General features: G+C 70.6%; 101 protein-coding genes and 1 pseudogene. 67 read left to right on the top strand and 35 right to left on the bottom strand.

Going from position 1 to position 115343, the window contains the following annotated elements; genetic code table 11:
* The first annotated feature begins 2 nt into the window (after positions 1-2).
* The 3 genes from ABH935_RS23210 (at position 3) to fbaA (ending at position 2903) form a co-directional block, all read left to right on the top strand.
* Positions 3-896 (top strand): hypothetical protein, encoded by an 894-nt coding sequence (locus ABH935_RS23210; RefSeq protein WP_370380020.1) that lies wholly within the window; start codon positions 3-5, stop codon positions 894-896.
* Positions 897-1072: 176 nt separating this feature from the next.
* Positions 1073-1819: a DedA family protein gene (locus ABH935_RS23205; protein WP_370380019.1), complete on the top strand. Its 747-nt coding sequence runs from the start codon at positions 1073-1075 to the stop codon at positions 1817-1819.
* A 58-nt stretch (positions 1820-1877) separates the two neighbouring features.
* Positions 1878-2903, top strand: coding sequence for a class II fructose-bisphosphate aldolase (fbaA, locus tag ABH935_RS23200; RefSeq protein WP_370380018.1), 1026 nt, complete (start codon positions 1878-1880; stop codon positions 2901-2903).
* Between the two features lie 64 nt (positions 2904-2967).
* On the opposite strand, the gene ABH935_RS23195 is transcribed toward fbaA, so the two are convergent.
* Together ABH935_RS23195 and ABH935_RS23190 are read right to left on the bottom strand one after the other, a co-directional pair.
* Positions 2968-3741 carry a GNAT family N-acetyltransferase gene (locus ABH935_RS23195; RefSeq protein ID WP_370380017.1) on the bottom strand — a complete coding sequence of 258 codons (774 nt, stop codon included), beginning with the start codon at positions 3739-3741 and terminating at the stop codon, positions 2968-2970.
* Between the two features lie 109 nt (positions 3742-3850).
* A complete protein-coding gene (locus ABH935_RS23190; protein ID WP_370380016.1) occupies positions 3851-5098 on the bottom strand; it encodes an aromatic acid exporter family protein in 1248 nt (415 codons plus the stop codon).
* Positions 5099-5242: 144 nt separating this feature from the next.
* Here ABH935_RS23190 and ABH935_RS23185 point away from each other — a divergent pair, with 144 nt between their 5' ends.
* The 11 genes from ABH935_RS23185 (at position 5243) to ABH935_RS23135 (ending at position 16236) form a co-directional block, all read left to right on the top strand.
* The gene (locus tag ABH935_RS23185; protein ID WP_370380015.1) at positions 5243-6130 is read left to right on the top strand and encodes a Rossmann-like and DUF2520 domain-containing protein; all 888 of its coding nucleotides are present in this window, start codon (positions 5243-5245) and stop codon (positions 6128-6130) included.
* Positions 6127-6993 carry a pantoate--beta-alanine ligase gene (panC, locus tag ABH935_RS23180; RefSeq protein ID WP_370380014.1) on the top strand — a complete coding sequence of 289 codons (867 nt, stop codon included), beginning with the start codon at positions 6127-6129 and terminating at the stop codon, positions 6991-6993. Before ABH935_RS23185 ends, panC begins: the two co-directional genes overlap by 4 nt.
* Entirely contained in the window at positions 6993-7412 is a 420-nt protein-coding gene (gene panD / locus ABH935_RS23175; protein WP_194916274.1) for an aspartate 1-decarboxylase, read from the top strand. The genes panC and panD overlap by 1 nt, the downstream gene beginning before the upstream one ends.
* A gap of 41 nt (positions 7413-7453) precedes the next feature.
* Positions 7454-9127, top strand: a complete 1674-nt coding sequence (locus tag ABH935_RS23170; RefSeq protein WP_370380013.1) for an L-aspartate oxidase — start codon at positions 7454-7456, stop codon at positions 9125-9127.
* On the top strand, positions 9127-10035 hold the full coding sequence (gene nadC, locus ABH935_RS23165; protein ID WP_370380012.1) for a carboxylating nicotinate-nucleotide diphosphorylase: 909 nt from the start codon (positions 9127-9129) through the stop codon (positions 10033-10035). Before ABH935_RS23170 ends, nadC begins: the two co-directional genes overlap by 1 nt.
* A gap of 4 nt (positions 10036-10039) precedes the next feature.
* On the top strand, positions 10040-10828 hold the full coding sequence (locus tag ABH935_RS23160) for a type III pantothenate kinase (protein ID WP_370349396.1): 789 nt from the start codon (positions 10040-10042) through the stop codon (positions 10826-10828).
* A 94-nt stretch (positions 10829-10922) separates the two neighbouring features.
* A complete protein-coding gene (locus tag ABH935_RS23155) occupies positions 10923-11993 on the top strand; it encodes a hypothetical protein (protein WP_370380011.1) in 1071 nt (356 codons plus the stop codon).
* A gap of 158 nt (positions 11994-12151) precedes the next feature.
* The gene (gene lysX / locus ABH935_RS23150; protein WP_370380010.1) at positions 12152-13672 is read left to right on the top strand and encodes a bifunctional lysylphosphatidylglycerol synthetase/lysine--tRNA ligase LysX; all 1521 of its coding nucleotides are present in this window, start codon (positions 12152-12154) and stop codon (positions 13670-13672) included.
* 263 nt (positions 13673-13935) lie between these two features.
* Positions 13936-15282 carry a globin domain-containing protein gene (locus ABH935_RS23145; protein ID WP_370380009.1) on the top strand — a complete coding sequence of 449 codons (1347 nt, stop codon included), beginning with the start codon at positions 13936-13938 and terminating at the stop codon, positions 15280-15282.
* Positions 15279-15797: an amino-acid N-acetyltransferase gene (locus ABH935_RS23140; protein ID WP_370349400.1), complete on the top strand. Its 519-nt coding sequence runs from the start codon at positions 15279-15281 to the stop codon at positions 15795-15797. The genes ABH935_RS23145 and ABH935_RS23140 overlap by 4 nt, the downstream gene beginning before the upstream one ends.
* 100 nt (positions 15798-15897) lie before the next feature.
* On the top strand, positions 15898-16236 hold the full coding sequence (locus ABH935_RS23135) for an Lsr2 family protein (protein WP_370380008.1): 339 nt from the start codon (positions 15898-15900) through the stop codon (positions 16234-16236).
* 60 nt (positions 16237-16296) lie between these two features.
* Here the strand turns inward: ABH935_RS23135 and ABH935_RS23130 are convergent, their stop codons facing one another.
* Positions 16297-16842, bottom strand: a complete 546-nt coding sequence (locus ABH935_RS23130) for a hypothetical protein (RefSeq protein WP_370380007.1) — start codon at positions 16840-16842, stop codon at positions 16297-16299.
* Positions 16843-17173: 331 nt separating this feature from the next.
* Between ABH935_RS23130 and ABH935_RS23125 the strand changes: the two genes are divergently transcribed.
* The gene (locus ABH935_RS23125; protein WP_370380006.1) at positions 17174-19729 is read left to right on the top strand and encodes an ATP-dependent Clp protease ATP-binding subunit; all 2556 of its coding nucleotides are present in this window, start codon (positions 17174-17176) and stop codon (positions 19727-19729) included.
* A 293-nt stretch (positions 19730-20022) separates the two neighbouring features.
* Positions 20023-21009 carry a patatin-like phospholipase family protein gene (locus ABH935_RS23120; RefSeq protein ID WP_370380005.1) on the top strand — a complete coding sequence of 329 codons (987 nt, stop codon included), beginning with the start codon at positions 20023-20025 and terminating at the stop codon, positions 21007-21009.
* A gap of 187 nt (positions 21010-21196) precedes the next feature.
* On the opposite strand, the gene ABH935_RS23115 is transcribed toward ABH935_RS23120, so the two are convergent.
* Positions 21197-22051: a chaplin gene (locus tag ABH935_RS23115; RefSeq protein WP_370380004.1), complete on the bottom strand. Its 855-nt coding sequence runs from the start codon at positions 22049-22051 to the stop codon at positions 21197-21199.
* A 196-nt stretch (positions 22052-22247) separates the two neighbouring features.
* The gene (locus tag ABH935_RS23110; protein WP_370380003.1) at positions 22248-22883 is read right to left on the bottom strand and encodes a YbhB/YbcL family Raf kinase inhibitor-like protein; all 636 of its coding nucleotides are present in this window, start codon (positions 22881-22883) and stop codon (positions 22248-22250) included.
* Between ABH935_RS23110 and ABH935_RS23105 the strand changes: the two genes are divergently transcribed.
* The gene (locus ABH935_RS23105; RefSeq protein WP_370380002.1) at positions 22882-23814 is read left to right on the top strand and encodes a helix-turn-helix transcriptional regulator; all 933 of its coding nucleotides are present in this window, start codon (positions 22882-22884) and stop codon (positions 23812-23814) included. The two genes, ABH935_RS23110 and ABH935_RS23105, sit on opposite strands and share 2 nt — an antisense overlap.
* A gap of 187 nt (positions 23815-24001) precedes the next feature.
* On the opposite strand, the pseudogene ABH935_RS23100 reads toward ABH935_RS23105, so the two are convergent.
* Both ABH935_RS23100 and ABH935_RS23095 read right to left on the bottom strand, forming a co-directional pair.
* Positions 24002-24275: pseudogene (locus ABH935_RS23100) on the bottom strand (DUF664 domain-containing protein); the annotation flags it as partial.
* Between the two features lie 21 nt (positions 24276-24296).
* Positions 24297-25229 (bottom strand): A/G-specific adenine glycosylase, encoded by a 933-nt coding sequence (locus ABH935_RS23095; RefSeq protein WP_370380001.1) that lies wholly within the window; start codon positions 25227-25229, stop codon positions 24297-24299.
* 131 nt (positions 25230-25360) lie between these two features.
* Between ABH935_RS23095 and ABH935_RS23090 the strand changes: the two genes are divergently transcribed.
* Positions 25361-26107, top strand: coding sequence for a hypothetical protein (locus ABH935_RS23090; protein WP_370380000.1), 747 nt, complete (start codon positions 25361-25363; stop codon positions 26105-26107).
* A gap of 132 nt (positions 26108-26239) precedes the next feature.
* Positions 26240-27043 (top strand): alpha/beta fold hydrolase, encoded by an 804-nt coding sequence (locus ABH935_RS23085; protein ID WP_370379999.1) that lies wholly within the window; start codon positions 26240-26242, stop codon positions 27041-27043.
* A 77-nt stretch (positions 27044-27120) separates the two neighbouring features.
* Here the strand turns inward: ABH935_RS23085 and disA are convergent, their stop codons facing one another.
* On the bottom strand, positions 27121-28179 hold the full coding sequence (gene disA / locus ABH935_RS23080) for a DNA integrity scanning diadenylate cyclase DisA (RefSeq protein WP_370380129.1): 1059 nt from the start codon (positions 28177-28179) through the stop codon (positions 27121-27123).
* Positions 28180-28329: 150 nt separating this feature from the next.
* Complete coding sequence (radA, locus tag ABH935_RS23075; protein ID WP_370379998.1) at positions 28330-29736, bottom strand: DNA repair protein RadA; 1407 nt, start codon at positions 29734-29736, stop codon at positions 28330-28332.
* A 160-nt stretch (positions 29737-29896) separates the two neighbouring features.
* Between radA and ABH935_RS23070 the strand changes: the two genes are divergently transcribed.
* Positions 29897-31180 carry an RNA polymerase sigma factor gene (locus ABH935_RS23070; RefSeq protein WP_370379997.1) on the top strand — a complete coding sequence of 428 codons (1284 nt, stop codon included), beginning with the start codon at positions 29897-29899 and terminating at the stop codon, positions 31178-31180.
* Between the two features lie 188 nt (positions 31181-31368).
* Positions 31369-34329, top strand: coding sequence for a hypothetical protein (locus ABH935_RS23065; protein ID WP_370379996.1), 2961 nt, complete (start codon positions 31369-31371; stop codon positions 34327-34329).
* A 93-nt stretch (positions 34330-34422) separates the two neighbouring features.
* Here ABH935_RS23065 and ABH935_RS23060 read toward each other — a convergent pair whose 3' ends face one another.
* Complete coding sequence (locus ABH935_RS23060) at positions 34423-35946, bottom strand: neuraminidase (sialidase) (RefSeq protein WP_370379995.1); 1524 nt, start codon at positions 35944-35946, stop codon at positions 34423-34425.
* Between the two features lie 187 nt (positions 35947-36133).
* Positions 36134-36877 (bottom strand): hypothetical protein, encoded by a 744-nt coding sequence (locus tag ABH935_RS23055; RefSeq protein WP_370379994.1) that lies wholly within the window; start codon positions 36875-36877, stop codon positions 36134-36136.
* 59 nt (positions 36878-36936) lie between these two features.
* On the opposite strand from ABH935_RS23055, the gene ABH935_RS23050 reads away from it, so the two are divergent.
* The 9 genes from ABH935_RS23050 to ABH935_RS23010 all read left to right on the top strand — a co-directional run bounded on the left by ABH935_RS23050 (position 36937) and on the right by ABH935_RS23010 (position 46213).
* Positions 36937-37866 carry a Ppx/GppA family phosphatase gene (locus tag ABH935_RS23050; protein ID WP_370379993.1) on the top strand — a complete coding sequence of 310 codons (930 nt, stop codon included), beginning with the start codon at positions 36937-36939 and terminating at the stop codon, positions 37864-37866.
* 5 nt (positions 37867-37871) lie between these two features.
* Positions 37872-38783: a sugar phosphate isomerase/epimerase family protein gene (locus tag ABH935_RS23045; protein WP_370379992.1), complete on the top strand. Its 912-nt coding sequence runs from the start codon at positions 37872-37874 to the stop codon at positions 38781-38783.
* 23 nt (positions 38784-38806) lie between these two features.
* Positions 38807-39571 (top strand): class I SAM-dependent methyltransferase, encoded by a 765-nt coding sequence (locus tag ABH935_RS23040; protein ID WP_370379991.1) that lies wholly within the window; start codon positions 38807-38809, stop codon positions 39569-39571.
* Positions 39572-39682: 111 nt separating this feature from the next.
* Positions 39683-40612: a proline dehydrogenase family protein gene (locus tag ABH935_RS23035; protein WP_370379990.1), complete on the top strand. Its 930-nt coding sequence runs from the start codon at positions 39683-39685 to the stop codon at positions 40610-40612.
* A gap of 33 nt (positions 40613-40645) precedes the next feature.
* Positions 40646-41452 carry a pyrroline-5-carboxylate reductase gene (gene proC, locus ABH935_RS23030; RefSeq protein ID WP_370379989.1) on the top strand — a complete coding sequence of 269 codons (807 nt, stop codon included), beginning with the start codon at positions 40646-40648 and terminating at the stop codon, positions 41450-41452.
* Positions 41453-41506: 54 nt separating this feature from the next.
* On the top strand, positions 41507-42028 hold the full coding sequence (locus ABH935_RS23025; protein ID WP_370379988.1) for a SigE family RNA polymerase sigma factor: 522 nt from the start codon (positions 41507-41509) through the stop codon (positions 42026-42028).
* Positions 42028-42903 (top strand): hypothetical protein, encoded by an 876-nt coding sequence (locus ABH935_RS23020; RefSeq protein WP_370379987.1) that lies wholly within the window; start codon positions 42028-42030, stop codon positions 42901-42903. Before ABH935_RS23025 ends, ABH935_RS23020 begins: the two co-directional genes overlap by 1 nt.
* Before the next feature lie 58 nt (positions 42904-42961).
* A complete protein-coding gene (locus ABH935_RS23015; protein ID WP_370379986.1) occupies positions 42962-44434 on the top strand; it encodes a CoA transferase in 1473 nt (490 codons plus the stop codon).
* 153 nt (positions 44435-44587) lie between these two features.
* Positions 44588-46213 carry a purple acid phosphatase family protein gene (locus tag ABH935_RS23010; protein ID WP_370379985.1) on the top strand — a complete coding sequence of 542 codons (1626 nt, stop codon included), beginning with the start codon at positions 44588-44590 and terminating at the stop codon, positions 46211-46213.
* Positions 46214-46220: 7 nt separating this feature from the next.
* Here ABH935_RS23010 and ABH935_RS23005 read toward each other — a convergent pair whose 3' ends face one another.
* Both ABH935_RS23005 and ABH935_RS23000 read right to left on the bottom strand, forming a co-directional pair.
* Positions 46221-46814 (bottom strand): hypothetical protein, encoded by a 594-nt coding sequence (locus ABH935_RS23005; protein ID WP_370379984.1) that lies wholly within the window; start codon positions 46812-46814, stop codon positions 46221-46223.
* On the bottom strand, positions 46811-46993 hold the full coding sequence (locus ABH935_RS23000; protein WP_370379983.1) for a hypothetical protein: 183 nt from the start codon (positions 46991-46993) through the stop codon (positions 46811-46813). The genes ABH935_RS23005 and ABH935_RS23000 overlap by 4 nt, the downstream gene beginning before the upstream one ends.
* Positions 46994-47052: 59 nt before the next feature.
* Here ABH935_RS23000 and ABH935_RS22995 point away from each other — a divergent pair, with 59 nt between their 5' ends.
* On the top strand, positions 47053-47574 hold the full coding sequence (locus tag ABH935_RS22995) for a hypothetical protein (RefSeq protein WP_370379982.1): 522 nt from the start codon (positions 47053-47055) through the stop codon (positions 47572-47574).
* Between the two features lie 52 nt (positions 47575-47626).
* Here the strand turns inward: ABH935_RS22995 and ABH935_RS22990 are convergent, their stop codons facing one another.
* Together ABH935_RS22990 and ABH935_RS22985 are read right to left on the bottom strand one after the other, a co-directional pair.
* Positions 47627-48769, bottom strand: a complete 1143-nt coding sequence (locus tag ABH935_RS22990) for an SPFH domain-containing protein (protein ID WP_370349427.1) — start codon at positions 48767-48769, stop codon at positions 47627-47629.
* Between the two features lie 37 nt (positions 48770-48806).
* On the bottom strand, positions 48807-49058 hold the full coding sequence (locus tag ABH935_RS22985; protein ID WP_370349428.1) for a hypothetical protein: 252 nt from the start codon (positions 49056-49058) through the stop codon (positions 48807-48809).
* 71 nt (positions 49059-49129) lie between these two features.
* Between ABH935_RS22985 and ABH935_RS22980 the strand changes: the two genes are divergently transcribed.
* From ABH935_RS22980 to ABH935_RS22920, 13 genes are all read left to right on the top strand, one after another.
* Positions 49130-50368 (top strand): MFS transporter, encoded by a 1239-nt coding sequence (locus ABH935_RS22980; protein WP_370379981.1) that lies wholly within the window; start codon positions 49130-49132, stop codon positions 50366-50368.
* Positions 50365-51756: an efflux RND transporter periplasmic adaptor subunit gene (locus ABH935_RS22975; RefSeq protein ID WP_370379980.1), complete on the top strand. Its 1392-nt coding sequence runs from the start codon at positions 50365-50367 to the stop codon at positions 51754-51756. Before ABH935_RS22980 ends, ABH935_RS22975 begins: the two co-directional genes overlap by 4 nt.
* A 2-nt stretch (positions 51757-51758) precedes the next feature.
* Positions 51759-52445 carry an ABC transporter ATP-binding protein gene (locus ABH935_RS22970; protein WP_370379979.1) on the top strand — a complete coding sequence of 229 codons (687 nt, stop codon included), beginning with the start codon at positions 51759-51761 and terminating at the stop codon, positions 52443-52445.
* Positions 52442-53626, top strand: a complete 1185-nt coding sequence (locus ABH935_RS22965; RefSeq protein WP_370379978.1) for an ABC transporter permease — start codon at positions 52442-52444, stop codon at positions 53624-53626. The genes ABH935_RS22970 and ABH935_RS22965 overlap by 4 nt, the downstream gene beginning before the upstream one ends.
* Before the next feature lie 68 nt (positions 53627-53694).
* Positions 53695-54519: a phosphatase gene (locus ABH935_RS22960; protein WP_370379977.1), complete on the top strand. Its 825-nt coding sequence runs from the start codon at positions 53695-53697 to the stop codon at positions 54517-54519.
* 245 nt (positions 54520-54764) lie between these two features.
* Positions 54765-54989, top strand: coding sequence for a helix-turn-helix domain-containing protein (locus ABH935_RS22955; RefSeq protein WP_194918946.1), 225 nt, complete (start codon positions 54765-54767; stop codon positions 54987-54989).
* A 160-nt stretch (positions 54990-55149) separates the two neighbouring features.
* Entirely contained in the window at positions 55150-55251 is a 102-nt protein-coding gene (locus ABH935_RS22950) for a 30S ribosomal protein bS22 (protein ID WP_015796886.1), read from the top strand.
* A 27-nt stretch (positions 55252-55278) separates the two neighbouring features.
* Positions 55279-56265 carry an NAD-dependent epimerase/dehydratase family protein gene (locus ABH935_RS22945; RefSeq protein ID WP_370379976.1) on the top strand — a complete coding sequence of 329 codons (987 nt, stop codon included), beginning with the start codon at positions 55279-55281 and terminating at the stop codon, positions 56263-56265.
* 1 nt (position 56266) lies between these two features.
* Entirely contained in the window at positions 56267-57289 is a 1023-nt protein-coding gene (locus ABH935_RS22940) for a lysophospholipid acyltransferase family protein (protein WP_370379975.1), read from the top strand.
* 434 nt (positions 57290-57723) lie between these two features.
* Positions 57724-58401 (top strand): Crp/Fnr family transcriptional regulator, encoded by a 678-nt coding sequence (locus ABH935_RS22935; protein WP_370379974.1) that lies wholly within the window; start codon positions 57724-57726, stop codon positions 58399-58401.
* Between the two features lie 407 nt (positions 58402-58808).
* Entirely contained in the window at positions 58809-59657 is an 849-nt protein-coding gene (locus tag ABH935_RS22930) for a hypothetical protein (RefSeq protein WP_370379973.1), read from the top strand.
* Positions 59641-59997, top strand: a complete 357-nt coding sequence (locus ABH935_RS22925) for a PadR family transcriptional regulator (protein WP_370379972.1) — start codon at positions 59641-59643, stop codon at positions 59995-59997. The genes ABH935_RS22930 and ABH935_RS22925 overlap by 17 nt, the downstream gene beginning before the upstream one ends.
* Positions 59994-61037, top strand: a complete 1044-nt coding sequence (locus tag ABH935_RS22920; RefSeq protein WP_370379971.1) for a hypothetical protein — start codon at positions 59994-59996, stop codon at positions 61035-61037. Before ABH935_RS22925 ends, ABH935_RS22920 begins: the two co-directional genes overlap by 4 nt.
* Before the next feature lie 93 nt (positions 61038-61130).
* On the opposite strand, the gene ABH935_RS22915 is transcribed toward ABH935_RS22920, so the two are convergent.
* The 3 genes from ABH935_RS22915 to ABH935_RS22905 form a co-directional block, all read right to left on the bottom strand.
* Positions 61131-62330: a DUF5667 domain-containing protein gene (locus ABH935_RS22915; protein ID WP_370379970.1), complete on the bottom strand. Its 1200-nt coding sequence runs from the start codon at positions 62328-62330 to the stop codon at positions 61131-61133.
* A 264-nt stretch (positions 62331-62594) separates the two neighbouring features.
* A complete protein-coding gene (locus ABH935_RS22910; RefSeq protein WP_370380128.1) occupies positions 62595-63296 on the bottom strand; it encodes an ECF subfamily RNA polymerase sigma factor, BldN family in 702 nt (233 codons plus the stop codon).
* Positions 63297-63777: 481 nt separating this feature from the next.
* Positions 63778-64575 carry an HAD family hydrolase gene (locus ABH935_RS22905; RefSeq protein ID WP_370379969.1) on the bottom strand — a complete coding sequence of 266 codons (798 nt, stop codon included), beginning with the start codon at positions 64573-64575 and terminating at the stop codon, positions 63778-63780.
* Positions 64576-64645: 70 nt separating this feature from the next.
* Between ABH935_RS22905 and ABH935_RS22900 the strand changes: the two genes are divergently transcribed.
* The 16 genes from ABH935_RS22900 to ABH935_RS22825 all read left to right on the top strand — a co-directional run bounded on the left by ABH935_RS22900 (position 64646) and on the right by ABH935_RS22825 (position 85220).
* Positions 64646-64933, top strand: a complete 288-nt coding sequence (locus ABH935_RS22900) for a glutaredoxin family protein (protein ID WP_370380127.1) — start codon at positions 64646-64648, stop codon at positions 64931-64933.
* Positions 64934-65335: 402 nt separating this feature from the next.
* On the top strand, positions 65336-66109 hold the full coding sequence (locus tag ABH935_RS22895; RefSeq protein ID WP_370380126.1) for a redox-sensing transcriptional repressor Rex: 774 nt from the start codon (positions 65336-65338) through the stop codon (positions 66107-66109).
* The gene (locus ABH935_RS22890; protein WP_370379968.1) at positions 66106-67428 is read left to right on the top strand and encodes a glutamyl-tRNA reductase; all 1323 of its coding nucleotides are present in this window, start codon (positions 66106-66108) and stop codon (positions 67426-67428) included. Before ABH935_RS22895 ends, ABH935_RS22890 begins: the two co-directional genes overlap by 4 nt.
* Entirely contained in the window at positions 67425-68378 is a 954-nt protein-coding gene (gene hemC / locus ABH935_RS22885) for a hydroxymethylbilane synthase (RefSeq protein ID WP_370379967.1), read from the top strand. The genes ABH935_RS22890 and hemC overlap by 4 nt, the downstream gene beginning before the upstream one ends.
* A gap of 5 nt (positions 68379-68383) precedes the next feature.
* Positions 68384-70162, top strand: coding sequence for a uroporphyrinogen-III synthase (locus ABH935_RS22880; RefSeq protein WP_370380125.1), 1779 nt, complete (start codon positions 68384-68386; stop codon positions 70160-70162).
* A 55-nt stretch (positions 70163-70217) separates the two neighbouring features.
* Positions 70218-70676: a DUF5709 domain-containing protein gene (locus tag ABH935_RS22875; RefSeq protein WP_370379966.1), complete on the top strand. Its 459-nt coding sequence runs from the start codon at positions 70218-70220 to the stop codon at positions 70674-70676.
* Between the two features lie 199 nt (positions 70677-70875).
* The gene (gene hemB, locus ABH935_RS22870) at positions 70876-71847 is read left to right on the top strand and encodes a porphobilinogen synthase (protein WP_370379965.1); all 972 of its coding nucleotides are present in this window, start codon (positions 70876-70878) and stop codon (positions 71845-71847) included.
* Between the two features lie 494 nt (positions 71848-72341).
* Positions 72342-74240, top strand: a complete 1899-nt coding sequence (locus tag ABH935_RS22865; protein WP_370379964.1) for an ABC transporter substrate-binding protein — start codon at positions 72342-72344, stop codon at positions 74238-74240.
* Between the two features lie 43 nt (positions 74241-74283).
* Complete coding sequence (locus ABH935_RS22860) at positions 74284-75231, top strand: ABC transporter permease (protein WP_370379963.1); 948 nt, start codon at positions 74284-74286, stop codon at positions 75229-75231.
* Positions 75231-76166, top strand: a complete 936-nt coding sequence (locus ABH935_RS22855; protein WP_370379962.1) for an ABC transporter permease — start codon at positions 75231-75233, stop codon at positions 76164-76166. The genes ABH935_RS22860 and ABH935_RS22855 overlap by 1 nt, the downstream gene beginning before the upstream one ends.
* 7 nt (positions 76167-76173) lie before the next feature.
* Positions 76174-78198: a dipeptide ABC transporter ATP-binding protein gene (locus tag ABH935_RS22850; protein WP_370379961.1), complete on the top strand. Its 2025-nt coding sequence runs from the start codon at positions 76174-76176 to the stop codon at positions 78196-78198.
* Positions 78199-78523: 325 nt separating this feature from the next.
* Positions 78524-79507, top strand: coding sequence for an ABC transporter permease (locus tag ABH935_RS22845; RefSeq protein ID WP_370379960.1), 984 nt, complete (start codon positions 78524-78526; stop codon positions 79505-79507).
* A gap of 58 nt (positions 79508-79565) precedes the next feature.
* Complete coding sequence (locus ABH935_RS22840; protein WP_370379959.1) at positions 79566-80492, top strand: ABC transporter permease; 927 nt, start codon at positions 79566-79568, stop codon at positions 80490-80492.
* Complete coding sequence (locus ABH935_RS22835; RefSeq protein ID WP_370379958.1) at positions 80489-82624, top strand: dipeptide ABC transporter ATP-binding protein; 2136 nt, start codon at positions 80489-80491, stop codon at positions 82622-82624. The genes ABH935_RS22840 and ABH935_RS22835 overlap by 4 nt, the downstream gene beginning before the upstream one ends.
* A gap of 77 nt (positions 82625-82701) precedes the next feature.
* Positions 82702-84429, top strand: coding sequence for an ABC transporter family substrate-binding protein (locus tag ABH935_RS22830; RefSeq protein ID WP_370379957.1), 1728 nt, complete (start codon positions 82702-82704; stop codon positions 84427-84429).
* A 215-nt stretch (positions 84430-84644) separates the two neighbouring features.
* A complete protein-coding gene (locus tag ABH935_RS22825; RefSeq protein ID WP_370379956.1) occupies positions 84645-85220 on the top strand; it encodes a hypothetical protein in 576 nt (191 codons plus the stop codon).
* 111 nt (positions 85221-85331) lie between these two features.
* Here ABH935_RS22825 and ABH935_RS22820 read toward each other — a convergent pair whose 3' ends face one another.
* The 7 genes from ABH935_RS22820 to ABH935_RS22790 form a co-directional block, all read right to left on the bottom strand.
* Positions 85332-85724, bottom strand: coding sequence for a hypothetical protein (locus tag ABH935_RS22820; protein WP_370379955.1), 393 nt, complete (start codon positions 85722-85724; stop codon positions 85332-85334).
* A 58-nt stretch (positions 85725-85782) separates the two neighbouring features.
* Positions 85783-87477, bottom strand: coding sequence for a choice-of-anchor P family protein (locus ABH935_RS22815; RefSeq protein WP_370379954.1), 1695 nt, complete (start codon positions 87475-87477; stop codon positions 85783-85785).
* A gap of 113 nt (positions 87478-87590) precedes the next feature.
* Positions 87591-88301, bottom strand: coding sequence for an ABC transporter ATP-binding protein (locus ABH935_RS22810; RefSeq protein ID WP_370379953.1), 711 nt, complete (start codon positions 88299-88301; stop codon positions 87591-87593).
* The gene (locus tag ABH935_RS22805) at positions 88301-89146 is read right to left on the bottom strand and encodes an ABC transporter ATP-binding protein (RefSeq protein WP_370379952.1); all 846 of its coding nucleotides are present in this window, start codon (positions 89144-89146) and stop codon (positions 88301-88303) included. Before ABH935_RS22805 ends, ABH935_RS22810 begins: the two co-directional genes overlap by 1 nt.
* On the bottom strand, positions 89143-91107 hold the full coding sequence (locus ABH935_RS22800; RefSeq protein ID WP_370379951.1) for an ABC transporter permease: 1965 nt from the start codon (positions 91105-91107) through the stop codon (positions 89143-89145). The genes ABH935_RS22805 and ABH935_RS22800 overlap by 4 nt, the downstream gene beginning before the upstream one ends.
* 13 nt (positions 91108-91120) lie before the next feature.
* Positions 91121-92773: an ABC transporter substrate-binding protein gene (locus ABH935_RS22795; protein ID WP_370379950.1), complete on the bottom strand. Its 1653-nt coding sequence runs from the start codon at positions 92771-92773 to the stop codon at positions 91121-91123.
* A gap of 278 nt (positions 92774-93051) precedes the next feature.
* Complete coding sequence (locus ABH935_RS22790) at positions 93052-93585, bottom strand: RNA polymerase sigma factor (RefSeq protein ID WP_370380124.1); 534 nt, start codon at positions 93583-93585, stop codon at positions 93052-93054.
* 452 nt (positions 93586-94037) lie between these two features.
* Here ABH935_RS22790 and ABH935_RS22785 point away from each other — a divergent pair, with 452 nt between their 5' ends.
* On the top strand, positions 94038-94406 hold the full coding sequence (locus tag ABH935_RS22785) for a type II toxin-antitoxin system RelE/ParE family toxin (protein WP_370379949.1): 369 nt from the start codon (positions 94038-94040) through the stop codon (positions 94404-94406).
* Positions 94403-94726, top strand: a complete 324-nt coding sequence (locus ABH935_RS22780; RefSeq protein ID WP_370379948.1) for a helix-turn-helix domain-containing protein — start codon at positions 94403-94405, stop codon at positions 94724-94726. Before ABH935_RS22785 ends, ABH935_RS22780 begins: the two co-directional genes overlap by 4 nt.
* Positions 94727-94846: 120 nt before the next feature.
* Here ABH935_RS22780 and ABH935_RS22775 read toward each other — a convergent pair whose 3' ends face one another.
* The 4 genes from ABH935_RS22775 to ABH935_RS22760 form a co-directional block, all read right to left on the bottom strand.
* Complete coding sequence (locus ABH935_RS22775) at positions 94847-96433, bottom strand: SpoIIE family protein phosphatase (RefSeq protein ID WP_370379947.1); 1587 nt, start codon at positions 96431-96433, stop codon at positions 94847-94849.
* A gap of 220 nt (positions 96434-96653) precedes the next feature.
* Entirely contained in the window at positions 96654-99803 is a 3150-nt protein-coding gene (locus ABH935_RS22770) for an AAA family ATPase (RefSeq protein WP_370379946.1), read from the bottom strand.
* A gap of 34 nt (positions 99804-99837) precedes the next feature.
* Positions 99838-100011, bottom strand: a complete 174-nt coding sequence (locus ABH935_RS22765) for a hypothetical protein (protein WP_370349464.1) — start codon at positions 100009-100011, stop codon at positions 99838-99840.
* Positions 100012-100212: 201 nt separating this feature from the next.
* A complete protein-coding gene (locus ABH935_RS22760) occupies positions 100213-101214 on the bottom strand; it encodes an aldo/keto reductase (protein ID WP_370379945.1) in 1002 nt (333 codons plus the stop codon).
* Positions 101215-101325: 111 nt separating this feature from the next.
* On the opposite strand from ABH935_RS22760, the gene ABH935_RS22755 reads away from it, so the two are divergent.
* Positions 101326-101520, top strand: a complete 195-nt coding sequence (locus ABH935_RS22755) for a hypothetical protein (protein ID WP_370379944.1) — start codon at positions 101326-101328, stop codon at positions 101518-101520.
* A 365-nt stretch (positions 101521-101885) separates the two neighbouring features.
* Here ABH935_RS22755 and ABH935_RS22750 read toward each other — a convergent pair whose 3' ends face one another.
* The 5 genes from ABH935_RS22750 to ABH935_RS22730 form a co-directional block, all read right to left on the bottom strand.
* The gene (locus ABH935_RS22750) at positions 101886-103511 is read right to left on the bottom strand and encodes an ATP-binding protein (protein ID WP_370379943.1); all 1626 of its coding nucleotides are present in this window, start codon (positions 103509-103511) and stop codon (positions 101886-101888) included.
* Between the two features lie 15 nt (positions 103512-103526).
* Entirely contained in the window at positions 103527-105056 is a 1530-nt protein-coding gene (locus ABH935_RS22745) for an SCO6880 family protein (RefSeq protein ID WP_370379942.1), read from the bottom strand.
* Between the two features lie 265 nt (positions 105057-105321).
* Positions 105322-106674 carry a hypothetical protein gene (locus tag ABH935_RS22740; RefSeq protein WP_370379941.1) on the bottom strand — a complete coding sequence of 451 codons (1353 nt, stop codon included), beginning with the start codon at positions 106672-106674 and terminating at the stop codon, positions 105322-105324.
* Positions 106664-107566 carry a hypothetical protein gene (locus tag ABH935_RS22735; protein ID WP_370379940.1) on the bottom strand — a complete coding sequence of 301 codons (903 nt, stop codon included), beginning with the start codon at positions 107564-107566 and terminating at the stop codon, positions 106664-106666. The genes ABH935_RS22740 and ABH935_RS22735 overlap by 11 nt, the downstream gene beginning before the upstream one ends.
* A 231-nt stretch (positions 107567-107797) precedes the next feature.
* Positions 107798-108133: a hypothetical protein gene (locus ABH935_RS22730; RefSeq protein ID WP_194906871.1), complete on the bottom strand. Its 336-nt coding sequence runs from the start codon at positions 108131-108133 to the stop codon at positions 107798-107800.
* Positions 108134-108383: 250 nt separating this feature from the next.
* Between ABH935_RS22730 and ABH935_RS22725 the strand changes: the two genes are divergently transcribed.
* Positions 108384-109547 (top strand): NlpC/P60 family protein, encoded by a 1164-nt coding sequence (locus ABH935_RS22725; RefSeq protein ID WP_370379939.1) that lies wholly within the window; start codon positions 108384-108386, stop codon positions 109545-109547.
* Between the two features lie 109 nt (positions 109548-109656).
* On the opposite strand, the gene ABH935_RS22720 is transcribed toward ABH935_RS22725, so the two are convergent.
* The gene (locus ABH935_RS22720; protein WP_370379938.1) at positions 109657-110022 is read right to left on the bottom strand and encodes a nuclear transport factor 2 family protein; all 366 of its coding nucleotides are present in this window, start codon (positions 110020-110022) and stop codon (positions 109657-109659) included.
* Positions 110023-110186: 164 nt separating this feature from the next.
* Between ABH935_RS22720 and ABH935_RS22715 the strand changes: the two genes are divergently transcribed.
* The 3 genes from ABH935_RS22715 (at position 110187) to ABH935_RS22705 (ending at position 115152) form a co-directional block, all read left to right on the top strand.
* A complete protein-coding gene (locus ABH935_RS22715; RefSeq protein ID WP_370379937.1) occupies positions 110187-111665 on the top strand; it encodes an MFS transporter in 1479 nt (492 codons plus the stop codon).
* 143 nt (positions 111666-111808) lie between these two features.
* Positions 111809-112576 carry an ABC transporter ATP-binding protein gene (locus ABH935_RS22710; RefSeq protein WP_370379936.1) on the top strand — a complete coding sequence of 256 codons (768 nt, stop codon included), beginning with the start codon at positions 111809-111811 and terminating at the stop codon, positions 112574-112576.
* A gap of 14 nt (positions 112577-112590) precedes the next feature.
* On the top strand, positions 112591-115152 hold the full coding sequence (locus ABH935_RS22705) for an ABC transporter permease (RefSeq protein ID WP_370379935.1): 2562 nt from the start codon (positions 112591-112593) through the stop codon (positions 115150-115152).
* Positions 115153-115343 lie beyond the last annotated feature (191 nt).

The raw sequence follows: 115343 nt of genomic DNA, 5'->3' as shown, positions 1-115343 counted from the left end.
CTGTGGAACAGCAGGACGAGCTAGAGATCGAGACGAGGCTGCGTGCCGCCCTTCAGGCGCGCAGTGAACTCGTCACGCATTCCACGCTCAGGCCTGGCATCCCGCCGAACGAGCACACGGCGGGGGTGCGGGCTCGGCGCGAGTCCTGGTGGTCGTGGCGCCGGATGTGGGTGCCCGTCACCGTTGCCGCCGCGCTGGCCGGCGGCGTTTTCGCGGGCGCGCAGCTGCCGTCGAGTTCCAGCACCACCGCCACCGGTCCGGCCAGCGGCGGCGGCAGCTCCAGCGGGCCCGTCAACGGCTCGACCGCGCCGATGCAGGAGGCGTCGACCGCGGGCACCCCGCAGAGCATCGGCACGCTCAGCGTCACCGTGACCTCCGGCTGGCAGTTCACCTCGACGTCGAAGACCTCCGCCTGCGTGACGCTGAGCAGCCGCCCGGCTCCTGCGCCCGCGACCAGCGCGGCGGCCCTGCCGTGCGGCGTGGACGCGCTCTACCTCAAGACCGACGCCACGGCGGCCACCTGGCCGCTGAGCACCGCGGCCAAGGACACCGGCTGGTGGCCGACCGCGGTGTCCTCGGCCTCGGACATCGTCTGCCCGGCGGCCACCTCGGGGAGCAGCACCGACATGGTGAAGGCGTCGATGCTTCTGCGTTTTTCCGACAAGTACGAGCTGGCGGCCCAGCCCGGACAGGCCACACCGGCCACGGCCGAGTACCACGAGTGGGCGGTGACCTGCGACACCGGTCCCGGCGTGCAGCCGATGCTGTGGAAGCTCAACGCCGCGCCCGGCGCCGCCGCGCCCGCCACCTTCACGGTGGCCACGGTGGTGTCGGCGAACCCGCAGTACGACTCGGCGCTGCTGGGTATGGTGGGCTCGCTCCACCAGACGAGCTGACCGGCGCCGGCGGCCCCCCGCCCGCGCCGCGTCGATCCGGCTCGATCCGGCTCGATCCGACAACCTGGTCGAAACGGCTCATGTCGCTGCTCGTGTCCCGGCCCGACCAGGGGCGGGAACCGTTTGGATCGGCCCAACTGCCACACGCTGTAGTAATGACAAGGTAGCCTCGACCTGTGACCTCATCTCTGGCCCACTTCCTGGCCTTCAATCCGATCTCCGCGACGGACTGGATCAACGCGCTCGGCAACTTCGCCGTGCTCGGCGTCTGCGCGATCATCTTCGCCGAGACCGGTCTGATGATCGGTTTCGTCCTGCCCGGCGACTCGCTGCTGTTCATCGCCGGCCTGCTCACGCTGTCGGGCAAGCAGACCCCGGGCGTGACCAACACCCACCACCTGTCACTGCCGCTGCTGTTGGTGGCCGTGCCGATCTGCGCCGTGGCCGGCGCCCAACTCGGCCACTACCTCGGCGCCCGCTTCGGCAGGCCGCTGTTCGACAAGCCGGACAGCCGGCTGTTCAAGCGCGAGCACGTCGCCAAGGCCGAGGAGGTGTTCAACCAGTACGGCGAGACCAAGGCCGTGGTGCTGGCGCGCTTCATCCCGGTCGTGCGCACCTTCATGAACCCGGTCGCCGGCGTCCTGGAGATGCCCGCCAAGAAGTTCTTCATGGCGAACCTGGTCGGCGGGATCATCTGGGCCGACGGCGTGCTGCTGCTGGGGCGTCTGGCCTCCAAGGCGATCAGCCCGAGCAAGGTCGACAAGTACATCATCCCGATCACTCTGGTCATCGTGCTGCTGTCGCTGCTGCCGATCTTCTTCGAGTGGCGCAAGCAGAAGAAGGCCAAGGCCGCCGGGCCCTCCGGATACTCGGCGCCCGACCAGGATTCGGTCGCTTCGAGCGGTCGCCACCGCAGCCGGTAAACTGCGCCCCAGCAGCGCTAATCCGAGTGCGACCGTCCCACCCAAGGAGACAACAGCGATGGCTATCGCGACCCCTGAGGTCTACCGCGAGATGCTGGACCGGGCCAAGGCCGGCCGGTTCGCCTACCCCGCGATCAACGTGACCTCCTCCCAGACGCTGAACGCCGCTCTGCGGGGCTTCGCCGAGGCCGAGAGCGACGGCATCATCCAGATCTCCACCGGCGGCGCGGAGTACCTGTCCGGCTCGGTGAAGGACATGGTCGTCGGCTCGGTGGCGCTGGCGGAGTTCGCCCACGTGGTCGCCGCGCGCTACGACATCACGGTGGCCCTGCACACAGACCACTGCCCGAAGGACAAGCTCGACGGCTTCATGCGGCCGCTGATCGAGGTCTCCACCGAACGGGTGAAGGCCGGGAAGCAGCCGCTGTTCCAGTCCCACATGTGGGACGGCTCGGCGGTGCCGCTGGACGAGAACCTGCAGATCGCGCAGGAGCTGCTCGCCAAGTGCGCCGCGGCGAACATCATCATGGAGCTGGAGATCGGTGTCGTCGGCGGCGAGGAGGACGGTGTCGCCAACGAGATCAACGACAAGCTCTACACCACCCCCGAGGACGCGCTGAAGACCGTCGACGCGATCGGCCTCGGCGAGAAGGGCGCCTACCTGCTGGCGGCCACCTTCGGCAACGTCCACGGCGTCTACAAGCCGGGCAACGTCAAGCTCCGCCCGGCGATCCTGAAGGACCTGCAGGACGCGGTCGCGGCCAAGCACCCCGGCCACGGCGACAAGCCGTTCGAGCTGGTCTTCCACGGCGGCTCCGGCTCCACCCTGGAGGAGATCCGCGAGGCCCTGGACTACGGCGTGGTGAAGATGAACATCGACACCGACACGCAGTACGCGTTCACCCGGCCGATCGCCGACCACATGTTCAAGAACTACGACGGCGTCCTGAAGGTCGACGGCGAGGTCGGCAACAAGAAGACCTACGACCCGCGCACCTACGGCAAGTCGGCGGAGACGAACATGGCCGCGCGCGTCGTCGAGGCGTGCACGGACCTGCGCTCTGTGGGGACGAAGCTCAAGTAGTCCTCTGGATAGCGAACTACGGGGCCAACTCCTTGAAGAAGGAGTTGGCCCCGCTTTTCTGTCTCTAGAACGAATACCGCACGCGTCCCGAGACCCGCTCGAACCCCAGCCGCCGGTACACCGGTGCGCCGAGAGCGGTGGCAGTCAGCGTCGCGCTCTTCGCTCCGGCCTGGAAGGCGCCGTCGACAGCGGCGGCGGAGACCAGAGCTCCCAGTCCGCGGTTACGTGCGGACGTCTTAGTAGCGACCCAGTACAGCCCCGCGGAGTCCTCGTGCCGGAGTGCCAAGGCGCATGCGGCCGGTTCCCGCTCCAGGTAGGCGACGAACGCATGGACGTGCGGGTCGAGCAGAACTCCGTGCGACGCGAAGTGCGACACCGTCTCCGGGTCCTGCTCCGCCTCCATGCGGAGTGCGCGGTGCACCTCGGCGAAGGCGTCCGCCTCCTCCGGGTCGCGGACCTCCGCGAGTTCGATCTCCGGGCCGGGCGTCGGGATGGCCGGTGCGGAGGCGATCCCCATGTCTTCCAGCTCGATACCTTGGCTCATACCGGCGGCCTCGGCGGCCGCTATGAGGTCCGCGTCGCCCTCGACCGATGCCCACAGGTTCAGTTGCTGGCCGTGCTCGGCGCCGAAGGACCGGACCGCCGCGATCGCCTTCTCCGCCGGCACCGCGCGATCGAACCGCCGTGCGGAGCTGTAGAACAGCGACCGCAGGAAGGGACGCACTGACGCCACCATCAGCATCCCCGCGTCTTCGCCGACGACGGTGCCGTCCTCGTGGCCGGCGAACAGCCGCGCGGCGGCCAGGGTGGTCCGGTCGGTCTGGTCCAGGAAAGTCATACCGCGCATCATCCCCAGATTCCGCAGGAGTGTGCGCGGTATAGACGACCCACTCCTGGAGACCTCTGCGTAGAGCCTCTACGCAGAAGACCTATACGCGGCGAACCGCTTATGTGGACGAGCTGGGTACCGGCGCGGGCAGGATCGCAGGGATGGCGAGCGCATGCGGTCCGTCTACCGGATCGAGTTCGTAGAGCATGCGCCGCACCTCATCGAGCAGCGAGCCGTGCACAGACCACTTCTCTACGGCGAACGCTCCTATAGGGAGCATGTCCTCTATAGCCGAGAGCTGATGGTCCGCGGCGGCCGTGATGATGACCTTCAGCTCCTCCAACACCTGGCGGCTGTCCCGGTCCGGGATCTGCAGCCGGCCGAAGCGGTTCAGGGCGCGGCCGACGTCCAGCAGCAGTATCGCCAGGGCCTCGGGGACCTCGGTGCTCGCCGGCAGTCCGCGGGCGCCGTTGGCCAGGTCGTTCAGGCCCCGCAGCAGGCTGTTGAGTTGCGAGGAGACGTGGCTGAGGCAGATCGCCGCCTGGTCGACGCGGTTGACCTCCGGCTCCAGGGCCGAGCGCCGGGGGTGGTAGCGGACGGCCTCCTCGGCCTGGTCGGCGATGTCCTCGGCGTCCGAGCTGTCGCCGCGCAGCGCGCGGGAGCGCTCCAGCCACTTCTTCGAGTCCGCGGCGGACCACTCGGAACCCAGCGCTTTGGAGACGTCTCTGCAGAGCTGCGCCAGGTCGTCCGCCAGGTCGGCCAGGTCCTTGGCCGCGGTGTCGCTGTACGTCGGCGGCGCGACCAGCGCGTTCGCGACGACGCCGACCGCGGCGCCGACCAGCGTGTCCCAGATGCGCTCGACGCCGTAGCCGCGGCCCAGGCTGTAGACCAGCAGCGAGGTGGTCGCGACCTGGTTGACCTGGGTCCCCAGGCGCAGGGTCCGACCGATCATCAACGCGACGATCACCAGGGCCGACAGCGTGAACCAGGTCAGGTCCACGAACCGGCCGAGCGCCAGGGCCGCGAAGACACCCAGGAGCACCGCCGCGACCTGTTGGAGGCCGCGGCGGAAGGTCTGGTAGATGGTCACCTGCATGGTGATCAGGACGGCCACCGGCGCCAGGACCGCGTGGAACTGCGGATGGCCGTGATAGATCACACGCTTGGCGATCTCCCAGGCCACGGCGCAGGCCAGGGCGGTCTTGAGCGTTTGTATGAAGGCGTCGCGCTCGCGGTTGAACCAGTGCCGCACGCCGTGCAGCCGGAAGGCCCGCACCGAGTGCTCGATCCCCGAGCGCAGCGTGGTGTGGCCACGGCCGAGCAACTCCCTGGTGAACTCGCTGATGGAGTCCGTGGAGCGTGGCATGGGGAGATTGTGGCAGAGATACAGATCTTCCCAGAACGACCGCGATGATGACCGTGAAGCCCACATCGGGATACGCTGAGGCCGCCATCATTTTGATACGACTGGTACCCGCAGCGGACTGGATCGTTGACAGATAGAGAGCCCATGGATTCCGCAGAGTCCCGCCTGGCCGTAGGCGTGGTCGGTACCGGCCGCGTCGGTTCGGCCCTCGGCGCCGCCCTGCAGCGCGCAGGCCACCGCGTGGTCGCCGCTTCCGGTGTGTCTGAGCAGTCGGTGCGCCGCGCCGACAAACTTCTGCCCGGCGTACCCCTGCTGCCGCCACAGGAGGTGCTGGCCGGCGCCGACCTCGCTTTGCTCACCGTCCCCGACGACGCGCTGCCGGGCCTGATCGAGGGCCTGGTCGCGACCGGCTCGATCAAGCCGGGCACCATACTGGCCCACACCTCCGGCCGCTTCGGCTTCACCGTCCTGGACCCGGCCACCCGCGCCGGGGCCCTGCCGCTGGCCCTGCACCCGGCCATGACCTTCACCGGCACCGAGGTGGACGTGGCGCGGCTGGCCGGCTGCTCCTTCGGGGTGACCGCCCCGGACCCGCTCCGCCCGATCGCCGAGGCGCTGGTGGTGGAGATGGGCGGCGAGCCGGAATGGATCGAGGAGGCCGCGCGGCCGCTGTACCACGCGGCCCTCGCCTACGGCTCGAACTACCTGGTCACCCTGGTCGCCCAGGCCGAGGACCTGCTCGCCGCGGCCGGGGTCCGGGAGCCGGGTCGGATGCTCGGCCCGCTGCTCGGCGCCGCGCTGGACAACGCGCTGCGCTCCGGCGACCTGGCGCTGACCGGCCCGGTGGCGCGCGGGGACGCCGGGACCGTCGCGGCCCATCTGGAGGTGCTGGCGGAGCGCGACCCGCAGGCCGCCCGGGGCTACCGCGCCCTGGGACGCCTCACCGCGGACCGCGCCATGGCCTCCGGGATGCTCTCCGCCGAGAAGGCCGAATCCCTGCTCGGAGTGCTGAACAAGGAGTCTGACGTATGACCGCGCTCGTCCACACCCGCGCCGAACTTCAGCCCTTCTTGGATGGCTTCGCCAATGGGAAGCGCGGAGTCGTCATGACTATGGGGGCGCTCCATGAGGGTCACCTGGAGCTTCTGAAGAAGGCCCGCCACGACTGCGACCTGGTCGTCGCCACCATCTTCGTGAACCCGCTCCAGTTCGGCCCGAACGAGGACTTCGACCGGTATCCGCGGACGCTCGACGACGATCTCAAGCTCTGCGCAGAGGCTGGAGTAGACGTCGTCTATGCGCCGGCCGTGGAGGAGGTCTACCCGGGCGGACAGCCGATCGTGAAAGTGACCCCGGGGCCGATGGGAGAGGTATTGGAGGGTGCGTTCCGTCCCGGCTTCTTCACCGGCGTTCTGACCATCGTGAACAAGCTGCTCAACCTGACAGACCCGCACATGGCGTTCTTCGGACAGAAGGATGCCCAGCAGCTCGCCCTGGTGCGCCGCATGATGCTGGACCTGAACATGCCGGTGGAGATCGTCGGCGTTCCCACGGTCCGCGATGAGGACGGCCTCGCCAAGTCCAGCCGGAACCGTTACCTCAGTCCTGAGGAGCGCATTACAGCGCTCACTCTGTCGCGCGCACTGTTCGCCGGACAGGCGAAGACCGCAGAAGGCGCGGACGCGGTGCGGGAAGCGGCTAACGCGGTCCTGGAACCCGCCGTGGCGGCCGGCCGGATCGATGTGGACTACCTCGCATTGGTCGACCCGCGGGACTTCTCCGAAGTGTCTCCAGCGTTCTCGGGAGAGGCCGTGCTCGCTGTAGCGGCCCGCGTAGGAACGACCCGCCTCATCGACAACCTCCCCCTCACCCTCACCATCCCCGGAGCGCGCTGATGTACCGCACGATGCTCAAGTCCAAGATCCACCGGGCCACGGTCACCCAGGCCGATCTGCACTACGTGGGCTCGGTCACGATCGACGAGGACCTGATGGACGCCGCCGACCTGCTGTCCGGCGAGCAGGTCGCGATCGTCGACATCGACAACGGCGCGCGCCTTGAGACCTACGTCATACCCGGGCAGCGGGGCACCGGCGTGATCGGCATCAACGGTGCCGCCGCGCGCCTGGTGCACCCCGGGGACCTGGTCATCCTGATCTCCTACATGCAGGTAGACGACGCGGAGGCGCGTAGTCTTCAGCCGAAGGTGGTGCACGTCGACACCGAGAACCGGATCGTCGCCCTCGGGGCCGATCCGGCCGAGCCGGTGCCGGGTTCACAGGTATTGAGCCGGGGCGACGTCACCGCGAATTGACGGGGTACCGGTCTACCACTGGTACGTGAGGGGCGATTGAGATGGTCCAGCGGCTTAGGGCACCCCACCCGGGGTGGCGGGCGTACGCGGACACGGTCGTGGTGGGCTCCGGCGTGGCCGGCATCACGGCGGCGCTGGCGGCGCGTCAGGCCGGCAGCGTGCTGCTGGTGACGAAGGCGCGCCTGCAGGACGGGTCGACGCGGTGGGCGCAGGGCGGCATCGCCGCCGCGCTCGGCGTCGGGGACAGTCCGGAAGCGCATCTGCAGGACACGTTGGTGGCCGGCGCGGGAGTCTGTGACGAGGACGCCGTACGGGTGCTGGTGACCGAGGGCCCTGCGGCGGTGCGGCGGCTGATCGCCCTCGGCGCCGAGTTCGACAAGACCGCGGACGGCGCCATAGCGCTGGGCCGCGAGGGCGGGCACCTGGCCGACCGCATCGCGCATGCCGGCGGCGACGCCACCGGCAAGGAGGTCTCCCGCGCGCTGATCGCGGCGCTGGAGCACACCATCGGCGAGGTCGAGGTCATCGACCACGCGCTGGTGCTGGACCTGCTCAAGGACGAGCACGGCGGCGCCGCGGGCGTCACCCTGCACGTCATGGGCGAGGGCGCGCGCGACGGCGTGGGCGCGGTGCACGCCAAGGCCGTGGTGCTGGCCACCGGCGGCATGGGGCAGGTCTTCGACGCCACGACGAACCCCTCCGTGGCGACCGGGGACGGCGTCGCCATGGCGCTGCGCGCGGGCGCGGAGGTCGCGGACCTGGAGTTCGTGCAGTTCCACCCGACTGTCATGTGGCTGGGCGGCGCGGCACGCGGCCAGCAGCCGCTGATCTCCGAGGCGGTCCGCGGCGAGGGCGCGTACCTGGTGGACGGCAGCGGGGTCCGCTTCATGGTCGGGCAGCATCCGCTGGCCGAACTGGCGCCGCGCGACGTGGTCGCCAAGGGCATCATGCGGCGTATGGCCGAGACCGGAGAGCCGCACATGTGGCTCGATGCACGGACGGGTGTCGCGGAGTTCTCGGACGAGTACTGGCGTACGCGGTTCCCCACCATCCGCGAGTCCTGCCTCAAGCACGGGATCGACCCGGCCAAGGATCTGATTCCGGTAGCTCCGGCGGAGCATTACGCGTCCGGAGGCGTGCGGACGGATATATGGGGACGTACTTCTATCCCGCGCTTGTACGCGTGTGGAGAGGCCGCCTGTACCGGAGTGCACGGAGCGAACCGGCTGGCGTCCAATTCTCTGTTGGAAGGACTCGTCTTCGCAGAGCGCATCGGTGCGGATCTCGGTAAACGTCTGCCGTGGACGGAGACGCCGGTTCCGGTAGAGGCTCCCGAGGACGTGGAAGACGTTCTGCTGGAGCCGTCGGTGATGGCAGAGGTGCAGCACACGATGACGGCCGGCGCAGGTGTGCTGCGCAGTGCGCAGTCGCTGGACCGTACCGCCGACGAACTGGAGCAGCTGGCCGGGCGCGCTGCCGAGGCCCCGCACGTGGAAGCGTGGGAGGCGACGAACCTGCACCTGCTGGCCAGCGCGCTGGTGAAGGGCGCGGCTCTGCGCAACGAGACCCGCGGGTCGCACTGGCGTGAGGACTTCCCGGACAGCGCGGACCGCTGGCTGGTGCGTCTGGCGACGCGTTTGGATCCCGGGACCGGGAAGCTGGTCACTGAGAAGCAGCCGCTGCGCAGTGCAGAGATGAATGGAGTGAAGCCCTGATGAGCTCGTTGTCCCCGGACGTCGCCAAGGCGCTGATCGATGGTGGGCTGGACCCGGAGTACGTGGCTTCGGTGATCATGATGGCTCTGGACGAGGATCTGGCCGACGGGCCTGACGTCACGACCGAGGCGACGGTCTCCGCCGACGCGACGAACATCGCGGACTTCGCGGCGCGCGCGCAGGGCGTCGCCGCGGGGGTTCCGGTGGCCGCGGCGGTGTTCGACCTCGTGTCGCAGGGCACGGCGAAGATTCAGCAGGTGGTGAAGGACGGCGACCGGGTGGAGCCCGGCACTGTCCTGCTCACCGTCACCGGCGCTACGCGGGATCTCCTTACCGGCGAACGCACTGCGTTGAACCTCCTGTGTCACCTCTCAGGGATCGCTACGCAGACCCGCCTCTGGGTGGACGCGGTAGAGGGCACCGGCGCGAAGATCCGTGACACCCGTAAGACGACTCCCGGACTGCGTTCTCTGGAGAAGTACGCAGTGCGGTGCGGCGGTGGCGTGAACCACCGCATGTCGCTGTCCGACGCCGGTCTGGTGAAGGACAACCACGTGGTCGCTGCTGGCGGCGTCGTCCAGGCCTTCGAGGCGGTGCGCAAGGCGCGCCCGGGGCTGCCGATCGAGGTCGAGATCGACTCGCTGGAGCAGCTGCCCGGGGTGCTCGCGGCCGGCGCCGAGCTGATCCTGCTGGACAACTTCACGCCGGAGCGGATGCGCGCGGCGGTGCAGATCACCGGGCGCAACGAGCTGTACGGCCGGACCCGGTTGGAGGCGTCGGGCGGGCTGACGCTGGACCTGGCCCGTGCCGTCGCCGAGACCGGGGTCGACTACCTCTCGGTCGGCGCGCTGACCCACTCGGCGCCGATCCTGGACATCGGCTCGGACTTCCGCGAAGAAGGGAAGTAGCTCTGTGCTTCTGACCATTGACGTCGGCAACACGCAGACCGTTTACGGGCTGTTCGAGGGCGAGGAGATCGTCGACCACTGGCGGGTGGCCACGGATCCGCGCCGGACGTCCGACGAGCTCTCGGTGATGACGCAGGGGCTGCTGAGCCAGCATCCGACGGCGGGCAAGCCCGGCGGCCTGACCGGGCTGTCGATCTGCTCCACGGTGCCCTCGGTGCTGCACGAGATGCGCGACATGAGCAAGCGGCACTACGGGGACGTCCCCACAGTGTTGGTGGAGCCCGGGGTGAAGACCGGCGTGCCGATCCTGGTCGACAACCCCAAGGAAGTCGGCGCGGACCGGATCATGAACGCTCTGGCCGCGCACTACCTTTACGACGGCCCGGTGATCGTGGTCGACTTCGGGACGGCGACGTCCTTCGACGCGGTCTCGGCCAAGGGCGAGTTCCTCGGCGGCGCTATAGCCCCCGGGATCGAGATATCGGTCGAGGCGCTGGGGATGCGCGGGGCGCAGCTGCGGAAGATCGAGCTGACCAAGCCGCGGAGCATCATCGGGAAGAACACTGTCGAGTGCATGCAGTCGGGGATCCTTTATGGGTTCGCGGGGCAGGTCGACGGAGTGGTGCACCGGATGGCCGAGGAGATGGCCGAGGATCCGGACGACGTGACGGTGGTCGCGACCGGCGGCCTGGCGTCGCTGGTGCTGGACGAGTCCGAGGTTGTGGACGTGCACGAGCCGTGGCTGACGTTGGTCGGGCTGCGGTTGGTTTATGAGCGGAACAGCGGGAGCTGAGCTCTTAAGCGGGTTTGCGGGACAGCGGACAGCGGGACGGCGGTCGACGGAAAACGGGTCGGCCGCCGTCCCGTTCGCGTGTTTGCATGATCGGATGGAGAAGACGGAGAGCTCGCCGGAATTGATGGAGACCGCTGAGATCCTGGCGGCGGCTTCGGCGGCGCTCGGTACGCAGCTGAGCGATCCGGTCGACCTCGGTGGCAGCAAACGGAGCACGGTGCTGCGGGTGCGGACGGCGGTCGGGGACACGGTCGTCGTCAAGGCCCACAAGGAGCGGGCCGTGTATGCGGCCGAGGCCGGTGGGCTTCGGCTGACCGATCTGGGGCCGCGGCTGCTGGCGGACGATCCGGCGCACCGGCTGATCGTGATGGAGGATCTGGGGGACGCTCCGAACCTTGCCGATCTGCTGCTCGGCGGTGATGAGAAGCGGGCTCGTGCGGCGCTTATCGAGTGGGCCGCGACGTATGGGCGGCTCGCAGTGCAGACGGTCGGGCGCGAGAGCGAGCTGGAGGAGCCTTCGGAGGCGTGGGTCGCGAAGGAGATGGCGAAGCTGCCCGAATTCCTCGACGGGCTCGGCGTCGCGGCGCCGCCGGGGCTGGAGGCGGACGTCGAGGCGGTCTCCGCTCTGGACCACGACCGGTTCCGCGTCTTCTCGCCGGGGGACATCTGCCCGGACAACCATCTGCTGACCGCCGAGGGGCTGCGGCCGATCGACTTCGAGGGGGCGGGGTTCCACTCGGTGTTTCTGGACGCCTCCTACAGCAGGATGCCGTTCGGGAGCTGTTGGTGCGTGTTCCGGCTGCCGAAGAGCTTTTCGATGGAGGCCGAGCGGGCTTATCGCGACGAGGTGGTCAAGGCCTATCCGGAGTTGGCGGATGATCGGATCTGGCGGCCCGGCGTGCGGCTGGCTTCGGTGGCCTTCGTGATGTCGATGGCTCAGCTGCTGGTGCCCGCGGTCCAGGAGGAGGACCGGCCGATGCACCGCAGCCGGATGCCGGAGTCCAGCATGCGGCAGGTGCTGCGCTATCGCTGGGAGGTCACGGCGACGGCGTTGGAGCGTGCCGGGGAGCTTCCGGCGACTGCGGGCGTCCTCCGGGCGCTGCTGGGCGCCACCACGCACTGGCAGACCACGGACCTGCCGCGCTACCCGGCGTTCAGCGGCTGAGGTCGCGCCGGAACTGCTCGCCTCGCCGCCGCGGTCTCGCCGCGAACGCCGGCCAGAGCCACCCCACCTGCCCTGCCGCAGAGACCGGCCGGCGATGCCCCGCCCGCCACGTGGTATTCGGTTGCGACCGGGTGAACCGGGCCAAGTAGCCTTGACCCATGACCGAAACCACCCCGCCTCCGGCGCAGCCCGAGTCCGACCTCCCCGAGCAGATCCGCATCCGCCGGGAGAAGCTGGACAAACTGCGCGAGCGCGGCGTGGACCCGTATCCCGTCGGGTATCCGCGAACCGCGACCATCGGGGAGCTGCGGGCGGAGTACGGCGACCTGGAGGCGGACACCGCCACCGGGCAGCGGGCCGGCATCGCCGGGCGGGTCGTCCTGTCGCGGACCGGGGGCAAGCTCTGCTTCGCCACCCTCCGGGAGGGCGAGTTCGAGATCCAGGCGATGTTCTCGCTGGACCGGCTCGGGGCCGAGTCGCTGGAGGAGTGGAAGGGCGACGTCGACCTCGGGGACCTGGTCGGGGTCACCGGTGAGATCATCACTTCGCGGCGGGGTGAGCTCTCCATCATGGTCGAGAGCTGGGCCATCACGTCGAAGTGCCTGCGGCCGCTGCCGGACAAGCACAAGGGGCTCACCGATCCCGAGGCGCGGGTGCGGCAGCGCTACGTCGACCTGATCGTGAACCCCGAGGCACGGCGGATGCTGTTCACGCGCTCTGACCTGGTGCGCTCGGTGCGCTCCAGCCTCGCGGAGCGCGGGTACACCGAGGTCGAGACGCCGATGCTGCAGCCGATCCACGGCGGCGCCAACGCCCGGCCCTTCGAGACGCACATCAACGCCTACGACATGAAGCTCTACCTGCGCATCGCGCCGGAGCTCTACCTCAAGCGGCTGCTGGTCGGCGGGGTGGAGAAGGTCTTCGAGATCAACCGGAACTTCCGGAACGAGGGTGCGGACTCCACGCACAGCCCCGAGTTCACCATGCTGGAGGCCTATGAGGTCTACGGCGACTACGACGTCATGCAGAAGCTGACGCAGTCGGTGATCCAGGAGGGCGCCGAGGCGATCTTCGGGTCGCAGGTGGCCCGGCGGGTGAACGCCGAGGGTGAGGCCGAGGAGTTCGACATCAGCGGCGACTGGAAGTCCCTCACGGTCAACGAGGCGATCTCCGCCGCCCTCGGCGAGGAGATCTCGGCCGACACCGAGATCGGCGCGCTGAAGAAGCTCTGCGACGCCGCGGGCATCCCCTACGCGCCGGGCTGGACGCGCGGCCAGGTCGTGCTGGAGATGTACGAGCACCTGGTCGAGGACAAGACCGTGCTGCCGACGTTCTACCGGGACTTCCCGAAGGACGTCTCGCCGCTGACCCGGGCGCACCGGCAGGACCCGCGCCTGGCCGAGCGCTGGGACCTGGTCGGCTGGGGCGCGGAGATCGGCACCGGCTACTCCGAGCTGATCGACCCGGTGGACCAGCGCGAGCGCTTCACGGAGCAGTCGCTGCTGGCCGCCGGCGGCGACCCGGACGCGATGCAGCTGGACGAGGACTTCCTGCGCGCCCTGGAGTACGCCATGCCGCCGGCCGGCGGCATCGGGGCGGGTATCGACCGGATTCTGATGGCGCTCACCGGGCGCTTGATTCGGGAGACCATCCTGTTCCCGTTCGTGAAGCCGGCGTAGGTAGTCTGGCGGCACCGACAAACGCCTCGTTCAACCGAGGGGGAAGCGACACGATGATGGGCAATCTGGGCCTTTACGTTCCGTCTTTTGTAGTGGCGGTGGCGTTCATCTACGTCATCAGGCTCATCGTTGTGTCGCAGAACCCTCAGAAGCGTGCCGAGGCTAGGGCACGTGAGCTGGAAGCGGAGCGTAATGATCCTCGCTTTGGTTCGAAAGACGGGACTCGGTCTGACGTTGCTTAGCGTCCTGTTAATGTCGTGCGCGTGACGGAAGCTCTGGCTGTGGACGGCGAAAACCTCAACGACGATCTGCTGGCCGGCCGCGCACAGGCGCTGGCTTTGGTCCGGCAGGGGTTCGCGGCAGTCAGTGCCCGGCCCGAAGTTTTTACCAATTCTTTGTACGAGGACTTCTTCACCTCCAACCCGCGATACCGGAAGTACTTCGCGGCCGGGGACGAGGCCCGGCGTGACGAGCGGACGCTGGAGGCCGCGACGCGAGTCGTGGCCGGCCTCGACCGGCCCGGCACGCTGCTGCCGCTGCTGCGCAGACTCGCTTTGGAGTACCGCAAGTACGGGGTCCGCGAGCCGCACTACCGCGCCTTCGCCGGGTCGGTGATGACCGCTCTGGAGCGCACCATAGGCGAGGCCTGGACCTACGAGGCCGCGGCCGCGTGGGTCGACGAGCTGACCATGGTCGCCTCGGCGATGCTCGGCATCGCCGCCGAGGCCGACGCGCAGGGGCCGGCCTACTGGGAGGCCGAGGTCGTCGCGGTCGACCGGATGGCGGAGGACGTGGTCCGGCTGCGGGTCCGCACCGCGTTCCCGTACCCCTACCAGGCCGGACAGTACGCCGCGATCGAGCTCGGCCGGCTGCCGTGGGTCTGGCGCGACTTCTCCTTCGCCGCCGCGCCGCAGGCGGGCACGGAGACAGAGGACCCGGAGCACTCAGTACTGGAGTTCCACGTCCAGCGCACGGCGGACGGCCGCCTGAGCAACGTCGTGCACGACGAGCTGGAGCTCGGCGACCGCATCCGCATCGCCGCCCCGGCCGGTGACCTGGCCTTCCCGGCCGGCGCCTCGCGGCTGATCGCGGTCGGGCACGGCACCGGGCTGGCGCCCATCGCCGCGCTGCTGGAGGACGCCGCCGCGGCCGGGGACGACCGGCCGGTGCACGTCGTGGTGGGGAACTCGCTGAACGCGGCGAAGCCGGCCAAGAAGGCCGCAGCGGCGAAGAAGGCGGCAAAGACCGCCGGTAAGGCGGCTCCGGCCTCGGCGGCGGCCAAGAAGGCCCAGCAGGCGGCGAAGGCCGCCGCGGCGGCTGAGAGCGCCGAGGCCACCGGTATCGGCGACACTGACCAGGAGCATTACCTCACCGAACACCTGGCCGAGCTGGCCGTCGCGCACGGCAACGCCACCGTGGTCTTCCTCGGCGCCGCCGAGGAATTGCCTCAGCATCTGGACGAGTACGTCAAGCGCCTGGCCGACGGCGGGACACTGTCCGGGTGGGGCGGCGTGGCCGTCGGTTCGACCGGCACGGTGCAGGCCTGCCTCGGCGTCCTGGCCGCCGCCGGGGCCGATCCCGCCGACGTGAGAAGCGATCTTTTCGGATGACATCCTCCCTGTCCGCCGCCGATATCACCGTGCGGCGGGCCCGCACCGACGATGTCGGGGCGATCCGTGAACTCCTGGGCCGTTACAAAGGCATCCTCCTGGACAAGCCGGACGTCACGCTTTTCGAGGACATCCAGGAGTTCTGGGTGGCCGAACACGACGGCGACGGCCGGGTGATCGGATGCGGCGCCCTGCACGTCATCTGGCTGGATCTCGCGGAAGTGCGCACGCTGGCGGTGGACCCGGAATGCCGGGGTATGGGAGTCGGCGCGCGAATCCTTGACAAACTAGTCCGTACCGCCGCGCGCATCGGTGTTCGCCGGCTGTTCTGCCTGACGTTCGAAGTGGACTTCTTCGCCGCGCACGGATTCTCCGAGATCAGCGGCGTCCCGGTCCCGCCGCAGATCGAAGCCGAACTGTCGAAGTCGCCGGACGGCGGGGTCGCGGAGTTCCTCGACTTGGAGCAGGTCAAACCCAACACTCTGGGCAATACGCGCATGCTGCGGATCTTGTAGGACCCGTCCGGCGGCTCCGGCATGGGATTTGATTTCATCACCGGAATGCGCTTTGCTGACTGGAGGTATATCCCAGAACTGGAGAAAGGCGGGCCGCCCGATGGCCAAGCGCACCATTGAGGTGTTCCACGACGACCTCGACGGCTCCGAGGGTGCGAGCACTGTGAAGTTCGGCCTCGACGGGAAGTCCTACGAGATCGACCTGTCCGAGGCGCATGAGAAGGAATTGCGCAAGGCGCTCGAGAAGTACGTCGGTGCCGCGACGCAGGTGGCGGCGTCCTCCGCCTCTGCTTCCGGCCGCCGGAAGTACGGCACGGGCCCCACGCGCCGCGACACGAAGCACATCCGTGAATGGCTGCGGAACGTCGAGGGCGTGGAAATCAGCGACCGCGGTCGCATTCCCACCGACCTGATGAATCGCTACAACGCCGCTCACTAATAACGCCACGGCGCGGTCGGGCTCCCGTCCCCGGCCGACGTCGCGGCGGGTGTGCGCCGCTCAGCGCGCGGCGGCCACCGCCAGCCGGTGGCAGGCCGCGGCGAGGGTGGCCAGCAGGGCGATCAGCTCCGGGGCTTCGGGCAACCCCGGGGTCGGGTAGGAGGGGCGGCGTGCCGCGCCGTCCGCCCGGGCAGAGCCCTCGGAACCCTCAACGTCTTCAGCTTTCCCGGCCCGGAGCGCCGCGCTGTCGCGGTTCTGGACGGCGCCGGTGTCATTGGCCGCGTTGGCAGCTGCAGCAGCGGTGACGGCGGCAGCAGGGCCGCCCGGACGCTGCATCGGGACCGTGGCCGGGTGCAGCCAGCGGACCGGGGGATCGGTCAGCTCCTCGGCGGGTACCGCGGTCAGGTCCAGTCGGACGCCGCCCCAGTCCAGCCATTCCAGCAGCTCGGGCAGGTCCTGGGCACCGCCGGCCGCGACGTAGAACAGCACCCGGCCGCCGGCGGACAGCGCGACCGGTCCCGGCGCCACCGCGGGCTGGCCGTATCCCAGCAGTCTGGACAGCGCTTCGCGCCCCGCGGCTTCCGGTACGGAGACCACGTCCGGCATGTGGATCGACCTCCCCGTTCGCTCTTGGCGTACACCCTATTCGGGTCTGGGGCCCCGGTACCGGGAACACCACGTCAGAGGCGGCGAGTTGGACTAACGGAAGGCCTTGGGAGGTGTGACCGCCCCGCGGACAACGGGGAAGTCACCCCACCTGCGAGGGAAGGCGGGACTAGCATCGGTTGCGAGCCCGCCTGCCGACCAGGAGGCGAGCTTCTGGTTTGGCACCGCACGGAACTAGCAACACACCAGGGCAAGCGCACGATCTGTACTGGCTAGCCAGTAGTACTTCGATCCATACGTCAGCCCGCGACGCTCCGGGGAGCGATGAGGAATGTTCGAACGGTTCACCGACCGCGCACGGCGCGTCGTCGTCTTGGCCCAAGAAGAGGCCAGGATGCTCAACCACAACTACATCGGGACCGAGCACATCCTCCTCGGCCTCATCCACGAGGGTGAGGGTGTGGCGGCCAAGGCCCTGGAGAGCCTCGGCATCTCGCTGGAAGCCGTCCGCCAGCAGGTGGAGGAGATCATCGGCCAGGGCCAGCAGGCCCCGTCCGGCCACATCCCCTTCACCCCGCGGGCCAAGAAGGTCCTGGAGCTCTCGCTGCGCGAGGCGCTGCAGCTGGGCCACAACTACATCGGCACCGAGCACATCCTGCTCGGCCTGATCCGCGAGGGCGAGGGTGTCGCGGCGCAGGTTCTGGTCAAGCTGGGCGCGGACCTGAACCGGGTGCGCCAGCAGGTGATCCAGCTGCTGTCCGGCTACTCCGGCGGCGGCAAGGAGGCCGCGGCGGCCGGGGGTCCGGCCGAGGGCACTCCTTCGACCTCCCTGGTGCTGGACCAGTTCGGCCGGAACCTGACCCAGGCCGCCCGCGAGGGCAAGCTCGACCCGGTGATCGGGCGCGAGAAGGAGATCGAGCGGGTCATGCAGGTGCTGTCCCGCCGCACCAAGAACAACCCGGTGCTGATCGGCGAGCCCGGCGTCGGCAAGACCGCCGTCGTGGAGGGCCTGGCCCAGGCGATCGTCAAGGGCGAGGTGCCCGAGACGCTCAAGGACAAGCACCTGTACACCCTGGACCTCGGCGCCCTGGTGGCCGGCTCCCGCTACCGCGGTGACTTCGAGGAGCGCCTGAAGAAGGTGCTCAAGGAGATCCGCACCCGCGGCGACATCGTCCTGTTCATCGACGAGCTGCACACCCTGGTCGGCGCGGGCGCGGCGGAGGGTGCCATCGACGCGGCCTCGATCCTGAAGCCCATGCTGGCCCGGGGCGAGCTGCAGACCATCGGCGCCACCACGCTCGACGAGTACCGCAAGTACGTCGAGAAGGACGCCGCCCTGGAGCGCCGCTTCCAGCCGATCCAGGTGGCCGAGCCCTCGGTGGCGCACACCATCGAGATCCTCAAGGGCCTGCGCGACCGCTACGAGGCGCACCACCGGGTGTCCATCACCGACGGCGCGCTGGTGGCCGCGGCCACGCTGGCCGAGCGCTACATCTCCGACCGGTTCCTGCCGGACAAGGCCATCGACCTGATCGACGAGGCCGGCTCCCGGATGCGCATCCGCCGGATGACCGCGCCGCCGGACCTGCGCGAGTTCGACGACAAGATCGCGAACGTGCGCAAGGAGAAGGAGTCCGCGATCGACGCGCAGGACTTCGAGAAGGCCGCGGCGCTGCGCGACCAGGAGAAGCAGCTCCAGACCGCCAAGGCGCGGCGGGAGAAGGAGTGGAAGCAGGGCGACCTGGACGTCGTGGCCGAGGTCGACGAGGAGCTGATCGCCGAGGTCCTGGCCACCGCCACGGGCATCCCGGTGTTCAAGCTCACCGAGGAGGAGACCTCCCGCCTGCTGCGCATGGAGGACGAGCTGCACAAGCGCGTCATCGGCCAGAACCAGGCGATCAAGGGGCTGTCCCAGGCGATCCGGCGCACCCGCGCCGGGCTGAAGGACCCCAAGCGCCCCGGCGGCTCGTTCATCTTCGCCGGTCCCTCCGGCGTCGGTAAGACCGAGCTGGCCAAGGCGCTGGCGGAGTTCCTGTTCGGCGACGAGGACGCGCTGATCCAGCTGGACATGTCCGAGTTCTCCGAGAAGCACACCGTCTCGCGGCTGTTCGGCTCCCCGCCCGGATACGTCGGCTACGAGGAGGGCGGCCAGCTCACCGAGAAGGTGCGCCGCAAGCCGTTCTCGGTGGTGCTGTTCGACGAGGTCGAGAAGGCGCACCCGGACATCTTCAACTCGCTGCTGCAGATCCTGGAGGACGGCCGCCTGACCGACTCCCAGGGCCGGGTCGTGGACTTCAAGAACACGGTGATCATCATGACCACCAACCTCGGCACCCGGGACATCTCCAAGGGCTTCGGGCTCGGCTTCGCCGCCTCCGGCGACACCAAGGCGCCGTACGAGCGGATGAAGGCCAAGGTCAACGACGAGCTCAAGCAGCACTTCCGGCCGGAGTTCCTGAACCGCGTCGACGACACGGTGGTGTTCCCGCAGCTGAGCCAGGACGACATCGTCGCGATCGTGGACCTGATGATGAGCAAGGTCGACGGCCGTCTGAAGGACAAGGACATGGGCATCGTCCTGACCCGCAAGGCCAAGGAGCTCATCGCCTCCCTGGGCTACGACCCGGTCCTGGGCGCCCGGCCGCTGCGCCGCGCGATCCAGCGGCACATCGAGGACCCGCTGTCGGAGAAGATCCTGTTCGGCGAGGTCCGGCCCGGCCAGCTGATCACGGTGGACGAGAACACCGAGACCGGCGCGGTCGAGTCCGACCAGCGGTTCACCTTCAAGTCGGGTCCGAAGGAGGACGTGCCGGAGGACGCCTCGGTGCTGGAGTCCGGGACGCTGCCGCCGGCGGCCCCGGAGGCCACGCCGTCGGCCAGCGCCTGATCGGCTGACTGTCCGCCTCTGCCGGACAGCACAACGGCCGCTCATCCCGTTCGCGGGGTGGGCGGCCGCTGCCGTGTCCGGCGGCCTTTCGCGTTTGCGGCGGGGCTCGCCGCGCGATTATCGTTCAGCTGAGTTCGTTTCCGAGCGCTGTCGCAGCGCACGACCTGAGGAGGTGAGTCCGATTTCCACTAACGATCGGGTGCTCACCCCTTCGCGCCGGAGCCTTTAAGCGCTTCGCCGCCGTCGGTCCCTGGGCGCCCGTACCTCGGATGCCCTGAAGGGGACCAAAAGACATGTCGCAAAATCTTGAATCGCTTCCGTCGTCCTGCGCGCTGGTCATCGGCGGTGGCGGAGCTGCCGGGAACGCCTGGGCGGTCGGTGTCGTCGCCGGACTCGCTGAAGGCGGCCTCGACCTGACGCAGGCCGCTGATCTGGTGATCGGAACTTCGTCCGGAGCCACCACCGCGGTGCTGGTGCGCAGCGGTATTCCGGCGGCCGAGCTGCTGGCCTCGGTCCTGTCCGAACAGCACGGCCGGCCGGGCGGACCGCGCAGGGATGGCCAGGGCGACGGCGAGGGCCGGGGGAACGCGGAACGGCCGGCATCGTTGCCGATGGCGACGGTGTTCGAGCGGATGCGGACCATCGGCGCCGCCGCCACGTCGGCGATCGAGCTCCACCGGGCCATGGGGGCGTTCGGATTGGAGAGTGATGCCGTCATCGGCTGGAGCGCGGGGCAGCGGCGCGAGATCGTCGCCGCCAGGCTGCCCCGGGCCGAGTGGCCGGAGCGGCCGATGATCGTGACGGCGATGGACGCGCGGACCGGTGAGCCGGCCGCGTTCGACCGCGACTCCGGCGTGGAGTTGGTGGACGCGGTCACGGCGAGCACCGCGATGCCCGGCATGGCTCCGACGGTGAGCATCAAGGGGAATCGCTATATCTCCGGCGGTGTGCGCTCGGCCGACAACGCCGACCTCGCTGCCGGGTATGCGAACGTCGTGGTGCTCTCGCCGCTGGCGCCGTTCCGGGGCGAGGTGCGTCCGGCCGGGAGCGCGGAGCCGTCGGGGCAGTTCGAGGGGCTGCGCAGAATGCCCGGCGCGGATCTGGAAGGCCAGGTCAAGGCCCTGCGCGCGCGGGGCAGCCGGGTCGAGGTGATCACTCCGGACGCCGACTCGCAGGCCGCGATGGGCACGAACCAGATGGATCCGACGACTCGCGTCCCCTCGGCCCGCGCGGGCTACGCGCAGGGCAAGCAGGCGGCGGCGCGGATCCTGCCGCTGTAGACGGAAAGGCCGACGGCCGCCCACCCCGTACGTGGGTCGGCGGCCGTCGGCGTGTCCAGTGTCCTGACCACGGGCCCGTTCCGGAGTGACGTCGGCTCCGGCTGGGGGCGTCCCCGTGGTTGCGCTGCTGGACTACTGCGGGTGGAACCGGCGGCCGACGCTCACGGCCGCCGTGGGGTCACGCGGGTCAGGCCACCGGCGGGGCCGGCATCGGCGGCGCGGGGGTCTCCGCCGGGGGCGCGGGGATTCCCGTCGAGGCGGGCGTGCTGTCCTCGTCCGAGGACGGCGCCATGGTGTCGCCGTCCGCCGGCGGGGCCCAGCTGTCGGCCGGCGGGCACGGGGCCGGGGTCGGCGGCGGGCAGGGGTTCACCGGCGGGGGGCACGGGACCGGCGGCGGCTGCGGGCACGGCGCGCCGGGCGGGCACTCGACCGGCGGCGGGGCCATCACCGGCGGGGCCGTCTCGGGGGCGCCGTTCACGCAGTGGTTGTCCTTGGCGCCGGTGGCGAAGGCCAGCAGCCCGACCGAGTCGCCGCAGGCCTGCACCGGGACGTCCGCGGACAGCTGCAGGACGTTGCCGGAGACCAGGCCGGGGGAGTCCGCCGCCGCGCCCTTGGCCAGGGCGTGCGTGTCCTCGTCCACGCAGTCGTTGTCGTGCGCGGTGACGTCGGCGGACAGCGCGCCGCCGGCCAGCCCGCAGGCCTGGACCGGGACGTTCGCCGCGACCGAGCCGACGTTGCCGGAGATCGCGCCGGGGCTGTCGGCGGCGAAGCCGTCGGCCTTGGCCGTGGCGTCCTCGGTCCAGCAGTCGTTGTCGCGGGCTCCGACCAGGGCGCCGCCGGCCGCGCCGGCGTCGCCGCAGACCTGGATCGGGACGTCGGCGGGGACCTGCGCGACGTTGCCGGAGACCGCGCCGGGGCTGTCGCTCGCGGCACCGTGCGTCGTGGCGGAGTCCCCCTGCGCCGCCGCGGTGCTCGCGTAGCCCATGACCAGTGCGCCGGTGGTGGCCGACAGCAGCAGGCCCTTCCTTACAAAGGCGTGCATGGATGTACCTCAGATGTCGTCGAATTCGAGGAGCCGAAGGTCGGCTCTCGGGCCTCAACGACACCTTCGGAGCTCCGGTAACGGACATCCGGCCGATGAACGGTCGAATGTCCACCATCCGGCAGATACTCGAGGTTTTTGTTACAGGATCAGGGGATCAGTGCTTTGCGATTACTGTGCGATCAATGCTGTGCGATCAATGCTGCGCGTCCACGGTCATCTGTGTGTCCGCAGCCATCTGTGCGTCCACGATCATCTGTGCGTAGCCGATGATGTGCTGGCCCAGGACGAACCCCGAGTAGGCGGTGCTGGTCCCGGCGCTCGGCAGGCCGATGCTCGCCGTGTCCAGGGCCAGGACCCGGATCTGGTAGTGGTGCACGGGGTCGCCGACCGGCGGGCAGGGGCCGGCGAAGGAGGCGTCGCCGAGGTCGTTCACGCCGACCACGGTCCCGGCCGGCGGCGTGGCCGTGCCCCCGAAGGTGTGCGCGGCGGCCGGGATGTCCCAGGCGCGCCAGTGCGAGAACCCGCTGCCGGTCGGGGCCTGCGGGTCGAACATCTCCACGGCGAAGCTCTTGGTGCCGGCCGGGGCCCCGGACCAGGTCAGGCGGGGCGCCGTCTTAAACCCGGTGCAGACCTCGGCCGCCGGGAAGGTGCCGTGGTCGGCCAGGTCGGGGGAGCTGACGTGGAAGTGCGCGGCGTCGCGCGGGATGCCGCTGCGCACGGGGCTGTAGCCGAAGCGGTCGTGGACGGCGGCGTAGGCGGTGGCCGCCCCGGCGGCGAACATGGCCGCGGACGCAACCCCGGCAATGGTGATCTTCGTCTTCTTCTGCATGGGTCAAAAGCTTCGGGGCGATGTCGCGGTGCCGGGAGATTCTTCGAATCCTGGTATTCCGCGTACCACCCGCCAGAGCACGCTCGGGGAGTTCCTCACCGCGATGCGCGGCCGGCTCGCGCCGGAGGACGTGGGCCTGCGCAGCGTCGGCCGCCGCCGCACGCCGGGCCTGCGCCGTCAGGAGGTGGCCGAACTCGCCGCGGTGAGCATCGACTGGTACATCCGGCTGGAGCAGGGCCGCGTCGGGGCGCCAGGCTCGGCGGTGCTGGACGCGCTCGCCGAGGCGCTGCGCCTGTCGCCGGTGGAGCGCGAGTACCTGCACCTGACGGCCCGCGGCGAGGCGCCCCCGCGACCGCTGCCCGACCGTCCCGAGGGCGTGAGCACCTCGCTGCGCGCGCTCCTGGACGGGATGCCGACGCTGCCGGCGTACGTCCTGGACCACAGCTTCGACGTGCTGGCGCACAACGCGGCCGCCACGGCCATGTTCGGGGACGGATTCGGGCACGGCACGGGAGCCAACGCCGCGCTGCTGCTGTTCCTGGACGGCGCCACCCGCCGCAGCCAGCTGTCCTGGGAGCAGATCGCCCGCGAGACCGTCGGCGCCCTGCGAGCCAACGCCGCGAAGTACCCCGACGACCCGCGCCTGCACGCGGTGATCGCCCGCCTGCGCGCCGGCAACCGCGACTTCGCCACCTGGTGGGACGACCACACCGTCGGCGAGCGCACCAGCGGCGTGAAGCGCGTGGCGCACCCGGCCGCGGGCGTGCTGACGATGGCGTACGACGTGCTGACCGCCCCCGGCTCCGCGGAGCAGCGATTGGTGGTGCTGACGCCGGTCGGGGCCGAGACGGAGCAGCGGCTGCGGGCGCTGGTCGCGGCGCACTCGCGGCGGGTGGCCGGGGCGGGGGTGGAGGCTGTGCCGGCGGGGTGAGGCGGCGCGTCCGGCGGCCGGGAGGCTGGCAGTGGTCTGCGAGACGCAGACGGAGCCAGCTGGTTCGGCGCGGCAGTTGCCCGCGAACTCGGCAGCGGTGCGGGCTGACGGTGGCTGATGGTGGCCGATGAGGCGGCGGTGGCGCGCTGGGCGGTCGGGGTGTTGGCGGGGTGTTGCCGGGGTGAGGCTATCTGGCGGCTGAGTTCGCGAGATCAGCCGCCGTTGCCGCCGCCTCGATCCTCGCGCGCAGCGCCTCGCGGGCCGCTTCGTTGATCGGCTCCTCGTACCGGGCCGCCACGCAGGTTCGGCTGTCTAGTTGTTCGCGCAGGATGTCGGCGTGGCCGGCGTGCCGGGTCGTGTCGTTGAGCAGGTGGACCAGCACGGTGAACAGGTCGAAAGACCTCGCCGAAGTAGCGGGCCTCCCAGGTCCCCGCGTGCTTGACCAGGCCCAGGAGGTTGGTCGTCGGTCATGGCGCACGAGCCTAATGAGCCAGCGCGAACATTTCCCCGTCCACCTCCGTCACCAGCCCGTCGCTCACCAAGCTCGCCAGCGCCCGCTCCCGCTGCGTCACGTCCCGCGTCCACGCCGCCTCTAGTTCCTCGCGCGGCACCGGTCCGTGCGTGTCCCGCAGCACCGCCAGTAGCCGGCCGCGTGCCTGGCGGTCCGTGCCCTCGTACGTCTGCCCGCGCCGCGGGGGCCCGTCGTATGCGGGCCTGCCGTCCGCGACCCACCGGCAGAGGTCTGCGACCGGGCATGCCTCGCAGCGGGGTGCCCGCGCCGTGCACACCACCGCGCCGAGTTCCATGCTCGCGGCGGCCCACTCCGCGGCGTCGGGGGCGGCGGCCGGGAGTAGGTCGGTGGCGATGCGGCGGTCGGCCGGGGTGGTGGCGGCGGCCGGGAACTCCGTGCCGGTCACCACGCGCGCCAGTACCCGGCGCACGTTCGTGTCCAGCACGATGTGCCGTTTCTTGTACGCGAACGATGCGATCGCCCCCGCCGTGTACTCCCCGACCCCCGGCAGCGCCCACAGGTCCTCGTACGTGTCCGGCACGACGCCGTCGAAGGCCTCTTCGATGGCCGTGGCGGCCGCGTGGAGCCGCTGTGCGCGGCGCGGGTACCCCAGCCGCCCCCAGGCCCGCACCGCCTCGCCCACGGGCTCCGCGGCCAGCGCCGCCGGCGTCGGCCAGCGGGCGAGCCAGGCCTCGTAGACCGGCAGGACGCGGACCACCGGGGTCTGCTGGAGCATGAACTCGCTGACCATCACCGCCCACGCCGAGGCGTCCGGGCGGCGCCAGGGGAGGTCGCGGGCCTCGGCCCGGAACCAGTCGACGACTCGTTCGACCAGTTCAGCTCCTTGTTCGAAGGTTGCGAGGTCGGTGCGGTCGATGCTGCGCGTGGTCGTTCTTTCCGCCATCTGACGATCGTACGGCGAGGCGCGCCGCACACCGCGGCATCGGCCCCGTAGAGTGACCCCTCGTGGGTTCGCTTCGAAATCCCGTTGGATCTCTCGCGCCCGCCGTCTATTGGCGGCGGCGCGTTTTAGTTGTGCTGGCCGTCGTCGCGGTGTTGGCGCTGGTCCTCTACGCGTGCTCGGGGTCGGGCTCCAAGAAGAAGCAGTCCGCCGGGGACGGCAAGAGCAGCCCGACCGCGTCGCAGTCCTCGGTCCCGACCGCGGGCGGCTCGCAGAGCGCGGCCAGCGGCGGGGCGTCCGGCGGCCCGTCCTCGGCCAACGGGAGCGCGCCCTCCGGCAGCGCCGGCGGGACCAGCGGCTCGGCTTCGGCCTCGGGCGGTACCAACGGCGGCACGAACGGGGCCTCCGGCGGCCTCAACGGCGGCGCGAACACCACCGGCGGCACCGGCCCGGCCGGCGGCTCCACCAGCGCCCCCGGCTGCCAGCTCAGCCTGAGCCTGACCTCGCAGTCCCCGGCCTACGCCAACGGCGTGGACCCGCAGTTCACGGTCGCCGTGGTCAACAAGGGCACCGCCGACTGCGACGTCGACGTCAGCCCGAAGTCGCTGGTCCTGAACGTCTACTCCGGCCCGGACCACGTCTGGTCCTCGGCGGACTGCGCCACCGGCGGCAAGGACCTGCGCGGCATCGCCCCCGGCGGGGTCCAGACGATCACCTTCACCTGGAACCGCACCCGCTCCTCCCAGGGCTGCACGGCCGGCAGTTCCTCGGCCAAGCTGGGCATGTACTTCGGCGTGGTGAGCCTGGGACCCGGCAGTGGCTCGAACGCCCCGGCCGCGCAGAGCCAGCCGAAGAGCTTCGAGCTGAAGACCGGCAGCTGACCGGCCCGAACAGGCCTCAAGCAAAGCGAGTCCACGGTTCGCCGAGAAGTTTTCGGCGAACCGTGTAGACAATGCGGAGTCGGCTCCGACTACCGGGTGAAGCAACCAAGAGCTCACTCCCCAGGAGATGCCATGACCGAGCACATCACCTCCCGCGACGGCAGCACGCTGGCCGTGGACCGCGTCGGCGCGGGCCCCGCCGTGATCCTCGTCGGCGGCGCCTTCAACGACCGCAGCACGGTCGCCGGCCTGGCCGCCGAGCTGGCGTCGCGCTACACCGTCGTCACCTACGACCGCCGCGGCCGCGCGGAGAGCACCGACAAGGCGCGCGAGACCGGCGGGGGCTTCGACCCCGCCAACGAGATCGACGACCTGGCGGCCGTCATCGAGCACGTCGGCGGCCACGCGCACCTGTTCGGCCACTCCTCCGGCGCGATCCTGGTCCTGGAAGGCGCGATGCGCGGCCTGCCGGCGGACTCCGTCGCCATCTACGAGTCGCCCTTCCGCGCCGACCCGGACCTGCCGCACCCGCCGGCCGACCTGCTGGACCGGCTTACCGCGCTGGCCGAGAAGGGCGACCGGGACGGCGCCGCGAGCCTGTTCCTCGGCGAGGCCATCGGCCTGCCGCCGGAGATCGTGTCGGGCATGAAGCACGGACCGGTGTGGGCCTTCTTCCTCGGCAACGCCCTGACGCTGCCCTACGACGTGGGCTTCTCCCGGCCCTCGGAGCTCGTCGACCGGGACCGGCTGGGCACGCTGACGATGCCGGTGCTGGCCGTCTACGGCGACCGGACGTCGCCGAACCTGGCGGCCGGTGCGAAGGTGGTGGCCGAGTCGGTGCCCGGCGCGCGACTGGTCGTGCTGCCCGGCGAGGACCACGGCGTGCTTCAGCACCCGGAGGCGCTGGCGCCGACGCTGATCGAGTTCTTCGGCTGAGGCGGTGACAACGGCGCTGTCGGAGACGCCGGCGCCGAGAAAGTCATGCGGCTGGGCGGAAGGTGCCCAGGGAGTCCCTACACGTACCGCTCAAGGATCGACGACTCCGCCAGCCGCGACAGCCCCTCGCGCACCGACCGGGCCCGGGTCTCCCCGACGCCCTCGACCCGCTGCAGGTCGTCGATCGACGCCGCGAGCAGCTTCTGCAGGCCGCCGAAGTGCTCCACCAGCCGGTCGATGACCGTGCCGGGCAGCCGCGGCACCTTGGCCAGCAGCCGGTAGCCGCGCGGCGACACCGCCGACTCCAGCACCTCGACGCCGCCGCTGAAGCCCATCGCCTTGGCCGTCTGCAGCAGATCCAGCAGCGCCGTGCGGTCCAGGGCGCCCAATTCCTCCGAGACGTCGGCCACGCTGCGCGCCTTCTTGCCGGTGCGCTCGGGCAGGTAGTCGCGGGCGATCAGGTCACGGTCCGGGTCGACGCCGGCCATCAGCTCGTCGAGCTGGAGCGACAGCAGCCGGCCGTCCACACCCAGCTGCACCACGTAGCCGGCCACCTCGTCGGCGATGCGGGTCACCATCTCCAGCCGCTGCGCGACCGCCGCCACGTCGCGGACCGTCACCAGGTCCTCGATCTCCAGCGCCGACAGCGTGCCGGTGACCTCGTCCAGCCGCAGCTTGTAGCGCTCCAATGTGGCCAGCGCTTGGTTCGCCTTGGACAGGATCGCGCCGGAGTCCTCCAGCACCACGCGCTGGCTGCCCAGGTAGAGCGCGATGATGCGCATCGACTGCGACACCGACAGCACCGGGAAGCCGGTCTGCTTGGCGACGCGGTCGGCGGTGCGGTGCCGGGTTCCGGTCTCCGCGGTAGGGATCGCCGGGTCCGGGACCAGCTGCACCCCGGCCCGCACGATGCGGCTGCCGTCGGTGGAGACCACCACGGCGCCGTCCATCTTGCACAGCTCGCGCAGCCGCTGCGGGGAGAACTCGACGTCGAGCACGAAGCCGCCGGTGGCCATCTCGTCGACCAGCTTGTCGAAGCCGAAGACCACCAGGCCGCCGGTGTTGCCGCGCAGGATGCGCTCCAGACCGTCGCGCAGGACCGTGCCCGGCGCGACGCTCATTAGGATCGCCGACAGGGCGGCGCGTTCGGTGGCCTCACCTGTCACTGTGCGATTCCCATCCTGCTCTCGTGCTCCTCATTCGCGATGCCCAGCCCCCACGCGCCGCGCGATTCTGATCCTGATCTCCCCTGAGGGCGGGAATCAAACGGTCGTAGTGACTCAACCTTACCGGCGCGCGCCCGTCGCCACGGCGTGAAGCGCTGCCCGGACGTCGCCCACTTCGACGATCGACAGCCCCGCAAGGTTCCCGCCGTAGTCCTTGCCGTCCGGATCCGGCGGGACCAGCGCGGTCTTGAAGCCCAGCCGTGCGGCCTCGGTGAGCCGCCGCCGCACCCCGGTCACCGGCCGCACCTCGCCGGCCAGGCCCACCTCGCCGATCGCCACCACGCCCTCGCCGACCGGCTCGTTCACCGTCGCCGAGGCCAGTGCCAGCAGCAGCGCCAGGTCCGCGGCGGGCTCGGTGAGCCGCACGCCGCCGACGGTCGCGCTGTAGATCTCCGAGCTCGCCAGCCCGGCGATGCCGCCGCGCTGCTGGAGCACGGCCAGGATCATCGCCACCCGGTTGGTGTCCAGGCCCGAGGAGGCCCGGCGCGGGGTCGGGGCGCTGGTCTTGGTGACCAGCGCCTGCACCTCGGCGACCAGCGGCCGGCGGCCTTCCAGGGTGACGGTCACGCAGGTGCCCGGGACCGGGACCGGCCGCCGGGACAGGAACAGGCCGGAGGGGTCGGACAGGCCCCGGATGCCGGTGTCGTGCATCTCGAAGCAGCCGATCTCGTCGCTGGCGCCGTAGCGGTTCTTCACGGCGCGGATCAGGCGCAGCGAGGAGGCGCGGTCGCCCTCGAACTGCAGGACCACGTCGACCAGGTGCTCCAGGATGCGCGGGCCGGCGATGCTGCCGTCCTTGGTGACGTGCCCGACCAGCACGCACGCCATGTTGCGCTCCTTGGCGTCCCGGATGAGCGAGGCGGCCACCTCGCGGACCTGCGTCACGCCGCCGGGGGTGCCGTCCACCGCGGCCGAGGCGATGGTCTGCACCGAGTCCACGATCACCAGCCGCGGCTGCACCGCCTCGATCTGCCCGAGCACCGAGCCCAGGTCGGTCTCGGCGGCCAGGAACAGGTTCGGGTGCAGGGCCTTGATGCGGTCGGCGCGCAGCCGGACCTGGGCCGCCGACTCCTCGCCGGTGACCACCAGGGTGCGGGCCCCGGAGGAGGCGTAGGCGGCCGCGGCCGCCAGCAGCAGCGTCGACTTGCCGATGCCGGGCTCGCCGGCCAGCAGCACGACCGCGCCGGGCACGATGCCGCCGCCCAGGACCCGGTCGAGCTCGCCGACGCCGGTCGGGACCGCGGCGGCGTCGGCCACGTCCACGTCGCCGATCGGCCGGGCCTTCTGGGTCGGCATGGTGGCCACGGTCTTCGGCGCGGACTTGGCGGCGCCCCGTTCCTCAACGCTGCCCCAGGTTTGGCACTCGCCGCAGCGGCCGACCCATTTCGCGTACTGTGTGCCGCACTCGGTGCACTGGTACGTGGCCGCCGGATCGGCCTTCCGGGCGCGGGAGTTGGCGGTCGGCATGAGGCCACGGTAGCGGTCGGCACGGACAGCGGGGCGCCGGCCATCGCCGACGTGTATCGGTATAAACAGGGTGATTCCAGGATGGTTTCGGCGGCAACCTCTAGTCGAATGCCCTGATCCACTGGCTAGTTGTCGCTCGAATGGCTTAACGTCTGAGGCCGTGACAGACCGGGAAATGGTGACGGCGCTGCGCGCGGGGGATCAGCTCGCCATCGGGCAGATCTACGACACATACGGCGCGCGCTTGTATGCATATTGTTACGACCTGCTCGCCGATCATGAGCTGGCCGCTGACGCGCTGCGTGACGCGTTCATCGTCGCCAACAACCGGATCCGCGAGCTGGCCAACCCCGACGAGCTCGGCGCCTGGCTCTACGCGCTGAGCCGGGCCGAGGCGCTGCGCCTGGGGGTCTCCGACGACATCCCCGCCGACGCCGCGCAGGGCACCCGCAACGACCGGTTCGCCCGGGCCGCGCTGGACGTCTACGCGATGCTGCCGCCGGAGACCCGGGAGATCCTCGACCTGGCCTTCCGGCACCGCATGGTGGACGGCGACCTGGCGCTGGTCATGGACATGTCCGAGGAGCAGATCGGGCAGGTGGTCCAGGACGCCCAGGACGACCTGGAGAACGGCCTGACCGCGGTGCTGGCCAACCGGGTCGGCGACCCGCGCTGCGCGGAGATCGCCGAGCTCGGCAAGCGCTTCGACCGGCTGGACGGCAAGGGCGTCGAGCCGTGGCTGGACGCGGTCTCCCGGCACGTGAAGACCGACCAGGCCTGCGCCGACCACATCGAGAACCGCCGGCCGCTGCGGCTGTTCGAGGAGCTGCCGCACGCCTTCGTGCCGCCGGGCGTGCGCGCCCGCGTGCTGGACACCCTGCGCGACCCGGCCGGCGCGGCGTTCTGCCAGCGCATCGCGGCCCGGGCCGGCGCCTTCGACGAGTCCGGGTTCCCGGCGGCCGGCGGCAAGTCCGGCGTCGGCGGCGCGCGCAAGCTGCTGCCCGTCGCCGGCATCGTGCTGGTGGTGCTGGCGGTCGGCGGCGTGGCGGTGGCGATGGTCGGCGGCGGGAGCGGCAAGTCCGGCTCGGCCGGGACCGGGACCACGACCTCGACGACCTCCTCGGCGTCCTCCGCGGACAGCAGTGCGTCGGGATCGGGCTCCACTTCGGCGCCGACGCAGCAGTCCACGGACTCGGCGACGGGCTCGACCGACACCGGCGGCGCGCCGTCCGGCGGCGGGCAGACGGACACCGGCGGGGCGACGCACCACACCTCGTCCTACCGGCACACCTACACCTCGTCGTCGCACAGCTCCACGCCGAGCAAGAAGCCGAGCACCACCACCGCGCCCACGACGCCGACCTCGACCTCGGAGTCCCTCCCCACCGGTGGCCTGCCGAGCAACACCAATTCGACCCCGAGCGCGACGACCACTAGCAGCTGATCGGCGGCGCTTCCCGCCGATCGGCTGGGGCCCCGCGCCGATCGGCGCACCTTCGGACCGGGCGCGCAAGTCGCCCGGTCGAGTGACACCGAGGTTTGGACACGGCCCGGGTCGCAAAACCCCTCGAAGGTGGCAACCTGGGCCGATTCTCTGATCAGCGCACGGGCACATGTCTAACGTCGGCTGGTGTGAAAGACCACGACTCGAACGCCACGGATCCCCGCGATCCCGCGGACCCGGTGAACCGGGACAGCGTCTCCGACAGCTGGGGGCGCGCGGCGGCCTATGACGCCTACGCGGACGGTCTGCACACCTACGCCCTGGGCGGCCTACGCCACCACGAAGCCGCGTCCTCGGCGGTGTACTGCGCCTTCGTCGCCGCCGACCACCACGTCGCGCACCTCGGGGACGCCGAGATGCTGCGGCCCTGGCTCTATGCGATCACCCGGCACTACTGCCGCGCCGGAAAGCTACCGCGCCTGCGCCTGACGGCGTCCTCGGCGCCGGTCCCGGCCCCCAAGGACGCCGCGATGGCCGAACTGGAGCGCACGCTGCTGTCCGCGGAGCTGGCCTCGCTGGACTGGCCGGACACCGACGGCCTGAGCGCGGCGCACCGCGAAGTCCTGGAGCTCTCGGTCCGTCACGGGATGGAGAGCCGCGCGGTCGGGATGATGCTGGGCAAGCCGGCGGCCGAGTCGTTCGAGGTGCTGTCCGGGGCCTGGCACGAGCTGGAGCGCTCGCTGGCGGCGCTGGCCCTGCTGCGCACCTCGCGCTCGCACTGCCCGGACCTGGCGGCGCTGGCCGAGGGCTGGTCCGGCCGGCTCACGGCCCAGCGCAGGGAGCCGCTGGTCGCGCACGTGGACGCCTGCTCCCGCTGCCAGTACCACCTGCACAAGGTGATCGGGGCACCGCAGGCCCCGTCGATCCTGCCGCACGTCCCGGCGCCGAAGGAGCTGCGCGAGCGGGTCCTCGGCGACCTGCTGGACAGCAGCCCGGAGAAGGCGGCGGAGAAGACCGCGATCGCCACCCGGCTCACCCGCTTCGACCAGTCCGGGTTCCCGGCGATAGCGACGATGCGGTTGCCCGCGTCGCCCCAGCAGCAGTCACAGCCGCACCCGCGCACCGCCACGCCGATGCCGGTGGAGCGCCGTCAGCGCCGCCTCGGCGCGCTGCTGGCCGGACGTGTGTCGTCGGCCGCCGCGGAGGCGGTGGCGGGCGAAGTGGCCTCGGCCCCTGAACGATTACGCACCCCGGTGTCGGCGTCCGTGGACGCGAAGACACCGGCGAACACGATGAACGAGGGAAGCGGTTTCGATGCTTCGGATCTGAGCGCCATGGACGCTGGAAGCGACCGGCGCCGGCGGCTGCGCCGGGCGGCGGAGGCGTCGGCGGAGCCCGATGAGGGGCCGATCGCGCCGCGCCGGGGGTTGGCGGCGTCGACCGAGCCGCAGTGGCGGGGTGGTGCCGCGGACGGCGATCCGCTCGGAGGTCTGGCGGGAGACCTTCCGCGCAACGAGATGGTGCCCGGCACGGGATCGCACGCCGAGGAACCGCTCACCGCGAGCCAGTCGACCGAAGTCCTCGCGGCTCTGCGCTCCGAAGACCGCTCCGAAAACCGCTCTGAAGACAGCTCCGTAGATCGGGGAGCCCTGCGTCCCGAAGACCTCGACGCGTCCTTCGGACCCCGCCGTCCTTCCTCCTGCGAGGACACTCTGATCACGGCCGGCGTCTTCGAGGACATCCGCCCGGCCCGCCCGGTGCCCTCCCGCGGCCCGGCTCCGCGCAACTCTGTGGCCGCCGCGGTCGAGGGCCGGCGGCGGGGCGTGGAGGACGCGCGACGCGGCGCGGCGCCGGTCGGCGACGCTTATGAGGCCGCGGCGAGCGTGGCGGCCGCGATGGCCGCCGGGAACGCCGGTGCGCAGGTGCCGCCGATCGCGCCGGTGGGGGTCATGCCGACCTCTGTCATGCCGCTGGGCGTGATGCCCGGCCGGCGGCTGCCACCGGACAGGGACATGGACCGGGACATGGACCGGGGCGGGGACAGGGACGCTACGCGGGTCTTCGCACGTCCCGTCGGCGCGGGGCCGGAGCAGCGCAGGCGGAAGTCCGGGGTGAAGTCCGCGATCGCCAGCTCCGCCGTGCTCAGCGGCGTCGGTGCGGCCGGGGTGACGGCGTTCGTGCTCTTCGTGCCGTCCTCGCCGAGCGGCAACAAGACGCTGTTCACGCCGCCGGACGCCGGGGGCAGCGCCTCGCAGACGCCGGACTACCCGCGCCCCAGCTCCACCTCGGACGCCGCCGGGCCCGCGCTGCCGGTCGCCGGCGGCGTGCACTCCACCGGGCTCCCCGGCGACACCGTGACCGCGCAGGTGGTCGCCGCGGTGCTGCCGACGACGCCCTCCTCCTCGGCGCCCAGCACGGCCGGCGCGAGCCTGCCGTTCAACGGCCCGGTGAACCCGCTGCCGTCGCAGAGCGGCGACAGCCCGTCGCAGGACCCGAGCCAGGACGGGCAGCTGCACATCAGCGTGACGCAGCGTTCGAACGACCCGAGCGACGTGGTCGTCACCCTCTGGAACTCCGGCACCTCGCCGGTCAGCTGGACCGCGAGCCCCGACCAGCCCTGGCTCAGCCTCAGCGCCACCTCCGGCATGCTCGCCGGCGGCGGCCAGACCTCGATCCACGTCCTGGTGGACGCCTCGGCCGAGCCCAGCGGCGCGTGGACCGCGCACGTGCGCTTCGACCCGAGCGGCCAGATGGTCTCGATCAACGGCGTCGGCGGCTCCGGCGGCGGTCCGAGCAGCACGCCCAGCACGTCCCCCTCCAGCGGCCCCACGACGCCGTCCTCGCCCTCCTCGCCGTCGTCCTCGTCGCCGAGCGGCACACCCTCGGGCACGCCGACCAGCCCGGTCAGCACCCCGAGCACGCCGCACAGCTCGCCGTCGTCGAGCGTGAGCGGTAGCGGGGCGTCGAGCGGCAGCGCGAGCGGGCCGGGCAGCCCGGGCAGCCCGGGCTCGTTGGGCAGCGAGCCGTCGCACGGCCCCAGCTCGCCGAGCACGCCGGGCTCCTCGGGATCCTCGGCATCTTCGAGTTCTTCGGCGCCCTCGACCGCCCCGAGCACCGGACCCACCAAACCCACCAGGCACCGTCACTGACGACGGCCCCCAAGCCGCTCCGGCCCCCGCCGTGCCGGAGCCACGGAAGGCGCTCGACGTGTCCCAGCCCGTCGGGCGCCTTCCGCTGTTCCGCTACCGGTTCAGCGACCGCACCGCGTGCGACGGCAGCACGGCGTGGGTCGTGGCCGTCGCGCCGTTGCTTCCGGCCGCGGAGAACGGCCCGACGAACACTCCGCTGTACACGTCGGTGGCGTGCTGAGGCGCGTTCAGCGAAGCCACGAACACGTTCTGCTCCCCGAGCGGACCGACCGCCGCCATCCCCTCGTAGTCCCCGAGCATGTGCCCGCCGGCGTCCGGCGCGAGCAGCCAGTCGAAGGCCGGGGTCAGCTGCCGCTCGGTGGCCAGCCGCGCGTCGCCGAACGGCAGGACCTTCAGGAACCGCGCGGTCGGCAGCGTCGTGGTGTCGCCGGCCGGCAGGTAGCGCAGGTCGTAGTACGACAGGCTGACCGTCCCCAGCGCGTCCACCGAGACCACCGGGGTGAAGGCCGGCACGCCGGGCCTGCTCACCAGGGTCGGCGCCGACCACGTCCGGCCGTTGTCCCCGGAGGAGACCAGCTCGGCCTGGTCGTACTTGCCGCCGCTGAAGTCCGAGCCCTCATATGTCAGCCAGATCCGGCCGGTCACCGGATTCACCGCGACCGCTTCCAGGCCGCCGCCGGCGCGCAGCCCCTTGGTCGGGTCGTTCGGGTCCACCTCGGCCACCGAGGAGTCGGTGGCCACCGGCGTCGGCGCGGACCACGTGGCGCCCTCGTCGGTGGAGGTGACCATCGAGTACGTCGAGCTGATCGGGGTGTTCGCGGTGGCGTCGGTGTACTTGGTCATGTTGAAGAAGTCGTGGAGTGTGCCGTTCGGCTCCTCGACCACGATGTTGCCGATGGTCTGGGTGAACGGCGCGACCGCCGCGGTGTCGACCAGTGTCGCCGGCTTCGACCACGTCTTGCCGTGGTCGTGGGTCACCGAGATCAGCGCCGGGCCGGTGAAGTTGTTCCCGGAGGTGTCCACCCGGTCCCACACCTGATACGCGACGCCGGGGTGCAGCTGGTCGGCGGTCACGGAGTTCTTGTCGTCGCCCAGGTTCGGGTCGTTGTCGGCGATGATCGGCTGCGCGTACTTCCACGTCGCCCCGCCGTCGAAGGACGTCGCGCCGCCGACGCCGCCGCGGTTCGTGTTCTCGTCGAACTGCAGGGCGCTGCTGTAGGCGACACCGTCCGGACCGAAGCTGACCCACAGGTCCGAGACCCGGTGGTAGTCGTTGGCCCCGGAACACTGCCCGAAGGGCAGCACCCCCTGGGTGTAGTGCTTGCCGTCGGAGGTCCAGGCGTAGGCCCCGGCATGCGAGCCGCCGTCGCTCCAGCGGTCCTGCTGCCAGGTGACGATGGCGCGCCGGGGCTGGCGCGGGTCGACGGCGACGAAGGGCTCGGTGGTGCTGTTCGGATACAGGGTTCCGGAGGCCGCTCCGGCGGTACAGGCTGCCACGGGGTTCGTCGGGGAGACCCGGTGAACCGGGCCGGGGCTGGCGTTCGCGAACGAGGCCGATGTGGCCAGGGCGGTCAGCAGCGCCGTTGCCGCGACCGCCGTTCTGTGGGCTCTGCGCATGGTGGGCAAACTAGGGCAGCCGGTGGGGTATGGCAATGCTTTGATTCGTGGAGAAGTCGTGAGAAAACCACCGGAATCCTCCCCGGGGGGAGGACTGCCGGTGGTTCGGTCGCGCGGGCCGGACCGGGATCGGGTCGGGCCGGATCGGGGTCGGGTCGGGCCGGATCGGGGTCGGGCTTGGGTCCGATCAGGCCGGGTCGGCCGGGTGCGGGGCGACCAGGACCCGGGCGGCGTCCCGGGCCTCGCACATCCCCACCAGCACCTCGTAGGCCTTCTCGCCCATCATCTCGGTCAGTTCCGGGCCGTAGGACACGTACACCGGCTCGCGGCCCACGTGTGCCTCGGTCGCCCCGGTGCACCACCAGTTCAGGTCGTGCCCGCCGCCGCCCCAGCCGCGCCGGTCGTACTCGCCGATCGAGACGACGAGCACCTCGGTGCCGTCGGGCCGCTCGACGCGGTCGTAGGACCGGCGCACCGGCAGTTGCCAGCAGACGTCCGGCTTGGTGGTCAACGGATGCACGTCCTCGCGAAGCGCCAGCGCGTGCAACGCGCAGCCCTCGCCGCCGGCGAAGCCGGGACGGTTCAGGAAGACGCAGGCCCCCTCGACGACCCGCGTCTGCTTGTCGCCGTCCTCATCCTTCTGAGTGATTCCGAGTTCCTGACCGACCGAGCGGAACTGCCAGGTCTCGTCGGTGAGCCGCTCGGCGGCCTGCTCGACGCGCTTTCTGTCGGCTTTGTCCGAGTAGTGCGCACCGAGCGTGCAGCATCCGTCGGAGGCCCGGCCGGGGCGGATACCGCCGCAGCCCGCGCCCCAGATGCAGGTCCAGCGCGAGCACAGCCAGGTCAGGTCGGCCCGGTAGAGCTGGGCGGAGTTGTCGGGGTCGGTGAACTCCACCCATTCGCGGGGGAAGTCGAGCGGTACTTCAGGCACCGGGCAAGCCTATGCGGTCGGCGCGCTTGGCCGTGGGAGGCCGGGTAACGTATCGCGATATGCGCCTTGGAGTGTTGGACGTCGGATCGAACACGGTCCACTTACTGTTGCTGGACGCGCACGCCGGTGCCCACCCGATCCCGGCGTTCTCGCACAAGGTCGAGCTGCACCTCTCCCAGCTCACGGACGAGCAGGGGGCGATCGTTCCGAGCGGCATCGAGCGCCTTTGCTACGTCGTCGCGAACGCGCTGCGCATCGCCGAGGACAAGGGCTCCGAGGAGATGCTCGCCTTCGCGACCTCCGCGGTGCGCGAGGCGGCCAACGGCGACGAGGTGCTGGCCAAGGTGCGCGAGGAGACCGGGGTCGAGCTGGAGGTGCTGCCGGGCCCGGACGAGGCGAAGCTGACCTTCCTGGCCGTGCGCCGCTGGTTCGGCTGGTCCGCCGGCCGGCTGCTGGTGCTGGACATCGGCGGCGGCTCGCTGGAGATCGCGGTCGGCCTGGACGAGCTGCCGGACGTGATGGAGTCCCTGCCGCTGGGCGCCTCGCGCCTGACCCACGACCGCCTCAAGGGCGACCCGCCCGGCCCGGAGCAGATCCGGGAGCTGCGCCGGTACGTGCGGCACGAGATCGCCAAGGGGGTCTCCCGGGTGGCCCGGGCCGGCCGTCCGGACCGCGTGGTGATCACCTCCAAGACCTTCCGGCAGCTGGCCCGGATCGCCGGGGCCGCGCCCTCGGCGCAGGGCCTGTACGCCCCGCGCTCGCTGCGCGCCCGGGACCTGACCGAGTGGGTGCCGCGGCTGTCGCAGATGTCGACGGCCCAGCGCGCCGGGCTCCCCGGGGTCTCCACCGGCCGGGCCGAGCAGCTGCTGGCCGGCGCCGTGGTCGCCGACGCCGCGTTCGACCTGTTCAACGTGGAGGTCGCCGACCTGTGCCCGTGGGCGCTGCGCGAAGGCGTGATCCTTCGGCGGCTGGACACCCTTGTAAGCTGAGCGGCGTGACCTTCGTGACCGACCGCGCCGGGACGACGGAGCAGGTCACCACACCGAAAGTGGGCCTGTCGACGTCCTCGGTCTACCCCGAGCCCACCCGCTACGCCTTCGACGTGGCCAACCGGCTCGGGTACGACGGCGTGGAGGTCATGGTCTCGATCGACCCGGCGAGCCAGCACCCGGACAAGATCCTGGAGTACGTCGACGAGTACCAGGTCCCGGTGCTGTCGATCCACGCCCCGACCCTGTTCTGGCTGAACCTGAAGCGGGTCTGGGGCTCGGATCCGTGGGAGAAGCTGAAGAAGTCCCGCGAGGCCGCGGAGCGGGTCGGCGCCAAGGTCGTCGTGGTGCACCCGCCGTTCCGCTGGCAGCAGCCCTACGCCGAGGAGTTCGCCGAGGGCATCAGGCGCCTGAATCAGGAGTCGGAGATCCGCTTCGCGGTGGAGAACATGTACCCCTGGCGCGCCTCCACCCCCGACATCTTCGGCCGCCTCCCGCGCATCAAGCTGCCGCGCATGGAACGCGAGGGCGAGGCGTACTTCCCGGGCTGGGACCCCACCGAGACCGGCTACGAGCACTACGTCCTGGACCTGTCGCACACCGCGACCGCCCGCAACGACGCCCTGGCGATGTACGAGCGCATGGGCGACAAGCTCGTCCACCTGCACCTCGCCGACGGCTCCGGGCAGAACAAGGACGAGCACCTGGTCCCCGGCCGCGGCACCCAGCCCTGCCAGGAGGTGCTGGAGCGCATCGCCCGCCGCGGGCTGGCCGGCGCCGTCATCCTTGAGGTGAGTACCCGGCGCGCCGAGAGCGACCTCCAGCGGGAGGAGGACCTGCGGGAGGCCCTGGTCTTCGCCCGCCGAGGGCTGGCGAGGGTGAGGGAAGAGCCTCGCGCCTTGCCCGTCTCGGAGTAGCACAAGCACACAGGGGAGATGCGTTGGCCGAGTCATCGAAGTTCGACACCCTGGCGTCCGTGTACGCCAAGTCCCGCCCGACCTATCCCGACGCGCTCTTTGACGCGCTGCAGGAACTCTCCGGGCGCGCGCTGTCCGGAGCCCGCGTCGCCGACGTCGGCGCCGGGACCGGGATCTCCTCCCGGCAGCTGCACGAGCGCGGCGCGGCGGTGACCGCGGTCGAGCTCTCCGAGCCGATGCTGCGCCAACTGGTCTCCCAGTCCCCGGGCGTCGGCGCGGTGATGGGCAGCGCCAACGCCCTGCCGCTGCGCGAGGCCTCGGTCGACTTCGTGACCTTCGCCCAGGCCTGGCACTGGGTGGACCCGGACCTGGCGGTCCCGGAGGTCCTCAGGGTCCTGAAGCCCGGCGGCGCGCTGGCCTGCTTCTGGAACATGCCGTTGGCCGACGCGCCCTGGCGGCTGGGCTACAACGACCGGATCAGGGAGCTGATCGGCGGCGAGCCCGACTACGGCAACGACAGCACCGCCCTGGACCAGGAGCCGCGGATCGAGCTCGGCGGCCGGTTCGCCGACCTTCCGGTGCACGTGGTCGAGACGGCGTGGTCCCGGACGGTGCCGGTGGAGCACCGGATCACCAACGTCATGTCGCGGTCGTACGTCAGCGACGTGGAGCCGGAGCGCCTGGAGGCGTTCCTGGACCGGGAGCGGGCGTTCCTGCTGAGCCACTTCCCGGACGGGATGGTCGTCGAGGAGTACTCGGCGTGGCTCGGGGTGGTGCGGCGGCCTTAGGCGGCCTTGAGCGGCCCCGGGGTACCCCGCGCGGCTCACCGGCCCGGCCGCGTTCCCCAACTAGTCCTAGGCTTGCCCCACTGGGCTCCACACAGTCGAGGAGGCACCGCGGTGTTGCGTCGGACCTTGCTGGCGGCGGCGGGCAGCGATCGCACCCGCGCCCTGGTCGAGCGCTCCCCGGGCTCGCGCCAGGTGGTGAAGCGCTACGTCGCCGGTCCCGCCACCGACGACGCGGTGGCCGTCGCCGACGCGCTGATCGAGGACGGCCTGCTGGCCACGATGGACCATCTGGGCGAGGACACCACCGACGCCAACCAGGCGATCCTGGTCAAGGAGGCGTACCTGCTGCTGCTGGAGCGGCTGGCGGCGGCCGGGCTGACCCCGCACGCCGAGGTGTCGGTGAAGCTCTCGGCCATCGGCCAGTCGCTGAGCAACGACGGCGAGAAGATAGCCCTCGAACACGCGCACGCCGTCTGCGAGGGCGCGCAGCGGGCCGGCACCACGGTGACCTTCGACGCCGAGGACCACACCACCACCGACTCGACCCTGAAGATCGTCTCCGAGTTGCGGCGCGACTATCCGTGGGCGGGCCTGTGCCTGCAGGCCTACCTGCGGCGCACCGAGGCCGACTGCAAGGACTTCGCCACCGCGGGATCCCGGGTCCGGCTCTGCAAGGGCGCCTACCGCGAGCCGGAGTCGGTCGCCTACCAGGACACGCAGGAAGTCGACCTGTCCTTCGTGCGCTGCATGCGCACCCTGATGGCCGGCGAGGGCTACCCGATGCTGGCCACCCACGACCCGCGCCTGATCGAGATAGGCGGCGCGCTGGCAGTCCGCAACGGCCGCGGCATCGGCAGCTACGAGTTCCAGATGCTCTTCGGCGTCCGGCCGCACGAGCAGAAGCGCCTGGCCTCCGCCGGCGAACGCATGCGGGTGTACGTGCCTTACGGGAGCGAGTGGTACGGCTACCTCATGCGACGATTGGCGGAGCGGCCCGCGAACCTCGGCTTCTTCGCCCGGTCGCTGCTCTCGAAAGACTGAGCCTTTGTGGCGGATGTGAGGAGACCGGACCCCATGACCCAGCGCGTCGCCGTCCTCGGCACCGGAAAGATCGGCGAGGCTCTGGTCTCCGGCCTCCTGCGGGCCGGCAAACGGCCCGGCGAGGTGCTGGTGACGGCCCGCCGCGCGGAACGTGGGGCGGCCCTGCACGCCACATACGGCGTCGAGGCGGTGAGCAACGCCGAGGCGGCCGCGAAGGCAGACACCCTCATCCTGATGGTCAAGCCGCAGGACATGGCCGCTCTCCTGGAGGAACTGGCTCCGCACGTCCCCGCCGGCCGTCTGGTGATCACCGGCGCCGCCGGCATCACCACCCACTTCATCGCCTCGCGCCTGGCCGAGGGCATGCCGGTGGTCCGCGTCATGACCAACACCCCGGTCCTGGTCGACGAGGCCATGTCCGCGATCTCGGCCGGCGCGCACGCCACCGAGGAGCACCTGCTCCGCACCGAGGAGATCTTCTCCCCGGTGGGCAAGACGATCCGGGTGCCGGAGGCCCAGCAGGACGCGGTGACGGCGCTGTCCGGCTCCGGCCCGGCGTACTTCTACTACCTGGTCGAGGCCATGACGGACGCCGGCATCCTGCTCGGGCTGCCCCGCGCCGCCGCCCACGACCTGATCGTGCAGGCCGCGATAGGCGCCGCGGTGATGCTGCGGGACTCCGGCGAGCACCCGGTGAAGCTCCGCGAGGCGGTCACCTCCCCGGCCGGCACCACCATCTCCGCCATCCGCACCATGGAGGACCACGGCGTGCGCGCGGCGATGATCGCCGCGCTGGAGGCCGCCCGGGACCGGTCGCGGGAACTGGCTTCGGGGCAGTGATGCAGCGCCGGCGGTGAGTCGTTCCGTCCTACCAGCAGAAGGGGAGGACGGACGATGCGAGATTCTGCTGAAGCGGAGTACAAGCGATACGTCACGGCGCGTTCCCACGCGCTGTGGCACACCGCGTTCCTGATGTGCGGCGACGCGCACCAGGCCGAGGACGTGGTGCAGACGGCTTTGCTGAAGCTGTACGTGGCCTGGCACCGGGTCGAGCGTGCCAAGAACCGCGACGCGTACGTGCGCCGCGTCCTGGTGCGCTGCGTCATCGACGAGAAACGCCGCGGCTGGCGCCGTGAGCACGTGATGGCGGCGGTGCCGGAATCGGGGGCGGGCGAGGGCCCGGACATCGGGGAGCGGGACGCCGCTCTTCAAGCCCTGGCGCTTCTGGCGCCGCGCCAACGGGCCACGCTGGTCCTCCGGTTCTGGGAGGACCTTTCCATCGAGCAGACCGCTGAGCTGCTCGGCTGCTCACCCGGCACCGTCCGTTCGCAGACCGCGCGAGGGCTGGCCACCCTGCGCGCGATCCTCCTCGACCAGCAGGCGACGGCCTCGGGCCGCGTGGAGAAGGAGCGGTGATGACAGGGTTCGATGATCGAGATGACTACGGGGCCGGGGAGAACGGTGCCGAGGCCCGCGAGGTGTTCGCGCGTACTGTGACCGGGGCCGGGGAACGGCCGCGGCTGGGTTTCACGGCCGAGGACCTGGTGCTCGGCGGTCGGCGGCGGGTGCGGCGCCGGCGGGTGGGCGCGGCTTTGGCGGGTACCGCCTCGGTCGCGGCGGTGGCCGTGGCCGCGACGGCGATCGGCGTCGGCCGTGCGGCGTCACCCGGCTCGGAGTCGAGCCCCGCGGCGCGGGACGCGAAACTCGCGAACGCGGCCATCGGCAAGATCTACGACGAACTCGACCCCTGGGGGAACCACCTCGATGCCGGCGGCAAGAAGCGCGATGTGGACTACTTCCTGCAGTCCGGTGGCGGCCAGTGCGACGCCGCGGCACACGTTCTGGACGCCTACGGCTTCGAGGAAGCCTGGACCGCGGACGGCAAGGGCGGCGGCCCGCGCAACGGCAGCGACACGTCGCCGTGGGTGCACGTCACGGTACTCATAGCGGCATCCAGCGGACAGGTCGGGCAGTTCCTGCCGGGCGCGGGCTGGGGGCCGGTCTCCAAGGAGACGATGGCCGACGACGGTTCGGTGGTCCAGACGGCCTCGGCCGCCGGGGGGCATGAGGTGAAGGCGGTCCGGACGTTCATCGACCAGCGTCAGGTCGTCGTGATGGCCGAAGACGAATCGGTCGTGACGCCTCCTGCCGGGGCGCCGGCGGCCAAGCCGACGGAACCGTTCCCCTTCACCGCGGACAAGCTCGGCGCAGTCGTCGCCGGACTGTCGCAGCCACTGCCCTTCGCCGACGGTTATCGGCCCCAGGGGCCCTGCGGCGCGGGAGGCCGGTGACGCATCTGACAGCGGCTCGCGGGGGCGTGGGGCGCGGGCCGCGGTTAGTGTGCTGAGCATGGATGATCTCGGTCTGCCATCGGTGTTCCGGGTGGGGGAGTTCGCGGCGTGGGCGGTGTCCGCCGCGCACACGCAGGCGGCGGCGTTCTTCGCGACGCGCAACGGCCTGCCGGCGGCGCCGCGGGTGCGGGTCGGCGTGCGGGAGGCGGCGATCGCCTTCCGGAGCGAGCGGTATCTGCGCGTGGACGGCGAGGCTGCGTTCGAGTGGGCCCCGCTGTCCGGGGACTACGAGGCGGCCGACGGCTGGGTGCGGCTGCACTGCAACTTCGAGCACCACGCCGAGATCGCGTGCCGGGTGCTGGGGGTGCCGCAGGAGCGCGCGGCGGTCGAGGCCGCGGTCCGGCGACGCAGGCGATTCGAGTTGGAGGACGCGATCGCCGAGGCCGGCGGAGTCGCGGCGGCGATGCGCACGCGCGAGGAGTGGCTGGCGCATCCGCACAGCGCGGCGGTGGGCGGGCGGCCGGTGGTCGCGATGGGGGCTTTGGGGGAGCTGGGCGGGGGCGGGGTTTTCGGTGCTGAGGTGGGGCGGTTCGGGGGCGGGGATGGCGCTGGGGCGGTGAGTGCGGCCGGCGCGGCTGGCGAGTCGGTTGGCGGTTCGGCTGCTGGTTCGAGTGCTGGTTCGGTTGGCGAGTTGGCTGCGGGTTCGGGTTCGGGTGCTGAGCTGGTCGGCGAGCCGGTTGGCGGCTCGGCTGGCGAGCTGGCTCCCGGCTCGGCCACCCGGCCGCTGTCCGGCATCCGTGTCCTCGACCTGACCCGGATCATCGCCGGTCCGAACGCCGGGCGCGTTCTGGCCGGCTACGGCGCCGACGTCACCATGATCCGTTCGCCGCTGCTGCCCACCATCCGCGGCCTCGACCTGGATCTGAACGTGGGCAAGGCGTTGCGGTTCCTCGACCTGCGCAGCGATGCGGGCCGGGCGGCGTTTCTGGACCTCGTCCGGGAGGCCGACATCGTGCTGCAGTCCTATCGGCCCGGCGCGTTGGCGGGGCTGGGCCTCGGCCCCGCCGACCTGGCCGCCGTCAAGCCGAACCTGGTCCACGTCTCCATCTCCGCCTATGGCTCCGACGGTCCGTGGGGCGGCCGGCGCGGCTTCGATTCGCTGGTGCAGATGGCGGTCGGGATCGCGGAGGAAGGGATGCGCGCGGCGGGTTCCGGGCGTCCCGTGCCGCTGCCCGCGCAGGTGCTGGACCACGGCGCCGGCTGGCTCGCGGCGGCCGGGGCGATCGAGGCGCTTCGGCGGGGCGGCGGGCTGGCGGTCGATGTGAGCCTGGCCGGGGTGGGGCACGCGCTGGACGCGTTCGGCCGCCTCGATCCGGCTGTCGGGCTGGCGGTCGCCGACCCGACGCTGTCAGACGTCGACGATCTTCTGCTGCGCGGTCCGAGCGCCGCCGGGACCCTGACGCGGGTGCGTTTCCCCGGCAGCGTGGCGGGTGCGGCGCTCGGCTGGTCGGGGCCGCCGCCGCATGCGTGACGCGGGCTGATCGGCGGCCGATCGGCGGCTGACCGGTGCTTGGCCGAAGCCTGATCGTCGGCCGGTCTGCGGCCCGGCGCCGTTTCGAAACTTCGTCCGTCGCTCACCGCGTGTTCACCCAGCGGGGTCAGGCCTCTGGCTAGCGTCCCCGGCATGACCGATCGGATGCCCGTCGACCGTCGTACCGCTCTGCTCGCCGCCGGCACCGCCGGCGTCGCGCTCGCCGCCACGCCGCTGGTGGCCTCGCCGGCCGCCGCCGCGGAGGCCCCGTCCGCCCCGGCTCTCGCACCTTCCGCACCGTCCGCTCCGGCCCAGGGCGCCTCGCCGCTCCTGCTCACGACCCCCGGCGCGCTCGGCGCCCCGCCGGTCGACGGCCTGCACCTGACCTTCGGCGCGGATCCGGCGCGCGAGATGTACGCGTCGTGGACCACCACGGCGTCGGTGCGCCGGCCGCGCGTGCGCTTCGGCACCGTCGACGGCGGCCACGGCGACACCGTCCAGGCCGAGACCCGCACCTACACCGACGGCGCCTCCGGCCGCGAGGTGTACGTGCACCACGCGCACATCAGCGGCCTGCGTCCGGACTCGACGTACATCTACAGCGCCCTGCACGACGGCGTCCTGCCGGACTCGGCCGCCTTCCGCACCGCGCCCTCCGGCCGCAAGCCGTTCACCTTCACCAGCTTCGGCGACCAGGCCACCCCCGGCACGACCTGGGCCCCGGCCACCGGCGGCGGCTTCAGCTCGGCCCCGGCGACCCTCGCCACCCCGGCGGCGTCCGACATCGTGGCCGGCGTCGAGCAGGTCGCGCCGCTGTTCCACCTCCTCAACGGCGACCTGTGCTACGCCAACATCAACCCGGACCGCCTGCGCACCTGGGACTCGTTCTTCCAGAACAACACCCGCTCGGCCCGCTTCCGCCCCTGGATGCCGGCCGCCGGCAACCACGAGAACGAGAAGGGCAACGGCCCGCTGGGCTTCTCGTCCTTCCAGACCCGCTTCGCCCTCCCGCCCAACGGCGAGGACGCGGAGTTCGCAGGCCTCTGGTACGCCTTCACCGTCGGCGCGGTCCGCTTCGTGGTCCTGCAGAACGACGACGTGGCGCTCCAGGACGGCGGCGACACCTACGTCAGCGGCTACAGCGCCGGCCGCCAGCGTGCCTGGCTGGAGCGCACGCTGAAGGCCGCGCGCCGCAACGAGGGCATCGACTGGATCGTGGTCTGCATGCACCAGGTGATGATCTCCAGCTCCGACGCCAACGGCGCCGACATCGGCATCCGCGAGCAGTGGGGCCCACTGTTCGACAAGTACGAGGTCGACCTGGTCGTCTGCGGCCACGAGCACGACTACGAGCGCTCCCACCCGGTCCGCGGCGTGGTCTCCGGCAGCCAGACCCTGACCCCCAACCCGGTGGCGACGGACACCAGCCACATCGACACGTCCAAGGGCACCGTGCACATGGTCCTCGGCGGCGGCGGCACCTCCAGCCCCAGCAACCAGAAGTTCTTCGCGGGCAGCAAGGCGAAGATCCTGATGGGCGTCGGAGCCGTGGGCGCGAACGGTAAGAAGACCCCGACGTACGTCTTCGAGGACGCACCCTGGATTGGCGTCCGCGACGAGCAGCACCCGTACGGCTTCGCCGCGTTCGACGTGGACCCGGGCACCTGCCCGGGCGGCGAGACGCGGATCCACGTGACGTACTACGTGGTGGGGCAGCCGGACGGGAAGATCGCGGCGTTGGAGACCTTCACGTTGAGCCGGCAGCGGAGCGACGGCTGAGGCGGCGTTAGCGCGCGATCAGCTCGATGTCGGGGCGGGCTTGGAAGGGTGTCAGGTCCGCCCACGGCATGTGCAGCAGTTCGAGCTTTTTGAGCTGGGGGAGCGTCGCGAGGACCGAGAGGTCGTGCTCGGGGACGGTGTCGAGGATGAGGTGGCGGAGCTTCGGGAGGGTGCGGAGCTCCGAGAGCTCGACCTCGGTGTCGCCGAGTTCGAGGACTTCGAGGTTCGGCAGGACGTGGATGCCGCTGTAGGGCATGTAGCTGAGGTGCAGCTCAACCAGGTGCGGCAGGGATGTCAGGGCATCGAAATCGATGCCGATGACGTTGTTGAGTGTGAGGCTGCGCAGACCGGGCCAGGCCGCGAGGTCATCGATCCGGATACCCGGGCAACCCGACAACTCCAGGCGGTCCAGCTGCGGTACTTCGGCGAGAGGTGCGAGTCCGCAGTCTGGAACGTCGGTGAAATGCAGGCCGCGGAGGGTGGGGAAGGCAGCCAGTTCGCGAGCGCCCAGATCGGCGATGCCGGAAAGTATGAGTTCGGCGTCGGGTGGGAGGAACTCCGGCTTGAGTCGACGGTCGCCGTCCAGGGTGATCGCGGTCAACTAAGACTCCGCAGGCCATCAAGTTCGGTCAGCGGTGTGAGGTCCATGGCGCGGCACGAGAAGATGTCCAACTCCTTCAGCGTCGGCAGGGTGGACAGGCGCGTGACGTCCATCGTGAGTGGGGCGCCCAACTCCAGTCTGGTGACGCCCGGGAAGCGGTCGAACTGAGGCAGTTGCAACACTTGGTAGTGCCACAGGCGGAGAGCCCGGACCTGCCGCCGCGAACGTCTCTTTCGTCGTGAAGAACTCAATGATGTGCTCACAGACGACCCCGACCAACTCGTCCAGCACCGCGACCCACGCGTCGCCGACAACCGGTGCGGTCCCGGGCGTCGCCGCACGCATCAGCTCGGCCAAGGCCTCGGGCTCGCCGTGCACCGCCAACACTGTGGCCATGGTGACTCGGCTGTCCGGCAGGCGCTCAACCAGAACCCCGACCCCGACGACCAGCGCGTCGACATCCTCCCGCGGGATCTCCAACCGCTGCGGCTTCGCCTTCCCCGGCAGCGTGAACCGCTGCCCCGACACCCGCTCCAAGATCGCGCGCGCGATGCGCTCCGCGTCCCCGACCTCGATCGTCTGCTGCCGGCGCTCCAGCCCGGGAACCCGCCGGGTCCGCACCCGCTTCTCCACCGACCCCGCGCCCGGCCGGGGCCCGGTCAGCGCCGCCTTGCCGACGATGCTCCCCGCCTTGCGCAGCCCGTTCTTGAGCGCCGCGATCTCGGCGCCGGTGAACACCATGAAGCCCCCCAAGCCGTAGCCCGAATACCTCAGGCTACTGACTTGGGGGGCTTCGCGGACGGCTTGGGCGACTACTTCCCGTTCTCGATCTGCACGCGCTCGATCACCTGCGGCTTGGCCGCCTCCTTGCCGGTCTCCTCGCTGAGGCCCTTCTTCACCGAGTCCAGGATCGCCAGGCCCTGGCCGACCAGGCCGGCGGCGATCTCGGACAGGCCGTCGGCGCCGTTCAGGACGTTGATGTTCGCGCCGTTCAGGCCGCCGGCGGCCTTCTCGACGATCAGCGGGAGCTGGTCGATGATCATGCGGTCCAGGGCCACGCGGTCGTAGCTGGCGGCGGCTTCGGCCTGGACGCGCATGCGCTCGGCCTCGGCGGCGGCGGTGATGCGGACCCGCTCGGCCTCGGCTTCGGCGGGCTTCACCACTTCGGCGACCAGTTCCTGCTGGCGCAGTTCGGCGTTGCGCTGGGCCAGTTCGGTCTGGGCCATCAGCACCTCCTGCTGGGCCTTGGCCTGGGACAGCGGGCCGGCCTGGGCCGCTATGGCCTGGGCCTGGTCGACTTCGGCCTTGTACTGGGCCTGCACGATCGCGGTGTGGCGGGCGTACTCCGCCTTGTTGCGCTCGGCCTCCTGCTGGGCCTCGACCGAGGCCTGGGTGGCCTGGGCCTGGGCGATCTGGGCCTGGCGCTGGATGGCGGCCTTGTGCGGGGCGGCCATGGCGTCGATGTAGCCGGTCTTCATGTCGTCGATCGACATGATCTGCAGCGAGTCCACGGTCAGGCCGATCTTGGCCATCTCCGACTTGGAGGTGTCCAGGACCTCCTCGGCCAGCTTCTGGCGCTCGGTGACGATCTCCTCGACCGTCATCGAGCCGATGATGGAGCGTAGGTGGCCGGCGAAGATGCGGGCGGTCAGCGTCGACATCTGGTTCTGGTCGGACAGGAAGCGCTGGCCGGCGTTGACGATGCTCTCGGTGTCGTTGCCGACCTTGAAGGCGATGACCGCGGTCACCGTCAGGGCGATGCCCTGCTTGGTCACGCAGGTCTCGGAGACCTCCGCCTCCTGCATGGACAGCGTCAGGAACCGGGTCTTGCGGAACACCGGGAGGATGAACTTGCCGTGGCCGGTGACGACCCGGAACGGGGCGCCGCCCTGCCCCCGGCGGCCGCCGGAGATGAGCATCGCCTGGTCAGGGGCGGGCACTCTGTAGCCGAACATGGTGGTCAGCCTTCTTCCCGTGAGCTGAGATGGATGTTCACAGCCTGTCCAGTTCGTCCAGCGGGTCCTCGGCGTCCGGGAAGGCGATCACGTCGACGGCGCGCGCCCCGCGGGACTCCACGACCAGGATCCGGGTGCCCTTCGCCAGCGGCTGCTCCGACCAGGCCAGGAACGCCTCGCTGCCGCCTCGCACCTTCACCACCGCCTCGCCGGGCCCCCGTTGGCCGCGAGTACCGACGTGCAATACGCCCACGCATCCGATCACCGCGTCGTCTGGCACTTTCCGCACGTTACACCCGTGCCCGCACCTGGACCACGCAACCCCTTCCCATCGAAGATCACGTCGCCTACGCTGCGGGCATGCCGCAGGTAGAGCCGGGCGTTTTGACCCGGAACCGGATAGCGACCTTCGTCTTCTTCGGGGTGCAGGGCTTCGCGTTCTCGCTGCTCACCTCGAAAGTGTCGGTCATCCAGAAGCAGCTGCACGTCTCCGACGGCACGCTGTCCATCCTGCTCGCCCTGGTCCCGATCCTGGCCGGGGTCGGCTCGGTGCTGGCCGGCCTGGCGATGCGCTGGACCACCTCGGCCGCCGTCCTGCGGATCGCCGAGCCGACCGTGATCGGCGTACTGGTGATAGTCCCGCATACGAGGAACCTCTACCAGGCGATGCCGATCCTGATGCTCTTCGGCCTGGCCGTCGGCGCCGCCGACGCCACGATGAACATGCAGGCCTGCGGACTGGAGCGGCGCTACGGCCGGTCGATCATCCTGGCGTTCTTCGGCGTCTGGGCGGCCGGCGCCATCGTCGGCTCGGCCTGGGGTGCCCTGGGCTCGGCCGCGGGCTGGCACCTGAGCCTGACCTACCTGGTCGCCGCCGTCGTCGGCGTCGCCGCGACCCTCTACGCCGGCCCGATGCTGCTGAAGAACCTGCGCGACGAGACCATCATCAAGGACGCCGACGGCAAGCTGCCGCACATCCCCTGGCGCCCGATGATCCTGCTCTGCGTGGTCATGACCCTCGCCTACATCGGCGAGTCCAGCGTCACCGCCGCCGGCAGCGATTACCTGACCAAGGGCCTGAAGTCCTCCGACACCTTCGGCGGCCTCGTCGTCGGCGCCTACACCGTGGGCCAGGTGCTCGGCCGGTTCCGCGGCGACCTGGCGATCCAGCGGTTCGGCAATGTGAAGGTGGTGCGCGCCGGTGCCGTGGTGTGCGCGGCCGGGTTCGCGATCGTGGTCGGCGCCTCGGGCCCCTACATGGCGCTCGCCGGCTTCCTCATCGCCGGCTTCGGCCTGTCCCCGCTGGTGCCGGTGGCGTTCACCGCCGCCTACGCGAACGACCCGACCGGGTCCGGCGTCGCCGTCGCACGCATCAACGTCTTCAACTACCTGGGCTTCCTGCTCGGCGCGCCACTGGTGACCGGCCTGTGGGGCGCGGGCGTCAGCCACCGGGAGGGCATGGCCGTCCCGATGGTGATGATCGCCGTCATCGTCCTGCTCGCCTACGCTTTCGACCCGAGGCGCGCGCCGGTGCACACCGGCGGACTCCAGACCCCGGCCGTGGGCGGCGCGGAAACGGTACCTACATTGGGGACGTGACCAAACGCGGCACGGTAATAGCGGGGTTAGTTCTCAGTTCTCTACTCGTCGCCGGATTGAGCGCCTGCGGCAGCGGCGGTCCCTCCGGGATCGCCAAGGCGCCGGTGGCGTACGGACAAGTCACGCAGGTCGTCGAGGCGCCGGCGAGCGTGACGCCGAAGTCGCAGATCACGGTGGACGCCACGGCCGCCGGCTCCATAGCGCAGCTGATGGTCTCCGACGGCCAGCACGTGAAGGCCGGCCAGACCCTCCTGCGGATCGACTCGCCGGACGCCCAGGCGCAGTTGGCCGCGGCCAAGGCGGCGGACGCGCAGGCCGCGTCCCAAGGCAAGAACTCCTCAGGCGGCACCAGTGTCCTGGACTTCTCCCAGTCGGAGTCCCAAGCCGACGCCAACGCCCAGAAGGCCTTCGACGCCGCGCAGGCGACAGCGAACCAGATCGCGGATCCGTCGATCAAGGCATCGATCCTGGAGCAGATCACCAGCGCGCGCACGCAATACGCCACAGCGTCCTCGGACGTACGGACCACTATCGCGAACTTCAACAACGGACTCGCCTCTGCGTCGGACGTCCTCGGTTCGCTCAGTGATGCGCAGCGGACGCAGACACAGGCCGCGGTCGCTATAGCCCAGAAGACAGTCGACTCCCTCACTATTAAGTCCTCTATATCCGGGGACGTCTCCCTGCGCAGCGGAGTAGGCGGGGCAACCGCTTCGGGAGTGGACGTCTCCTCACTGTTGTCGCAACTCGGCGGGAGCCTTGGTTCGCTGGCCGGCGCCGCAGGGGGCAGTCTCGGATCGGCCGCATCAGGGGGCAGCGGAGGCACCGGCTCAGGGGCCGACACGGTGATCTCGCAGGGCTCCCCTGTGGACTCCGGAGCGCCGCTGCTCGTCGTCACCGACTCCTCGACGCTGACCGTGACCGCCCAGATCGACGAGACCTCCATCCTCCAGGTCTCTCCGGGCATCACCGCGGACGTGCAGCTGGACGCCGTCCCCGACGGCGACTACCCGGCGACCGTCATCTCCATCGACAGCCAGGGCCAGGCCTCCAGCCGGGGCGGCGTCACCTACCGGGTCCGGCTCTCCCTCGGCGCGGGCACGCTCGGCGACGGCTCCGCGGCCCCGGTCCCGCGTCCCGGGATGAGCGCGGTCGCGGACCTCAAGGTGGCGAACAAACCGCACGTCCTCGCGGTGCCCTCGGCGGCGATCGTGCACGACGGCAACCAGGACACCGTGTGGCTGGTGACCTCGGGCGTCGCGCACCGGCACGTGGTCCGGCTCGGCGCGCAGGGCGACACCGCCGTGGAGGTCTCAGCGGGTCTGAACGCCGGGGACCTGATCGTGACCTCGGGGGCCGACAAGGTCCACGACGGGCAGAAGCTCTAGCGATGGCTGAAATAGAAGCCGTCGGGGTCACCCGCTCGTACCGCATGGAGGGCGTTTCTGTAGACGCCCTGCGCGGTGTCTCCCTGACCATCGAAGAGGGCGACTACGCGGCCATCATCGGCCCGTCCGGCTCCGGGAAGTCCACGCTGATGCACCTGCTCGGCTGCCTGGACCGGCCGACCTCGGGCACGCTCCTGGTCCGGGGTCGCGACGTCAGCTCCCTGGACGACAGCGAGCTCGCCGAACTCAGGAATCAGACGATCGGATTCGTCTTCCAGTCGTTCCAACTCCTGGCGCGTACTACGGCTCTGGAGAACGTCGCCCTGCCGCTCGTCTATAGGGGAGTACGCAGAGCCGAACGCAGAAGGCGCGCGGCAGAGGCGCTAGAGGCGGTGAACCTCGGGCATCGCGTCGGACACAAGCCGACGCAGATGTCCGGTGGAGAACAGCAGCGCGTCGCTATAGCGCGGGCGCTAGTAGGGGAGCCCGCGGTGCTTCTGGCGGACGAACCCACAGGGAACCTCGACACCGTCAACGGCGACGAGGTGATGGCGATCCTCGAACGGCTCAACAAGGAGCGCGGAGTCGCCGTCGTCCTGGTGACCCACGAGGCCGACATCGCGGCGCGCGCCCGGCGGATCATCCGCGTGCGGGACGGCCTCATCGAAGAAGCACCGGAGCTGCTGTGAGAGTCAGCGAATCCTTCCGCGTCGCCTTCGACGCGCTGCGCGCGAACCGCCTGCGCTCCCTGCTGACCATGCTCGGAGTAGTGATCGGCGTGGCCGCGGTGGTCGTGCTGGTCGCGATCGGCGGCGGCGCGAAGCAACTGGTCACCTCCGAGGTCGAGGGCCTGGGCTCGAACATCGTGTTCGTCGCGCCCGGCAAGTTCCAGCTCGGCACCACCCCGGCCATCTCCCGGCTCCAGCTCTCCGACGCCGACTACTTGAACCGGGTGCTCGGCCGGCCCGACGCCGTCGCCGTCTCCCTGGCCTCGGCCGAGAACCTGCGCGCCGGGACCAACACGTTCTACGCGACGGTGCAGGGGACCACGGCGAACGTCGTCGACGTCTTCGACCGGCCGGTCGCCGAGGGCCGCTACGTCTCCAAGGCCGACATCGCCACCGCGCGCCGGGTGATCGTCCTGGGCCCGGACGCCGCGAACGCGCTGTTCCCCGGCGCCGACCCGATCGGCCGGCAGGTGGACATGGGCGGTGTCGAGTTCCGGGTGATCGGGCTGTTCCAGGCCAAGGGCGGCGCCTTCGGCCTGAGCCCGGACACCGAGGTGCACATCCCGGTCACCGCCGCGCAGCGGCTGTTCGGCATGCAGACCATCTCCGGCTTCGCCACCAAGGCCGACAGCCCCGGCGACGTGGACTCCACCGGCGCCAAGATGGTCGCCGCGCTGAAGCAGAAGTACCGGGGCGACGAGTTCACCGCGGTGTCCCAGACCCAGATCCTGGGCACCATCGGCAAGATCCTCTCGCTGCTCACCCTGGTGCTCGCCGCGATCGCCGGCATCTCGCTGCTGGTCGGCGGGGTCGGGGTGTCCAACATCATGCTGGTCTCGGTGCGCGAGCGGACCAAGGAGATCGGGCTGCGCAAGGCGCTCGGCGCTCGCCAGCGCGACATCCTGGCGCAGTTCCTGCTGGAGGCCGTGATGCTGACGAGCATCGGCGGCGTCATCGGGATCGGGCTGGGGGTCGGCGCCTCCTTCATCCTGTCGTCCTTCACGCCGCTGCCCGCGGTCCTGGCGTGGTGGTCGATCGTGCTCGCGTTCGGGGTCTCGGCCGCGGTGGGGGTGTTCTTCGGCGTGATGCCCGCGCGACGGGCCGGAAAGCTCGATCCGGTGGTGGCTCTGCGGACCGAATAGGTGTCGGGTACATGTGATGTAGGCACAAGGAGCAGCGCTGGTATGCATACGCGGGTTACCTTCTCCTCATGACCGCCGCACCCACTCGCGACGAACTCCGCGACCACCTGCTGACGCACCGCATCGCGGGCGCCGTGGCCACGCCGCGTGAGGACAACCTCCGGAAGTACGCGATGTTCGCCGAGCGGGACCCCTATCACCTGTTCGGGCTGGAGCCCGAGCGCGTGTGGACGCAGGGGGACGTCGTGAAGCTGATGGCCGACCGCGCCGGGGTGTCGGCGGACCCGAAGTACCGGTCCGGGCAGGACCACATCGACGTCGACCTCACCCTCGACGCCCTGGACCGGTTCGCCGACCGGCTCGGGCAGGCGCGCGAGCTCCGCCAGCGCGTCCTGCTCGCCACCGGGCATCCCAGCACCCTGCTGGCCGTGCACCTGGCGTTCGCCGCCGGGCTGCGCGAGGCCGGGTGCGAGGTGATAGAGGCCGGCGCCGGGTGGTCGTATCAGGCCTCGGCGCAGGTCGGGCGCAAGCGCAGGTCGATCGCCTACTTCGGCGGGGTGGGGGTGACCGCCGAGGGCGGTTCCCTGGTGCACACGCACTCCGCGCGTCCCATCCGCGCCGCGCTGGCCTCGCTGGCCGGCGACGGCGAGCCGCTGCCGGACCTGGTGGTCGCCGACCACGGGTGGTGCGGCGGCGCGGGGCAGGCCGGGATCGACGCGATCGGGTTCGCCGACTCCAACGACCCGGCGCTGTTCGTCGGCGAGGCCGAGGGCGTGGTGCAGGTGGCGGTGCCGCTGGACGACGGGATCGCGCCGCGGCACTACACGCCGATGTCACGGTACGTACTCGCGCGGGCCGGGCTCGCCGGCGCGACGGGCTGGTACGGGGCGTAGCGCTGCGGTATCGCCGGCTCAGCGTATTGAGCAAGGCTGGGCTCGGGCTGTGCTCGGCGTGTGCTCGGGCTGTGCTCGCGCCCGCCGCGCCAGGGCGGAGCCGGCCGGCGCGTGTGCGGCGCGCCCCAGCGGGTAAGCGGGCGACCCCAGGTGTAACAGTCCGCAAATCACACGAATGCCGCATCCTCTTCCCCATATGTATCATCCACCCCTATCCTCATAACATGGCTTCTGAGATATCCGACATGCACGGGAGCGCTCGCACGGGCGGCGACGCCGCGCGGCTCTCCGAGGTCAAGTTCCTCACGGTCGCCGAAGTCGCCCAGGTCATGCGGGTGTCCAAGATGACCGTGTACCGCCTGGTACACAGCGGGGAACTGCCCGCGGTCCGCGTGGGCCGCTCCTTCCGGGTCCCCGAACAAGCCGTGCAGGAGTACCTGCGCGACGCCTACGTGGCGGAGACCCTTTAGCCTCCCGAAACCTTCCACCCGGCGGCTCGCGAGGGCGACCGGTCGCGGCTCGCCGCGGTCCGGCCGGACCCGGCGCCGACGGGCGTTTGGTGGCGGGGCCGGACGACCAGGTACTCTTGGCCAGTCGCGAATCCCGTCAGAAGTGAGCGAGGGCACCCGAGTGGGCTCAGTCATCAAGAAGCGCCGTAAGCGTATGGCCAAGAAGAAGCACCGCAAGCTGCTCAAGAAGACGCGTATCCAGCGTCGTAACAAGAAGAAGTAGCCGGCGCGTCGGGGGGTTGGCCGCGGCATGACCGGTGCGGGTCGGACTCGGACGGACGGCAGGACGTCCGGCAGCCGCCGCGTGCTCGTGATCGGTGCGGACGGCCGGCTGGGCCTGTCCGTCGTCGAAGCCCTGCGTGAGACCGGACGCGTCCGGTTCGTCGCCGGGGCCGACGGGGCCGACGCCTCCGGCTCCCCCGCGATCGCCCGCCTCATCGCGGACACGGACCCCGACACGGTGGTCCACCTGGGCCTGGAGCCCCGGCCCTCGCGTGCCGGCGGCCGGGCGGCGATGAAGGAACGCAACGTCATCGGGACCATGCAACTGCTGGCCGCCGCCTCCAAGGCGCCCGGGCTCAAGCGGCTGGTCGTCAAGTCCAGCGGCGCGGTCTACGGCTGCGCGCCCCGGGACCCGGCCCTGTTCGCCGAGGACACGCCCCCGCACCGGCCGCCGACGTCCGGCTACGGCAAGGACGTGGCGGAGGCCGAGGGGTACGTCCGCGGGTTCGCCAGGCGCCGCCCCGACGTGGCGGTGTCCGTGTTGCGCTTCGCGCCGTTCGCCGGTCCCGGCGTGGGCTCCCCGCTGCTGGACTACCTCACCCTGCCCGTGGTGCCCACGGTGCTGGGCTACGACCCGCGCCTGCAGTTCGTGCACATCGACGACGCGGTGCGGGCCCTGGTGCTGGCCACGCTGGGCGGCCACCCGGGCACCTACAACGTGGCCGGCGACGGCGCCATGCCGCTGTCCCAGATCACCCGCCGCCTGGGCCGCCCGACGTTCCCGGTGCTGTCCTTCGGCGCCGGCTTCTTCGGCAGCCTGATCCGCCGGGCCGGGATCGTCGACTTCACCCCCGACCAGGTGGCCATGGTGCGCTATGGCCGGGTCCTGGACACCGCGCGGGTGCGGGCCCGCCTGGGCTGGGAGCCGGGGCACACCACGGCCGAGGCGCTGCGGGCGCACGCCGAGGCGGTCGGGCTCAAGCCGATCGTGCCCGGCTGGACGAAGGGGTACTGAGGTGGCGGACGAAGCCCGAGTGGCGGACGGGACCGAAGCGGCGGAAGCGGCGGACGAGGCCACGGCGGCGGAGGAGACCGAGGCCGACGGCGAGACCAAAGCTGCGGACGAGACCGACGCCGACACCGACGCCAAGGCCGAGGACGAGGACGAGCCCGAGCGCGCCCCGCAGGCCGCTTCGCGCGGTGGCTGGGAGGACAAGGCCGCCGGCGCCCTGGCCTTCCTGCGCCGCCGGATCACCGGCGAGTACGAGGTCGACGAGTTCGGCTTCGACCCGGACCTCAATGACAACGTCCTGATGGGCGTCCTGCGCCCGCTCTACGACAAGTACTTCCGCGTCGAGGTCTCCGGCATCGAGAACGTCCCGGCCGAGGGCGGCGCCCTGATAGTGGCCAACCACTCCGGCACGGTCCCGGTGGACGCGCTGATGACGCAGGTGGCGCTCCTGGACCACCACCCGGCCGGCCGCCACCTGCGCATGCTGGCCGCCGACCTGGTCTTCACGCTGCCGTTCGTCGGCGAGCTGTCCCGCAAGATGGGCCACACCCTGGCCTGCAACCCCGACGCCGAGCGCCTGCTGCGCGGCGGCGAGGTCGTGGCGGTGTTCCCCGAGGGCTTCAAGGGCGTCGGCAAGCCCTTCTCCCAGCGCTACCGGCTCCAGCGCTTCGGCCGCGGCGGCTTCGTCTCCGCCGCGCTGCGCACCGGCGTCCCGATCATCCCGGTCTCCATCGTCGGCGCCGAGGAGATCTATCCCAAGATCGCCGACCTGAAGCCGCTGGCGCGCCTGATCGGGCTGCCGTACTTCCCGATCACCCCGACCTTCCCGCTGCTCGGCCCGCTCGGCCTGGTCCCGCTGCCCACGAAGTGGCACATCGCCTTCGGCGAGCCGATCCCCACCAGCGGCTACGACCCGGGCGCGGCCGACGACCCGATGCTCGTCTTCGACCTGACCGACCAGGTGCGGGAGACGATTCAGGACACGTTGTACCGGCTGCTTCTGCAGCGGCGGTCTGTGTTCTTCTAAATCGGCGTTCTTCTAAATCGGTGTCCACCCACCCCTCCGGCGCGGCGCGAAGGCTCTCTCAGAGAGCCTTCTGCGCCATTGCCCGAGTGCGGAATATGGCCATTCTCCGGCTATCCCGCCAATCCGTCGTCATCGGGGTTTTCGGCCCCCGCGTGTGAGCACAGCCACACCTCTTCCCTCCGCGTGTCCCTATCAGATGACGTGGTTTCCCCTCAGGGAAAAGCCGAGGATAGTCGGCGTCGCGCCTGCGGAGGGGGGAGTCCGGGGGGAGCTGCGGGCGCGGCCGGGGGGACACGGGGGATACGGGGACTCGGGATCCGTGGGGGATGCCGGGGGGGTACACGGGGTCACGGGGGCACAATTTGTGCTCGTCGGACGCGCCATTCCTCAGGCCGAGCTTTGCCTACGGGCCGGGCTCGGCTAGTTTGCGGGGAATGGCGCGCGACGAAGACGGCTGCAGGTTCTGGGATCTCCTCGACGCTATGGCAGCCGAGGAGATCCGGGCACGGACCGTCTACCAGGTGTTCCGGACCGGTGACTCGCTGACCGGCGAGGGGGAGGACACGCACCGCGTGTTCTTCATCCAGTCCGGGTGGGTTTCGGTGATCCAGCACAGCACCGTCGGAGCCACCCGGATCCTCGCGGTCCGCGGCCCCGGGGACGTGGTGGGGGAGCTGGCCAGCCTGTCCGAGCGGCCGCGCAGCGCCACCGTCAGAGCCCGCAGCACCGTCGAGGCGCGCGGGATGAGCGGGGAGGCCTTCATCGACCTCGCCGAGCGCACCCCCTCCATCGCCCGGGCGCTCTTCCGCGTCCTCGCAGACCGGCTCCACGACGCCGACCGGCATCGCACCCAGCTGCACGGCTCCGTGGCCCTCGGCGCGGTCGCCGACAAGCTCCTGGAGATCCACTCCTACGCCGGCAGCGGTCTGGACCGGCCGGTGTTCACCCAGGAGGAGATAGCTTGCTGGGCCGGCGTCAGCGTGCCGGCCCTCGCGCGCTCGCTGCGCACGCTCCGGGAAGCCGGCGTCATCCGCAGCGCCCGGCAGCGCATCATCGTGCTCGACGAAAAAGCGCTGGGCGTGGTCGCACAAAACGGTCGAGTCGCTGACTGATAACTATCCAGCAACGCTCAGCGGGCATCCGCGGCGACGTCCGCCTCTCATACCCCTCGGCCACAGTTCGCAGCGCGTACTTGTGACTTCGTGAAACGGCATGTGCGGGTCCTGGGAAGCCCGAGTTTGTCAGTGCCGACCGATAGCTTTATTTCCGAACGGATCCGTTTCCGCACTAGTGAAAACACGGGTGCGGAGATCTTGCGCATCGGAGTATCTTGCGATACATGTCGGGGGGCACGGAGGGTCGTCATCAAGGGCCTGTTCTCATGAATCCGTCGCTGGAACCGCGTAGTCGCGCTGGTAGGACGCCGCGCAGCTTCCACGGGCGGTATGCGCAACCGATCAGCCACCAACCACTTCCCCAAGCCGTCACCAATCTCCCCACCCACCGGTCGATCGTCGTCGTGGACGTGGTCTCGTTCACGCGGCCGGACAGGGACAACGTCGATCAGTTGGCTATTCGCGCCGCGCTTTACGACACGCTGCGCGACGCATTCGAGGATTCCGGAATCCCGTGGCGGCAGACCGTCCGGGAGGACCGCGGCGACGGCGTGCTCATCTTCGTCTCCGCCGAGGTCTCCAAGGTCCTGCTGCTCGGCCCGATGCCGGCGCGGCTGGCCGAGTTGCTGGAGCGCGGCAACACCGGGCGCAGCACGCGCCAGCGGTTCCGGCTGCGCGTGGCGGTGCACGCCGGAGAGGTGCACCACGACGCGCACGGCTACGCCGGGTACGACGTCAACCTGGCCTTCCGCCTGGTCGACGCCCGGCCGCTGCGCGAGGCGATGGAGCACAGCGCGGCGGCCGTGGGGCTGGTCGTGTCCGAGGGCGTGCACGACGGAGTGCTGCGCCACGGCTACGGCGGCCTGGACGCCGCGGCCTTCGAGCGGGTCCGGGTGCAGGTGAAGTCCGCCGACGTGCCCGGCTGGATCCAGTTGTTCGCCGGCGGTGCGGTGCTGCCGGTGCCGCGCCAGGTGGCGCGGTCGGTGCCGGGGATGGAGCCGGACGAGGAGAACGGGCTCGGGGACGGTCTCGGGAACGGGCTCGGGAACGGAGGCGGACTCGGGAGCGGGATCGGACGCGGCGATGAGGGACCGGTGGCGGTCCTGCTCGCCGACGAGGCCTCGCTGCTGGACGAGCTGGCCGGGCTCGGGGTGCGCACCGTGGTCCTGGTCGGCGGGGCGGCCGGACTGGCGGCGGGGCTTGCCCCGATAGTTCGACAGCCGATATATATCGACCATGAGTTCATCGAGTAGCCGGACGGAGCAGACGTTCCAGATCCTCACCGCGCTCGTCGACGGACCCCTGCACGGCTACGGGATCATCCAGGAAGTGGGCCGCTTGTCGGACGGCCGGACCAGGTTGCGCGTGGGCACGCTCTACGGCGCCCTGGACCGGCTGTCCGGCGAGGGCCTGCTGGTCCTGGACCGCGAGGAGACGGTCTCCGGGCGCCTGCGGCGCTACTACCGCCTCACCGACGCCGGTGCGCAGGTGCTCGCCGAGGACGCGGAGCGGATCGCCCGGCAGGCTGCGGTGGCGCTCGAACGGCTGAAGAAGCGGGGGGCGCCCCGTGCGTCCCTGGGAGGGACGGCATGAGCGGCGAGCAGGAAGACCAGAGCGAACACGGCGAAGGGCTGGAGCGGCGCTATAGAAGGCTTCTGTGCATACTGCCGAAGCGCTATAGGGAGGCGCGCGCAGAGGAACTCCTCAGCGTGCTGATGGAGACCTCCGCGCAGGGGCGCCGGTGGCCGGAGGTCCGGGAGACGTTGAGCCTGGCGCGGCTCGGCATGCGGGTCCGAATGGGAGGCGAGTCGGGCGGGGTCCTCGTGGACACCCGGGCCGGCGCGATGGCGCGAGCCGTGGGGATCGCCGGGAGCATGCTGCTGGCGTTCATCGGCGCCATCTCGCTGGCCCAGCTGATGGGGAACCTGATGCGGCCCCCCGGCCTGGTGGTCTGGACGTATTGGCACCCCTTCGCATGGAAGATCGCTGACGGGCACCCCTACAACCTCGCCCTGGAAAGAACCATCTGGCGCTCGGCGGTCCCGGCGGGCTGGCTGCTCGTCCTGGCGCTGCTCGCCCTCGGCTGGTGGCAGGTGGCCCGGGTTTCGGCTCTCGCGCTGTTCCTGGTGTCGGCCTACCTGACCGTCGACACTGTGACGATCCTGCGCGAGGAGACGGTGCTGGCCGGCGTCGTTACCGCCGCGCTGTTCGCGGTCCGCGGCGTCCACGCCAGGCCGGCGCGGTTGGCGGGTTCCGTCGCCTTCGCGGCCGTGCTCGGCAGCGCCTACTGGGCGTTCAAGCTGCATTCCGGACCTGAGCTCAAGGCCGTCATGGCACTACAGGCCTGGGGCGCCACCGACGACACCCACGCGCTGGCCATGGCCGCGGCTGCGGTGGTCGCCGTGGGCGTCGTGGCCCGCCGCTCGGTGGTGTGGCCGGTGGCGCTCGCGGTGGTCGCGGTCGCGGCGCTCGGACCGGTTCTGGTGCGGGCCGCGGTGCACCCGGACTACGAAGGCTCCAACCTGGTGCCGTTGTCGTTCCTCGCCGCCGCGCTGGTCCTGGTCGCGGGTGTGGCCGTGGTCAGGGATCGGCTCGCCGCGCGGCGCGGGCGGCCGCCGGTTCCGATCGGCTGACCGTCGCGGAAGAACGGGGGGCCGGAGGGGCCGGGTGCGATGCGCGCCCGGCCCCTCCGGCACAGTCCTCGCCGAACCCCCGAAATCAATCGTCTAGTTCGGGTTCGGGTCCGTGTTCGGCGGCCCGCCGGTCGTCGGCCCGGTGGCCGGTGCCGTGTTCCCGAGCGTGATCCCGATCGGCGGGAGCCCGCTGATCAGCGGCGGCACCGTGACCGTGGTGTCGGTGGAGCCGATCGGGACCTGCAGGTGCACGCTTGACGGGTCGCTGGACGGGGTGCCGCTCGGCGCGGTGGTGGGGCCGCCGGGGTCGGTGCCGGTCGGGCCGCCGGAGCTCGGGGTGTGCGGGCCCGGCGCGGCGTGCGAGGACGACGGCGTGCCGGTCGGCGTCGGGGTGGCCGGCAGGCTCCCGCGGCGCGAGGTGGTGTCCGCGCTGGTCGGGTGCTGCTCGGCCGCGCGCTGCTTGTCCAGGTTCGCCTTCGCGACCGCCAGCCGGGAGTGCAGCCCGTCCATCAGCGCCACCAGGCGGCGCGCCTCGTCCTGGGTGTCCGGGGCCAGCAGGGTCTCCAGGTCCTGGACCTGCGGCTCGTAGGTGTCCAGGAAGCTCTGCAGGTTGGCCAGCGCCTCGGCGTTGCCGGACTCGGCCAGCGGCGCGAGCAGTTGGCCGGCGCTGTCCACGTCCTTGTACAGGTTGTCCGTGGTCTCGGCGATGAGCTTGCTGGTGTCGGAGCCGTCCACGTTCGAGTCGTGCCGACCCAGCAGCTTGTGGATCTCCTCCAGGCGGGTCTTGGCCTGCCCGAGGTACTGCTCGCCGCGCTCCAGGTCGGACCCGGAGACCGAGACCCGCATGTTCTCCAGGCTGCGCTTGACGCCGTAGAGCGGGTCGCCCGGCAGCGCGCTGGACGCCGCCCATGCCACCCCGCCGAGGCCCCCGGACAGCACACCGACCGCGACCCCGCCGCCGATCAGCCGCCGCCGCCACGGCCCCCGGCCCCGGGCCAGCACGTCGCCGTCGCCCGGACCGCCGTCCACGTCCGCGTTGAACAGCACCAGGAAGTCACGGTGCAGACGGGCTCCGAGCTGCTCCCGGAACTCCGGCCGCGGCGTCGGGGCGTGGAACCGGCCCTCGTCGATGACGCTCTCGACCACCCGCAGCATCGCCGTGAGCTCCGGGTCGCCCTTCTGCGGCGGGATCAACGTGGCGACACCCGAGCCGCCGTCCCGCGAGCCGTCGAGGCCGTCGAGCAGCCTGGCGAACTGCTCGGCCCGCTGGCGCTCGCCGAATGCTGCGGCCATGTGTCTTCCTTCCTGTCCCGTACGCAGGGAAGCCCCACCCGTCGCCCACCGCCGCCCAGCCGTCAGGTGACGATGCTCGCCGCAGTGTTAGACACCGACAGACGACAAAGGTTGTGCCCCCGGCTTCCACCGGCATGTCTTTCGGCCCCTCATTCACCCTTCAGGGTGAGTTGTTGGACCGCTACCGGGAAAACGACGGTCCCAGTTTGGGGGTTACGGCGTGTCCCGCATACGGGTGGTCCGCGTTTAGGAGTATTAGAGGCTCTAGAGGGCTTCTGCCGGCAGCAATCGCGCAAGCGTACGAACAGCGCGGTACTGGAGCGTCTTGATCGCGCCCTCGTTTTTCCCCATGATGTCGGCCGTTTCCGCCACCGACAGCCCCTGCAGGAAACGCAGCGTGACGCACTCGCGCTGCTGGTCGTTGAGCCGGTGGACGGCGTCCAGCAGAGCCTCGTTCGACAGGTGCTCCAGGACCGAGTCCTCCGGGGACGCCTCGACCTCGTTGGAGTCGAGCATCTCGCCGGTGGAGACCTCCATGCGGTGCCGGCTGGACTTGAAGTGGTCGGCGACCAGGTTGCGGGCGATGGTCACCAGCCAGGCCCCGAAGTCCCGGCCCTGCCAGCTGAAGGTGGTGATGCGGCGCAGCGCGCGGACGAAGGTCTCGCTGGTCAGGTCTTCGGCCAGGGCCCGGGTGGAGACGCGGTAGTAGATGTACCGGAAGACGGTGTCGCAGTAGATGCGGTAGAGCTCGCCGAAGGCGTCGGCGCTGCCCTCCTGCGCCTGGTGGACCAGGTGCACCATGGCCTCGGACTCGCCGTCGCCGGCGACCGGGCCGCCGGGGCGGTCCGCGGCGCCGGAACCGGATCCGCCGCCGTGGCGGGCTCCGCCGGCGCGGGTGCCGGCCGCGTGCGCGCCGCGCCCGCCGCCGCCCTCTCCGGCCACGACCCGGATCGCCTCGCGCAGCATGAGCAGGCCGCGCTCCTGGCGGTCCAGCAGGGGTGCCGGCACCGGCATCGGCACATGCGTGGACAGCACCTGCGTGGACAGCGCGCCGGTGCCGGCGAACGGGTCGCTCCCCACCTTGGCGCTGTAGCCGTTGAGTCCGAAGTTGTCCCGGTACACGTGTCTCCCGTGGCTCGGTTCTTTAGCGGGCCTGGTTCGCTCTTTGAGAAGCCTCTTAGTAGCAGAGTGTTCCGCCTCGATCACCGATCGTAGGGTTCACCATCGTACGTAATGAGGGTGGACCCGTGCGGGTGATTCCGGCTATTACACCCACAGGAAACACCCTCCTGTACAGGAAGTCCGGTTTAGGTCCGCTCACTGGACCACGTGTGTCCGCAGGACTTTAGAGGACTTCGAGGGGTCCCGTGCAAGGGTTGCGCAGGGGACCTTCGGGAGGTCGGAGCCTGTGCCCCATCAATAGACGGACAGTGACGAGCCGTCGCTCTCAGTCGCGGTCGCCCGACCAGTGTGCCGCAGCCGCGGCCGCTCCGGCGGCAACCGCGCCGACCGCCGCGGCGGCGCCGGCGACCGGCACCTTCCGGGTGTGGCGCGTCGTCCGGTAGTCGACTATCGCCCAGTCGTACTGCCGCGCGTGTCGCCGCAGGGCGCGGTCCGGGTTCACGGCGACCGGGTGCCCGACCAGCGACAGGAGCGGCAGATCGTTCGCGGAGTCGCTGTAGGCGTAGCTGTGCGCCAGGTCCAGGCCGCGCTCACGGGCCAGCCTGGAGACCTCGTGGGCCTTGTCGGGACCGTGCAGCAGCGCGCCGGCGATGCGGCCGGTGTAGCGGCCGTCCACGGACTCCGGCCGGGTCCCCAGCGCGCCGGTCAGCCCGAGCCTGCGGGCGATCACCTGGGCCAGCTCGATCGGCGCGGCCGTGACCAGCCACACCTCTTTGCCGTTGAGCAGGTGCGCCTCGCTCAGGGCGCGGGTGCCGGGCCAGATCTTGTCCGAGAGGTAGTCGTCGAACACCGCCTCGCAGATCTTCTCCATCCGGGCCACCTCGTGGCCCTTGACGAAATCCAGCGCGTGCTCCTGCACGTCGTCGAGCAGCCCGGACTGTTCACCGAAGACCCGGAAACGGACTTGGCGCAGGGCGTGGCCGGCGATCTCGCGCTTGCTCACCATGCCGTGCGCGGTCAGACCGCGGGCGAGATGGAAGAGGGAGGCGCCCTGGACCAGTGTGTTGTCCAGGTCGAAGAACGCCGCGGAGTGCACAGTGCGCCCAGCAGTCTCGGTGCCCATGGGGCCAAGCCTAAGCCCCCTGCGTGACCGTCAGGTGTCGTGTGCGTGTTCTCCGTAGGCTTTTGCCGTGATAAGACTCCGCAAGCGCTCCGGCAGCGCCCCCGTGACCGTGACCCTCGTCGGCAAACCCGGTTGTCATCTGTGTGACGACGCGCGCGCGACCGTCGAGGCGGTGGCCGCCGAGACCGGGGCGGCCGTCGAGGAACTGGACATCACCGCCGAGGACTTCGACCCGGCTCTGAAAGCGGAGTACTGGGAACAGATCCCCGTCACTTTGGTGAACGGGAAGCGGCACGACTTCTGGCGGGTCGACGCGGACCGCCTCCGCAAGGCGATCGCCCAGGCCGCCAGGGGCTGACGCGGGGCCGCGCGAGCCCGGAGGAAACCTCTGGAGCAGAGTGATCCACGGCACTCCGTGCCCGGTTTGGTAACTATTCGGCCTTCAGTTGTGCCGACAATTGGGACATCTGGCCATCTGGTGACTGCCGAGACTTTGTGCGTGCGTTCACAAACGCCTATCGTGCATGAAGAGAGGAACAAGCGCGCAAGCGCGGCGCGGACGCCTCTCGGGCCAGCGTGGCCCGGGCACCCGCCACGGGGCCCGAGGCTTGCGGTGGTGTGAGCTCCACCACGGGGAACACTGATCCACAGCACGACGGCAACGCCGAGCGCGAGCGCGATGAGGAGCAGCGTGGCCAGCACGAGCAACAACGCGTCGGGCGGCACCGGTTCGGACTCCCGTTCCGGCAACGGAGCCTCGCTGCGCTCGCACCGGCAGGGCATCCCGGAGGCCACGGTCGCGCGACTCCCGGTCTACCTGCGAGCCCTGATAAGCATGCAGGAGCGGGGGATCATCACGGTCTCCAGCGAGGAGCTCGCGGTCTCGGCGGGGGTCAACTCCGCCAAGCTCCGCAAGGACTTCTCCTACCTCGGTTCCTACGGCACCCGCGGCGTCGGGTACGAGGTGTCCTTCCTCGTCTACCAGATCTCCCGCGAACTCGGCCTGACCCAGGACTGGGCCGTGGCCATCATCGGCATCGGCAACCTGGGCCACGCCCTGGCCAACTACGGGGGGTTCGCCTCCCGCGGCTTCCGGGTGGCGGCCCTGTTCGACGCGGACCCCGCCCTCACCGGCTCGGTGGTGGCCGGGGTGCGTGTCCGGCATACGGACGAACTGGAATCGGCGATCCGCGGCCTCGGAATCTCGATCTTCGTGATCTCCACGCCCGCCCCCGCCGCCCAGGCCGTCGCCGACCGTCTGGTCGCGGCCGGGATCACCTCGATCCTGAACTTCGCCCCGGTGGTCCTGAACGTGCCTGAGGGGGTGGACGTGCGCAAGGTGGACCTGTCCATCGAGCTGCAGATCCTCGCCTTCCATGAGCAGCGCAAGGGCGGGCACGCGCTGCCGCAGGCCGGCGAGGAGCCGGCGGCCTCCGACGGCGGCGGGAAGACCGCCGGCGGACCGGCCGCGAGCGCCCCGCCCGACCGTTCGACCCTCGACCCTTCCTTGATCGACACCGGGATCCCCTCGTGAGCCTTCTAGCGGTAGGACTGTCCCACCGGTCCGCACCCCACGCGCTCCTGGAGCGCGCGGCCCTGAGCACCGAGCGCACCGGCAAACTCCTGGCCGACCTCGCCGCGTCCCCGAACGTGCACGAGGCCGCGGCCCTGGCCACCTGCAACCGCATCGAGGTCTACGCCGGCGTCGACAAGTTCCACGCCGCGGTGACCGAGATCACCGAGCTGCTCTGCTCGCACACCGGCGTCGAGCCCGGCGAGCTGACCCAGCACCTGTACGTGCACTACGACAACCGCGCGGTGCAGCACATGTTCACCGTCGCCTGCGGCCTGGACTCGATGGTGGTCGGCGAGCCGCAGATCCTCGGCCAGATCCGCACCGCGCTGGCCACCGCCCAGGACCACGGCACCGCCGGGCGCGCGCTGAACGACGCGATGCAGCAGGCGCTGCGGGTCGGCAAGCGCGCGCACAGCGAGACCGGCCTGGACCGGGCCGGGCAGTCGGTGGTGTCGGTCGCGCTGGACGCCGCCTATCGGGCGCTGGACGTCGACGGCCCGAACGACCTGCGGGTGCTGATCGTCGGCGCCGGTTCGATGGCGGCGCTGGCCGCCGCGTCACTGAATCGCGCCGGGGTTCGTCATATGGTCGTGGCGAATCGGACCGAGGAGCGTGCCGAGCATCTGGCGGCGCAGTACGGCGGCGTCGCGGTGCCGATGGCCGAGATCGTGCCCGCGCTCGGCGAGTCCGACCTGGTGGTCGCCTGCACCGGCGCGCCCGGGCACGTGATCACCGGCGAGATGCTGAACCGCGCCGCGCACGGTCACCCGGTGGCGCTGGTCGACCTGGCGCTGCCGCGCGACGTCGACCCGGCGGTGCGCGAGCTGGCCGGGGTGCACGTCGTGGACCTGGAGCGGGTCGCCGAGGACGGCAGCGCGCAGGCCGCGGGCGCCGCGCAGGAGATAGCCGCGGTCCGCGACCTGGTGCTCGACGAGGTCGAGGCGTACGCCGCCGCGCAGCGCGGCCAGGCTGTGGCGCCGACCGTCGCGGCGCTGCGCGTGATGGCCGCCGACGTGGTCCGCGCCGAACTGGAGCGGCTTCGCGGCAAGACCCCGGGACTGAGCGACAAGGACCGCGCCGAGGTCGAGCGGACCGTGCGGCGCGTGGTCGACAAACTTCTTCACGTGCCGACGGTGCGCGTGAAACAACTCGCCGGCGCGCCCGGCGGGTCCTCCTACGCCGAGGCGCTGCGTGAGCTCTTCGGCCTCGATCCGGCCTCGGTGGAGGCCGTCAGCGCGGCGAACGCCGCGGGCACGACGAATGAGGTGTCAGCATGAGCGGGACTCCGGCGGACCAAGGATCGCCAGCGCCCGGTCCCGGCGGGGCGTTACGGCTGGGCACACGCGCCAGCGCCCTGGCCCTGGCCCAGTCCGGGACGGTCGCCGAGGCGTTGACCGCGGCCACCGGGCGCCCCGTGGAGCTGGTCCACGTCACCACCTACGGGGACACCTCGCGCGAGGCCCTGTCCGTGATCGGCGGGACCGGCGTGTTCGTCAACGCCCTGCGGGAGGCGCTGTACGCCGGCGAGATCGACTTCGCGGTGCACTCGCTCAAGGACCTGCCGACCGCGGCGCCCGAGGGCCTGCACCTGGCGGCGGTGACCGAGCGCGCGGCGGTGAACGACGCGCTGGTAGCCCGGGACGGCCTGAAGCTGGCCGACCTGCCGGCCGGGGCGAGGGTCGGGACCGGCGCCGCGCGCCGGATGGCGCTGCTGAAGATGATCCGGCCGGATCTGGAGGTCGTGCCGATCCGCGGCAACGTGGACACCCGCGTGAAGAACGTGAGCTCCGGCACCCTGGACGCGGTCGTGGTGGCGCTGGCCGGATTGCAGCGGCTGGGCCGCGCCGAGGAGGCCACCGAGGTCTTCGGACCGGACGTGATTCTGCCCTCGCCGGGGCAGGGCGCGCTGGCCGTGGAGTGCGCGGACGACGAGCTGGCCGGGGTGCTGGCGGTGCTGGACGCGCCGCTCACCCGGGCCGCGGTGGTCGCCGAGCGCACGATGCTGGCGGTGCTGGAGGCCGGGTGCTCGGCTCCGGTGGGCGGCCACGCGGTCGTCACCGATGACAACGTTTTGTCGTTGACCGGCCTGGTTGCTACCGTCAGCGGGTCCCGCGGCCTGCGGCTTTCCGACAGCGGATCGGTTTCCGAGCCGGAGGCCCTGGGACGGCGGGTGGCCGAGGCGCTGCTCGCCGAGGGCGCGGCCGAGCTGATGGAGGCCGGCGCGTGACGGAGATGGTGAAGGTCCTCGAAGTCCTGGAGGGCGCCGGAGGCGGCGTCCTGGGGGTTTCCTCGCAAGATGACAAGACGGACGGTGGGGGTGAGGCAGGCATGGTGACGACTACTCAGCGAGGTTCGGCCTCTGCGCTCGATACCTGTGCGACGACGGCGTTGCTGGCCTTCGTCGGCGCCGGCCCCGGTGACCCGGAGCTGCTGACCCTGCGCGCGGTGACGCTGCTGCAGGGCGCTGACGTGATCGCCGCCGAGGCCGGGCTGCTGGCGCGGCTGGCCACCCACCTGAACCCGGACGCCACGCTGGTGCCGGTGGTGGAGAGCGAGCGCGGCGAGCTGGGCGAACTCGGGGACGCGACGGTGTCGCTGACCCCGGCCTCGCGGATGAAGAACCTGCTGGCCGAGGTCGCCGCCGGCCGCCGGGTGGTGCGCCTGACCTCCGGCGACCCGGGCCTGTCCGGCGTGGTCGCGGCCGAGGCCGCGCTGTGCGCCAAGGCCGGCGTGGTCTACGAGATCGTGCCCGGCGTCGCGGTCTCCACCGCGGTGCCGCTGTACGCCGGCATCCCGCTGGGCCGTTCCTCGGGCCAGGGCGGCATCCGGATCCGCTCGCTGGCCGACGTCGCCGACTCGGCCGGCAAGCCCGGCGCCGGACCGCTCGGCGCGCACGAGACCCTGGTGATGGTGGGCCCGGCGCACCTGCTGGAGGCGGCCGCGGCCGCGCTGCAGGCGACCGGTCTGGCCAAGGCGACCACCCCGGTCGCGGTGACCGCCGACGGCTCGATGACCACCCAGCGCACGGTGAGCTCCACCCTGGCCCGGGTCGCGATCGAGGCCTCGGCGCTGATCGCCGCGGGCGGCGAGGTGGTCGTGGTGGTCGGCGCCGCCGTCGCCGACCGGGCCGCGCTGTCCTGGTACGAGACCAAGCCGCTGTTCGGCTGGAAGGTCCTGGTGCCGCGGACCAAGGAGCAGGCCGAGGGCCTGTCCAACCGGCTGCGCACCTACGGCGCGGTCTCGCACGAGGTGCCGACCATCGCCGTGGAGCCGCCGCGCACCCCGCAGCAGATGGAGCGGGCCGTCAAGGGCCTGGTGACCGGCCGCTACGAGTGGGTCGCGTTCACGTCGCAGAACGCTGTGAAGGCGATCCGCGAGAAGTTCGAGGAGTACGGCCTGGACGCCCGGGCGTTCGCCGGGATAAAGGTCGCGGCGGTCGGCGCGCAGACGGCGCAGGCCCTGGTGGCCTTCGGCGTGCAGCCGGACCTGGTGCCCTCCGGCGACCAGTCGGCGGCCGGGCTGCTGGAGGACTTCCCGGCCTACGACCCGGTCTTCGACCCGATCGAGCGGGTCTTCCTGCCGCGGGCCGACATCGCCACCGACACGCTCATCGCCGGCCTGATCGAGCTGGGCTGGGAGGTCGACGACGTGACCGCCTACCGCACCGTGCGCGCCGCGCCGCCGCCGGCCGAGGTCCGGGAGGCGATCAAGGGCGGCGGCTTCGACGCGGTCCTGTTCACCTCCTCCTCCACGGTCCGCAACCTGGTCGGGATCGCCGGCAAGCCGCACGCGGCCACCGTGATCGCGTGCATCGGCCCGCAGACCGCGAAGACCGCCGAGGAGCACGGTCTGCGCGTGGACGTCATGGCGCCCTCGGCGTCGGTGACCGCGCTGGCCGACGCGCTGGCCGCCTTCGGCGAGACCCGCCGGGTCTCGGCGCTGACCGCCGGCGAGCCGCTGTACCGGCCCTCCGAGCGCAGGCCGGGCGGACGGCGGCGCTCCGCGCGCTGAGGCGCGCCGCGGCGATGAGTTGCGTCCGTGGGGCGGAAGTGGTCAGGTAGTCGCTATGAGCAGTGGCTTCGCGGACGACGTCTATTTGCCGCAGCCGGATCCGGACGCCCAGGATCCGCTGGAGCAGCTGGACGGCTCCGACACGTTGATCCCGGGCCCTGACGATCTGGACACCGGCTACTCCCCGCCGGAGCGGCCGATGGCGCTGCGCGACCCGGAGACCATGGACGAGCGCCTGGCCGAGGAGAATCCCGACGTCGAGGACCTGCCGGAGGACTGGGACGGCCTCGGTGACTACGCCGGCGGCGACGGCGAGCTGCTGGGCGACCAGGTCGGCGGCCGCCGGTCCGGTCGGCTGGTGGCGCCGGACGAGGGCGCGCACTCCGGGGGCAACGCCGATCTGTCGGCGCAGGACGTCGGGATCGACGGCGGTGCGGCCTCGGCCGAGGAGGCCGCGATGCACCTGGTCGACGACGAGGAACTGGACGAGGAGTTCGACGACGCCGTCGACTGAGCTGTGTCGTCCGCGCGCGAGCCGAGCTGAACAGTGCCGGAACACACAACTGGTTTCGGCCCGCCGGATCCGGCTCCGCTGTACGAATTCCGCCGACGGGGACCCGATCTTCCACCGAGCCGTGGCGTCCGCCACACCGCCTACTACAGAGCACGTAGGCACGTCTCGCTCGGGATTGACCGCGAGTACCCTCAAATGTATGAGCTTCCCGCTGGACCGCCCGCGCCGCCTGCGCACCACCCCCGCCATGCGCCGCCTCGCCGCCGAGACCCGTCTGCACCCGGCTGACTTCATCCTCCCGGTGTTCGTCAAGGAGACGGTCAGCGAGCCGACGCCGATCGCGTCGATGCCCGGCGTCCTGCAGCACACCCTGGCCTCGGTGCGGAAGGCGGCGGCGGAGGCGGTCGCCGAGGGGCTCGGCGGCATCATGATCTACGCGATCCCGGCCGAGAAGGACGCGCGCGGCACGCTCGGCACCGATCCGCACGGGATCCTGCAGCGGGCGATCTCCGAAGTCCGCGACGAGGTCGGCGACAGCATCGTGACGATGTCGGACCTGTGCCTGGACGAATTCACCGATCACGGACATTGTGGCGTCCTGCGGGAAGACGGCACCGTCGACAATGACGCCACGTTGGAACGCTATGCGGAAATGGCGGTCCGGCAGGCGGAAGCCGGCGTCCACATGGTCGGCCCGAGCGGGATGATGGACGGACAGATCGGCGTCGTCCGCCGCGCATTGGACGAATCGGGCTTCCAGGACACCGGGATACTCGCCTATTCCGCGAAATACGCCAGCGCTTTCTACGGCCCCTTCCGCGACGCCGTGGAGTCCAGCCTCAAGGGCGACCGCCGCACTTATCAGCAGGATCCGGCCAATGCCCGCGAATCCCTGCGCGAAGTCCGCCTCGATGTCGAGGAAGGCGCGGACATGGTCATGGTGAAGCCCGCTATGTCCTATCTCGACATCGTCCGCCAGGTCGCGGACGCGGTCGAGGTGCCGGTGGCCGCCTACCAGGTCTCCGGCGAGTACTCGATGGTCGAGGCCGCGGCCGCCAACGGCTGGCTGGACCGGGAGCGGACGATCCTGGAGACCTTGACCTCCGTGCGCCGGGCCGGGGCCACGTCGGTGCTCACCTACTGGGCGGTGGAAGCAGCGCGAATGCTTTAGGGACAAGTGTCCCGCCTCGGGACATCCCCTCCTTCGAACCCCCTCATCCCTTGCCGGACCCTTGCCGGGCCCCGAGTGCGGGATGCGGGGGTTCGTCTGGTCTCGGGAGGGGGTTCCGCACAGTGGTAATACCTGGATATCGACGGCGCCGACGAGGCTGCCGGTTCACCTGCGGCAACAGGCGGAGGATCTTGGAATTTCAAGATCGACGGCAGTTGTGAGTCGATCTTGTTAAATTCCCGCGGCAGGCATACGTAGCAGGTCCGTAGGTCATTTGACATCGATTTTGTTGCCGATCCGTGATCGCTTTTCCCTCTTTGTTGGGCCACTGTATGCAGGAGTGGTCGTGAGCCACCCTCGGCGCCACTGCCTGTCTTTCGCCGTGCTGTCGGCTGCGCTCACAACCGCGACCGGCCCGGATCCACACACCGAGCCGGCTCCGTCGAAGGGGAGGGCTCTTGATGGCCGTCAGAAATACACGAAAAGTCTTGGCGATGGCGGGTGTCATCGCCGTGCTCGCGTCCGCCGCCGCTTGCGGAAGCTCGAAGAAGAGCACCAGCAACAACGGCGCGACGAACCCGGTCACCACGGCGACCAGCTCCAGCGCGCCGATCAAGCCCGGCGGCGTCGCGCACATCGCCGAGTGGGCTCCGGGGACGAGCCCGGACGCCATCTGGCCGTTCATGACCAGCGACCAGCTGAGCACCTCGAACGCCGGTCAGTTCCAGTACTTCTTCTACCGCCCGCTGTACTTCGTCGGTCTGAACGACAAGCTGGCCGTGAACTACGACATGGGCCCGGCCTCGCAGCCGACCTGGAGCTCGGACGGCCTGACCATCACCGTCCCCCTGAAGTCGACGTGGGGCTGGAGCAACGGCGAGAAGCTCACCGGCCAGGACGTGCAGTTCTGGCTGAACATGCTGAAGGCCGAGGAGAAGCAGTCGGGCTACTACAGCCCGCCGAACGCCGCGGCCCAGGTGAACTACCTGCCGGACAACATCAAGTCCACGCAGGTCACCGACTCCAGCATCAGCATCACGTTCGACCAGCAGTACAACCAGAACTACATCGTCGGCAACGCCCTGCAGACGGTCACGCCGATGCCGCTGGCCTGGGACGTGACCGACGGCAAGGGCACCAAGGGCAAGTGCTCGACGGACACTTTGACCTCTCCGACGCTGCAGGCCGACTGCGACGCGGTCTTCAAGTACCTGAACACGGCCGGCAAGGACGTCAAGACCTTCGCGTCTAACCCGCTGTGGAAGATCGTCGACGGCCCGTGGGTCCTGAAGGACTTCAACGCCACCTCCGGCGCGTTCTCCATCGTGCCGAACACCAAGTTCACCGGTGAGCACAAGCCGTACCTGGACGAGGTCGACTTCGAGGCCTTCCAGAGCCCGGACGCGGAGTGGACGGTCCTGAAGGCCGGTTCCACCGCGCCGAACGCGCTGCAGATCGGCGTCTACCCGAACGCCGACACCCCGCAGTACAACGGGGACAACCTGCAGGCGGGCAACCCGCTGGCCTCGGCCGGGTACAACGTCGAGAAGGGCGCGCTGCTCGACTCGATCGGCTACTACCAGGTCAACTTCGGCTCGAAGAACCACGGGAACCTGTTCAAGCAGGCCTACTTCACCAAGGCGCTGCAGGACGAGATGGACCAGCAGGGCGCCATCAAGGGCCCGTACAAGGGCTGGGGCTACCCGACCACCGGCGTGGTGCCGGGGTACCCGGACGGCAACACCCTGTCCCCGGCCGCCAAGGCCGCCGCGGCCAAGTACGACCCGGCCGAGGCCAAGTCGATCATGACCGCGCACGGCTGGGACCTGTCGACCACCCCGGCGACCTGCAAGAGCCCGGGTACCGGTGACAACCAGTGCGGTGCGGGCATCAACGCCGGCGACAAGGCCGAGTTCACCCTTGAGTACCCGTCGGCCCACCCGGCCCTGGACACCGTGCTCGCGGCCTACAAGCAGGCGGCCGCCGGTGCCGGTATCTCCGTCAACGTGGTCACCAAGACCCAGAACACCCTCGGCGGCGAGCTGACCGCGTGCTCCGCGAGCACCCCGGCCGGCTGCCAGTGGGACGCGATCCTGTACGGCGGCTGGGTGTTCTCGCTGCAGCCGACCACCGACTCGCTCCTGACCACCGGTGCCGGTTCGAACATCTTCGGGTTCTCCGACCCCAAGTTCGACGCCGCGGTGGCCAAGACGATCAAGAGCAGCGACCCGCAGGCCTGGTACGACTACGAGGCCTACGCCTCCAGCATCTCCCTGCCGCTGATCTGGATGCACAACAACATCTGGCCGTGGGCTGTGGCGAAGAACTTCCACGACTCCGGTCAGGACGCGTTCCAGGGCTTCGAGCCTGAGTTCTGGTACTACACCCAGTGATCCAGTGCACTGACGGCACCGCGACCCCCGGCGGGGGGTCGCGGTGACCACTTACCTCATCCGCCGCTTCTTCCAGTCGGTCGTCACGTTGTTCATCGTCTCGATCGCCACGTTCGGCATGCTGCACCTGATGCCCAACGGCGTGGCGCGGGCGATGCTCGGGAAGAACTACAACCCGACGAGCCTGGCGACGCTGAACCACAAGCTGGGCCTGGACCGCCCGCTCATCGTGCAGTACTGGAACTGGCTCGACCGGCTCGTGATCCACTTCGATCTCGGGTACAGCTACCAGCGCAACCAGAGCGTCAACGACCTGCTGAAGGAGACGCTGGGGCAGTCGATGTACATCGTCGGCCTGGCGCTGTTCTTCACCATCGCCCTGTCGGTCCCGCTGGGCGTCCTGCAGGCCACCCGCCGCAACACGGTCACCGACTACACGATCACCACGTTCTCCTTCATCGCTTACGCGGTACCGGTGTTCTTCCTCGGCGTCGTGCTGCGCGACGTGTTCCAGGTGCAGTTCCACCTGATCCCGATCGCGAACCAGATCGACTCCTTCCACGCGGCCTTCAGCCAGCCGGGCCAGATGATCCTGCCGGTGGCCACGCTGGTGGTCAGCGGGGTCGCCGGATACAGCCGGTACATGCGCTCCTCGATGCTCGACGAGATCACCCAGGACTACGTGCGGACCGCGGTCGCCAAGGGCGCGACCAAGCGCCGCGTGCTCTACGGGCACGTGCTGCGCAACGCGATGATCCCGATGGTGACCCTGATCGGCCTGTCCCTGCCGGCCCTGGTCGGCGGCGCGCTGCTGGTGGAGCAGATCTTCAACATCCAGGGCATCGGGGTGCTGACCATCAACGCCGCGCTGCAGAACGACTTCGTGATCGTTCTGGGCACCACGATGCTCACCGCGATCGTGACGGTCATCGGGTCGCTGATCGCCGACATCTCCTACGCGGCTCTGGACCCACGAGTAAGGCTCACCTGATGGACGAGATCATCGCCGAATCCCCGGAAGTGGGGGACAACGTCCCGTCCGCGGAGCAGATGCTGGGCCTGGAGCCGACCGAGAAGCCGCGCTCGATGTTCCGCCGCGGCCTGGAGGTCTTCCTGGAGAACCGGCTGGCCGTGGTCGCCTTCGGTGTGCTGGTGTTCTACGTCCTGCTGTGCTTCCTGGGGCCGTTGGTCTACCACGGCAACACCTCGCACGTGCAGATGGACGAGATCACCCTGGCGCCGGGCCCCAGCCACCCGCTGGGCACCGACCAGAACGGCGTGGACGAGCTCGGCAAGCTGATGAAGGCCGGCCAGATCTCGCTGGAGATCGGCATCGCCTCCGGCGTGCTCGCCTCGGTGATCGGCATGCTCTACGGCGCGATCGCCGGCTACGTCGGCGGCTGGATCGACGCGGTGATGATGCGCACGATCGACGCGCTGCTGTCGATCCCGCTCATCTTCGCGCTCATCTACCTGGCCTCCACGCTGGGCCGCACCAAGACGGTGTTCATCATGGTGATCGCGCTGACCAGCTGGTTCAGCCTGACCCGCCTGACCCGCGGCGACACCCTGACCATCAAGGTGCGCGACTACGTGGCCGCGTGCCGGATGATGGGCGGGCGCAGCCCGCGGATCATCTTCCGGCACATCCTGCCGAACACCATCGGCACCACGATCGTGAACACCTCGCTGTCGATCGCCAACTCGGTCTTCGCGCTGTCCGTGCTCAGCTACATCGGTCTGGGCCTGCAGGCGCCGAACGACGACTGGGGCGGGATGTTCGCGAACGGATCCAGCTACCTGGACCAGAACTACTGGTGGATGATCTATCCGCCGGGCGTGTCCATCGTGCTGATCATCATCTCCTGCAACTTCATCGGAGACGCGCTGCGCGACGCCTTCGAGACCCGGCTCCAGAAGCGGTGAGACGGCCATGGCACTACTAGAGGTCCAGAACCTCCATACCCAGATCAAGCTGAAGCGTTCGACGGTCCAGGCCGTCGACGGCGTCAGCTTCACGGTCGAGGCCGGCGAGACCATCGGCATCGTCGGCGAGTCCGGCTCGGGCAAGACCATGACCGCGATGTCGATCATGCGGCTGCTGCCCAACGGCGGCTCCAGCCCGGACGGCAGCATCTTCCTGGACGGCCGGGACCTGCTGCAGCTGGACGACGAGCAGATGACCAAGGTCCGCGGCAACGACGTCGGGATGATCTTCCAGGACCCGATGACGTCGCTGAACCCGACGATGACCATCGGCAAGCAGATCGCCGAGTCGGTGCGGATCCACCGCGGGGCCGGCAAGGCCGAGGGCCAGGAGCGCGCCATCGAGGTGCTCTCCCTGGTCGGCATGCCCAGTCCGCAGCAGCGTGCCCGGGACTACCCGCACCAGCTCTCCGGCGGCATGCGCCAGCGCGCGATGATCGCGATGGCGCTGGCCAACGAGCCCAAGCTGCTGATCGCCGACGAGCCGACCACCGCGCTCGACGTGACCGTGCAGAAGCAGATCCTGGAGCTGATCGACAGCCTGCGCGAGCGCCTGGGCATGGCGGTCATCCTGGTGACGCACGACCTCGGCGTGATCGCCGGCCGCGCGGACCGGGTGAACGTGATGTACGCCGGCCGGATCGTGGAGACCACGACCACCGAGCGGCTGTACGCCAACCCGCGGCACCCGTACACCGAGGCGCTGTTCGACTCGCTGCCCGAGCGCGGCGCGGACAGCGGCACCCGGTTGTACTCGATCCCGGGCATGCCGCCGGACCTCACCAGGCCCCCGGCCGCCTGCCGGTTCGCGGCCCGCTGCCGGTACGCGCAGGACGACTGCCGTGCGCAGGACCCGCCCTCGCGCCTGGACGAGGTCGGCCACGAGTTCGCGTGCTTCCACCCGGTCGGTGCCGCCGAGCGCTCCGGGGCCGAGGTCGTGGTCACCCTCACCGAGCGCACCACGGCCGAGGAACTGCCCGCCCCGGAGTTGGGCGAGGTGCTCCTGCAGGTCGACGACCTGGTCAAGGACTACCCGATCACCAAGGGCTTCCTGCGCCGACAGATCGGCTCGGTCAGCGCGGTGGCCGGGGTCTCGTTCAGCATCCGCAAGGGCGAGACCGTGGGCCTGGTCGGCGAGTCCGGCTGCGGCAAGACCACGGTGGCCAAGCTGATCGTGGGGCTGGAGGACACCACCGCCGGGGCGATGCGCCTGGAGGGGGCGGACCTGGCCGCGATGAAGTCCGGCGAGCGGCGCAGGAAGAGCCGCGACGTCCAGATGATGTTCCAGGACAGCTACGCCGCCATGGACCCGCGCATGCGGGTGCGCACCGTGGTCCGTGAGCCGCTGGACATTCAGAAGGTCGGCGACAAGGCGGCCCGCGACGCGCGGATCGCCGAGCTCTTCGAGCAGGTCGGTCTGCCGGTCTCGGCGCTGGAGCGGTACCCGCACGAGTTCTCCGGCGGCCAGCGCCAGCGCGTCGGCTTCGCCCGGGCCCTGGCTCCGGCGCCGAAGCTGATCGTGGCCGACGAGCCGGTCTCGGCGCTGGACGTGTCGATCCAGTCGCAGGTCCTGAACCTGATGAAGGACCTGCAGGCCGAGCACGGCCTGTCGTACCTGTTCATCTCGCACGACCTGTCGGTGGTCCGCTACGTGTCCGACCGCATCGGCGTGATGTACCTGGGCAAGCTGGTGGAGATCGGCCCGGCCGAGTCGGTGTACTCCCGGCCCATCCACCACTACACCAGGGGTCTGCTGGACACCATCCCGGTGGCCGACCCGGAGGTGGAGAAGGCCAAGGCCAGCAGCGGCATCGTCGGCGAGCTGCCCAGCGCGATCAACCCGCCCTCGGGCTGCCGGTTCCGCACCCGCTGCCCGGCCGCGCAGGAGATCTGCGGGCAGGTCGAGCCGCCGCTGGTGCCCTACGGCACCGAGGGGCACCAGGCCGCGTGTCACTTCCCGATCTGGGAGTAGCGCGCGTCACACCGCCGCGGTAAGGACTCCACGGCTACGAGGGGCTGACGCCCTCTCAAATTGTGGACACAATCGAAGATCGCTACGGTGGAGACATCGGGTACGTGTGAGCATCCGCGTACCCGGTGTCTCTTTTTACCCTTATGCGTGTACTGCCGGTTATGCGCGCTTCACGAACTGTATCAGGGTTTATAACTAGAGATCACTTTGTATCCCTTTCGTGATCGATTTCCCGGAGAACATCCGAGAACCTGTTAACCGACGGGCTCGACATCATCTACGCCCGCTTCACCGGGTTGTGGGTTTCGAGCACGGAGGGTCAGGCATGGGTGCCTTCATAGTTCGCAGGCTTCTGAACTATGTGGTCTTGGTGTTCGTCGCCACGTCCCTGGCGTACCTGGGGGCCTCGACGGCCTTCCACCCCAAGGACATGTACCTGCAGAAGAACCCGCCGACCAAGCCCGTCGTGATGTACCAGGAGCTCAACGAGCGCAACGAGAACCCGGACAAGCCGGTGTTCGAGCGCTACGCGCACTGGGTCGACGGCGTCGCGCACGGCGACTTCGGCAAGACCTGGCAGCTGGACTCGGTCGACAAGCACTTCTCGATCAGCGTGTGGGTCACCGTGCGCCTGGTCTCCGTCGCGGCCGTGCTGTCCGCGATCCTGGGCATCCTGATCGGGTCCTTCCAAGCGGTCAGACAGTACAGATTCAGTGATCACGCGATCACCTTCGGGTCCTACATCGTCTTCGCGATGCCGGTCTTCGTGCTCGCGCCGCTGCTGAAGCTGATCGCCGTCCAGGTGAACAAGGCGGTCGGCGGCGACACGCCGTTCCTGCAGTACCAGGGCGAGATCGACCCGAACGCCACCGGCTTCTGGGGCCAGCTGTTCAGCCGCGCCGACCACCTGCTGCTGCCCACCATCTCGCTGACCCTGGGCCTGATCGCCTTCTACAGCCGCTACCAGCGCGGCCAGATGCTCGACGTCCTGGGCTCGGACTTCCTGCGCACGGCGCGGGCCAAGGGCCTGACCAAGGGCCGGGCCATCCTCAAGCACGGCGTGCGCACCGCGGTCATCCCGGTCATGACGCTGGTGACCTACTCCACGATCCTCACGTTCGCCGGCGCGATCATCACCGAGCGCGTCTTCGGCTGGAACGGCCTGGGCTCCTGGTTCACCGACGCCACCAACCACTCCGACGTGAACTCGGTGGCCGTGATCACCCTGTTCTCCGCGGTGCTGGTGCTCATCGCCGGGATGCTCTCGGACGTCATCACCGCCCTGCTCGACCCGCGGGTCCGGCTGTGACCGCCGTCCTGACACCCGCCGCCCCGTACGACCGCACCAGCCACCGAAGGGCTCTGTGATGACCGCTCCGACCCCCGCCGGCACCGCCGTCGAGACCGGCCGGCCCGAGTCCGCCGCTCCCGAGCGCTCCGGGCGCGCCGCCCTGGTCTGGCGCCGGTTCCGCCGCAACAAGACGGCCATGGTGGGACTGGTCGGCCTGGTGCTGCTGTTCGCCTTCGCCTTCCTGGGCCCGCTGCTGACCCACTGGTCGGCCACCGACATCGACCTGGTCAACACCCAGTCCGGCCCGACCGGCGACCACTTCTTCGGCACCGACGACGTCGGCCACGACATGTTCGCGCAGACCGTCAACGGGATGCAGAAGTCGCTGATCATCGGTCTGCTGGTGGCCCTGCTGTCCACCGGGTCCGCGGGCCTGCTGGGCACCGCGGCGGCCTACTTCGGCGGCTGGTGGGAGAAGGTCATCGTCTGGCTGACCGACCTGTTCCTGGTCGTGCCCTCGCTGCTGATGCTGATCATCCTGTCCCCGTACTTCCAGGGCGCGAACTGGCTGGTACTGGTGCCGATGATCGCGCTGTTCAGCTGGATGATCACCTCGCGGGTGGTGCGCGGCATGACGCTGACCATCCGGGAGCGGGAGTTCGTGCGGGCCGCCCGGTACATGGGCGTCCCGGCCTGGACCATCATCCGCCGGCACATCGTCCCCAACATCTCCTCGATCCTGATCGTCGACTTCACGCTGAACGTGGGCGCGGCGATCGTCACCGAGTCGTTCCTGTCCTTCCTGGGCTTCGGCATCCGCTCCCCGAACGTCTCGCTCGGCACCGTGATCAACGACGGGGCGCAGTTCGCCTCCACCGACCAGTGGTACCTGTTCGTGTTCCCGGCCTCGGTCCTGGTGCTGATCATCCTGTGCGTCAACTTCATCGGGGACGGTCTGCGCGACGCCCTCGACCCCAACTCGACGGGAGCCTCGGCCCGATGAGCCAGAACCTGCTGCTGCCCCACTCCGCCGGGCGTTCCGGCGAGCCGGCGAGGACCGAAGGTCCGCTCCTGTCCGTGCGGGACCTGAATGTCACCTTCGCCTCCGAGGCCGGCGACGTGCGCGCGGTGCGCGGCGTGAGCTACGACCTGCACCCCGGCGAGGTGCTGGGCATCGTCGGCGAGTCCGGGTCCGGCAAGTCGGTGTCCTCGATGGCGATCCTCGGCCTGCTGCCGGACAACGCCCGCGTCACCGGCTCGATCAAGCTGGACGGCCGGGAGCTGCTGGGCTTGAACGACAAGCAGATGTCGAAGATCCGCGGCAAGGACATCGCGATGGTCTTCCAGGACCCGCTGTCCGCGCTGACGCCGGTGTTCACCGTCGGCGACCAGATCGTCGAGGCGCTGACCGTGCATCAGAAGCTGTCCCGCGACGCCGCGCGCAGGCGGGCGCTGGAGCTGCTGGACGTGGTCGGCATCCCGGATCCGGAGCGCCGGTTCAAGAACTTCCCGCACGAGTTCTCCGGAGGCATGCGCCAGCGCGTGATGATCGCCATGGCGATCGCCAACGACCCCAAGGTCATCCTCTGTGACGAGCCGACGACCGCGCTCGACGTGACCATCCAGGCGCAGATCCTGGAGGCGCTGAAGAACGCGCAGGAGCTGACCGGCGCGGCGATCCTGATGATCACCCACGACCTCGGCGTGGTCGCCGGGTTCGCCGACAAGGTGGCCGTGATGTACGCCGGCCGCCCGGTCGAGCAGGGCCCCGTCGACGAGATCTACTACAGCCCGCGCATGCCTTACACCATCGGCCTGCTGGGCTCGATCCCGCGCCTGGACGCTTCCGGGGAGCACGGCCGCCGGCCGCTGACCCCGATCGAGGGCAACCCGCCGTCGATGGTGGGCCTGCCGGACGCCTGCCCGTTCGCCGACCGCTGCCCGATCGCGACCGAGATCTGCCGGGACTCCGAGCCCGAACTGCTCGCGGCCGGCGGGAACGCGCACCTGTCGGCCTGCCACCGCCGGGCCGACCTGCAGAGCGGGACCATCCCGATCGACGAGGTCTACCCGGTCCCGGAGATCCCGGAGGCGGAGCTGGACACGGTGCCGCGCGAGCAGCGCGCGCCGGTGCTGGCGGTCAAGGGCCTGCGGAAGCACTTCCCGCTGATGCGCGGCGCGGTGTTCAAGCGCCGGGTCGGCACGGTCAAGGCCGTGGACGGCATCGACTTCGAGATCCGCGAGGGCGAGACCCTGGGCCTGGTCGGCGAGTCCGGCTGCGGCAAGACCACCACGCTGCTGGAGATCCTGGAGCTGGTGGCCCCGCAGGCCGGCTCGATCGCGGTGTTCGGCCGCGAGGCCGCGAACCTGTCCGGCCGCGAGCGCCTGGAGATGCGCAAGGACATCCAGATCGTGTTCCAGGACCCGATGGCGTCGCTGGACCCGCGGATGCCGGTCGGGGAGGCCATCGCAGAGCCCTTGCGCACCCACGGCTGGTCCGCGGACCGGGCCGCGGCGCGGGTGGCGGAGCTGCTGGAGCTGGTCGGCCTGGAGCCGTACCACGCCGCGCGCTTCCCCCGGGAGTTCTCCGGCGGCCAGCGGCAGCGCATCTGCGTGGCCCGGGCGTTGGCGCTGAACCCGAAGGTCGTCATCCTGGACGAGCCGGTCTCGGCCCTGGACGTCTCCATCCAGGCCGGCGTCATCAACCTGCTGGACGAGCTGCGGGCCAAGCTGGGCCTGAGCTACCTGTTCGTGGCGCACGACCTGTCGGTGGTCCGGCACATCGCCGACCGGGTGGCCGTGATGTACCTGGGGCGCATCGTCGAGATCGGCGACGTGGCCTCGGTGTTCCGCGCGCCTTCGCACCCGTACACCCAGGCCCTGCTCTCGGCGATCCCGCTGCCGGACCCGCGCAAGGAGCGGGAGCGCGAGCGGATCCTGCTGCCCGGCGACCTGCCGTCGCCGGCCAACGTGCCCTCCGGCTGCCGGTTCCGCGACCGCTGCTTCAAGTACGCGTCGCTGAACGCCGCCGAGCAGGCGAGGTGCCGGGACGAGGACCCGGTCATCGTCCCGCGCCCGGACCGCGAGGACCACGCGGCCGCGTGCCACTACGCCGACGCGCTGCAAGTGGTCTGACCCAGCCTCACACCTTCCACAGCTGTGCCTTGCCGGCGCCGCTGGTGCCACCCATCCACACACGGGAGAGAAGAACCATGTCTCGCATCACCAAGAAGTCGCCGGCGATCCTGGCGGTCCTGGCGACGGCCGCGCTCGCGGCGTCGGCCTGCTCCTCCAGCAAGAGCTCGTCCTCGGCGAGCTCCTCCTCCGGCGGCAAGTCGATCCCGGTCGCGACCGCCAACGACATCGACGCCAAGGACGCCTCGGCGCTCAAGGGCGGCACGCTGACCCTGGCGATCGACCAGTACTCGTCGCAGTGGAACGGCATGACCAACAACGGCAACGAGCAGGACACCCAGAAGGTGCTGTCCACGATGATGCCGCAGCTGTTCCACTTCGACGCCGCCGGCAAGGCCACCGCGAACCCGGACTACCTGGTCTCGGCCGACGAGAGCACCGTCAACGGCAAGCAGACGGTCACCTACAAGCTGAACCCGAAGGCGAAGTGGTCGGACGGCACCCCGATCACCTACAAGGACTTCGTCGCCACCTGGAAGGGTATGGAGGGCTCGGCGCAGGGCTTCGACGTCGCCAGCTCCACCGGCTACGACCAGATGCAGTCGGTCGCGCGCGGCGCCGACGACTTCACCGTCGTGGTGACCTACAAGACGCCGTTCTCGGACTGGAAGAGCATGTTCGACCAGTTCGACGGTGCCAGCCTGTACCCGGCCTCGAAGATCTCCACGCCGGACGGCTGGAACAAGTCCTACATGAACGCGATCCCGGTCACCGCCGGTCCGTTCAAGCTTCAGGGCATGGACGCGACCACCAAGACCGTCACGGTCATCGCCGACCCGAACTGGTGGGGCGCCAAGCCGGTCCTGGACAAGATCGTGTTCCGCGCGGTCGAGGACACCTCGGCCCAGGCCGACGCCTACAACAACCACGAGATCGACGCCTTCGAGGTCGGCCCGCAGTCGGCGCTGTACGCGAAGATCAAGGACACCACCGACAGCACCGTGCACTACGCCGGCGGCCCGGACTGGCGCCACATCTCGATGAACACCCAGGCCCCGGCGCTCAAGGACGACGCCGTCCGCAAGGCCGTCTACCAGGCCCTGGACCGTCAGCAGATCGCGAACGTGGACCTGAAGAACCTGGGCACCTGGAAGCCCACGGTCCTGAACAACCGCTTCTTCGTGAACAACCAGACCGGCTACCAGGACAACGGCGCCGACGTGGCGTACAACCCGACCGCCGCCAACGCCGCCCTGGACGCGGCCGGCTGGGTCAAGGGCGGCGACGGCATCCGCGCCAAGGGCGGGGTCAAGCTGGACCTGAAGTGGATCGAGCCGCAGGGCGTGAAGACCACCTCCAACGAGGCCCAGATGGTCAAGGCCGACCTGGCCAAGATCGGCATCGGCCTGGAGGAGACCCCGGTCAACGGCGACGACTTCTTCGACAAGTACATCAACACCGGCAACTTCGACATCACGGCCTTCGCCTACACCGGCAACCCGTTCCCGATCAGCAGCGGCGCCCCGCAGATCCAGTCGGTGACGGACCCGAAGAACATCCACAACAACCCCCGCCTGGACAACAACCCGGCGATCGACCAGGCGCTGACCAAGGCGCTGCAGGACACCGACCCGACGCAGGCCATCGCGGACGCGAACGCAGCGGACAAGCTCGCCACCGACCAGGCCAGCCTGATCCCGCTGTACCAGCGCCCGCAGATCTGGGCGACCAAGAACACGCTGGCCAACTTCGGCGCGTTCGGCTTCCAGGACTACGACTGGACCAAGGTCGGGTTCACCAGCTGAGCTGACAGCTCGGATCGACGGCACAGACTTACAGCTGAGACCGACGGCCCAGAGCCGGCACCCGCAGGGCCCTGCTCGGAGAGCGGGGCCCTGCGGCCTGTCCCGGTCAACCCTCCCGGCCGCGCGCTCAACCCCGGGGTGGAGGCCCGAACTCCACCCGCAACCCACCTCCGGGTGGAAGAAGGGGCAGGTCCCGGACGCGCATAGTCATAGCCATGACCACAAGCGACTGGATCGTCGACATCGCCCTCGTCCTGATCGTCTTCCGCCAGCTGCGCGAGGAGCGGATCACCAAGGCCACGTTCATCGTGCCGCTCGCCATGATCACCTGGGCGGCGAGCCAATACCTGCACGCGATACCGACCGCAGGGAACGATCTCGCGCTCATCGGGCTGTTCACCGGTGTGGGCGTGGTCTTCGGCCTGTTCGGCGGGCTGTTGACCCGGGTACGGATCCGCGAGGGCCGGCCCCACATCAAGGCGACGGCCGGCGCGGCGGCCCTGTGGGTGCTCAGCATGGGGTTCCGCCTGGCCTTCGCGGTCTGGTCCAGCCACCCCTCGGGTGAGAGGCACCTGGCCGACTTCTCCGTCACGCACCACATCACCAGCGGCCAGGCCTGGGTCGACGCGCTGATCCTGATGGCGCTCGCGGAAGTCGTCGTCCGGCTGAGCACCATCGCCGTCCGCGCCTGGAGCCTGTCCTCCCGCCCTGTTCGGAGCCAGAGCCAGACCTCGAACCCGGACCTGGAGCGGGACCGCGACTTCGCGATGGAGATGGTGGGCCGCGTGTGAGGGGAGCGGCCCACCGAGAACTCCGGCAGCAAGGCCCGGCACCGCGGTGCCGGGCCTCGGCGCGTTCGGGCGCGTCCTCTCGCGACGAGCCCGCGACTCAGGTCGAGCGGCTCAGTCCCCGCTCTCCAAAGCCAGAATCGCATCGGTGAGCCGGGCGATCTCGCCGGCCAGCAACTCCGTCTGCTGCCGCTGCTGGTGCGCGATGCGGGCCAGCCAGGACCCGAAGAACAAGAACCCGCCGAGCGTGGTCAGCGCCAGCCCGCCGATCCCGCCGGATACCAGGTACGCCACCTGCTCGAACGTGTACGGCGTGTGCGCCGCCCCGTACCAGCCCAGGCCGATCGCCAGCAGCCCGAGGGGCATCAGCAGGCTCCCGGCCAGCGACAGCCCCTGCTGCATCAGGCGTTCGGACTCCGTCGTCCGGGTCTTCGGCCGTGCCGCGACGGCGCCGGTGCGCAGCTGGCCGTTCACCGCGCGCCCCGCCCAGGTCTTCGCAGTGCTCATCGATCGCCCTCCAGAGCGTGCCGTGCCGGTGTCGCCTGTGCTGCTCTCACCGGTGCCGTCATTCCTCGAACTCCCGCAGGTCCGGCACCCCGGTCGTGTGTCCGGCCTCGCAGCCCGCGCCGCCGAACAGCAGCGTGCTGTACTTCCGCAGCCCCCACGCCGCCACACACGCCACCACGGCCGCGCCGAGCAGCAGCTGGCCCGGCAGGCCGCCGAAGGCCGCCGGCGTCACCTTCGAGGCCGTGTTCTGCATCGGCGGGCTCGGTGCCGTGCCGCCCGTGGCGCCGCTGGTCGACCCGCCGGCCGTGCCGCCCGTGGTACCGCCGCCGACGGTGCCTCCGCCGGTCCCGCCGCCCGCGCTGCCGCCTCCGACCGTGCCGCCGGTGCTGCCGCCGGAGGTGCCGCTCGTGCCGGAGCCGCCGGTGCTCGTTCCGCCGGTGCTGCCGCCGCTCGTCGACGACGAGGAGCCCGCGCTGCTGGACGGCGGCGAGCTCGGCCCGCCGGTGGCGCCGCCCGACAGGTTGATGGCCTGCGAGGCGTCCGCCTTCGACTTCGCCGACCCGATGGTCAGCACGATCTTCGGCGCCAGCTGCGGCAGACTGTTGATGACGCTGGTCACCGTCGGCGGCAGGCCCTGCGTGAGCGTTTTCATGAGGTCCGGCGGGATCTGCGCGAACAGCTGAGTCAGGACCGGCGTGAGCGGGAGCATCGCCTTCAGCTTCGCCGTGTCGATGGTGACCTGCAGCCCGTGGCTGAACATCTCGCCCGCGGTGTCCTTCGACACGTCGCCGGCCGCCGGCAGCGCGATCGAGATCCCCAGCGGCGCGAGCAGCTGGTTCACCGTGTCCGGCAGCTGGGGCAGAGCGATCAGCCCGGCCGGCGTCTGGATCCCGTTGGCCGTGATCCCGAACGTCACCCCGGCCACCGACATCGAGCCGTAGTCGACGTTCCCGGCCGACGTCCCCTTGACCCCGTCCGACGTGCTCTGCGAGGTGACCTTCAGACCGTCGAACTCGATCAGCCCGCCGAGCAGCAGCAGCTTCCCGGCGTCCGACTCCGCGGTCGCGACGGCCTTCCCGTTGGTGACTGTCGCCGAGGTCTGCGACCGTTCGCCCTGGATGTCCACGAGCGCCGACTGTCCGGTGAGGAACTGGATGAGCGTCCCCAGATCCGGCAGCTGCAGGGGTGGCAGCGACCCGCCGCCCAGCAGCCCGCCGAGCAGACCCGAGGGTGCGGACGGTGCCGAGGACGGCGCGCTCGTCGGCGACGACCCCGGCAGCGAGGGCCCGGTCCCCGGCAGCGGCAACCCGAAGGTCGACACCGAGGTCGATCCGTTGGCGTCCGTGTGCGACTGCATGTACGAGCCCGGGATCGGCTGCATCGTCGCGTCCGGAGTGGCCCCCGGGAACTGCACGTTCGTCAGGATCGGGTACTTCACGCCCGGGTTGTTGAACAGCTGCCCCAGCCCGAACGCGATCGCGTCCCCGGGCCACAGCCAGCTGGCCGTCGCCGCCCCAGTCGGCCCGGAGCCGTAGCTCGCGCGGGTGAAGGACAGGTCGAACTCCAGGTTCGGCTGCCCCGGCTGGGCCGGGATCGGGATCTTCGGATCGTAGATCTCCATGGTGATCGGCGCCGCCGACGCCGAGACGGTCCATCCGCCCAGGCCCGAGGACCCGCCGTCGGCCGGCCTCGGCGCCGGTGCCGCGGGCGCCGACGGTGCGGGACCGGCCCACACCGCCGGCGCGCTCAGCACCCCGAGCGCCACCGCCGCGGCGGCCGCACCGCCGCGCCGGACATGTGATCTGTGCCGGACATATGATCTATGCCGGACATGTGATCTGTGTGAACTGCCAGAACGTCCAGAACTCACGCTGCCGCACCTCCCAAATACAACGCGGCCAGATCCCGCCGGATGACCTCCGGCTCGTCGAAGGCCACGATCCTGCCGTGCGTCATCACCGCCGCGAAGTCCGCGACCCGCAACGCCATGTCAGCGAACTGCTCCACCGCGACCACGGTCACACCCCGCTCCGCGATCTGCCCGAGCACGTCGTACAGCTGTCTCACGATCAGCGGGGCCAGGCCCATCGACAGCTCGTCGACCAGCAGCACCGCCGGGTTCGTCACCAGCGCCCGGGCCATGGCGAGCATCTGCTGCTCGCCGCCCGACATCGACCCGGCCAGCTGGTCGTACCGCTCGGCCAACCGCGGGAAGCGGGTGAACGCCGTCTCGTAGATCTCCGCAGCCGAGGCCTGCCCGGCCAGTCCGGACAGCCGCAGGTTCTCCGCGACCGTCAGGTTCGGGAAGATGCCACGGCCCTCGGGGATCGTGCACAGCCCGGCCCGGGCCAGCGCGTCCGGCGCTGCGTTGTTCACGTGCGACCCGCCGAGGTGCACGTGCCCTGATGTCGCTCGTAGGCGTCCGGAGCAGACCTTCATCAGCGTCGTCTTGCCGGCGCCGTTCGGCCCGAGCAGGGCGACGACGGCGCCGCGCGGTACGGCGAGGTTCACGCCGTGCAGGACCTCGATCCGGCCGTACGCCGCGTGTACGTCTTCCAGTTCCAGGATCGGCGCCATCAGAACCAGCCTCCCGTCCCCGGTCCGGGGCCCTTCGGCAAGGGCGGCAATGTCAGTGTGCTGTCGGGGAGCTTGATCGGACCGCTGTCGTCCTCGTCGTCCTCGGCCGTGTCCTCTTCGGGTTCCGGAGTGTCCTCTTCGCCGAGATACGCCTTACGCACCAACGGATCCGCCTGCACCTCGGCCGGCGTTCCGGAGGCGATCAGCCGTCCCCGGTCCAGCACGTGGATCTGATCGGAGACTCGCATGATCAGCCCCATGTCGTGCTCCACGATCAGCACGGCCCGCCCCTGCGCCGCCAGATCTCGCAGCAGCTCGCCGAAGGAATCGGTCTCGTCCTCCGATAGCCCCGAGGACGGCTCGTCCAGCAGCAGCAACTCCGGGTCGATCGCCAGCGCCCGCGCCAGCTCCACGAGCCGCGCGACGCCGGTCGGCACCGAGTCGGCGCGGGCGTTCGCGTAGCGTTCCAGCCCGATCCGCTTGATCAGCCCTTGGGTCACCTGCGCCGGCTTGGCGTTCTTCGTCCGCACGGCGTCCGCGGCGACCCGGATGTTCTCCTCGACGGTCAGCGACCCGAACGCCTCCAGCCGCTGGAAGGTCCGCGCGATCCCGTGCCGGGCCCGGCGGTGCGTGGGGGCGTGCGTGATGTCGTCGCCGTCCAGGAACACCCGGCCTGAGGTGGGCCGCTGCAACCCGGTGACCACGTTGAACAACGTGGTCTTCCCGGCCCCGTTCGGCCCGATCAGCGCGGTCACCTGCCCGCCGTCGGCGGAGATCGTGGCCTGGTCCACCGCGGTGACGCCGCCGAAGCGGACCGTCACCTCCTTCACGTCCAACCGGGTCACGCCTCGACCTCCGCGTTCTCCCCGACCGCCACCGATCCGCCGGTCCCCGATCCACTTGTCACAGAACCCTGACTCTCCGCGGACCGGGCCGCGATGCCGCGCGCGATCCCCGCCGACCCGATCCCGAGCCGCGCGCCCAAAGGGTTGTCCCGCAACGAGAACAGCCAGCCAGTGATCCCGTTCGGCTGTTTCCCGAGCCCGACCGCCGCGACCGCGAGGATCAGGAAGAGGTAGGCCTGCGCGTTCGGATAGCTGTTCAGCGCCATCAGCAGCATCCCGCCGAGCAGCGCGCCGCTCACCGACGTGACACCGGCGCACACCACGATGAGCAACAGCGGCAGGCTGTTGAAGAACTGGAAGTTGGTGCTGCCGACCTGGTTCTGCAGTCCGGCGTACAGCCCGCCGCCGAGCCCGGCCACGGCCGCCGAGGCCGCGAACACCGCGACCCGTGCCGTCCGCGGGTTCAGCCCCAGCGTGGCGCAGGCCGCGGGGGAGTCCCGCAGGGCGATCAGAACCCTGCCGTACCGGCCCTTCCGGAGCACGATGACCGCCGCCCCGAGGACGCAGAAGACCGCCGCGGCCAAGATGGCGTAAGCCTTGTCGGACGTGAAGCGGTATCCGAACATGTCCAGCCGCTTGGTCGTCAGCGACCCGCCGAACCCGCCGAGCGACGGGTTCTGGAACACCATCGTGTCCATGATCTGCGCGAACGCGATCGTTGACAGCGCCAGGTACAGACCCTGCAATCGCAACGACGGCAATGCCACCAGGATCCCGGCCACCGCCGCGAGCAGCGCTCCGGCCAGGACCGCGGTCGGCGCCGAGGAGTGCGTCTTCGCGACTGTCAGCGCGCCGACGCCGAAGAAGCTGAACTGGGCCAGAGACACGTATCCGCTGAAGCCGGTCAACGGCACCAGGGACAGCGCCAGGATCGCGAGGCACAGCCCGAGGGCCATCCGGTTCACGTTGACTTGGCTGAGCACGGAGTTGCCGAAGACGACCGCGAGCAGCAGCAACGCCGATGCGAGCGCGACGCGGCGCATCTCCGGCGTTCGGACGCCCGGTACACCGGCCAGCCGCCCGACTCGCAATTGCGCCTGCGGCATCAGCAACAGCATCAGCAGCAGGAAGATGGCCGGGATCGCCTCGCGGAATCCGGTCCAGCCCGGGCCGGTCCACAGATACCCGGACGCGTACGCGTTCAGCAGTCCCAGCACCAGCGCCCCGGCGAAGGTCCGCGGCAGGCTGGTCAGCCGGCCGGCCATCGCCGCGGCGTAGGAGTTCACCACCAGGAGCGTCAGGGATATGTAGTTCAGCTCGCTGGGCTGCGAGGAGACCAGCAGGATGCCGGCCAGCGCGGCCAGCGCCGAGCCCATGGCCCAGGCGATCGAGGACATCAGGTTCGGCCGGCCGCCGTGCAGCGCCAGCAGTTCCTTGTCGTCCACCGCCGCGCGCATCGCGACGCCGAGCCGGGTGAACGTGAGGAACGCCCACAGCGCGGCCCCCGTGACCACCGCCAGCGCCACGGTCAGCAGCTCGTTGCCGGTGATCCGCACCATGCCGATGGTGAGGCCGTGCCCGGCGAAGAACTGCTGCACCTGGTGCACACCCGGCGGCCAGATCTTCTCCGCCGCGCCGATCAGCCCGACCAGCACCGCACAGGTCACCACGAGCGTGACCCCGACCCCGGAGTCCGCGACCCGCCGGATGACCCAGCGCTCCAGCAGCGCGCCGAACAGCGGCGCCACCCCGAACACCACGATCAGCACCGCGAGCCAGTTGGACAGGCCCTGGTTGTAGGCGAGCTCCCAGTACACGAACGCCATCACCATGGCGGTGGCGCCGTGCGCGACGTTGAAGATGCGGGTGGTGGCGTAGGTCAGGACGAGCCCGGACGCCGCGATCGCGTACGAGGCGCCGATCACCAGGCCCAGGACGGTGTACGTCAGGAAGACGTTCATCCCGCGCGGCCGCTCAGCTCACACCGGAGTTGATGAGGTTCCCGCAGGTCCAGCCCGAGCCGGGCGAGACGCGCTTCCAGGCCGACCCGGTGTACTGCATGAACAGCGCGCAGGGCGAGGTCTTCTTGCCGCCGATGTCCTGCGGGGCGAACAGGCCGTTGCCGGTGTAGTTGTGCACGCCGGACAGCGCCTGCACCATCGCCTGCCGGGTGAGGTTCGGCCCGATCTGGTTGGCCAGCCGGGTGAACAGCTCGGCCGAGGACCAGGCGAACATCCCGAAGTAGGTTGGTGCGGCGCCCGGGGCGACCTGGTGCAGCCACTTGGTGTAGAGCTGCAACTCAGAGTTCGAACCGGACTCCTCGAACATGGCCGCGTTGCTGAAGACGTAGGTGTTGTTCGCCGCGGAGCCGGCCTGCTGGACGTAGTTCGGGTCGTAGCCGGTCGGGTCCAGGACGAAGACCTTCGGCGTGAAACCCTGCTGCTGCATGGCCTGCGCGAGGGTCGCGGCCTCCTGGAACGCGCCGAGGAACTGCACGTACTGCACGCCGGCGTTCTGCATCTTCACGACGTATGGCGTGTAGTTCGACTCCGAGATGCCGATCGGCTGGTCCAGGACCCAGGTGAAGCCGTCCTTGGCGTAGGCCTGCTCCCAGGACTTCGCCTGCTGCGCGGTGGTCCCGGTGTCGACGTACAAGAACGCTGCCTTCGCGCTCGCGCCCGGGAACTGCTTGTTCCAGAAGTCCGGCTGCACCTGGGGGACCAACGGCAATTGTTGCGAGTCTGTTCCAAAACAGACCGCACAGGTCTGGCGCGCGCGGGTGGTGCTCACGGCTTGCAGGTCCGGGATCCCGCACTGGGCGGCGGACGTCGCGCCGCCGGAGTCGAAGGCCGAGACCGAGCCGACCAGCGCGAAGTCGGACTGGCAGGCGGTCAGCGTCTGCTGGTTGTCGCCGGCGTCCGAGGTCTGCGAGTCGTAGGAGTGCACGGTGAGTTTGCGGCCGCAGATGCCGTTCGGGTGGGTCGCGTTGTAGTAGGCCACGTAGGCCTGGACGGCCTGCGGGGCCGAGCTGAACAGGCCGCCGATCGGGCCGGACAGGTCGCTGGCGTTGCCGATGCTGATGCTGTTCGCGGTCACGCCGGTGGCGCTGGAGCCGGTAGCGGTGCCAACACAGGTGTCAGAGCCCGGACCTCCGGGTCCGCCTGTGCTCCCGCCGCTGCCGCCTCCCGTGCCACCGGAGCCTCCGGTGGTGCCGCCCGTGGTCTTGCCGCCGCTGGTACCGCCGGTGGTCTTGCCTCCGGTGGTGCCGCCGGTTCCCCCGGTGCCGCCTGTGGTTCCGCCGCCGACCGCGCCTCCGGAGGAGCCACCGCTGGCGCCGCCGGACGTGCCGCCTCCGGAGGTGCCACCGGTCGTGCCTCCGGTGGTGCCTGTGCCGCCGGTCGTCCCGCCGGTGCCGTTGGCGCCGGAGGTCTGGGAGCCGTCGGCGCTTTGCGAGCCGTCGCCGTGGCCGTAGGCGATCGCCGCGGCTCTCTGGTCGGCGGACAGGCGCGCGCCGCACGCGCCGAGGGACAGCGACAGGGCCGCGACGGTGAGCGCGGTGGCTATCCGGTGGTTACGGAAGCAGTGTCGGAAGTGGTGATCGGATCGCGGTGAGCGCGCGGAGGTCATCGAGTGCTACCACCTGACGGGTCGTCAGAAACGTTGGGTGTAGCAAGGCAGCGTGCTCTAATTCAACAGAGAACTCAATAGAGTTTCGAGAGTCTCACGGCAGAATTTGGCAAACCGTGATACTGATTCACTCCTGGGAGTGACGGTGGGCGAGCATTTCAGCCCTCGGGCGGCGTCGAGCCTGGGAGAGCGTCGGCCCATAAGTCAGGGCCGACCCTTGAGCGGCGTCGGCCCTTATGCAGCGGCTGCCTTTGCGAAGGGTCAGTCCCTGCGCGGCGTCAGCCCTTGAGCAGCTTGCCGAGCGCTTCCAGCCCGCGGCTCGCGGTGGACTTCACGGTGCCCCGGCTGATCCCCAGCGCGTCGGCGATGTCCGCCTCGGACAGGTCCGACCAGTAGCGCAGGACCAGGACCTCGCGCTGGCGCGGCGGCAGCTTCTGCATCGCCTCCAGCACCTCGCGGTGCTCCTCGGACAGCAGCGCCACGGACTCGGCGCTGGCGGCGTCCGGCACGTGCGGCGGGGTGTAGCCGCGCGCGGTCTTGCGCCGGCGCAGCACGGAGCGCGCGTTGTTCACCACGGCGGTGCGCAGGTAGCCGAGCGGGTTCTCCATGCCGGTGAGGTCGTCGCCGTAGCGTCGCCACAGGCCGGTGAAGGAGTCCTGGACGACGTCCTCGGCCGACATCTTGTCGTCCACGAGCAGGATCGCCAGCCGGACCAGCGAGAGGCGGTGCGCGTAGTAGAGGTCGGCCAGCGAAGGCCCCTCCCCGGGCTGCAACGCCCGGTGCCCGCGCGGAGCGGTGCTCCCCCCGATCATCGCCAGCGGATGGTTCCCGCTCGCGGACAGGTCGCCCTCGGCGTCCTCGGTCGGAATGTTCAGCGCCTCCCGCAGCGCGGCCACCACGGCGGCGACCCCGCTCGCAGGAGCGCTCGCGACGGTCGCACGACGCCGGCGCGGCCACCATATGGTGGTGCGCGCCGGCCAGGCGACAGCGCCCGCCACACTCATCCGTCAGCTCCTGAAATCGATGTCCCCCCGCCGACCGCGCGATGGGCCGGCGGCCGACAACCCGAGGCCCCATGCTATCGCCCGACCCGCCTCGGGCGGCAGGGCGTCTTGAGGGGTTGGTAGCGGCTGCCTGCAATATACGGGCTGGTGGCGAGTGCGGTCGATGCGGGCTGGTGGGTGGGGTGGTGGGCGGGGTGGTGAGTACGGAGAGTGAGGGGTTGAGTGTGGAATGGGTTTAGTGTTTGCTATACTTGGGTAGCGTGAACGACGAGGGTGAGTGGTCGATCTACGTTGTCGACGAGGTGCTGGAATGGATTAGGGCACTGGACGCCACAGATCGCACTCGGGTCACCGACGTACTCGACGTACTTGCCCAGAATGGTCCGGGTCTGGGCAGGCCGTTGGTGGATACGATTCGCGGGTCGGTGATCGCCAATCTCAAAGAACTGCGCCCGGGCACGGTCCGCATTCTGTTCGTCTTCGATCCCTGGCGATCAAGCATTCTGCTGGTGGCCGGCGATAAGGCTGGGCAATGGCAGCGGTGGTATGAGGAGGCGATCCCACTGGCCGAGCAGCGATACCAACGATATTTAGAGGACCGAGCCGCTGAGGAGGGCCACCCGCGATGACGAAGCCCGGGTACGTGAAGTGGAGTGATGTCCGCGCCGAGTTCATCGAACGTGCTGGCGGCGAGGAGGCCGCCGCCGAGCGCAGGACCCTACTCCTTGCCGAGGTGACCGGGCATCGGCTGGCTGAACTCAGGCGTAGCCGAGGCCTGACCCAGCAGCAGGTGGCTGAGCGGATGGGCGTCACCAAAGGCCGCATCTCGCAGATAGAGCGGGGCAAGGTGTCCGGCCAGGAGGTTCTCGCCCGATACGCGGTCGCCCTCGGTGGCCGACTGCACCAGGCCATTTACTTCGACGACGGCGACATCGCCGCGATCGCCTGAGTCAGTCGCCGGGCGCGCCGTCCAGCCGTAGCTCGTGGTCCGCCGACACCGCGGCCTCCCGGCACATGCTCGACCCACGGCCACCGGTGACGCTGAGCTATCGCCCCCTCAGAACTCCCCTCAGAACTCGAACTCGCACCACACCGACTTCCCCTCCGGCAGCGGCCGCGCCCCCCAGGCCGCGGCCAGTGCGGCGATGATGCTGATCCCGCGGCCGTCCTCGTCGGTCTCGCGGGCCAGGCGGCGGCGGGGGAGGTGGTCGGACTGGTCGGCGACGTCGATGATCAGGCGGCGGTCGGTGCGGCGCAGGCGGAGTACCACCGGGGCGGTGCCGTGGGTGACCGCGTTGGCCACCAGTTCGCTGACCGCCAGGACCGCGGTGTCCGTCAGGTCGTCGGCGACGCCCCAGGTGGTCAGGACGCCGGCGGTGTAGCTGCGGGCGTGCGCGGCGATCTCCGGGCCGCCGACCAGTTCCACCGAGGCCGAGCGGAAGAGCGCCGCGTGCGCGCCGGTCCAGGCCGGGACGTGCGCCACCAGCAGGGCCACGTCGTCCGTGCGGACCGCGCCGGTGGGGTCCAGGCCGCCGCTGGACACCGACAGCGGGTCGATGGAGGCCAGGATGTGGTCGCGGACCAGGTCCACCGGGCCCGCGCCGGGCCGCGGCGGCTCCTCCTCCGGTGCCCGGGCGAACACCCGCCGCAGATCGCCGGTGCCGCGCTCCAGCAGCCCCTGCGTGTAGAACGCCAGATACGACCCCGGCGGCACCGCCACCGCAGCCTCCTGCCACGTCCAGTCCCCGCTGCCCAGCGACGGCCCCGAGGCCCCCTCCAGCACCGCCACGTACCCGTCCGGCAGCCGCAGCAGCGGCGGCAGGTGCCCGGCGTTGGCGTACGTCAGCGAGCCGCTGTCGGCGTCGTGCACCGCGTACACCAGCGTCGCCACCGGCGATCCGGTGCGCTCGCCGTCGAAGTCCAGCGCGTGCCGGTCCAGGTGGTACATCACCTCGCCGGGCGGCAGGTTCTGCGAGGCGTACGCCCGCACCGCCGCGCGCAGCCGGCCCATCACCGCCGCCGCCCGTACCCCGACGCCCCCGGCCTCCGGCGTCACGCCGCCGACCACCAGCGCGGTCCGGCCGGCGCCCAGCGGGATCGCGTCGTACCAGTCGCCGCCGACCTCCAGCACCGGCTCGTCGTCCAGCGAGGCGTCCTCGTAGCGCACCAGCGCCGGCAGGTAGCACGCGGCGAGCCGGATCTCGTCCGGCTGGACGATCCGCTGCGGCAGCAACGACCGCTGCAGCATCACCGCCATGTTCCGGTTGCGCGTCTCCTCCTCCAGCAGCGCCTGCTCCCGCCGCACCCGCTCGGTCTCGTCCCGGCAGAACACGGCCACGCCGCTCTGCGCCGGCACGCACACCAGCGTGTAGTACCGGTCCCCGCCGCGCCGCCGCACCAGCCGGTCCTGCAGCAGCACCGGCCGCCCGGTGTCGTAGGCCTGGTCCAGGGCCGCGGGCAGACCGGTGGCGGCCAGCTCCGGGATGGCGTCCCCGACCGGCAGCCGCAACGCCACCGACCCGAAGTCCGCCAGGCACGCGTCGTTGGCGGCCAGCAGCAGGTGATCGGGGCCGTCGGCGAGCACCGCCGGCATCGGCGCGGCGTCGAACGCCGCGTGCAGCAGCTCCTCGATCGCGGGCATGACCGGTGACTTCATGGCGGCCTTTCGACGGACGGCACAGCAACGCGCGCCGGGCTCATGAAGACACCTTGCGCGAACCATCAGTGTGGACCTCTCCCGGGGCGCGTCACGGGAACGGCGCGGGGCGATCCATCCGAACGAGGGATCGCGCAGGGTTCCCGACCGATCGCGGGACGTGACTGGGGTCCGCGTCGGCGGATAGCGGATATTCGTCCCCTGAATCGCGGTGCGAACCTTAGGCCTGTTCGAAAACCCGCAGCCGATGCGCGACCGCGGCGGCCTCGCCGCGTCCGGAAACTCCCAGTTTGGCCAGGATGTTGGACACGTGCACACTGGCCGTCTTCGTCGAGATGAACAGCCGCTCGCCGATCTGCCGGTTGGAAAGCCCCTGCGCCACCAGCGACAGCACTTCCAGCTCGCGAGCCGTCAGTCCCAGCGGCGAGCCGGAGTCGTTGCCCCGGCCGCCCTCGGGCGCCGGCGCCGCCGGCATGCAGTCGCTGATGTCCAGCCGCGCGCGCCGGGCCAGCGCCTGCACCTCCAGGCACAGCGGCCCTTCCGGCAGTGTGGCGATCGCGTTCACCGCACGGCGCAGCAGCTCGGCGGCGTGGTCGCGATCGCCGTTGGCGGCGCACGCCTCGGAGGCGCGGAAGTTGATGTACGCGGCCTGATGCGCGTGCACCCCCTCCCGGGACGCCAGCTCGCTCGCCGTGGCCCACTCCGCCGCGCCCGCGACGCCCCGCCAGCGCGCCAGCTCGGCCGCCACCTGCGCGGCGGCCGCGGCCTGGCTCGGAGTCAGCGCCGGAAGCCGCCCGGCGCGCTCGGCCAGCGCGGCGACCATCGCCGATCCCGCGGCGTCCGTGGCCGACGTCCCGGAACGCGCCGCGGCCCGCGTGGTCTCGGCGTGGTCGGCCTCGGCCATCGCCATCGCGGTCAGCACCCGCCAGGCGTACCGCTCGTCGCCGAGGAACTGCGGCTTGTCCAGGAAGACCTGGAAGGCCGTGCGCGCCTCGCCGATCGAGCGGGTCAGCCACACCGCCTTCTCGATCTCCCGGCGGATCCCCGGCAGCGCGTATTGGTGCTCGAAAGTACGGCTCGGGATCCGCGCGCCCAGCGCCGCCTCCCCGCGCGCCACCTCGGGGTCCCCGCTGAGCAGCGCCAGATCGGCCAGGTACTCGTGCGTGGTGGCCCCGTGGATGCCCGGCGGGTCCAGATCCAGGCTGGAGTTCAGCGCGGCCTTGGCGCGGTCCCAGTCGCCGAGCGCGATCAGCGATTCGGCCATGTTCAGCCAGAGCATGCTCTCGGCCACCCGCAGCCGCACCCCGCGCCGCATCAGCTCGCCCAGTCCGGCCCGGGCCACCTGTACGGCCTCCTGGTGCCGGTCCAGCGTCTCCAGCGCGCTGCACAGGTTGATGTAGCCGCGGCCGATGATGCCCGGATCGCCGTACCCGAGGCTGTCGATGATGGCCTGCCGCAGGATCGCCAGGCCCTCCTCGTGCGTGCCCAGCGAGACCTGCCCGGCCAGCACCGTGCCCTTGGTGATGGCCGCCGCGATCCGGTACAGATCCGAGTCGATCTTCTCCGCCAGGACCGCGGTCTCCTCGGCGAAGCGCAGCGCGGCGTCGATGTCGTCGGACGTCAGCATCTTGATGAACGAGGCGCTGTTGGTGATCTGCACGCGCACCTGCGGACTGGACTCGCCGTCGACCAGGTCCAGCGCGGCCCAGATGTCGGCCATGCCGTCGCCGCGGCCCAGGATGTGGTGGTCCCGGCTGCGCAGGTGGTGCAGCAGAGCGGCCAGCTCGCGGTCCTGATCCGGGTCGACGCGTTTGAGCGCTTTGTCAGTCAACGACAGCGCACGATGCGGATCCCCGGCCAGATGCGCGGCGCAGGCGGTCTTGTAGAGCAGCCGCGCGTAATCCAGGCCCGGCGAAGGGACCTGGTCCCACAGATCCAGCGCGCGTTCCAGCATCTGGTGTTCTTCGACGTACGCGTAGCGCGCGTCGGCGGCCTCGGCCGCACTCAACGCCGCGTCATAGGCGCGCGGATAGTCCCGCGCCGAATACCAGTGGTGCGCCAGCTCCACTTCCCGCGCCTCGGCCGCGACCAGCGACGGCTCGGCCTCCAGCAGCTCGGCGTACTTGCGGTGCAGGGCGGAGTGCTCGCCCGGCAGCAGCTCGTTGTGCACGGCCTCCCGCAGCAACGCGTGCCGGAACCGGTAGCTCGTCGGCGTCTCGCCGGGGATCAGGATGTGCGCCTGGAAGGCCGGCCGGATCTGCTCGTTGAGCTCGTCGTCGGTCGCCCCGGTGACCAGGAGCAGGAACCGGTGGTCCACCGGCGGCAGCGCGGCCGACAACAGCCGCAGCATCCGCTGCGTGGGCTCGGGAAGCTGCTCCACCTTGATCAGCAGCAGGTCCCGCAGCGTGTCGGACAGCGCGAAGCCCCCGACGTCGGAGGGCATCAGGCTCGAACCGTCCGCCGCGCACGCCAGCTCCTCGGTGAAGAACGGGTTCCCCTCGGCGCGCGCGAACACCTCCTCGGCGAACCCCGGCGGCAGGTCCCGGCCGGTCCGGCCGTAGATGGCGGCCAGCTGCTCGGCGGTCTCGCCGGTGGTTAGCGGCCCCAGATCGATGCGCCGCACGCCCCGGATCCGGTCCAGCTCGGCCAGGAACGGCCGCAGCGGATGCCCGCGGTGCAGGTCGTCGGTGCGGTAGGTGCCGACGATCAGCACCCGCGAGTCGCGCAGCGAGCGCGACAGGAAGCCCAGCAGGTCCCGGGTCGACCGGTCGGACCAGTGCAGGTCCTCCAGGACCAGCAGCAGCGTCTCCGCCGACCCCAGGTCCTCCAGGAGCCCCAGGACGGCGTCGAACAGGTGCCCCCGCACCGACTGCTCGCCGGCCCGCGTCACGGCCGGCAGCGCGTCGCTGTGCCGCTCCATGCCGGCCGGGCGCATCATCGCGCCGCGCGGCGAATCGTCGCCGGACAGTCCTTCGGCCAGTTCCGGCAGCAGCCACGCGAGCTCGCGGCGGCGCACGCCGTCGCCGTCCCCGAACGCGCCGGGCCAGTCGCGCAGCAGCTGACGCAGCGCCGCGACGAAGGGGGCGTAGGCCACCCCCTCGTCGCCGAGCTCCGCGCAGCCCCCGATGAGTACGCGAACGTCCGTCACAGGAGTCCCGCCGGCGTCGTCGGCCCGTCCGGCCCCGGACCCCGTGGGATCCGGGCCGAGCAGCGGCCTGACGAACTCCTCGATCAGCCGGGACTTGCCGATCCCGGCGTCCCCGCCGACGACCACCACCGCGGGCTCGCCGTCCGAAGCGCTGGCCAGCAGAGAGCGGAGCTTGGACAGCTCCGGCCCGCGGCCGACGAAGACGGGGCTCACCTGGCGCATCGACACATGGTCGAGCATCGCACAGGGGTCCCGCTCAGGTCATCGACCTTTCACCGGAACGTGATCCGCCGTGCACGGTATGTACCTTGTCCGCGGATATGTCCTGGCACCGGCGGGCGCGCTTGGCCAGTCCGTACCGGCGGGCCTGGTCGATCAGGTCGGTGCGGTGGGCGTTGGCGATCTCCACGGTGAAAACGGTGTTGTTCATGATCTCGGTTCCCCTTGTCTGTCGAAGGTCCCCACTTCGGTGACATGTACTAGTCTCCAGCGGGAGGCACCACCTACACATGAGGCAACCGGCCAGTCCTTGGGGGGTGAGGTACCTTAGGTATGGTCATCAGGTACCTCAGAGGGGCTTACTGCACAGGCCGCGGGGTTTGTCGAAGACTTATCCGGGGCTGAGCTGGGGTCAGCGCGACTGTGCACGCCGCGCGGAGTCCGCCGCGTACCGCGCCCCGGAGACCGCTCCGTGCGGCACCGCGGCCTCGATCCGGGCCAGCTGCTCGGCGGTCAGCTCGACGTCTGCGGCGGCCGAGTTCTCGTCGAGGTACTTGATCCGCTTGGTCCCCGGGATCGGCACGATGTCCGGCCCCTGGGCCAGCAGCCAGGCCAGCGCCAGCTGGACCGGCGTGTGCCCGCTCTCCTCGGCGACCGCGCGCAGCTCCGCGACCAGCTTCAGGTTCGCCTCCAGGTTCCCGTCGGCGAACCGCGGGTTGTCGCGCCGGAAGTCGTCGGCGGCCAGGCCCTCCAGCGACGTGATGGTGCCGGTGAGCAGCCCGCGGCCGACGGGGGAGTAGGGCACGATCCCGATCCCCAGCTCGCGCGCCACCGGCAGCACCTCGGCCTCGATGTCCCGGGTGAACAGCGAGTACTCGCTCTGCAGCGCGGCGATCGGGTGCACGGCGTGCGCGGCGCGCAGCGTCTCCGGGCCCACCTCGGACAGCCCCAGGTGCCGCACCTTCCCCGCCCGCACCAGCTCCGCCATCGCGCCGACCGACTCCTCGACCGGGACGTCGGGGTTGTTGCGGTGCATGTAGTAGAGGTCGATGTGGTCCACGCCGAGCCGGGTCAGCGAGGCGTCGACGGCCGTCCGGATGTACTCGGGGTCGTTGCGCACCGAGCGCTCGTCGGTCTCCGGATCGCGCCGGATCCCGAACTTGGTGGCCAGCACCACCCGGTCCCGCCGGCCGCCCTGCAAAGCCCGCCCGACCAGCTTCTCGTTGGCACCCCTGCCATACATGTCGGCGGTGTCCAATAGCGTCACCCCGAGATCATCGACCGCGCGGTGGATCACCGAGATCGACTCCGCCTCGGACTCGGGGGTGACGCTGTAGAAGTCGGACATCCCCATGCACCCGAGTCCCAGCGCGGAGACGCGCGGTCCGTCACTCCCAAGGATGCGGTACTTCATGAAGCAGCTCCCGTCACAGAATTCACCCGTCACCCGCGCCGACCGCCGTCGTTGGACACGGTGTCTGGAAGACGGTGTCGCCGGACGTCGCGGAGACTGGAGGACATACAGATGAGTGTCGCAAGTCTTGACGATCACGTCGCCCCGGATTATCGGAACTGGGTGGGGGTGCTGTTCGCGGTGCACCAGAAGGTCGAGGTGCGGGGGCTGGACGGGGAACCGGGGCCCGAGTTCTGCACGTGCGGAGACGTGTGGCCGTGCCGCAGCGAGGTGATGGCGTCGCGGATACTGGATTTCCCCTTATGATCGACCAGCTTTGGGCGACGGACGTCTGGCGCCTGTCAGACTCCTGACGCTCCTGATGCGCTGCCGAGTCGGCCGAGGCCTTCGGCGACGACGGCCGTCAGCAGTCGCGCGTGGCGGCCGTCCGGGTCGAAGACCGTGACGTATCACCAGCGGAAGTCGCCTGCGGTCCTGATGTCTTGGATGCGCTGTGCCAATCGCCGCGCGTGCTCGATGATCGAGTCCTGATTCCGTAGCCGCCCAGGCTTCGCGTCATCGACGTACCGGCCTGCCAGAATTACTCCGGCATCGCGGACATCGGCTGCCGGGAACGCTGGTCGGCGCCGGGGGACGCAGGCCGAGATTGCTCGGCGCCGCCAGCAGGGCGATCACCAATCCAGGTTCTCCGGCGTTTCGACAGCCTGCTGATACGGCAGCTCGGCCTTCTTCCCGAACAGCGTCCCGGCGATGGCCGTCAGTTCGTCGTCGCCGTCCGCGTCGATCGGCTCCACCGCCCACCGCCGCTCGCGCTCCAGCGGCTGCTGGTTCCCCGAGGCGATCGCCCGTACCGGCGCGGCGGGCGCCGGCAGGGCCGCGATGCGCTCCGCCTCGGCCGCCTCCAGCGCCGCCGTCTCCTCGGCCGAGCCGGGTGGCAGGGCCGCCGCCGTCGCGTTCGCGGCCAGCAGCGCGGCCATGTCCGCCGAACTCTCGGTCATGGCGCGGTCGGTGAACACCAGCGGCCGCTCGTGCTCGGTGATGATGTGCTTCACGACCTGCACGTCGCCGTTCACGTCCCACACCGCGATGCCCGGCGTCAGCGACGGGATGATCTCCACCGCCCAGCGCGGCAACCCCAGGACTTTGCCCGTGGTGCGCGCCTCGTCGGCTTTCTGCATGTAGACCGTGCGGGTTGAGGCCATCTTCAGGATCGCCGCCGCCTCGCGGGCCGCGGCCCCGTCCACCACGTCCGACAGGTGGTGCACCACCGCGACGAATGACAGGCCGAGCCGTCGCCCGAACTTCAGCAGCCGCTGGAACAGCTGCGCCACGAACGGCGAGTTGATGATGTGCCAGGCTTCTTCGACCAGCAGGATGCGCTTCACCCGGTCCGGGCGCAGCCACGTGTGCTCCAGCCAGACGCCGACGATGGCCATCAGGATCGGCATGCCGATCGAGTTGCGGTCGATGGCCGACAGGTCGAAGACGATCAGCGGCGAGTCCAGGTCGATGCCCTGCGTCGTCGGGCCGTCGAACATGCCCGCCAGGTCGCCGTCGACCAGGCGGTCCAGGACCAGCGCGACGTCCAGGCCCCAGGCCTGCACGTCCTCTATGGTCACGTTCATGTCCTCGGCGGCGCTGGTCAGCGGCGTGCGCAGGGCCTCGACGACGTCGGACAGGATCGGCTGCCTGCCGTACTTCAGCCCCGCCTCGCCGACCCGCAGGTGCGCCGCCTTCAGCGCGTAGCCGGCGCGCTCGTCCAGCGGCCGGCCCTGGGCCACCTCGACTATGGTGCGCAGCAGCGCGAGCTGCCCGGTGGTGGCGATCGCCGGGTCCAGCGGGTTCAGGCGGATGCTGTCGCCGCGCACGCCGTGCGGGTCCAGGCGGACCGGGGTGACGCCGAGGGATTCGGCGATCAGGTGCCACTCGCCGACGCCGTCCTCGCCCTGCGCGTCCAGGACCACCACCTGGCGGTCCTTGAAGCGGAGCTGGCGCAGCACGTACGTCTTCTCCAGCGCGGACTTGCCGTTGCCGGACTCGCCGAGCACCAGCCAGTGCGGGGCCGGCAGCTGCTGGCCGTAGAGCTGGAAGGGGTCGTAGACGTAGCCCTTGCCGGAGTACACCTCGCGGCCGATGATGACGCCGGAGTCGCCCAGGCCCGGCGCGGCGGTGGGCAGATACACCGCCTGCGCCTGCGAGGACGAGGTGCGCACCGGCGGTCGGCTGGTCTCGACCTTGCCGAAGACCAGCGAGGCGAAGCCCTCGGTCAGGGAGTCCATGATGGAGCGTCCGGCCATGGCGTGTCCGTCTCCTTACTTCCGCAGCCCGGTCGCGAACGGCAGGGTGTTGGTGAACGCCCTGTGGTGCTCGCGGTCGCACCACTCCAGCTTGAGGAACGACTTGCCCGCCGAGGCCCGGATCGTGCGTTTGTCCCGGTTCAGCTGCTCCGGCCCGCGCGCCGAGACCGTGATGTAGCCGACCAGGTTCACCCCGGCGGCGCCGGAGGCCAGGTCCTCGCCGCGCTGGTCGACGCGGCCGGCGTGGGCCCGCTCGCGCGGGTCGTCGACCCGGCCGAGCTTGGCCTGGCGCGAGGCCTCGGCGTCGGTGTTGATCTTCTCGGTGAGCATCCGCTCGATGGCGATGTCGGTGGGCTCCAGGTCCATCGTCACCCCGACCGTGCGGATCACGTCGGGGGTGTGCACCAGCAGCGGCGCCAGGAAGTTCACGCCGACCGGGGTCAGCGGCCACTCCTTGATCCACGCGGTGGCGTGGCACCAGGGCTCGGCGGTGACCGACTCGCGGGTCTTGGCGCGCAGGAACTGCGGATGCGTGGCGTCGAGCTCGGCCGGCCAGGCGTTGCGCCGGGACATGGCGTGCAGGTGGTCGATCGGGTGATCGGGGTCGTACATGGAGTGGATCAGCGAGGACAGCGCGACCGGGCCCAGCGGCTGGCGTACCTTGATGTCGGCGTCGGCCAGCCGGGCGCAGATGTCGGCGAGCTCCCGGGCCATGATGATGCCCAGGCCCACGTCCACCGCGCCGCGGCCGATGACGTAGGCCTCGGAGGCCAGCTCCTTGGTGTAGGGCATGCACGCGACCAGATAGGCCCGGTGCTGCTCGGAGGAGGTCGAGACCATGGACAGCAGGTGCTCGTAGGACTCCTGGAGCCAGCGGGGGGACTGCTCGTCGCCGCGTCGGGCGACGTCTTTGGCGTGCGCGTCGGGATCGGCCGGCAGGGTGCGGGCGAGCATCTGCAGCCGGGTGACGAAGCCGTCGCCGTTGGCCACGTGCCGCAGCAGGGTGCCGAACCGGTCGACCAGCGCCTCCTGATCCTCGGAGTCCCGCGAGCCGACGCCGGGGCCCTCGATCTCCAGCGTGGCGGTGACGGTCCGCCGGTCCAGGTGCATCAGCACCGCGATCTCGTCCGGCCCGAACTGCGCCCGCAGCCACCGCAGCCGCCCCACCCCCGGAGGGGGACCGATCTCGACCTCCCCGCCGTCCATCCGCGTCCCGGCCTCCATGGCGCGCGACCGCCAGGTGGCCTGCGGCGAGCGCAGCAGACGCTTGTAGGAGCGGTTGATCTCGAACCACTTGTAGATGGTGCGGCCGTTGTAGGGCATGAACACGACGACCAGCGCCAGCGCCGGACCGGCGAGGATGCCCAGCACCTTCAGGAAGGTGGTGGGCACGAAGAAGCCGGAGAGCAGCGAGAGCGCACAGCAGACCACGATGACGCCGATCTCACCGGTCTCCCGGTTGCGCCCGATCAGCGCGCTGGGCTTGGCCTTGCCCAGCAGATAGGCGCGACGGTACTGCGGTGGCTCCTGCTGGGTGGTGCTCATGGCCGGGCCCCCCGTCGGCTCCCGCCCGCGGCGCGGGTCGCTGCGGGGCGGTGGTCACTGCTTGGCGTGGTGCTCACGGCGGTGCCTTCCAGCGGGGGTGCGGGTGTTCTCGGTGCGCGGCCGGGGGTTCTCCTTGACGGTACCTGGGACGCTACCTGGGTGGGGGTGGTGGCGGGGTCGCAGGGGACGGATTTGGTGGTGGTGGAGCGGGTGCCTGAACTCTTGTCGTCTGTTGTCACGTTCCTCGCCTCCTTCCCCGGTCTCGTCAGGAACCGCCGCGCGGAGGCGGCGGAGGGTTGGGGACCACGGGAGCCGGCGTGGCGCGCAGGCGTGAGGGAGAGGTGGCCGAGCCGCCGTTGCCGCCACCACCGCCGTTACCCCCGCCCCCCGTCCCACCGGCACCGCCCTGACCGCCACCATCGGCACCGGGCCGCACCGTCAGGGCCCTGCCGGTGTGCGCCGCGATCCCGGCCGCGGCACCCGCGCCGCCAGCGAGCGCACCCACCGACATCCCAGCGATCGCACTACCCATGTTGCCGCCGCCCCCGCCCCCGGCGAAGGCACCGCTGATGCGATTGGCGTGCGTGGCCATCCCGTTGCGCATCGTGCCAGCCGGGGACGTGAACGCGGCACTGGTGATCGCGGCCTTGCCGATCTTCGCCGCGCGCTCCTTCTGCAACGTCAGCATCTCGTCGCCGAAGGCCGGCACGAACCGGTAGACCAACCCGGAGGCGAAGATCGACAGAATCATGATCGCCAGCCCGGACAGCACCGCGCTGAACGAGTCCTGATTCCCGGAGGACACAGCGGTGGCGAGCGACAGCACGATCACGATGATCGGCTTGATGAGGTCGATGGAGATCATCAACCCTACCCACCGCCGAATGTGCCCCCACATGGACTTGTCGACGAACCCGGCATACACGGCGGTCGCCAGCGCCGCCCCGACGTAGAGCATCGCAGCCCGAATGATGAGCTCCAGCCAGAGCAACGCGGAAGCGATCATCGACAGCACCGAGACGAAGATCAGCATGATCGGCCCCCCGCCCAACCCCGAGTTCGGATCGAGGGCATGCGAGAACGACGCCAGGAACCCGTTCCGATCAGCGGTGGAGCCGTTCCCGATGGCATCGGAGACACTGTCGGTGATCTTGACCATCCCGGCCAGAATCACCGGCGTGAAGGCCGAGGCCAGAACCGCCATCCACAGGAACCCAGTCGCCTCACCTATAGCGGTGATGATCGAATCTCCCCGCACCGCCCGCTTCACCACGGACAACAACCAGAGCAGCACGGTCAGGATCGCCGACGCCGCGAACACGATCGCGTACTGCTTCAGGAAGCCCATGTTGGTGAAGTTGACCGTCGCGGTCTTGGTGATCGCATCCGACAGGTTGTTGATGACCCACTGCGCCGCCTCGGCGCAGCCGCGGGCGATGGAGCCGAGGGGGTCAGTGACGGCGCCGCCTAGCGTAGGGGCGCCGTTTTGGGTTCCGGGCGGGGCGGGGGTGCCGTTGACCATCTGCTGGGTGTTGTCGCAGGCCTTTTTGACCGCGCCGAACAAAAGAGCGCAGGGGTCAGACGGCGCTGCTGGCAGCGGCGCGATGTCAGGGCGCATATCGGAGCCTCGCGAACTGCTCGGCGGCCTTTTGCAGGTCGGTGGCCGAAGAAGCCTGCTGTGTGCCTCCGACTGGAGTCGGTCCGTCGATCTGAGCGAAGTCGTTCCAGCGCCAGTCGTTGTTGACCCAGGTCAGCGTGATCGTGAGCGTGGTCCATGTGGCACTCACCGGATAGGTCGAGCCGTTGCCGGCGATCCCGTCGATGGTGCAGGTCCAGACGTCGACCACGGCCTTGGTATTCGTGTACGAATCCACTCGAACTCCCGCCGGTACACCGCGGTACACAAGCGTCTGGCCCGCAGGGGGATTCCCGTTTGCATCTAGGCCATACCCGCGAGCGGCAGCGCCGAAAGCAGCGTCGAGTTCGGTTTGGAGGTGCGGTGCTATCGCGGGATCCGCGATTGCCTGGATCATCGCGTGTCGCTGATTTGTGTGAACCATCGCTTCTGACACATATGCCGCGACATAGTTACTCGCGGCAGCCTCGGCGCCACTCTGCGTGTCTTGATAACCCGTCAACACGCCGTTTGCGGACTGCGTCGGAAAAGCAGGACTCGAAGCCCCCGTCGACGCGCTCTGCCCCACCGTGGCCGTGGCCGCAGGCACCCCGCCCCCGACGCCCGTGCTGGCGCCCTGGCTCGTGGCGTTGTTGTTGTGCTTGCTGCTGTTGATCGCGATCACCGCCGCGACCACCACCACGATCGCGGCCAGGGCCAGGACGCCGCGGCCGCGGCGTCCGCGGGGGGCTTTGAACTCGCCTTCGTAGGGGTCCTTGGGGAGGCGGATGACGGTTTGCGGCTGCTCGATGCGCGGTGCGCGTCCGGGCCGGCCGCGGCGCGGTCCGCCGTCGCCCGTGCGGCCCGGACCGCCGCTACCGCCGTCGATAACCATGTTCAAGTCTCCCCACCCCGGACGTCCCGGTCGTGTTACATCGTCGTCGTGTCGGGCCACCAGTTCCTAACAAATACCCGGATGGCTTCGTGCCGGTTTGCCGGGCGGCGCGCGGTGGCAGTGCTTTGGGTTGGTCTCGGCCTCGGGTGAGGCCTTGGGCGAGGTTGCCGATGTGATCGCCGCGCCGTGGGCTGCGCCGGCCGTCGGTCTGATCGCGGTGCGCTGCGCCGGTCAGATCGCCATGCCGTAGACGATGGTGAACAGGGTGCCCAGGGATCCGATGATGAACACACCGGTCAGGCCGGCCACGATCAGGCCCTTGCCCTGCTCGGCCGAGAAGGTGTCGCGCAGCGCCGTGGCGCCGATGCGCTGCTTGGCCGCGCCCCAGACCGCGATGCCCAGGCAGATGATGATCGCGGTGGCCATGATGACCTCGATCATCACCCTGGCCTCGTTGCCGACCTGGCCGAAGGGACCCCAGTTCGGGGCGATTCCGCCGATGATCGTGTTGATGTCGTTGCCCGAGGGCGGTGCCGGCGTCGGGGTAGCGGTGAGGAACGTGGCCACGGTGTGCGCCGCGCCATGCAGAGTTTGCAGTGCAGACACGATGACCGCCTGCCTCCAGTCCTGTGGTTATAACGGTGGTGTTCGTCGTACTCACGATGTGGTGTCACTGCCGGTAGCGTAGGGAACTCAGTCTACGAGGATGACGCGGACGGCAGATACCTTGTCTATGGTGTCGTTTTCCTCGATCCGTCTGCGGCACACCTTGGTTATCGGTTGATCCGATGATCAACTGAAGGGAGGAAGGGTTCTGATGAAGACATCGATCATCGTCGGCGCGTCGCTGGTGGCGACTCCCTTCCTTCTGGTAGGCGCGATCGTCGTCGGCACCATGAGCGTGGCCGCCGGCAGCTCCAGTCTGAGCACCGTCGGGCGGATCGCCGACGGCACCGTGCCGGCCGCGGATTCCGCGCTGATGGAGCAGTACGGCCACATGTGCCCGGAGCTCACCCCCTCCCTGCTGGCCGCGCAGCTGTATCAGGAGTCGGGCTTCAACCCGACCATCGTCTCCCCGGCCGGTGCCATAGGGATCGCCCAGTTCATGCCCGGCACCTGGCCCAACTGGTCATCACCGCAGGACGGGGACGGCAAACAGGATCCGCGCAACCCGGCCGACGCGATTCCGGCCGCCGCGCGCTATGACTGCGCCATCGCGCACCAGGTCTCCGGGGTCGGGGGCGACGCCGTCTCCAACATGCTGGCCGGTTACAACGCCGGCCCCGGTGCGGTCGAGCAGTATGGCGGAATCCCGCCATACGCCGAGACGCAGAACTACGTCAAGAACATCAAGGCCCTGGAGCAGGCCTTCCGCGCGCCGGACCCGACCATCGCGCCCTCCGACATGGCCGTGCGCGCGATCGCCTACGCCTACAACCGCCTCGGCACGCCCTACGAGTGGGGCGGCGACGGCACCGACGGCCGCTTCGACTGCTCCGGCCTGGTCCAGGCCGCCTACACCTCGGTCGGCATCACCATGCCCCGCACCGCCTCCGAGCAGTGGTACACCGGCCCGCACGTCCCGGTCGCCCAGCTCCAGCCCGGCGACCTGGTCTTCTACGCTACCGACCTGTCGAACCCGGGCAGCATCCACCACGTCGGCATCTACGTCGGCGGCGGCGTGATGATCGACGCCCCGCACACCGGCGCCGCGATTCGCTTCGACCCGATCGGCGCCGCCGACTACCTCGGCGCCACCCGCCCGCAGCCGCTGGTGGTCGGGGCCGCGGTGGACGCCGCCACGCCGCAGGCCGAGCGCACGACGGGCCCGCCCGGCGCGATCCCGGGCAACCCGGCGCAGAACACGGCGCCGGCCACCAACCCGGCCCCGACGACGCCCACGCCGACCGGCAGCCCCGCACCGACCGGAGCGAAGGCGCCCGCCGTGCTCCCGAAAACGACGAAGAGCTCAAAGCGCTGAGGGCGGCGGCCGCGGAGCCGAAGCTCCCGACCACCGCCCTCCGGCGCAGCCAACCACCGCCCTCCGGCGCAGCCAACCGCCGCGTTCACATCGCAGCCAACCGCCACGTTCACATCGCGGGCACCTTGTCCAGGAACCCGGCGACCGCCCCGATCCGCCCGTCGGGCGCGATCAGCGCCACATCGAACCCGACCACCAGCGCCTCGTCCCCGCCCGCCGCCAGCTCCCAGGTGAAGCGCACGACGTCGTGGTGCGCGTCCGGCTCCCCGGCCAGCCGGAACGTCAGCCCGGCGAACTGCCCCTGCGCCCCGCCTATCAGGGCACTGAGCTCCGCGTGTCCGTGCACCGAAGCCAGCGGATCGGTGTACTCGACCTCCTCGACGAAGACCTCCGCGACCTTCTTGGCGCGGGCGTCGGCGTCGGTCTCGTTCCACGCGGCGATGTAACCGTCGATGAGGTTCTTGACGTCAGTCATGGCACTGCCTTCCGTTCCGGCCCCGGCTTGCCCGGCGGCCTGTGCCCTCAACGATGCCGCCGGGGGCCATGACCTCACGATTACTTGCCAGGTAATGCATGCGGCGGCTTCCTTACCTGTCAGGTAATCGTCCCCATGACCCCCGCGAAGCCATCGTTGACCCCATGACCACCACCGATACCCGGCCGACGACACCGGCCAGCGAGGCGCACGAGGCGCCCGCACCGCGCACCGAAGCACAAGCCCCGCGCGACACCGCCCGGGCCCAGAACCTGACGCTCCTGGTCCTCCTCGCGGGGATCTTCATGACCACCCTCGACATCTTCATAGTCAACGTCGCGATCCCCGCCACCCAGCGCGACCTGCACGCCTCGCCGGCCGCGATCCAGTGGATCGTCGCCGGGTACGGCCTCACCGTCGCAGCGGGCGTCATCACCGCGGGTCGGCTGGGAGACATGTTCGGGCGCCGCCGGATGTACGCGCTCGGCATGGCGCTGTTCACCGCCGCGTCGGCCGCCTGCGGGATGGCGCCGACCGCCGGCATCCTCATCGCCTCGCGGGTCGTGCAGGGCGTCGGGGCGGCGCTGCTGAGTCCGCAGACGCTGGCCATCATCGGCACCGCCTTCGAAGGCGCGAAGCGGGTGCGCGCCTTCACCGCCTACGCCCTCGCGATGGGGCTGGCCGCGGTCTTCGGCCAGCTGATCGGCGGCGTGCTCATCGACCTGAACTTCTCCGGGCTCGGCTGGCGCAGCTGCTTCCTCATCAACGTGCCGGTCGGCGCCGTCGCCCTGACCCTCGTGCCCCGCGCCGTGCCGGAGTCCAGGGCCGAGGGCGCCCGGACGCGCCTCGACGTGCCCGGCGTCGTGATGGTCAGCGGCGCGCTCGTCGCGACCGTGCTGCCGCTCATCCAGGGGCAGAGCCAGGGCTGGCCGCTGTGGACCTGGCTGAGCTTCGGCGCCGCGCTGGTCCTGTTCGGCGCCTTCGGGTGGTACCAGGGCCGCCTGGCCGCCGCCCAGAAGTCGCCGCTGATCGACCCGGCGCTGTTCCGCAGCAAGGGCTTCACCCGGGGCATCATCGCCCAGATCGTGTTCTGGACGGGCCAGGGCTCGTTCTTCCTGATCTTCGCCCTCTACCTGCAGATCGGCCGCGGCCTCGACGCCCTGCACGCCGGTCTGGTCTTCACCGCGATCGGCATCGGCTACCTGCTCACCTCGATGGTCGCGCAGAAGCTCACCGCGCGCCTCGGCCGCCAGACCGCCGCCGTCGGCACGCTGCTGATGGCCGTCAGCCTGGTGGACCTGATCGTCACGCTCCACCTCACCGGCACCCACGGCTCGCTGCTCTGGACGATCCCGGCGCTGGTCGGCGACGGCGCCGGCATGGGTCTGGCGATCGGCCCGCTGGCCGCCGGGGCCATGGGCCGGGTCGCCCCGCACCACACCGGCGCCGCCTCGGGCGTGGTGTCCACGGTGATGCAGGTCGGCGGCGCGGTCGGGGTCGCGGTGATCGGCATCGTCTTCTACTCCGCCCTCGGCTCCTCCACCACCCCCGCCGCCTACACCCACGCCTTCACCGCCGGGCTGGAACTCCTGGTCGGCGTGGCGGTCGCGGTGACGGTCCTGCTCCAGTTCGACAAGGACTAGTGCTCACCACGGACACGGCGTGACCACCCGGCAGCGGCCCGGGCGGCCGCGCCGTTTCGCGTTGTCCGCCTCCCCACGCAGTACCCCGAGTGACTCCCGTCGTACGACTACACCGCAGCGTCTCCGAAGGTGGAATCGACGGTATGACCACCACGATCGGTAAAACGAACACCTCCAGCACCACCACGGCACCCGCCGCCCGCGCGGTGGCCGCGGTCAAGCAGTACGGCGGCGGCGACGCGGCCGTCCGCGCCCTCGACGGCGTCACCGTCGCGCTCCCCGCCGGCCGCTTCACCGCCGTCATGGGCCCCTCCGGATCCGGCAAGTCGACCCTCATGCACTGCCTGGCCGGCCTGGACCGGCTCACGTCCGGCCAGGTCTACGTCGGCGACGTCGAACTCGGCTCCGCCTCCGACAAGCAGCTCACGCTCCTGCGCCGGGAGAAGCTCGGCTTCGTCTTCCAGTCCTTCAACCTGCTGCCCACGCTCTCGGCCGCGGAGAACATCACGCTCCCGCTGGACCTGGCCGGCCGCGCGCCGGACAAGGACTGGCTGGACACCGTCGTGCGCACCGTCGGCCTTGCCGACCGGCTCAAGCACCGGCCCGCCGAGCTCTCCGGCGGCCAACAGCAGCGCGTCGCCGTCGCGCGCGCCCTCGCGTCACGGCCCGAGGTCGTGTTCGCCGACGAGCCCACCGGCAACCTCGACTCCCGGTCCGCGGCCGAGGTCCTGGGCCTGCTGCGGGCCATGGTCACGGATCTGGGCCAGACGCTGGTGATGGTCACTCACGACCCCTCGGCCGCCGCCTACTCCGACGAGGTCCTGTTCCTGGCCGACGGCCGCCTCGTGGACCGGCTGGAACTGCCCACCCGGGACGCCGTCCTGGCCCGCATGCAGCGCTTCGGCGAATAAGGAGGCTGACGGACGTGCTCACCATCGCTCTGCGCAACCTCACCGTCCGCCGCCGACGGCTGATCGGCACGTTCCTCGCCGTGTTCCTCGGCGTCGCCTTCCTGGCCGGCACCCTCACGCTGAACGCGACGCTGTCGCGCAACTTCGACAACCTCTTCGCGACCGCCGACTCCGGCGTCGCGGCCGTCGTGCACTCGGACACGCTGATCGCGTCCAGCGGCACCGGCACGCCCCTCGGCGGCCTGCGCGCCCCGATCCAGTCGCAGCTCGCTGATTCGCTGCGCACAGTGCCCGGCGTCGCCGACGCGCAGCCCGACATCGTCGGCTACGGCCAACTCCTCGGCGCGGACGGCAAAGCCGTCGGCGGCAACGGCCCGCCGCGCACCGCCGGCAACTGGATCCCGTCCGCCACGCTGAACGCGTACCACCTGGTCTCCGGGCGCGCGCCGCGCGACGTGCCGGCCGGGCAGCCGGTCGAGGCCGTGATCAACCGCGGCGCCGCCGACTCCGGGCACTTGAGGATCGGCGACACCGCGATCGTGCAGACCCCGCTGCCGGTCCGCGTCACGATCGTGGGCATCGCCGGATTCGGGACGCAGGGCGGGATCGGGCAGGTGACGTACACCGGATTCACGCAGTCGGTCGCGGAGAAGTACATCGCGCGCCCCGGCCAGGCGTCACAGATCCTGATCGCGGCGAAGAGCGGTGTGTCTCAGGACTCTGTCGTCGCCGCCGTCTCGAAGGCGCTGCCGCCGGGAGTCTCGGCGATCAGCGGCGCGGCCTACACGAAGGCGACCACGGACGCGATCGGCACGGCGTTTCTGACCTTCTTCAAGGGCTTCCTGCTGGTCTTCGCGGCCGTGGCCCTGCTCGTCGCGTCGTTCTCGATCCACAACACCTACACGATCCTCATCGCCCAGCGGACGCGCGAGAACGCCCTGCTGCGAGCGCTCGGGGCGTCGCGAAGCCAGATCCTGCGGTCCTCGTTGGGCGAGGCGGCGGCGCTGGGGCTGGCGGCGTCGGCGGTCGGCGTGGTCGGTGGATTGGGGATCGCGCAGGCGCTGAAGGCCCTGTTCGACGCGGCCGGATTCGCTTTGCCCGCCGGGGGATTGGCGGTGACCGGGTCGACGATCGCGATCGCGCTGCTGGTCGGCGTCGGCGTGACCGCCTTGGCCGCGCTGTCGCCGGCGGTGCGGGCGTCGCGGGTGGCGCCGCTGGCGGCGCTGCGGGAGGCGTCGGTGGGGGAGACGCGGTCCGGATTCGGACGCGTGCGGACGCCGATCGGCGCGGTGCTGCTGGTCGGCGGGGTGGCGCTGGCCGTGGCGGGCGGTTCGCTGGCGATGGCCGGCGCCGGGGCCGCGGCCACCACGGTCGCCGTGGTGATGCTCGGACCGGTCGCGGCACGCGGCGCGGTGCGGGTGCTCGGGGCTGTGGTCACCGGCGGCGGACGGCTCGCGGGGACAACTGGAGTTCTGGCGCGGCGCAATGCCGCGCGGGATCCCCGGCGGACGTCGGCGACCGCTACCGCGCTGATGGTCGGCGTCGCCGTGGTGACGTTGCTGACGGTGTTCGCCACATCGGTGAAGGCGTCGCTGAAGTCTGATGTGGACCGGTCGTTCGTCGGGGACCTCGCGGTGTCGGCGCCGGGCTTCGGAGGCGGCGGGTTGAGCCCGCAGATGGCTGCTGATCTGCAGAAGGTGCCGGGTGTCGCGGCGGCTGTGGGGATCGGGCAGGGCACGGCTTCGATCGGCGGCTCGGCGGAGAACGTGACGTTCGCCGACACCGGGAAGCTGGATCAGGCGGTTTCGGTGGACGTGCGGTCCGGCTCGGTTTCGGCGCTGGACGGCGGCCGGGCGGTCGGCGTGTCGGCCTCCGAGGCGAAGAAGCACCCGCTCGGGACCTCGGTTTCGGTCGTCTACCCCGACGGCTCGGCCAGCACGGTGCCGGTCGGGCTGGTCTATGGGCCGCGCGGGTCGTTCAACGGATTCCTGCTCGACACCGCGATGTGGTCCGCGCACGCGAATCAGGTCACGGACACCTCGGTGATCGTGAAGCTGGCGCCGGGCACGTCGATCGCGGCAGCGCGGCCGGCGATCGCGGCGGCGGTGGTGCCTTACGGCAGCCCCGATGTTCAGGACCGTCAGCAGTACGCCGACGCGCAGGCCTCCGGGGTGGACGTGGTGCTCACGATCTCGTACGTGCTGCTGGTGCTGGCGATCGTGATCGCGCTGGCGGGGATCGCGAACACGTTGGCGCTGTCGGTCCACGAACGTACGCGGGAGCTCGGGCTGCTGCGCGCGGTGGGCCTGACCCGGCCGCAGACCAGGGCCCTGGTCCGGTGGGAGTCGCTGCTGGTGGCGCTGTTCGGGACGCTGGGCGGCGTCGCGCTCGGGACGTTCCTGGCCTGGACGCTGGTGCGCGCGGCGGGGAGTTCGACGGCGATCGCCTTCGAGGCCTCGCCGACGACGCTGGCGCTGATCCTGGCGGCCGGGGCGGTCGCGGGGGTCGGCGCCGCGGCTCGGCCGGCGCGGCGGGCGGCCCGGTTGGATTTGTTGGGGGCCATCGCGCAGGAGTGACAGGCGCTGTTGGGCCGCGGGCGGACGACGCGGGGGACGAGGCCACGGTCGGCGGGCGCGGAGGGGGCATCCGCGGGCCGGCGGCCAAAAACGAGTCGGGGGGGCCCCCACCCCGGGCCCCCCCCGCCACAACAACCCCCCACAACAACATGAGAAACCCCGGCCACACACCAGCCCCCCCCCCCCCCCCC

It is taken from the genome of Catenulispora sp. GAS73 (assembly GCF_041262085.1).
Taxonomy (GTDB): domain Bacteria; phylum Actinomycetota; class Actinomycetes; order Streptomycetales; family Catenulisporaceae; genus Catenulispora.
The sequence above is the reverse complement of the archived record's forward strand: the minus strand, read 5'-3'. Positions and strand labels throughout refer to the sequence as shown.

Excerpts from the sequence above, each read along its gene's own strand:
- panC (WP_370380014.1), top strand. The coding sequence starts at position 6,127 with ATGACCGCGCTCGTCCACACCCGCGCCGAACTTCAGCCCTTCTTGGAT.
- ABH935_RS23010 (WP_370379985.1), top strand. The coding sequence starts at position 44,588 with ATGACCGATCGGATGCCCGTCGACCGTCGTACCGCTCTGCTCGCCGCC.
- ABH935_RS23115 (WP_370380004.1), bottom strand. The coding sequence starts at position 22,051 with ATGCACGCCTTTGTAAGGAAGGGCCTGCTGCTGTCGGCCACCACCGGC.
- ABH935_RS23025 (WP_370379988.1), top strand. The coding sequence starts at position 41,507 with ATGCGAGATTCTGCTGAAGCGGAGTACAAGCGATACGTCACGGCGCGT.
- ABH935_RS23125 (WP_370380006.1), top strand. The coding sequence starts at position 17,174 with ATGTTCGAACGGTTCACCGACCGCGCACGGCGCGTCGTCGTCTTGGCC.
- ABH935_RS23110 (WP_370380003.1), bottom strand. The coding sequence starts at position 22,883 with ATGCAGAAGAAGACGAAGATCACCATTGCCGGGGTTGCGTCCGCGGCC.
- ABH935_RS23135 (WP_370380008.1), top strand. The coding sequence starts at position 15,898 with ATGGCCAAGCGCACCATTGAGGTGTTCCACGACGACCTCGACGGCTCC.
- ABH935_RS23060 (WP_370379995.1), bottom strand. The coding sequence starts at position 35,946 with ATGCGCAGAGCCCACAGAACGGCGGTCGCGGCAACGGCGCTGCTGACC.
- ABH935_RS22790 (WP_370380124.1), bottom strand. The coding sequence starts at position 93,585 with ATGATCGGGGGGAGCACCGCTCCGCGCGGGCACCGGGCGTTGCAGCCC.
- ABH935_RS22745 (WP_370379942.1), bottom strand. The coding sequence starts at position 105,056 with ATGAGCACCACCCAGCAGGAGCCACCGCAGTACCGTCGCGCCTATCTG.
- ABH935_RS22955 (WP_194918946.1), top strand. The coding sequence starts at position 54,765 with ATGCACGGGAGCGCTCGCACGGGCGGCGACGCCGCGCGGCTCTCCGAG.
- ABH935_RS22760 (WP_370379945.1), bottom strand. The coding sequence starts at position 101,214 with ATGAAGTACCGCATCCTTGGGAGTGACGGACCGCGCGTCTCCGCGCTG.
- ABH935_RS23185 (WP_370380015.1), top strand. The coding sequence starts at position 5,243 with ATGGATTCCGCAGAGTCCCGCCTGGCCGTAGGCGTGGTCGGTACCGGC.
- ABH935_RS23050 (WP_370379993.1), top strand. The coding sequence starts at position 36,937 with ATGCGCCTTGGAGTGTTGGACGTCGGATCGAACACGGTCCACTTACTG.
- ABH935_RS22825 (WP_370379956.1), top strand. The coding sequence starts at position 84,645 with ATGACCACAAGCGACTGGATCGTCGACATCGCCCTCGTCCTGATCGTC.
- ABH935_RS23085 (WP_370379999.1), top strand. The coding sequence starts at position 26,240 with ATGACCGAGCACATCACCTCCCGCGACGGCAGCACGCTGGCCGTGGAC.
- ABH935_RS22865 (WP_370379964.1), top strand. The coding sequence starts at position 72,342 with ATGGCGGGTGTCATCGCCGTGCTCGCGTCCGCCGCCGCTTGCGGAAGC.
- ABH935_RS22720 (WP_370379938.1), bottom strand. The coding sequence starts at position 110,022 with ATGACTGACGTCAAGAACCTCATCGACGGTTACATCGCCGCGTGGAAC.
- ABH935_RS22800 (WP_370379951.1), bottom strand. The coding sequence starts at position 91,107 with ATGAACGTCTTCCTGACGTACACCGTCCTGGGCCTGGTGATCGGCGCC.
- ABH935_RS22905 (WP_370379969.1), bottom strand. The coding sequence starts at position 64,575 with ATGGGCACCGAGACTGCTGGGCGCACTGTGCACTCCGCGGCGTTCTTC.
- ABH935_RS22855 (WP_370379962.1), top strand. The coding sequence starts at position 75,231 with ATGGACGAGATCATCGCCGAATCCCCGGAAGTGGGGGACAACGTCCCG.
- ABH935_RS22755 (WP_370379944.1), top strand. The coding sequence starts at position 101,326 with ATGAGTGTCGCAAGTCTTGACGATCACGTCGCCCCGGATTATCGGAAC.
- ABH935_RS22875 (WP_370379966.1), top strand. The coding sequence starts at position 70,218 with ATGAGCAGTGGCTTCGCGGACGACGTCTATTTGCCGCAGCCGGATCCG.
- ABH935_RS22850 (WP_370379961.1), top strand. The coding sequence starts at position 76,174 with ATGGCACTACTAGAGGTCCAGAACCTCCATACCCAGATCAAGCTGAAG.
- ABH935_RS22725 (WP_370379939.1), top strand. The coding sequence starts at position 108,384 with ATGAAGACATCGATCATCGTCGGCGCGTCGCTGGTGGCGACTCCCTTC.
- ABH935_RS22710 (WP_370379936.1), top strand. The coding sequence starts at position 111,809 with ATGACCACCACGATCGGTAAAACGAACACCTCCAGCACCACCACGGCA.
- ABH935_RS22935 (WP_370379974.1), top strand. The coding sequence starts at position 57,724 with ATGGCGCGCGACGAAGACGGCTGCAGGTTCTGGGATCTCCTCGACGCT.
- ABH935_RS23130 (WP_370380007.1), bottom strand. The coding sequence starts at position 16,842 with ATGCCGGACGTGGTCTCCGTACCGGAAGCCGCGGGGCGCGAAGCGCTG.
- ABH935_RS22990 (WP_370349427.1), bottom strand. The coding sequence starts at position 48,769 with ATGTTCGGCTACAGAGTGCCCGCCCCTGACCAGGCGATGCTCATCTCC.
- ABH935_RS22980 (WP_370379981.1), top strand. The coding sequence starts at position 49,130 with ATGCCGCAGGTAGAGCCGGGCGTTTTGACCCGGAACCGGATAGCGACC.
- hemC (WP_370379967.1), top strand. The coding sequence starts at position 67,425 with ATGAGCGGGACTCCGGCGGACCAAGGATCGCCAGCGCCCGGTCCCGGC.
- ABH935_RS22960 (WP_370379977.1), top strand. The coding sequence starts at position 53,695 with ATGACCGCCGCACCCACTCGCGACGAACTCCGCGACCACCTGCTGACG.
- nadC (WP_370380012.1), top strand. The coding sequence starts at position 9,127 with ATGAGCTCGTTGTCCCCGGACGTCGCCAAGGCGCTGATCGATGGTGGG.
- ABH935_RS22915 (WP_370379970.1), bottom strand. The coding sequence starts at position 62,330 with ATGGCCGCAGCATTCGGCGAGCGCCAGCGGGCCGAGCAGTTCGCCAGG.
- ABH935_RS22780 (WP_370379948.1), top strand. The coding sequence starts at position 94,403 with ATGACGAAGCCCGGGTACGTGAAGTGGAGTGATGTCCGCGCCGAGTTC.
- ABH935_RS22920 (WP_370379971.1), top strand. The coding sequence starts at position 59,994 with ATGAGCGGCGAGCAGGAAGACCAGAGCGAACACGGCGAAGGGCTGGAG.
- ABH935_RS22770 (WP_370379946.1), bottom strand. The coding sequence starts at position 99,803 with ATGCGCCAGGTGAGCCCCGTCTTCGTCGGCCGCGGGCCGGAGCTGTCC.
- ABH935_RS23140 (WP_370349400.1), top strand. The coding sequence starts at position 15,279 with ATGACATCCTCCCTGTCCGCCGCCGATATCACCGTGCGGCGGGCCCGC.
- ABH935_RS22765 (WP_370349464.1), bottom strand. The coding sequence starts at position 100,011 with ATGAACAACACCGTTTTCACCGTGGAGATCGCCAACGCCCACCGCACC.
- ABH935_RS22910 (WP_370380128.1), bottom strand. The coding sequence starts at position 63,296 with ATGCTGCGCGAGGCGATCCGGGTCGTGGCCGGAGAGGGCGGCGGCGGG.
- ABH935_RS23195 (WP_370380017.1), bottom strand. The coding sequence starts at position 3,741 with ATGACTTTCCTGGACCAGACCGACCGGACCACCCTGGCCGCCGCGCGG.
- ABH935_RS23020 (WP_370379987.1), top strand. The coding sequence starts at position 42,028 with ATGACAGGGTTCGATGATCGAGATGACTACGGGGCCGGGGAGAACGGT.
- ABH935_RS22840 (WP_370379959.1), top strand. The coding sequence starts at position 79,566 with ATGACCGCTCCGACCCCCGCCGGCACCGCCGTCGAGACCGGCCGGCCC.
- ABH935_RS22740 (WP_370379941.1), bottom strand. The coding sequence starts at position 106,674 with ATGCGCCCTGACATCGCGCCGCTGCCAGCAGCGCCGTCTGACCCCTGC.
- ABH935_RS22810 (WP_370379953.1), bottom strand. The coding sequence starts at position 88,301 with ATGGCGCCGATCCTGGAACTGGAAGACGTACACGCGGCGTACGGCCGG.
- ABH935_RS22775 (WP_370379947.1), bottom strand. The coding sequence starts at position 96,433 with ATGAAGTCACCGGTCATGCCCGCGATCGAGGAGCTGCTGCACGCGGCG.
- ABH935_RS23190 (WP_370380016.1), bottom strand. The coding sequence starts at position 5,098 with ATGCCACGCTCCACGGACTCCATCAGCGAGTTCACCAGGGAGTTGCTC.
- radA (WP_370379998.1), bottom strand. The coding sequence starts at position 29,736 with ATGCCGACCGCCAACTCCCGCGCCCGGAAGGCCGATCCGGCGGCCACG.
- ABH935_RS22750 (WP_370379943.1), bottom strand. The coding sequence starts at position 103,511 with ATGGCCGGACGCTCCATCATGGACTCCCTGACCGAGGGCTTCGCCTCG.
- ABH935_RS22945 (WP_370379976.1), top strand. The coding sequence starts at position 55,279 with ATGACCGGTGCGGGTCGGACTCGGACGGACGGCAGGACGTCCGGCAGC.
- ABH935_RS22715 (WP_370379937.1), top strand. The coding sequence starts at position 110,187 with ATGACCACCACCGATACCCGGCCGACGACACCGGCCAGCGAGGCGCAC.
- ABH935_RS23105 (WP_370380002.1), top strand. The coding sequence starts at position 22,882 with ATGGGTCAAAAGCTTCGGGGCGATGTCGCGGTGCCGGGAGATTCTTCG.
- ABH935_RS23095 (WP_370380001.1), bottom strand. The coding sequence starts at position 25,229 with ATGGCGGAAAGAACGACCACGCGCAGCATCGACCGCACCGACCTCGCA.
- ABH935_RS22970 (WP_370379979.1), top strand. The coding sequence starts at position 51,759 with ATGGCTGAAATAGAAGCCGTCGGGGTCACCCGCTCGTACCGCATGGAG.
- ABH935_RS22835 (WP_370379958.1), top strand. The coding sequence starts at position 80,489 with ATGAGCCAGAACCTGCTGCTGCCCCACTCCGCCGGGCGTTCCGGCGAG.
- ABH935_RS22925 (WP_370379972.1), top strand. The coding sequence starts at position 59,641 with ATGAGTTCATCGAGTAGCCGGACGGAGCAGACGTTCCAGATCCTCACC.
- ABH935_RS22820 (WP_370379955.1), bottom strand. The coding sequence starts at position 85,724 with ATGAGCACTGCGAAGACCTGGGCGGGGCGCGCGGTGAACGGCCAGCTG.
- ABH935_RS23015 (WP_370379986.1), top strand. The coding sequence starts at position 42,962 with ATGGATGATCTCGGTCTGCCATCGGTGTTCCGGGTGGGGGAGTTCGCG.
- ABH935_RS23170 (WP_370380013.1), top strand. The coding sequence starts at position 7,454 with ATGGTCCAGCGGCTTAGGGCACCCCACCCGGGGTGGCGGGCGTACGCG.
- hemB (WP_370379965.1), top strand. The coding sequence starts at position 70,876 with ATGAGCTTCCCGCTGGACCGCCCGCGCCGCCTGCGCACCACCCCCGCC.
- ABH935_RS22735 (WP_370379940.1), bottom strand. The coding sequence starts at position 107,566 with ATGGTTATCGACGGCGGTAGCGGCGGTCCGGGCCGCACGGGCGACGGC.
- ABH935_RS22795 (WP_370379950.1), bottom strand. The coding sequence starts at position 92,773 with ATGACCTCCGCGCGCTCACCGCGATCCGATCACCACTTCCGACACTGC.
- proC (WP_370379989.1), top strand. The coding sequence starts at position 40,646 with ATGACCCAGCGCGTCGCCGTCCTCGGCACCGGAAAGATCGGCGAGGCT.
- ABH935_RS22880 (WP_370380125.1), top strand. The coding sequence starts at position 68,384 with ATGGTGAAGGTCCTCGAAGTCCTGGAGGGCGCCGGAGGCGGCGTCCTG.
- panD (WP_194916274.1), top strand. The coding sequence starts at position 6,993 with ATGTACCGCACGATGCTCAAGTCCAAGATCCACCGGGCCACGGTCACC.
- ABH935_RS23155 (WP_370380011.1), top strand. The coding sequence starts at position 10,923 with ATGGAGAAGACGGAGAGCTCGCCGGAATTGATGGAGACCGCTGAGATC.
- fbaA (WP_370380018.1), top strand. The coding sequence starts at position 1,878 with ATGGCTATCGCGACCCCTGAGGTCTACCGCGAGATGCTGGACCGGGCC.
- ABH935_RS22830 (WP_370379957.1), top strand. The coding sequence starts at position 82,702 with ATGTCTCGCATCACCAAGAAGTCGCCGGCGATCCTGGCGGTCCTGGCG.
- lysX (WP_370380010.1), top strand. The coding sequence starts at position 12,152 with ATGACCGAAACCACCCCGCCTCCGGCGCAGCCCGAGTCCGACCTCCCC.
- ABH935_RS22845 (WP_370379960.1), top strand. The coding sequence starts at position 78,524 with ATGGGTGCCTTCATAGTTCGCAGGCTTCTGAACTATGTGGTCTTGGTG.
- ABH935_RS23120 (WP_370380005.1), top strand. The coding sequence starts at position 20,023 with ATGTCGCAAAATCTTGAATCGCTTCCGTCGTCCTGCGCGCTGGTCATC.